The following is a 112,020-nucleotide window of genomic DNA, read 5'->3' on the forward strand; positions in this document are numbered from 1 at the left end:
GACATCTAGCAGGCACTCCATCACGCCGTCAGAGCGGGGACACCGGACGGATACGTTTCCTCCCATCCATGTGGTTTTAGTTTTGTGGCCACCTCCTTGTTGACCACGGCCTGCGAGATTGCAGGTTGGAGGTCAGAAAACACGAGTCCAGCTTCTCTGTCAATTAGTTTGTAAACTTTACTAACTAAAAGGTGACTGCTACCTTCCCTTTGCAAACAGAGGGAACTATTGTGCAGGGCATGGACGGTGATATCATTCCAACTCAACGCGCAGGCGTGAACCAAAGCGGTTTGCGCGACCATAACGAACGCCTGATCCTTTCCGTCCTGCAACGCCACAGAACGGTGCCGGCGGCAGAGTTGGCGCGTCGTACGGGCCTTTCCAAACCCACCGTTTCCACTATCCTGCGCAACCTCGGAGAAGACGGGTTGGTACGACGCGGCGAACCGGTACGCGGCAAGGTAGGCAAACCATCCATTCCCATCGAGCTGAATCCGGATGGCGCCTATTCCATCGGCCTAAAGATCGGACGCCGTAGCGCGGATTTGTTGTTGCTGGATTTTGCAGGGACCGTGCGGGGGCAATTGCACACCTCCTATGATTACCCCATGCCCGATGCCGTATTTGGCTTCTTGGAACAGGGTATTTCGGACCTGCTTGGGAACCTTTCTCCTGCCCATCAAAAACGTGTCTGTGGCATTGGGATCGGCACCCCGTTCGAGCTTTGGAAATGGCACGACCTTTCCGGCCCGGCAGCTGAAAAGTTCCGTTCCTGGAAAGATGTGAACTTCACCCAAGAAACTGCCCGTTTCAGCGATCTGCCGGTCTATGTGGTCAATGATGCTACCGCTGCCTGTCATGCAGAACACCTCTATGGCCGCGGCAAGGAGTATCGCGACTTCGCCTATTTCTACATCGGATCGTTCATTGGCGGGGGCATCGCCCTGAACGGTACTGTCTTCGAGGGCAACCAAGGCAATGCAGGCGCACTGGGCTCTATGCGGACAACCGGCCCCTTGGGGGAAAGCCAGCAATTGATTGACACGGCCTCGCTGCATCTGCTTGAGGCCCGTCTGATCGAAGCAGGTCTTGACCCGGATCTGATGTGGCAGAAACCTCAGGAGTGGAGCGGACTTTCCCGCTATGTCGCCCCATGGGTCGGCGAGACAGCGCAGGAGCTGGCCAAGGCGTCCCTGTCGATCTGTTCGGTCATCGATTTCGAGGCCATCTTGGTCGATGGGGCTTTCCCGTCTGAAATCCGCGAAGAATTGGTCGAACGGATTCGTCGGTATTTGGTGAACCAGGACAAACGTGGGCTGATCGCGCCAAGGGTTGAAACCGGAACCGTCGGAGAAAATGCTCGTGCAATCGGTGCTGCAAGCGGCCCGATCTTCGCTGAATTTCTGCTCAACACCAATGCGGGATTGTCATCGATCTGACATACCCTTGCTGTTTCGCCACAGCAGACATTTGAGAGAATGCAGCGAACTCACACGTTGTCCAGATTAGCGACATTTGGGCCCCTCAATGAGTGCGCCCGCTTTGGGCTGGAAGCGTTTATATGGCACCCAGACCATAAACGACCGTATTGGTGTGGCAGCCAATGTCGCAATGAAAAAACTGGTGGCCGCCTTCAGCAACGGCCTAGACATCACAGGCGCAACATCGAGTGTGTCAGACGTTTGTGGATCGCCCTTACTTGGATCTCCAATCTGCGACAATAATTTGATATCCGCTGAGACAAGCGCGCTTGCGACAGTTTCAAGGCTGGCGTTCGTACTCGCACCGAAGGCAAATTCACAGGTGGGGGTATCACTAGAGGTACCTCCGCCCCAGGTGTGAAAATTTCCATATTTTTTATTATAGATTTAACAACTTTTTTTGACTCCGTGTGGGGCACCATTTTCCTGAAATTTCTGCCTCTTCAGGGTGTTGCTGACCGAGCAACCACTCAAACGCATATTGTTCTGTGGAGACGAACACGTCGGCCCAAACGCTCTCATGTATTCCCCCCTAGCCCCGCACAACTTGAAACGGAGGCAGCGGTAAATTACTGAAAATAAATCACTTTCCCCAGGGACAAAGGGCTTCGACCTGAGAACGTCCAAGTTTTTTCAACGTTTCGATGTTGTCTAGGTAGATCTTCTCAGGGTTTGCAACATGGGTGAGGATCCGCGCCATGTGATCCTGACGCAGCAGGTGTATCGTCGGATAGGGCGACCGATTGGTGAAGTGACTGAGATCCTCTGCAGCCACGCCCTCAAATTGATAGTGCGGATGAAAGGACGCCAGCTGCACGTGATCGGTCAGGTCCGCGTCCTCCAACAATTGCTGAAACCAATCGAGGAGGTCGAGGTAATCCTCAAACGCCTCCACACCCTGGGTGAACATGAGCAAGCTTGTGGCAACATCGTTTTCGTTGGCCCCAAGCAGGCGCTGCAATTCATCCAAAAAGAACTGCCTCAGCTCTGCATCAGCGGTGGCATCACAGACGGCATAATGGACTTGGTTTCGGGCGATGACGCTCAAGGAAAACGGGCATAGGTTGAGCCCTACGACCATTTGATCAAGCCAAAGACGGGTGGTATTAACCACGTCTTGATGGGCTTTGGAGAGCGTCTCTGGGTCGAACATAGTGATGCAACGGGTCCTTTCCTGCTGGGCCCGCTTAAACCACGGTTCCCCGGCAATTCCAAACTGTTCGCCCCCTCTCAACGGTCCGGTTAGAGTGCCATCGAGAAGATAGTTTCAGCCCCTGTCGGGCAGGTAGCGATCTTCAACGGTATCATGGCGCCGTTTTCTGGGGTCAGGGATCATGACAAAGGTCGCAATCGCAAGGCTCAGGCAGGCCGCCATAACCGCAAAGGACCACCAGCCGCCGAAGCTCTGCGTGAGCCAGGCAAAGACAAATGGCGCCGAAGCGTTCAGTCCCAGTGTGATGACGGAGATCCAGCCCAGCCGCGCGCCGTAGCCTTTGGCGCCGAACAGGGCCAAGGGCAGCGTGCCCCGTGCAATGGTTTTGATCCCGTCGCCCATGCCATAAAGCGCTGCGGCGATCATCAGGCCCGTCAGGGTGAACCCCAGCGTCAAAAGGGTTACAAATCCTGCCAGCATCAGCCCGAGGCTCAAGGCATAGGTCACCAGCGGATACATATTGCGGCTGACCAGCATTTCGAAAAAGCGGCCAACGGTTTTAAAAGGGCCAATCACAGCGCCGGCGAGCGCCGCGTATGCTGCCGTGTGTCCAAGATCCTGCACATTCGTCACCCAGAGGGTCATGACCGCCCCCATGAGGTAACCGCCAAAGATGAAGGACACCACCATCCACAACATGCCACGCTTGCGATCCGCCCCTTGCAGTTCGGGCCAGTCGTTGGTTGCGGCGTGACTGGCCTCGCTGTGGTCTTTCAGCGGATGTGACAAGCTAACCGCATGCACAGGGACGCAGATGATCAACAGCAGCCCACCCAGGATGATCCAGGTGGTCTGCCAGCCCTGCGCGTTGAACAGCCACAGCGTAAACGGCCAATAGATGGTCGAGGCGACACCCCCGAACAGCGTGATCACTGAAATGGACTTCTGTGCTGGCAGATTGAGATCCAGGCGGGCCACGCTGGCAAAAGCCACGTTGTACAGCACCAGCATCCCTGCGGCCTCGGCGCAGAGAATGGCAACAAACAGCCCGTATGCGTTGGTGACAAGGCTCAGCGACATCACCGCAAGCCCCGCAAGGAGTGAGCCGATGGTCATGACCCAGCGGCCGCCGAACCTGTCGACCAACATGCCAGATAGCGGGGCAACCACACCGCCAAAGAACAGACCAAGCGAGAGGATGCCGAACGCCGTTGAGAGCGACAAACCCAGATCTTGGGCCATATGCGGCAGCAGCACCGCATAGGTATACATCAAGGTGCCGTAGCCCACGATCTGGGTCAGGCCCAGACCAACCGCCGGCAGGTAGTCAGGGTTCCACCTGATCATCCAGCAGGCCGGCCCTGATAGGCGCAGCGCCCTGCAACCCATGTGCCCAGGATCGCCGGGGCCTGCCCTTCGGGCCAATCCACCAGCACCAGATCCGCACGTTTGCCCTTCTCAATGTCCCCGCGATCACCAAGCCCCATCGCCTGTGCAGGCCCTGAGGAGACAAGACGCCACAGGTCATCACGCGGCGCACGTTTTTCCGCATCCAGCCGCGCAACGGCAGACAGCATGGCCGGATAGAAATAATCAGAGGCCAAAACATCGCACAGCCCGGCTTCGACCATGTCCCCTGCCCCAAGTGATCCGATATGGCTGCCCCCGCGGGCCGCATTGGGTGAGCCGAAGACGATCAAGTCACCGTTTGCCCGCGCGGCCTCTGCCGCTTCCAGAACCATTGGAAACTCGGCGACCTGCGCCCCCAAGCCACGGAAATAGCTGCGGGTTTCGGCGCGGGTGTCGTCATGCGACAACATCGGCGCCCCGGCAGCGCGCCCCAGTGCCGCGATATCCGCAATCTTGTTGGGCACATCACCGCGCCGTTCCCAAACCTTTCCAAGCTGGGCAATATAGTCATCCTCAGACAGGCCCGCGCGTTTTGCTTTGGACGCAGTGCGCTGTTTCATCCGGGCATCATCCAGCGAGGCGATGGAGAAATCCGGCGACAGCTCAAAGGGGCGTTCCTGAATTGGCACGTCATAGGCGCGCATCGTCATCGAGGTGTGGTCGTTGAAGGCGATCGACGGGGTCAGCGGACCTGCCAGCGCCCATTCGATGGTGTCCAGTGCCTCAAAGGCGAAGGTTTCCCAGCGCAGCTGCACCCGGTTTTCGACCAGAAGCCGCGGCGCCAGAGTTTGCATGGCCTGCATCAGGTCCTTGCCGCGAGCCACATCGCGCAGACCCGGTTCCCAGCCCAGCGTGATGGCGTGATAGGCTGTTGCAATCCCGTTTGCCGCCAGCTGTCTATCGGTGTCGATCACGGCAGCGTCTGTTGGAAAAAACACGCCGGGGCGCGGCATCAGTTGCCGCTCAAAGGCGTCGCCATGCACATCGATCAAAGCGGGGGCAAGGATCTTGCCTGTTGCGTCGATCTCGTCGCCATGCACGGGGCCGCCGATCTCAACAATGTGGCCGTCGCTGATGGTTACTGTGGTGTCTTCGATGCTGCCGGGCAGATACACCTCTGCGCCAACAAAAGTACAAGTCGTCATTAGGAGAGGCGCTCCATCTTCAGGTGCCAATGGTAGGATCCGGGTTTGTCGTGCTCACGGTCTTCAAGCCAGAGCGTTTCAAATCCGGTAAACAACGCCAGCAGTTCAGCGGCGTTACAGAAATAGTGTGGGTGGATCTTATCTGTGCCGGGCGCGTCAAAGACCCAGGCGTTTCGGCTGATTTCGCGGCCCGGGTATTTTGCCTGTTCAAATGGCAAGCGCCGCTTTGACAGCATAGTGCCCAGAAACGTGCCGCCCGGTTTCAGAACCCGGCGGATTTCATTGATGGTGTTCAGCAGGATCGTTTCATCACCATGATAGATCACATTCCAGCTGAGCAGGTGATCAAAGCTGCGATCCTCAAACGGCAGTTGGTCCATTCGGCCCAGAACGGTGGCAACCTCCGCCCCCGTCGCGTCAATTGCAGATAGGCCTTCGGGTGCGGCGTCCAGGGCTGTGACCTGATGCCCCTTTGCGGCCAGCGCCAGGGCGTGACGCCCCACACCCGCGCCCAGATCCAGAACACAGGAACCCGATTCAAACTCAGCCGCCCAACGCATCACGTCAGCTTCAGGGCGCAACCATTTACTATCGTCCTCAATCCCAGCCCATTGGTCATTCCAATGCTGGTCTGCGGTATCTGCTTTCATCGTTGTTCCCCAATGATCTTCTTGCGCGCCCAGGTGCTCAGCGCTTCGATAAGAATAACCACAACAGCTATCATCAAGATGACAGTCATGGCCGTTGGATAGTCAAACAGATCGAACCCCACCTTCAGCTCAATCCCGATACCGCCAGCGCCCACCAGCCCAAGGATGGTTGAGGAGCGGACGGCCTTTTCCAGTGCAAATAGCGATGTCGAAACAAAGGCCGGGGCCGAGGCAGGCAGGGTTGCGCAGGCGGCGATGTCCAACTTGCGCGCGCCGGTTGCGGTCAGGGCCTCGGCGGAGCCTTTGTCAACGGCTTCCATGTCGTCTGCGAAAAAGCGGCCACAAAACCCGATCGTATCGATCATAATCGCCAGAACCCCGGCAAAGGGACCAAGCCCGACGGCGACCACAAAAACCAGTGCCCAAGCAATGTCGGGCACCGCGCGGATAAAACTCAGCGCGGTGCGGGTCACCGTGCTGGTGATGCGCCCCACAACAAGCCCCTGCGCGGCCAGCAGCGCCACAGGCAGGGACAGGATCACGCCAATTGCAGCGCCCGCAAAGGCGATTTGCAGGGTTTCCACCATTTTCCAGCTCAGACGTTCCAGAACCTTTGGATCCAGGTTTGGCGGAAAGGCGCGGGAGGCAAAATCAGCAAACCGTGGCGGCGACGACAGGACCTTCTCCAGCGAAAATCCTGCACCGTTCAGGGCCCAGAAAAACAGGAGGATGCCTGATGCATAGCCCAGAAAGGACAGGGCTGACGGGCGTTGATAACGGGCGGGGAGTGATAGGTCAGTCATAAAGACCTCTTAGGTCGGACGCAGCTAGCGAGGCTGCGGTGGCGTCAAGTTTCAGGCGGCCCTCAGCAAGGCCAAGAACCCGATCGCCATAGGTCAAAGCATGATCGATGTGGTGTGAGGTAAAGACGACGGTCACCCCCTCACTGCGCACCAGATCAAAGAACATCGCCATAATCTCCTCACCCGCCGAGGGGTCGAGTGAGGCGCAGGGTTCGTCGGCAATCAACAGGCGCGGACGTGCGACCAAAGCACGGGCAATGGCCACACGCTGGGACTGCCCGCCAGACAGGCGATCGGCGCGACGGCTGGCCAGATGGGCCAGGCCCACCTTGTCCAGAGCCTCCATCGCGGCCAACCGGGCCTGCGCTGGCGCGAAGCTTTGCGACCAGTAGCGCGGCCCGCTGTGTTGCCCCAGAAAACCGTGGATCACATTTGTCAGAACGGACAGGCGTGGGACAAGGTTATGTTTCTGCGCAACCAAACCCGTCTGCGCCCGCAATGTGCGCAGGCCAGCCCGGTTGGCCGATGCAATGTCATGGTCCAGCAGCTGGACAGATCCCGCATCAAACGGGATCAACCCCAGCAGACAGCGCAACAGGGTGGATTTTCCGGTGCCATTCCCCCCGACAAGTGCCACCGCTTCGCCCCGAACCAGCCGGAAGCTGACGTCCTTGAAGATTTCGTTTTGGCCAAAGGACTTGGTGAGGCCACTCGCTGTGACATCATGGTCCTGCAACGCGTGAAAGGTCGGGGCGCTGGTATGCGCCCCGGCCTGATCCACCCCTTTTGACAGCGGTGGCGTGGCTGTCCGAAGATCAGTCACCGATAAAGTTGTCAAACTGCGGGAAGCCCGCGTTGGAATACATCGAGCGCACGTAGTCGTAAGCGCTGTCCTCGATGGCAACCAGATCCATGCCGACATATTTGTCGTTTTCTTCATGGGCGGTGATCCCTGCGATCACGGCGTCTTTGTTTTCCAGGATCGCGGTTTTGACCTCTTCGGCCTTCTCGGCGGGCACATGGGCGCCGACCATGATCATGTCGTTTGGCAGATCACCAGACCGCGCCAGCATCTTGAAGAAACCATAAGGCAGATCGGTTTCCTTGTTACGCACATTCAACCACGAACCGGCATTTGAACCCAGCGCGTCCACATCACCCGCTTTCAGCGCTTCATGTGCAATGTTGCGCGAAGTGTGGGTTTTCTCGATGTCATTGATCGGATCCAGACCGTAATCTGCCAGCACCTGCATCGGGCACAGCATGTTCGAGGTTGATCCGATGTCACCGAAGGCAACCTTTTTGCCTTTCAGGTCCGCAACGGTGTTGATGCCGCTGTAGGCACGCACAACGATTGCACAGTGGTAATCAGGACGACCAAGACCGATCAGCGGTGTGGCTTGGGTCAGCTTGTTGATCACGACATATTCGGCTGGACCGGAGACAACGAAATCCACGGTCTTGGCGCGCAGCGCTTCGGCGGCTGCCGTGCGCGAGTTCACGGCAAAGAATTCAAAGCTTTCGCCGGTAGCCGTTTCCAGCGCTTCTTTGAACGGACCCCATTCCAGCTGAAGACGCTCCATGCCTTCAACATCGGTGACAGCCAGTTTCCAGGTATCAGCCGCAACTGCAAAGGCAGAGGCCGCCGCAAGGCCAAGGCCCAGTACAACAGATTTGAGTTTCATTGTTTCCTCCAGATGAAATTCATCCGAATGATTTCGAGGGAACACAAAACTCAAGTGACCCAAGTGCGAAGCTTTGATGAAATTACTTTGCTCACCAATGGCGGAGCTGGCTTGAGGTAACAGACACCACCGCCCCCCATGGGAGTCAGGCCGAAGGTAATGAAGGTTTCATATGACCGTCACGTAGCTTTCATATGAAACACCCATGCATCCCGCATGACCAATGAAACCACCCCTTCCCCAGCAAAGGCCTCCGTACAGGGCGCGGACCGTCAGGCCCAGATTGCCGAGATCGTGCGCGATCAGGGTGAGGCCAAGGTTGATGATCTGGCCCATCGTTTTGGTGTTTCCTCCCAGACCATTCGCAAAGATATCAATGTCATGTGCGAAAAAGGTCTGCTGCGTCGGGTGCATGGCGGGGTTGAACTGGCCCATGCCAATTCGCAACATTACGATCTGCGCCGGATCCTGAATTTCAGCGCCAAGATGGCCATCGGGCAGACCGCCGCCAGACTGATCCCCGATGATATAACGCTGGCCGTTTCCATCGGCACCACGCCAGAGCTGACCATCCGCTGCCTGGAGCATCATCGCGGGTTGCGGATCTTCTCCAACAATCTGCACGTCGCCCTCACCGCCCATGAATTCGACACCACGGTCACGATACCGGGTGGGCAACTGCGCGCGGCGGAAGCTGATATTGTCGGACCCTCCGCAGTCACATTCTTTGAAGGCTACCGCTTTGACATCGGCTTGTTCGGCGTTGCCGCTGTGGCGCCTGACGGGGCCCTTTTGGATCTGTCGGATGAGGACGCCCACGCGCGCGAAGCCATCACCCGCAATGCTGCAACGACGATCCTGGTTCTGGACAGCACAAAATTCACACGCCGCGCCCACACCTGCAGCGGGCACATCACCCAGGTTGACCACGTCGTATGCGACCAGCGCCCACCCGAGGCGATCTGCGCGATGTTGGACAAGGCTGGCGTTTCACTCACCATCTGTAACGAGGCCACGCTGTGACGACCGGCAAATCCATTACCCTGAACGCCCTGCGCAAATCCTGGGGCGACACCGACACGCTGAAGGGCATCGATTTGACGATCCCCGCCGGTCAGTTCACGACGATCCTCGGGCCATCAGGATGCGGGAAGTCCACCACATTGCGCATCATTGCAGGTCTGGAAGAGGTCACCTCGGGCACGGTTCAGATCGGCGGTGAGGATGTCACCAACCGCCCCTCCTCCGCGCGTGACATCGCGATGGTGTTTCAGTCCTACGCACTGTTTCCGCATCTGTCTGTGGCCGAAAACATCATCTTCGGTCTGCGCGTACGTCGCATGCCCCGCGCCGAACGGGACCGCAAACTGGCGCAGGCGGCGGATATGCTGGGGCTTGGCCAACTGCTGGATCGCAAACCCAGCCAGTTGTCAGGCGGGCAGCAGCAGCGTGTTGCGCTGGGACGTGCGATCGTTGCGGACAAGTCGATCTTTTTGATGGATGAACCGCTCTCCAACCTCGATGCGAAACTGCGCGCTGAGATGCGGGAGGAAATCCGTGATCTTCAGAAACGGCTGGGGGTCACCATGGTCTACGTGACCCATGATCAGGTTGAGGCCGTGACCATGGCAGACCAGATCGTGTTGATGAATCAGGGCCAGATCGAACAGGTCGCCAGCCCGCGCCAGATCTACAGTACCCCAGAAACCCTTTTCACCGCCAAGTTCATCGGAACCCCGCCCATGGGAACCTGCGCCGCGCCCGCCCTTGGGATTGCGCGCGATGACATCACCGTGGGCATTCGCCCCGAAGCGCTGAAACTGGACAATGCCGGCGCCATCAAAGCGACCGTTGGCCGGGTGGAATACCTGGGCGCCGACGCGATGATCGACTGCGTTGTTGCGGATCAGACCCTGGCCTGCCGGTTGCCCGGCCAGACCGATTTGACACCGGGCACCGCCATTTCGCTGCGGGTTGGCCCCGAGGACCTGCACCTCTTTGACCGGGACACCGGTCAGAGGCGCGCAGATGTTCCTGCCGAATTTGCGCCGTTGTTTGCGTCGCAAGACACTGCCCCACAGGGGCCACACACATCCTCAATCGAAAGGTAACACTATGTTTGCCAATTTTCTGAAAACGGCCAGCGTTGCGGCCCTTGCTACCGTGGCGTCTGCCGGTGCTTCGCTGGCGGTTGACCTTGAATTTTACTTCCCTGTCGCCGTTGGCGGCGCCGCGGCTGACACCATTGAACAGCTGACCGCAGAATACGGCGCAGCCAATCCCGATGTGAACATCACCGCGATCTATGCCGGTTCCTATTCGGACGCAGGCCAGAAAGCCCTGACCGCAGCACGTGGCGGTACACCGCCGCAATTGTCGGTTCTGCTGTCGACCCAAATGTTTGCCCTGATCGACGAAGACGTGATTGTGCCTTTCGATGCCTACCTCACCGATGAGGAAAAAGCAGAATGGATCGGCGGCTTCTACCCGTCCTTCATGGAAAACAGCCAGACCGGTGGCAAGACCTACGGCATCCCGTTCCAGCGCTCGACCCCGGTTCTCTACTGGAACAAAGAGGCGTTCAAGGCAGCCGGCCTCGACCCTGAAGTGGCCCCGGCCAACTGGGACGAAATGGTCGAAATGGGCAAAGCCCTGACGCTGAAAGATGACGCGGGCAACGTGACCCAGTGGGGCGTGCGGATCCCTTCGGCCGGCTTCCCCTATTGGCTGTTCCAGGGTCTGTCGACCCCGGCGGGTGCAATCCTGGCCAGCGCCGACGGCAACAAGGTGAACTTCAACGACGCCAAAGTGGTTGAGGCGCTGGAGTATCTGGTCGATCTGTCCAAGACCCATGAGATCATGCAGCCCGGTTCCATCGAATGGGGCCCCACACCGAAAGCCTTCTTTGAAGGTGAAACCGCAATGATGTGGACCACCACCGGCAACCTGACCAACGTCCGCAGCAACGCACCGTTCGATTTCGGTGTGGCAATGCTGCCGGCCAAGGAACGCCGTGGCGCGCCGACCGGCGGTGGCAACTTCTACCTGTTCAAGGACTCCACCGACGAACAGAAAGACGCGGCTGTAGATTTCGTGCAGTGGATCACCGCCCCTGAGCAAGCCGCAACCTGGTCGATCGCAACCGGTTACATCGCCCCGCGCGCCGAAACCTGGGACACCGACAAAATGAAGGCCTACACCGCCGATTTCCCGCAGGCGCTGGTTGCCCGCGATCAGCTGGAATTTGCGGTTGCTGAGCTGTCGACCTTTGAAAACGGCAAAGTGACCCAGGCGTTCAATGACGCCCTGGCCGCAGCCATCGCCGGTGAAAAGACCGCACAGGACGCTCTGGACGAAGCGCAGGCGAAAGCTGAGCGCATCCTGAAGCCTTATCAGTAAGCCCTGAACACGCCAAAGCCCTGTCCGGTTTTCCGGGCAGGGATTGCCCCAGAAGGAACCACAAAATGGACACCGCGCGCCGCCAATGGATCTATGCCTGGCTGATGCTCAGCCCGGCTATGGCGTTTTTGATCCTGTTCACCCACTACCCGGCGGTGCAAACCATCTTGAACTCCTTCTATTCAACCCCGCGCGGGCGACGCGAAGCGGTTTGGATCGGGTTGGACAATTACCAGACCTTGATGCTGGATGACGTGTTCTGGAAGGTCCTTGCAAATAACTTCTGGTACGCGGTTTGGACCATCCCGCTCTCAATCATTCTGTCCCTGGCGATGGCGCTGTGGGTGAATGACAAGATCCGCGGTCGTGGCTTCCTGCGCATGGCCTATTTCACCCCCACGGTTCTGCCCCTGATCGCGGTCGCCAATATCTGGCTGTTTTTCTACACCCCCGGCTTTGGCCTGATTGACCAGATCCGCGGCCTGTTTGGCCTGCCCGAACAGAACTGGATGGGATCGCCGGACACCGCCCTTTACGCCATGATCGCCGTGGCCATCTGGAAAGAGGCCGGGTTCTTCATGATCTTTTACCTTGCCGCCCTGCAGACGGTTTCACCCAGCCTGAAAGAAGCTGCTGACATCGAAGGGGCGTCACGCTGGTACTACTTCCGCCGGGTGCTGTTTCCCCTGTTGATGCCGACCACGTTGTTTGTGTCGATCAACGCGGTGATCAATTCGTTCCGGCTGGTCGACCATATCTTTGTCATGACCGAAGGCGGGCCGAACAACGCCTCTTCGCTGCTGCTGTTCTACATCTACGAGGTGGCGTTTGATTATTGGGATACCGCCTACGCCGCGACCTTGACGGTGGTGATGATCGCAATCCTGATCTTGCTGGCGATTGGGCAATTCTTCCTCTTTGACAGGAAGGTGCATTACAAATGACCTATGATCGCCTCTTGAACACGGCGGCCGCCTGGATGCTGGCGCTGTTCTGGCTCTTGCCGCTGGCCTATGCGGTCTGGACCGCCTTTCACCCCGCGGCCTATGAAACCCGCTTTGACCTTCTGGCGCCGCTGACGCTGCAGAATTTCGCACAGGCCTGGTCCGAAGCGCCCTTTGCACGCTACTTCCTCAACACAATGATCCTGGTCACCGGCATCGTCGCGGCACAGTTCACGCTGTGTACCTTTGCTGCATTCGCCTTTGCCCGCTTCACCTTTCCCGGCAAGTCGATCATGTTCGCGCTGGTGCTGATGCAGCTGCTGATCATGCCCGACATCCTGATCGTCGAAAACTATCGCACGATGAGTCAGCTGGGCCTGATTGACACCATAGCCGCCATCGGCCTGCCCTATGTTGCCTCTGCCTTTGGTATCTTTCTGCTGCGCCAGACCTTCATGACCGTACCCAAAGAACTGGATGATGCCGCGCGGGTCGAAGGGTGCAGCTATCTGGGCATTCTGTGGCGGGTCTATATCCCGCTGGCAAAACCCACATTCCTGGCCTACGGTCTGGTGTCCGTCAGCCACCACTGGAATAACTTTGTCTGGCCGCTGATCGTCACCAATTCCGTAGAAACCCGCCCCCTGACCGTGGGCCTGTCGATTTTCGCTGTCACGGACAGCGGCATCCAATGGTCCATCATCAATGCGGCCACGCTGATGACCTCAGGGCCTTTGCTGATCGCCTTCCTGCTTTTCCAACGCCAGTTCGTGCAGAGTTTCATGCGCGCCGGCATCAAATAACCCTCACGCCTTGTGGCCGTTTTCTGGGCTCTGAAAGGATATCTATATGACCGACCTCCCTGTTGTTGGCGCCGCGCTGCCGTTGAACCAGTTCATCGAAATGCGCGATGTCATGTTTGGCCATGACCGCGATCTGGAGCTGCAGGATTTCCACAATCCGCAGCTGCTGGACAGCGATTACAGCGCGCTTGTGGACCGCGCCAAAGCCGCGCTGACGGGATATGGTGGCCGCCACGGCATTCACGGCCCTTTCTGGGATCTGCCGTTGGCCACCTGGGATCCGCAGATCCGCGGAGTGATCCATGACCGCATGTTCAAGGCGCTGGGGATCTGTGAGGCCTTGGGCAGCACACATATGGTGGTGCACAGCCCCTATCTGGAATGGGACCACCGCAACATCATGCATTACCCCAACGCCAAAGAAGGCATCTTTGAGCGGTTCCAGGAAACCATGGCCCCTGTGGTGAAACGCGCAGAAGAGGTTGGCACAACCCTGGTTCTGGAAAACATCGGTGATATCGATCCGCATTTCCGTGTCGAACTGGCGGCCTCGCTGGGATCAGATGCCTTGCAGATCTCCGTGGACACGGGCCATGCCCATTATGCCCACGGTGCCTGCGGTGCGCCGCCGGTGGATTATTACATCAAGGCCGCTGGGGTCCGGTTGCAGCATGTCCATCTGCAGGATGCCGACGGCTACGCCGATCGCCATTGGGCACTGGGCGAAGGCACAATCCGCTGGGATGCGGTATTCCGTGCCATCGGTCAGCTGAACAGCAAGCCGCGCCTTATCATTGAGGTCTACGGCGATCAGAGCGTTGCACGGTCAATCGCCTACCTGCAAAGCAAAGGCCTGGCGCAATAACAATACAGGGTGGGGCCGAAAGGCCCCGCCCGACATGCGAACAAATTGATCTGGATCTGCTTGCGTCGCTGGCACCAGTGTTTGCTCATGGACCCATCCCGCAGCCTCCGCCGCGGGATGAAGGTCACACAGAAAGCTAACGATACTTCTCGATAAAGGCATCAATCGGCAGGGCGCGGATGTCCGGCAGGGCCGCCTTATACGTATCGCGGTCCCAGTTCCAGACCGCGATGTCCTGCAGGGCCTCGGCCTGTTCTGTGCTGAACCTGCGTTTGATGACCCGCGCGGGCACACCGCCGACCACCGTGTAGGGATCTACATCGCGGGTCACAACGGCCCCTGCCCCGATCACCGCCCCCGTCCCGATGCGCACACCGGCCGTCACGGTCACCCCATGGCCGATCCAGACATCATGGCCGATATTCACCCAGTGATCCTTGCGCCAGTCAAAGAAATCATGATCGTCGGCACCCAGTCCGTAGGCCTCGGCGCGATAGACGGAATGATGCTGCACCGCGCGCCAGGTCGGGTGATTGCCGGGGTTGATCCGGGTGGCATTGGCGATCGAGCAGAACTTGCCAATCGTGGCCCACACAACGTGGCAATGTTGGGTGATGTAGGAATAGTCCCCCATCTGCGCGGACTTCATCACCGTGCCTTTGCCCACCTCTGTCCATTGACCAAGGTCACAGTCGGTGACATCGGCCTCTGGATGGATGGTCGGGGCTTCGGACAGACGTTTCTTGGATCCTGCACCACTCATTTCGCACCATCCCATTTGCCGATAATGCGCTGACGGATCAGGCCTGACAGGTAGTCGATCAGATAGACCATCGCGATGATCAAAAAGATGATTGACCAGGCTTCATCCCATTTATAGGCCGCGATCCGATCCGAGAGCAGGAAGCCAATCCCCCCGGCCCCGACAATCCCCAGGATCGTGCCCGAGCGGACATTGGATTCGAAGTTGTACAGCAGGATCGACAGGATCACCGGATTGACCTGCGGGGCAATGGCATATCGGATCTGCTGCAAACGGGATCCACCTGAAGCCTTAACCCCATCCACGGGCTTTTTCGATGTGTTCTCAATCGCTTCGGAAAACAGTTTGGCAAAGGTGCCGATTTCTGAGACCGCAATCGCCAGGATGCCCGGCAGCGGACCAAGGCCAAAGGCGCGGATAAAAATCAGCGCAAGGATAAGGGTTTCAAAGGCACGGATCACATCATAGCCCCGGCGTGTGGTCTGGCGCAGCAGGCTAAAGCGGTTAATGTTCTTGGCCCCCAGGAACGACAGGGGAAAAGCCACGATCGCGCCCAATAGGGTGCCAAGGAAGGCAATCGCCAATGTCTCCCCCAGGCCGTTCAGAACCTCGGAAAAGTCGCGCCAATTGTCCCAGACATGGGGCGGAAACATGAAGCTGAGAACCGTGCCGAGACGCCCCAGTCCCGTCCAGATCCGTTCAGGACTGAAATCAAAGGCCCAGAGGCAGTAGCAGAACAGCCCGATAAACCCGGCCCACAGTGCCGCCCGGCGCAGACGCACCGGCAAGGGCGCCTGAAAGGCCAACGGCACACGCTCTTTGGCTGCGGCGATCTCTTTTGCTGTTAGGGTCATACCCGGTCCTCCAGGCCAATCACGCGGTGGCGCAGTTTTTCTGAACCGTAGTCAATGATCACAACGGTCACGAAGATGATGATGAAGAGAGCCGACAGGTCAGTGTATTCCTGAAAGGACATCGCGGTGCGAAACTCCTGCCCCAGCCCACCGGCGCCGACGTAGCCAATGATCGAACTGGCCCGAACGTTGATCTCAAACCGCAACAGGGTGTAGCTGAGGATGTTCGGCAGAACCTGCGGCACAGCGCCGTATCGGATTTGGTCAAACCAGCTGCCGCCCGCGGCCTTCACGCCCTCAAGGGGGCGCATATCGATGTTCTCATTCACTTCGGAATAAAGCTTGCCCAATGCGCCCGTTGCATGCAGACCAATAGCCAGCACACCGGCCATTGGACCAACTGAGAAGCAGAAAACAAAAATCAGCGCCCAGACCAGTTCCGGCACAGTGCGCGCGATTTCCAAGTAGCGGCGGGTGATCCACAGCACCCACGTGTTGGGTGCCAGATTGCGTGCCGCTGGAAAGGACAACAGGAACCCGCCGAAGACGCCAAAGACCGTCGCCATGAAGGCGATCAGGATGGTTTCAAACAGCAGGTTCATCCAGATCTTCCAGCGCCAGAACCAATTGGCCAGATCTGCCCCCAGAGTGTCCCAATGCAGGGTCGGGATGGTCTGCGAAATGTATTCCCCCAGCCGCGGCAGACCCGCCGGAATGATCCAGCGCCAGTCCCGCGATCCGTCAGGCAGGGTGATCTGCGTGACCTTGAAGAAATCGCCCAACCAACTGGACAACGCAAAGAGGATCAGGAACAGCGTGGTTCCCAAGGTCCAGTTGCGCAGAGAACGGCGGCGTTGCGCGGCATAGGCACGCTCGAATTCAGCAAGGGTATCTGCGCCGCCGCCAGAAGCAGCCGCCGCACCCGCTGACAGATCAGCAGACATGGTCATGAAAGGTCTTCCCAACAAAGAAAAAGGGAGGGCGACAGCCCTCCCTCCAGATCGATAGATCAGCTGTTGCTGCGACGTGCGGCCTTGATCCAGGCGCGCATGTCCACGATCCACTGATAGCGGTCAGCGTCCACGCGGGTGAAGCCAACTTTGTTGTTGTCATCTTCCGGGTCATAGGACGAGTACAGCTTGAAGCCCTCAGGATCTTCGGCCGGGAAGGTTTCGATGACGGCGGTCACCTCTTCGATCATCTCGGCAGGCAGGTTCTTGCGGAACGTCCACGGGCCGGTGGTGATTTCCGGGCTCTGCCAGATTTTGCAGATTTGACCGGGTTCGATCATGCCTTTGGCTTCCATGCGCTGATAGATGCCGTTTACGTCGTTGTTCTGATAGGTCGAGGCGGTGTCGAAAGTGCCGTTGTAAACGCCCTGCACGTCCGCTTCGTGGCTGCCACCAAAAGTTACGGTGCCAAAGTGCTCTTCCGGCTTGAAGCCCTCTTTGTTGACCATGTTCCAGTAAGGAACCGCATAGCCCGAGGTCGAGTCCGGATCGGCAAAGGCGTGAACCTTACCTTTGGCATCTTCCAGCGAGGTGATGCCCGAGTCACAGCGGGTCACAACGATCGAGTAATAGCCGGTGGTGCCGTCTTTCTTGATGTCGGTCAGGGTCGGAACAACGCCACCGTTGGTCGCGGTATAAGCCGCCGCGTAGGACGAGGAGCCCAGACGCGCGATTTCGATCTGATCGGCGGCCAGCGCCTGGATCACACCGTCATAGTTGCCTGCGGTGAAGATCTCGACCTCGATACCCAGCTTTTCTTCCAGGTATTTTTCCAGCGGCGTGTAGCGCGCGATCCGGTCTTTTTCGTTCTCGCCCGACAGAACGCCGAACTTCAGAACCTGATAATCGTCTTTCCAACCATCGGCCATAGCCGGGGCTGCGATGAGAGCCGCAAGAGCGGTGGCAGTGATAAAACGCATGTGGATGTCCCCTTGTTCGCGTTTTCGGAAGCGTTAAGCCGGCACGGGTGTGCGGATTGCAGTAGAGGTGACGGCTTCGTTGAATTCTCTCAGCCCCTCGAGGCCATAGATGTCGCGGACGACATCGTCGGTCAGCTGTGCGGCGGTGCCGTCAAAGAACACGCGCCCCTGGCGCATGGCGATGATGCGGTCACAATAGGCGCGGGCAGTGTCGAGGGTGTGCAGATTGACCAGAACGGTGATCCCATCCTCGCGGTTGATGGTCTTAAGCCCATCCATAACGAGGGTGGCGTTTGCCGGATCCAGTGAAGCGATAGGTTCATCGGCCAGCATGATCTTTGGCTGCTGCACCAGCGCTTTGGCGATGGCGACACGCTGCTGCTGCCCGCCCGAGAGGGTGCCCGCCCGCTGCAGGGCCTGCGGCACCAGATCCAGACGGTCCAGCGCCTGAATGGCCATCGCGCGCTCTTCATCGGAAAACCGCATCGCCATCGAGGACAGGAAGCCATGTTCGGCCAGCCGCCCGATCAGCACATTTGTCAGAACATCCAGACGTTCAACCAGATTGAACTGCTGGAAAATCATCGCGCAGTCACGCCGCCACGCCCGCAGCGCCTTGCCCTTGAGCGCGGTAATGTCCTTGCCGTCAAACAGGATCGATCCTTCGGTCGGATCGGCCAGCCGGTTGATCAACCGCAACATAGTGGACTTACCGGCGCCGGACCGGCCAATCACGCCGACGAACTGGCCGGGGCGAATATTCAGCGTTACATTGTCCACGGCACGGGTGTCACCAAAATGGCGCGACACGGCTTGCAGGGATAGCTCAGAACTCATCTAAATCGCTCCGGATCAATTCATTCGAATGTTTCCAGAGCTTTCTATGCGTCCAAGCTAACGGCCAACGAACAATTGGGTGACGCTGTTTTGATTGTTTTATGACCCAACCATGACAGGCGTCTCAGCGCTGCAGCCCGCTCAGGCGGGTTGCAGTATTGGCTGATCCAAAAGGGCAACATCGCCCACAGAATGCACGAACCGACCGGCCCGCATTGTGGCTGTGACGCGCGGCAGCTTGCCCGTTTGAACAAAGGCAAGGTCGGCCAGCAGTCCCGGTTTGATCTCCCCCCGGTCTGTCAGGCCCAGCGCCTTGGCGGGGTTGCGCGTCACCAGCGCCATTGCGCCGGGCAGTCCAGCCGGATCGCTTTGCGCCAATGTCATCACCGCGGTCAGCATCGCCCCCGGATGATAGTCCGAGGCCAGAATGTCCAGCAGCCCGTTTTCATGCGCCAGACGGGCCGATAGGTTGCCCGAATAGCTTTGACCGCGCATCGCATTCGGCGCGCCCATGGCTGTCATCATGCCCCGTTCCGCACCGATCTCAGCAGCCTCCAGCGTGACCGGGAATTCGCTGATCACCGCGCCGATGTCCGCCATCAGATGCGCTTTCTCGCGGATGTCATCGTCATGGCTGGCCAATGCAACTGCGCCAGCACGACACAGATCCGACACGGCCTTGAGGTTGCTCAAAATGACCTGCTGCGGGCGACTGCGCTCAGCAATCCGGGTAGTGACAATCTGCCGGGCCTGGGTTTCAGACACGCCCTCACGCTTTGCGAGCTGGCGAATGTGTTGTTCCAGATCGCGGTACTGCCCCTGCCCCGGCGTGTGATCCATGACCGAAACCAGATCCACCTGCCCGTCCCGGATCAGATCGCGCAACACTTCAACGGCGTTATCAAAGGTAATGTCGAACCGGGCATGAATACGGTGATCCACGGCACAGTGAGCACGCAGCGCATGCAGACTGCGGATCACCTGACTGGTGTGCTCAAAAGAACGCCGTTCGCCGCTGCGCACCCCGCGCGAGAAGCTGACAGCCGCATAGGCTGTCGTGATCCCACAGGCCGCAAGCCGCGCATCCAGATGGGCAAGGGCCACCTCCATCGGGAAATCGACGTTTGGACGTGGCTCCAACTCGACCTCAATCATGTCACCATGCATGTCGATGAACCCGGGTGCGACCAGCGCGCCACCACAGTCGATGCCATGGTCCACGGGGGTTTCGCGCACCTCGGCAATGCGATCCCCGTCGATCCGCAACGCCCCGCTGCTGATCACCCGATCCGATAAGACAAGGGACAGATTAGACAACCACATCTTCGCGCTCCTCATTTTCCAAGCCTGGTGTCAGGTCGATCACACGGTCAATCAGCTGCGCCACATCATCGGGATGATGAAACACACCGATCATCGCGGTGCCGGCCGCCTTCAGCTCCCTCAGGCGGGCAACCAATGCGGCGCGCGCTTTCACATCCAGCGAGGCGGTCGGCTCATCCAGCAGCAACAGTTTCTGTGGCAGGATCAACGCCCGTGCCAGATTGACCTTCTGCTGTTCCCCGCCTGAGAAAGTCGTCGGGTAGGCCCGCCACAAATCTTCCTTCACGCCAAATTCCGCCAGCCATTTGCGTGCTTCCTTCAGGGCTGCCTCAGCCGATTGGCCCGCCAACCTCAGAGGTTCCGCCACCAGAGCCTCGGCAGAGACGCGGGGGCGTGCGACAAGAAACTGGGTGACGAACCCGATCTCCTCGCGCCGCAGCAAGGTGATATCCACATCAGCCGCCCGCAAGAGGTCAATCGCCCCATGGTTTGAATGAAAGATCACCTGCCCCGCCTGTGCGATATAAGACCGGTAAAGCGTGCGCAGCAGCGTCGATTTCCCGGCGCCGTTTTGGCCTTTCAGCAGCAGAAACTCCCCAGCCCTCAGATCAAAAGAGATCTGATCAAAGGCCGCCAAGTGGTTGCCCAGATGGTGCATCGTGAAGCCTTTGGTCAGGCCCTGAACTTCGAGAACGGTTGTCATAGCTTTGCGTGCACCAATTGTTGCGTATAGGCATGTTGCGGATCTTGGAAAATCTGATCGGCCAGTCCGGCCTCCACCACTTCGCCGCGGCGCATGACCATCACGCGGTCCGCCAGCGTGCGGATCACCCCAAGGTCATGGGAAACGATCACCATGGTGATCTTGCGGTCCTGTTGCAGCCGTTTCAGCGTGTCCAGCACCAGGGCCTGAACGCTGACGTCCAGCCCGGTAGTCGGTTCATCCAGCAGCAGCAGCGCAGGCTCCAAAGCGATTGCCTTGGCCAGTTGCACACGCTGTTGCATCCCCCCTGACAGTTCTGCCGGAGGCGCATCCAGACGATCCAGTGGAAACTCCGATGCCTCCAGCGCATCGCTGGCTTTTTCGCGCAAGACCGCAAAGCGGCGCTCCCCAGCGACCAGCAGGCGTTCGGCCACATTGCCCGAGGAGGAATGTTTCATCAGCAGCCCCAGATGTGGGTTCTGATAGACAATCCCGATCCGCGTGGCACAGAGCATCCGACGGGCGAACCGGTCCAGATCGAACAGATTACCCTCAACCTCGGGCAGATCCAGCGTGTAGCTGCCGCTGTCAGGTGTTTCTTCCAGATTAAGCATCCGAAGGAAAGTAGATTTCCCCGATCCGCTTTCGCCAACAATGCCCAGTACTTCGCCCGGGAAGACCTCGACCGAAACACTCCGCACCGCCTGAACCGCTCCATAGGTCTTGCTGACGTTCTGCGCCCGCAGCAGCGGTGCGGCCTTTATCAGTTTGGGTGCATCTATCGTGATAGTCATGACGGCATCTCCCCGTCGGTATACCAGGTTTCGCCAAATTCAACGCGCTCACCTTCGGCTTGTTTGATGGTTTTGACGCCGAACTCGCTATCCGAAATCTCATAGGTCGAAGATCCGTCATCCTGCGGAATTTCGTTCATGAAGAACCCCTTGGCGCCAGAGCGATTGCAGGTCAGACCCCCATGGTCTTCGACCTTGTAGGGCACATCGTCAAAGACCAGCGGTTCAACCCGTGTGAAGGGCGGCACCGCGTGAATACGTTTTTCGCGCCCCGCCGACAGGATGGTCAGATGCTTGGCCATATGCAGTTTCGGCACATCCCAGCGTGGGATCGGCGATGGTGTCATCACGTGACGCCCGTTCACCAGCGACGGGTAGCTAGCCCCCTGCATCACCCGGCCTGAACGCACGATCTGTTCATAGAGCTGCAGCCACATACGGCCATAATCCGCATCCGCATGCATTTGCCGCGCGATTGACATATTGGGCTGCACCGGGCGCAGCGGTTCGGGGTTAGGCACCTGCAACACCAGCACCTGATCCTCACGCAGCTTTTCTTCGGGGATGCGGTGGCGTGATTGGATCAGATCCGCCTCAAGCGTGTCCAAAGTGGTCGGCGCACCGGACACCCGCGCCAGAAAACGGCGGATGGAGGCGGCATTGACGGAATCATCGGCGCCCTGATCGATCACCTTGACCCGTTTGGACGGGTTCATCAGGGTCAGTGACACCTGCAAGCCCCCGGTGCCCCAGCCGCGTGCCATTGGCACCTCACGGCTGGCATAGGGCATCTGACAGCCGGGCACGGCCACGGCCTTTAGCATTTTGCGCCGGATCTCACGCTTGGCTGAGGCATCGAGGAAACCATAGCTCATCGGCTCCCAGTTTTTGGTCAATGTTGCAAGGCTCATTCGGCTGGCTCCTTCCGGGATGCGGCTTTCGCTTTGGCGTCCCGCATTGCGTCCAATGAAGATTGGAACGTCACGTAGTGGGGCAGTTTGAAGTGAATACAGAAGCCCGAGCTTTCGACACCTTCGGTGTGGTAGATGAAGAACTCTTCTTCGGTGGCAGATCCCTTTTCAGCACCAGCGCTGTTCAGATCCAAAGTTGCGGCAGAGATGCATTTGACCTCATTCCAGCCCAGCGTGGCGGCAAACCCCAACTCCAGCTTTTCGCCTTTCTTGGACACCACTTCAGCCTGGCTCACCTTGACGCGACCTGCCGAAAACGCGGTGCCATTGGGGTGGCGCACCATGATATCGGCCTCAGCAAGGCGCAGCTCATTCACAGTGGGATGGGCCTGCCCGTAACCGCGCATCGCTGCATAGCCCAGCGCCAGTGCGCCGCCTGTTTCAGCACGGGCCAGACTTTGCAGCGTATGCGCCCGCTTGGCTGGAAACAGCAGCGGTTCGCGGGTCACATCCGGGATATCTTCGGGCGCGGTGTCATCAATTGGCGGCAGGTCCACCAGATCGTTATCCGCCTGCCATGCCGCGACTGAGGGCTGATAGGCCGGTGCGGGCTGTGCCGCAGGCTCCACCTCCGCCGGTTTGAAGGGGAACCCGTTTAGAACATCCGTGGCCAAAATCCGGTGCGAGTAGTCCAGCGTTGGCCCCAAAACCTGCCCCCCCGGAATATCCTTGAACGCGGCCGAGATCCGGCGATGAGTAAACAGCGCGTCCTGCGTGATGGGATCAGCGACCTGCAAACGCGGCTGCGTCGTACGCCAAGCCCGCAGGACCAATACCGCCTCAAACAATTCCCCCCCGGTTTGGGCGAGCGCCAAAGCAGCCAGATCCTCATCATAAAGCGAGGCTTCGCCCATCACCCGGTCAATCAGATAGGGCATGGCCGCTTTGATTTCGGCCACGCGGGCTTCGGTAATTTCGCCCATTTCAGCACGGAACAAACGCTCTGCCTGTTCAATCGCGCGTTCACCGCCACGGGTTGCAACATAGGCCATTACAGCACCTCCACTTGGGTGGAACGCGGCATGCCCAGCACCCAGTCACCATCCACCAGAAACAGATCAAACCCCATCGGATACCGGATCCGCTGCCGCCGCAGGTCCCAGAACCCCTCGGGCAAGCTACCAACAGTGACCTCAACCGTGGTTTCGATCCCCGGCCCTGTCAGGCGCAGCTTTGGGCCTTGGCCAAGCACCGCGCGCACCACAAGGGTTGCGCCATCATCGGGGTAAAGGTGACTGCCCAGATCAAGGCCGTTCACAACGTCCAAATCCTGCAGAGCGCCCGCGAAAACATGATCCGCTGCGGGCAAGTCAGCAACAATCGCGCCGGTGGCAAGAACTATCGGCATCAGTAGCGGGTCGGCACAAAAGACGCGGCATTCACGATCGAGCAACGCCTCAATGATCGACGCTTCACCGGGTTGGGGCAGCCTCTGGATCGAACCCGGTCGGCTAAGCGCGGTCAGCAAGGCGTCGAAAGCTTGGTTCGAACGGCGCTCCGCCTCGGAGGGGATGGGTATCGCAGTCATCAGAACGTCTCCATATCGACGCGGGTGGCTTCCACCTGACAAAGGCGCGCGTGGTCTTCCGCCGCCTGTGTGCGCTGCTGGGCGTCAAGGAATGCCTGACACTCGGCAGACGCAATGCCGCTTTGCAGGGCCGCATCGATCAGGGCCATGGCCATGGCCGCTTCCAGATCGCGACCACGGCGCATGCCGTAACCTTCGATGTCACCACATGTGATATGCGCCTCACTGACCAGCGCCTCACCAAGGTGAAAGGCTGTGCCCTGCGCCGTATCGCGCATGGGCAGCATGACCAGACCGGTCTGGCTTTTCAGCACTTCGACGTCGCCCAACAGCGGGATCAGCGTTTCCGCAAAGGGCTTTATTGCCTCCGCTCCGCTTCTTGCCAAAATGCTAAGGTGTGAGGAGTGAGGCGTTTCCATTTCGCTACTTCCTGTCAGTGGACATTGAGAATTTCACACGCAGCGCCGACCAGATCACTTCCTTGTAGCTGAGCGCTGTGCCCTCCAGCGTTTCATCCAGGGCGCGGATCACCACGACGGGGCTGTCGACGTGCTGCTTGAGCATCTTGGCCTCTTCCGGGCGTGCCAGACGGCTGTGCAGGGTGGTTTCGGCCCGCAGATAATCGTGGATCCCGTAGGTCTTATAGGCCTGCGTGGTTGAGCCCAGCACATCGCGGCGGGCTGCAAAATCAGGGAATTTTTCCGGGTCGTGATAAGAAGCGCCAAAGGCAATCGGGACAGCGTTGCCATAGGTGATGCGGCGGCTTTCCAGCACTGGCGCCCCGGGGATCATCCCCAGCGCCTGTGCCACACGCTCGCTCGATTTGACCAGCTGCGCCGACAGCAACGCGCTAGACATCTCAACACCCTGAGCGCCGAGGTTTTTGCTTAACCTCGTGCGTGCCCCGATCTCATACTCCAGCAAAGGAGCCGTTTCGACAAAGGTGCCCCGCCCCTGCTCGACACTTAGCGTGCCCTCTTTGGACAGCTCTGAAACGGCGCGGCGAACCGAATGACGCCCGGCCCCGAACTGCGCTGCAAGCTCCGGCTCAGTAGGCAATTTTGCCCCGGGTTGGAATACGCCCGCTTCGATATCCTGTTTCAGCTGGTCACGCACCAACCGCCATTTTTCTTTCACCATCAGACCGCTCATTCATTCGAATGAATCCGATCTAGCTTGTGGCGGTAACAGAGAAATGACGATTTTCTCGTCAGATTATTTTCGGATACCAATTTCCCCCGCAGGGTTTTCTACCCGGCACCCAACCCCCAAAACAACACCGGCCCGCTAAGGTGCGGGCCGGCGGTTGGGTTAGATGTGCAACGCATGCCCCAGTGCGCGTAAACAGGCCTCTTGCAGGCCTTCGGACTGGGTCGGATGGGCGTGGATCGTCGATCCGATGTCTTCCAGACAGGCACCCATTTCGATGGCGAGCGAGAAGGCTGCGGAAAGTTCAGAGACCCCGGCGCCAACTGCCTGCAGCCCCAGCACCGCATGATCGGCCTCACGGTAGACCACCCGGATGAAGCCATCTTCGCGTTCGCAGGTCATCGCGCGGCCATTGGCCATGAAGGGAAATTCGGACGCTTTGGTGCCCTCAACCTCGCCCGGCAGGGCGCCGCAGGTGACAATCTCAGGGTCGGTGAAGCAGACCGCCGGAATGGCGCGCTTGTCCCATTCCACGGCATGGCCAGCGATGTGCTCCGCCACCATTTCGCCCTGCGCCATCGCCCGGTGGGCCAGCATCGGCTCCCCGGTGACATCGCCGATCGCATAGATCCCGCGCATGGAGGTCTGGCAGGTCTGATCGATCCGAATGAACGGCCCGTCCAGCGTCAGTGCCAGTTCCTCCACGCCGATGCCCTGCGTCCGTGGACGGCGGCCGACGGTGACAAGCACTTTGTCGGCCTGAACAGCCCCCTGATCGGCGGTGAGTTGGCCCTCGGCAAAGCCTTCGGCCTTGGCCCCGGTCATCACGGTCACACCCAGCGCCGCCAGACGTTTGGCCACCGGCGCGGTCAGCGCCTTGTCATAGGTTGGCAGGATCCGATCCGCCGCCTCAACCACGGTGACCTTGGTGCCCAGTTTGGCAAAGGCCGTGCCCAGTTCCAGACCGATATAGCCGCCGCCCACAACGGCCAGTGTCTCCGGCACGCTGTCCAGTGACAGCGCCTCGGTCGAGGAGAGGATGTCGCCGCCAAACGGCAGGAAGGGTAGTTCAACCGGGGCCGAGCCTGAGGCGATCACCACATGTTCCGCGCGGATCTGTGTGACCTCATCGCCATTGCTGACGGCGACGGTTTTGCCATCAAGGAAGCGGGCCCGCCCCTGCACATACTGCGCGCCCGCGCGTTTCATCAGCCCGGCAACGCCGCCTGTCAGACGGGAGACGATGCCGTCTTTCCAGGCAACGGTTTCGGCCAGATCGATGCTGGCACCCGCGGTTTTGATGCCCAAGGGACCATCATTCGCATGGGTGATCTTGTGGAATTCATCCGCCGCATGGATCAGCGCCTTGGAGGGGATGCAACCGATGTTCAGGCAGGTGCCGCCCGGTGCGGCCTCATCCACCACAATCGTGTCAATACCCAGCTGGCCGGCACGGATCGCACAGACATAGCCGCCGGGACCCGCGCCAATGATCAGAAGTTTACATTTCTTATCCGCCATTTACCCCTCCACAAACAGCATCGCTGGGGTTTCCAGCAGGGTCTTGAGTTTCTGCACGAACACCGCCGCGTCCCAGCCATCGATCACCCGGTGATCAAAAGAGCAGGAGATATTCATCATCTTGCGCGGCTGAAATTGCTGCCCGTCCCAGACCGGGCGGATCTGCATTTTATTGACGCCGACAATGGCCACCTCGGGGTGGTTGATGATTGGCGTGGTTGCCAGCGCGCCAAGCGGACCCAGCGAGGTGATGGTGATCGTGCCCCCCTGCAATTCATCAATCTTGATGGTGCCATCACGGGCGGCATCGGCCAGCCGGCCAAGCTCGGTCGCATTGTCCCAGAGGCTGCCTGCCTCAGCGTGGCGGATCACCGGCACGTTCAACCCGTTGGGGGTTTGCGTGGCGATGCCCACATGCACCCCGCCGTGGCGATGGATCACACCGGCCTCATCATCATAACGCGCGTTCAGCTCTGGCTGTTCGCGCACCGCTTCGACGATGGCGCGCATTAGGAACGGCAGGATGGTCAGCTTGGGGCGATCGCCCTTGTGTTTGGCGTTCAGCGCCGCGCGGAGGCTTTCAAGCGCCTCCATCTCGACCTCTTCGACGATGGTGATATGCGGGATCTGCCGTTTGGAGATCTGCATCTTCTCGGCGATTTTGCGGCGCATGCCGATGACGCGCACCTCTTCGATGCCGGTGTTGGCAGCGCGGGTCACGCCGCCCTGCTGGATGCCGCCAGAGGCGATCCAGCGGTCCAGATCCTCATGGCTGATCCGACCGGCAGGGCCGGACCCCGTCACCTGACGCAGATCGATGCCTTCGTCACGGGCGCGGCCACGCACCGAAGGCGACGCCAGCGGTTTGGTGCCCTGCGCGCGTGCCACGATATGGGCTGCGGAGGGCGCAGGCGCCGGTGCGGGTTTGGGCGCAGGGGCGGCTGCGGGTTTTGGCACCTCCGGCTTGGGGGCCGGCGCGGCGGCGGGCGGTGTTGCGGCGTCTTCAGCGATGTCGCCTTCGTTGCCTTCGCCGTCCACTTCGATCCGGATCAACACGGCGCCAACGGCCATCAGCGTGCCAATCTCACCGCCCAGTTCGACCACTTTGCCCTCAACCGAGGACGGCACTTCCACAGCGGCCTTATCGGTCATGACAACCGCCAGGATGTCGTCTTCTTTAACGATATCGCCCGGCTTCACCTGCCATTCGGTCAATTCGGCCTCGGCAATGCCTTCACCGATATCGGGCAGTCTGATTGCGTGAATACCCATGGCTTACCCCTCCATCACTTTTTTCAAGGCTTCCCCAACACGGGCCGGACCGGGGAAATATTCCCATTCCTGCGCGTGCGGATAAGGTGTGTCCCATCCGGTCACGCGGATCATCGGCGCCTCGAGGTGGTAAAAACAGCTTTCCTGCACAAGGCTCATCAGCTCAGCACCAAAGCCCGAGGTGCGGGTTGCCTCATGCACGATGACGCAGCGGCCGGTTTTTTGAACGGAGGCCACAATCGTGTCCAGATCCAGCGGCATCAGGGTGCGCAGGTCGATCACCTCAGCGTCAACACCGGCCTCTTCTGCGGCGGCCTCGGCGACGTAAACCATTGTGCCGTAGGCCAAAACCGTCACATCCGCGCCTTCGCGGGTGATCTTGGCCTTGCCCAGGGGAATTGACACATCCCCATCTGGCACATCGCCCAGCGGGTGTTTCTTCCATGAGGTCAGGGGCCGGTCATGGTGGCCGTCAAACGGGCCATTGTATAGCCGTTTGGGTTCGAGGAAGATCACCGGATCGGGATCCGCAACCGCCGACAGGAACAGCCCCTTGGCATCGGCTGGGTTTGAGGGGATCACCACCTTTAGCCCTGACACATGGGTAAAGATCGCCTCGGGCGATTGGCTGTGGGTCTGCCCGCCAAAGATGCCGCCGCCGGTGGGCATGCGGATCACCAAGGGACAGGTGAAATCCCCGTTTGAGCGATGCCGCAGGCGCGCTGCCTCAGACACGATCTGGTCATAGGCGGGATAGACATAGTCGGCGAACTGAATTTCGATCACCGGTTTCAGCCCATAGGCCGCCATGCCAATGGCGGTGCCCACGATCCCGCTTTCGTTGATCGGGGCATCAAAGCAGCGTGCGCTGCCGTATTTTTCCTGAAGGCCAGCGGTGCAGCGGAACACGCCGCCGAAAAACCCGACGTCTTCGCCAAAGACCACCACTTTGTCATCCGCAGCCATCGCCACATCATGGGCGTCCCGGATGGCTTCGATCATTGTCATCTGTGCCATGGTTAATACCCCGCTTCCTGACGTTGCCGGATCAGATGAGGCGGCATGGTTTCATAAACCCCTTCGAACATGTCGCGGGGGCTGGGGGCCTGACCGTCACCAAGGGTGCCGACCGCTTCGGCCTGTTTCTGAATGGTAGTGACCTCATCCAGAATTTCCGCTTCGGCCTGTCGGTGACGGTCCTCAGTCCATTCACCGATAGCGATCAGATGCGCCTTGAGGCGTTCCAGCGGATCGCCCAGGGGCCAGGCGTCGGCTTCGCTACCGGACCGATAGGCCGATGGATCATCCGAGGTGGAATGCCCGCCCGCGCGGTAGGTCACATATTCGATCAAGGTTGGCCCATGGCCCAGACGGGCCCGTTCAGCCGCCCATTTGGCCACCGCATGCACCGCCAGATAATCGTTGCCGTCCACCCGGATAGAGGCAATGCCAAAGCCATGGCCGCGCGCTGCAAAGGTGCCGACACCGCCACGTGCGATGCCCTGGAAGGTCGAAATGGCCCATTGGTTGTTGACGATATTCAACACCACCGGCGCCTTATAGGTAGAGGCAAAGACCATCGCAGAATGGAAATCGCTTTCGGCGGTGGAGCCATCCCCGATCCAGCCGGTGGCGATCTTGGTGTCGCCCGAAATGGCCGAGGCCATGGCCCAGCCCACCGATTGCACAAACTGGGTGCCAAGGTTGCCTGAGATCGAAAAGAACCCATGCGCCTTAGACGAATACATGATCGGCAGCTGGCGACCGTGCAGTGGATCTTCGGCGTTGGAATAGATCTGGTTCATCATCGTCAGCATCGGATAGTCCGAGGCGATCAACAGACCGGCCTGACGATAGGTGGGGAAGTTCATGTCCCCCGGCTGCAGGGCGCGGGCAAAGGCGCAGCTCACCGCCTCTTCACCCAGATGCTGCATGTAAAAGCTGGTCTTGCCCTGCCGCTGTGCGGTCTGCATCCGCGCATCAAAGGTCCGCAGCGTCATCATGTGACGCAGGCCTTGGCGCAGCTCCCCCGCCGTCAGGGCCCCGGCCCAGTCCCCAACGGCCTGACCGTCCTTGTTCAGGACCCGCACAATGGAAAACGCCATATCGCGGATCGTGTCGGGATCCACATCCACAGGGGGGCGTTTGACCTCCCCGGCGCGCGGAATTTCAAAATCCGAAAAATCAGGCGTGTCGCCGGGTCTGCAGCCCGGTTCCGGCACATTGAGTGAAAGCGGTTCATAGGTAGATGTCATCCGACCCCCCTCCGGTCTGGGTGAACGCAAGGGGCATGCCCTGCGGTAAGTCTGAGTCTTCTGCCACCAGCATAACAGATCATGGCTGGCGCAGGCTCGGCTGCTCAGTATTCTAGGGGCAACAGAGTAGTTGCTTAACGCAATTCTGACAGCTATCCTGACCTAAGTCAGCGTCAAATCACTAAGGATCTGCGGAAACATGGCCAAAATCACCCTAGATCATCTGGATCGAGAGATTTTGCGTGCACTGGAGGCTGACAGTCGGATTTCACTGGTTCAGCTGTCTGAACGCATTGGCCTCTCCGCCACCCCCTGCAAACGCCGTTTGGCGCGGCTACAGGACAGCGGGCTGATCGCCCACTACGGTGTGACGCTCGATCGCAAGGTCGCGGGCCATGGCATCACCGCCTATGTCTCGGTCGAATTGGAGCGTACAGACGCCGCACAGATCGCCGATTTCCAACGACAGGTCAGCCTGTTTGAAGAGGTGGTGACCGGCACGCTGATGACCGGAGCTCAGGATTTCCTGTTGGAAGTCGCCGTCGAAAGCCTTGAGGAATTTGACATGTTCCTGCAATCAAAACTGATGCGCATTCCCGGCCTGCGCAACGTAAAATCCCGGTTTGCCTTGCAAAAATTCATCAACCGCAACCGGTTGCCGTAATTGCTCTCTGCCGGTGATGCTTTCAAAAGCTTCTCCATTATTGGGCTGGCAAACCCTCGGGGATTGCGCTCTAAATCGGTGCCCTTGCCAAAAACCGACAGGGACGAAAATCGCGACAGTGATCCTGAAACAATCTTCCTTTTTGGTTGGAGGCTATTATCCTTGGCAAGGTCATGATTATGAACCGACGTCATTTCCTCGCAAGTAGCGCTGGGCTAGCCCTGTCCGCCTGCGTGGCCGGCAGGTCCCCGACGGCAACGGGGGCTGGTGTCAGCAGCCTGCCATCAGACCTCAAACCAGTAGCCAACCCGGCATTTGCAAATTGGATCGCGAATTTCAGACCACGCGCGCGGGCCGCAGGCATTTCCGAAACTACCCTGCAGGTGGCTTTTGCAAATGTTGGCTATCTGCCCGGGGTCATCACCCGGGACAGAACCCAGATCCAAACTCGGCGCACTTTGGAAGAATACCTGTCGATTGCCGCGTCAGATGACAGGCTGACAAAAGGCCGCGCCGCTTTGACGAAACATGCAAGTACACTTGCCGAGATTGAACGGAAATACGGTGTCAGCGCGCTGATCACTGCGGCGATTTGGGGCATGGAAAGTCAGTTTGGCGAAAAGCGTGGACAGATCCCGGTGATCTCCGCCACGGCGACGCTTGCCTTTGAAGGCCGCCGTGGCGCCTTTTATGAAACGCAGCTGATCGCCGCCTTGCGCATACTTGAGCGTGGCGACATCTCAGCGGCCAAACTGACCGGCAGCTGGGCCGGGGCGATGGGGCACACGCAGTTCATTCCCACCTCCTACCAATCTTTTGCTGTCGATTTCACCGGTGATGGCAGGCGCGATGTCTGGGGGCAGGATCCAAGCGACGCGCTGGCCTCCACCGCCAGCTATCTGGCGCGCAACGGCTGGCAATCTGGATTGACTTGGGGGGCGGAAGTCGGGCCTGGCGCACCGGCAGGGCGCACTCTTCAGCCGCAACAGGGCGGCGTCAGCTTTGTGGTCACCCGCAATTTCAATGTGCTGAAGACCTATAACAATTCCGATTTCTACGCGCTCGGGGTGGGCCATCTCGCCGATCGCCTCGGCGGGGCGGGACCCCTGCGCGGAACCTTCCCGCCGGATGCCAATGGGTTGACCAAAGAGGATCGGCTGGCACTCCAACGTGGTTTGCAAGCCAAAGGGTACGACGTTGGTACGGTCGACGGCGTGATCGGCGCCAAAACCGAAGCCGCCATTCGGGATTTCCAAAGACGGCTAGGGCTGGCAATCACCGGCACCGCAAACCGCGATCTGCTTGCCCGCCTGAGCTAAACAAGCCTCATCCCAGCTCACACCTTTGATTGGCGCAACGCTGTGGTCAGGGCGTCCCATTGGCGGCGGCGGATGGCGCGTTTGGAGGCGAGGAGCCAATAGGTTTCGCCATGTGGCAGCACCTCAGACCCCAGTTGCACCAGCCGCCCTGCCCGCAGATCTGCGGCGCAGAGCGGCAGTGAGGCCAGCGCGACGCCGAGGCCGGATTTTGCCGCCTCAAGCGTGGCATGAAACGTGTCAAAGCGCAGTGCCTCGGCACCGGGGGAGGCGGGCAATCCAAAGGCGCGGGTAAAGGCGTGCCAGTCCGGCCGCGGGCCGGTGCAGGCGATCCGTGGCAGGGCGGTCCAGTCGCCCAGTTGCTTCACCGGCCCTTGCCCTGCCCCCTGCGCTAGCAGTTGCGGTGCGGCAACCGGCGCCAGCACCTCATCATAAAGCGGCATTTGATAGTGATGCGGCCAGTTCCCAGTGCCATAGCGGATCTGGATCACCTCATCCAATGTCGCACTCTGGCCGCCAAGCACATAGGATTGCACGGAAATTGATGCCCCCGTGACGCGCTCAACCTCAGACAGGCGGGGGATCAGCCACAGCGCAATCACCGACTGGCTGGCGGAAAAGGTCAGATGGGTGCGGTCGCGCGCAAACAGCATCTCCGAGCTTTCGCTCAACTCCTGCAGCGCCGCCTGCACATGGGGCAGCCAGGCCTCGCCTTCAACGCTCAGCGTAATGGTGCGCGCCTGCCGCAGGAACAGCTGTGCGCCCAGATGCGCCTCCAGTTGGCTGATGCGTTGGCTGATCGCGGGCTGGGTCAACCCGGTTTCGCGGGCAGCGGCGGTAAAACTGCCCAGCCGTGCGGCCGCCTCAAAGGCGCGGATCCATTCCAGTTGCGGCAGTTGAAAGCTAGGCTCTTGCATAAATCAAACCGATACTCAGAGGGCTTTTTTCTGATTTGAGTTTATAATGGGAATGGCTGACAAGGAAGCCACAGATGACTGAGCCAGCCTGAAAGGTGCCCCATGCAAGCTCTTCTCGACGCCAGTGGCGATTTCCTTACACTTGATAGCAATGACGGCGCTTTGCGGTTCCATGCCATTTGGCTGCGCGACAATGCGCCGGATCCTGAGACCCGCGCGCCGGGCAATGGCCAACGGCTGATTGCGCTGCGCGACATTCCCGCCGACACCCGGATCAGCGCCTGCGCGATCACCGCCGCCGGGCTGGAGGTCAGCTTTGCCCCGGAAGGCAAAACCGTGGTTTTTGATCCCAACTGGCTGATCGCCCATGCCTATGATCGCCCGGCACCTGAGGCACGCGGCTGGCTGCAACCGGATATCGCCACCTGGGACAGCGGCCTGCAAAACGACGTGCCCACCGGCCATTTCGCCGAGCTTTCCACCCGTTGCAGTGCCTTTGACGGCTGGATTGACGCCGTGGCGCGCTATGGTTTTGGCAAGATTGAGGGCGGGCCGATCGCCGATGGGGCGCTGTTTCAGGTTGTTGATCTGTTCGGCCATGTGCGCGAAACCAACTATGGCCGCCACTTTGAGGTCCGCACTGAGGTGAACCCCACCAATCTGGCCTTCACCGGGCTGGGGCTGCAGGCCCATACTGATAACCCCTACCGTGATCCGGTGCCTTCCATGCAGGTGCTCTATTGCCTCGAAAGCTCGGCCGCGGGCGGGGAAAACATGGTGGTTGACGGTTTTGCCTGCGCCCGTCGTCTGCAGGCGGAAAACCCGGCCTATTTCGATGTGCTGGCCAACCACTGCGCCCATTTCGAATATGCCGGCGAAGAGGGCGTCTGCCTGACCGCGCGCCGTCCGATGATCGAACTGGCGCCTGATGGCGAACTGGTGTGCGTGCGGTTCAACAACCGCTCCCTCGCGGCGGTGACCGACATTCCGTTTAATCAGATGGCGCTGTGGTATGCCGCCTATCGCCGGTTGGGCGAGATTATCGATGACCCGACGATGGAGGTGACATTCCGTCTGGAACCGGGGGAAGGGTTTGTTGTCGACAACACCCGCGTGCTGCATGCCCGCAAGGCCTATTCCGGCACCGGCACCCGTTGGCTGCAGGGCTGTTACGCCGACAAGGACGGCCTGCGTTCCACCCGCGATGCCCGCCGTCGCGCGCTGCAGGAGGTGGCAGAATGAGCGTCACCGTAAACGATCTAAACGCCGACAACATTGTGGAATTCCTCGCCTCGATCTTTGAACGGCGCGGCGCCGAGGAATATCTGGGCGAGCCTGTGACCATGGGCGAACATATGCTGCAGGGTGCCACAATCGCGGAGCAGAACAACCAACCGGATGAGATTATCGTGGGCGCGCTGCTGCATGACATCGGCCATTTCACGTCTGAGTTTGGCACATTCACCATGGATGACACCGAAGACCGCCATCATGAGGATGCCGGCGCTGAGGTGCTGGAACAGTTCTTCCCCACAGTGGTGACCGATTGCTGTCGCTATCACGTTGCGGCCAAACGATATCTCTGTGCCACCAAACCCAGCTATTTTGACCGCCTGTCCGAGGCCTCCATCCACTCGCTGAACCTGCAGGGCGGGCCGATGTCCGCCGAAGAGGTGGCCGAGTTTGAAAAGAACCCCAACCTCAAAGAGATCATTGCGGTGCGCTATCTGGATGAGGCGGGCAAAATCGCTGATATGGAGACGCCGGATTTCCGTCACTTTGCCCCACGGGTGCAGCGGCTGGTCGATGCCCATATGCGAGGTCAGTCATGAGCGCGCCTGAGTATATGTTTGAGGCCAGCAGCAAACCGTCGCTGCCCTGGCATGAGGTGCCGCTGATCCGCGCCACCAACGACAGCCTCAAGGGTTATGGCCAGCTGGTCGAAGACCCTTCCACCTTTGACATTGAAATCACCCGTTGGCCGCAGCAGGGCTGGCGGCCAATTGATGAGGGCACCGGCGATGAAGGCGGCTATGTCGAGGGCACGTTCAAATGCGACTGGCGCGGGGATGTGCTTTATGGCGAAAACGAAGCGGTGAAAGGCAACTATGTGCTGGGCTGGTCCAACAATCCGCAAAAAGCCCGCACCGACAGTCAGACCGCCCCGCGGGATCAGGTGCTGTTGTGGCATATGAACTACCACCCCGATGGCGGGCAGCTGTTCTTTCCGCTGGACCGCAAACCCTTCATCGTGCCCGCCGCCCTGCCCGGTGACAATCTGGGCCCGGAAAAGGTTGTGGCCTTCTGGAGCGATGGCAGCGTCGGAATCTATATCCATGCCGGCATCTGGCACGAAGGTGTCTTCCCGGTCGAGGACAGCCAGCGGTTTCTGGACCGTCAGGGCGCGGTACATGCCCGTGTCAGCGCCGATATCGGCAAGGAATTCGGCGTCTACCTCAGCTGCCCGTTGACCGCTGACAAGGTGAAGGATCTCTGAGCGATGACCAAAACCTGTCTGATCATCGTCGATGGGCTACGCGATGACACCGCGCGCAAGTGTTGCAACTGGCTCATGGGCTCGGTGGCCCAAGGCGATGCCCGCCTCTGGACCATGCAGGCCTGCCTGCCCACCATCTCGGCCCCGCTTTATGAAACGATCCACACCGGGTTGGCCCCGGCAGATCATGGGCTGATGGACAACGAAGGCCTGCGCCCCTGCCCCCACCCCAATGTGTTCAGCACCTTGCAGGGCGCTGGCAAAACCAGTGGCGTAGTGGGCCATAGCTATTTCCACAGCCTGTTCGCCGGATCCACCTTTGACCCGTTTGACCATGTGGAGGTAGACGATCCGCACAGCCCGATCACCCATGGCCGCTACTACAGCATGGATGGCTATGACGCCGACAATGCGGTGCAACCGGCGGAGGTGGACCTTTGCGGCCAGCTCTGGGGCATCGCCAAACGGCATGCGCCGGACTACCTGCTGCTGCATTCCTCCAGCTGTGACACGCTGGGGCACACCCACACCGGGTTGGGGGCGGCCTATGAACGGCAGGCCGGCAAGGTCGACAAGGCCCTGGCCCAGCTGATCCCGCGCCTGCGGGAGGCCGGTTATCAGGTGCTGATCACCGCCGATCACGGCATGGATGAACACGGCGATCACGGCGGCGATGCGCCGTCTTTGGTCAACGTGCCCTTCTTTGCCTTCGACACGGCCATCACCGCACCAGAGGGGCAGGTTCTGGATCAACGCGCCCTTGCGCCAACGATCCTGTCTTTTTTAGGGGTTGCCGCGCCGGATACCATGAAGGCCGCGCCCTTGGCCTAGGTTCAGGGCCCATTCATGGTCCCGCAGCGGCGTCAAAAACGCAAAATATCAAGGGTTTGAGGTGCGCCGAAAATAGTGGTTCTATTTTCAAGCGCCTCACGCCATTGAGATGCAGCGGTTTTGGCGTCTTCGATTTGGCGGATTTTCGAACGAAGGCGCACCGCATTGCCTTGAAATAATTCACTATTCCTGCGACCACCGCCGTTGTCTAATTTCAGGGTCATTTCGAAAATCCGCCACACCGGTGCTGGAACATGAATGGGTCCTGAGCCTATCCCAGACCGCGCCCCATTCGGCAACGCATGGGGCGCAGAAAAATATACGCTTTTCATTGAATACCTTCTGAAAAACGATATTTTAGCAGCATGGACAAATCCACGCTCGCCCCGACCCAACCCGCCGAAACGGCCAATACCTCAGCCACGCAGCTCGCCTATCAGGCGTTGCGGCGCATGATTGTGGTGGGGGAGTTGCCGCCGGGCGAAAAACTCAAGATCGAACGGCTGCGGCAGGTGCTGGATACCGGTGCCTCCCCCGTGCGCGAAGCGCTGAGCCTGCTGACCTCAGATCAGCTGGTGGAACGGATTGACCAGCGGGGCTTTCGCACCGCCGCCGTCAGCAAAGCCAACTTTGAGGAAATCCTGCGCCTGCGCTGCTACCTGGAAGAAATGGCGCTGCGCCAATCCATTGCCGCCGCCGATGAGGCCTGGGAAGGACGCGCCGTTCTGGCCCATCACCGGATGGTGCGACAGCCGCGCGAAGATGTTGAGGTGTTTGAACAGCGGCACAAGGATTTCCACATGGCCCTGCTGGAGGCCTGCGGATCCCCCATTTTGCTGAAGTTCTGCACCCAGCTTTATGATCTGAACATCCGCTACCGCTATCTGGCGGAACAGGCCAGCGGCTACAAAAAGCGCGACATTGGCAAAGAACACGCGGAAATCCTTGAGGCGGCCATCAACCGCGATGCGGATCTGGCGGTGGAGCGTCTGCTGCATCACTACCGCCAGACCGGTGCTTATCTGACGGCCCAGTTCCCCGAATAGGGCCACTCCCCCATGAGATCGGAAAACTGGGCCAGGGATCTGGCCCAGGCCACCTGTGCGGCGGCTTAGTCGGCGGCCAGCACCAGATCAAACTCAACCCGCGAATAGGCCTCGGCCACCTGCCCTGACAGGGCAAACCCCTCAGGGAAGCTGCCGGCGGGTTGGGGTTCATAGGTCATCACCAGATCGCTGCGGACCCCAAAGACCGTGTCTTCGTCAAGGTAGGGATCATCATCCGGGAAAACCTCAGTCACCAGATTGCGGAACCCTTTGGCGGACACGATGTAATGCAGATGCGACGGCCGCCACGGGTGGCGCCCTGCCGCGCGCAGGATGTCCCCCACCGGCCCGTCATCAGGCACCGTATAGCTGACCGGACGCACCGTGGTGAAGGCATAGCGGCCGTTTTCATCGGCCTTCATCAGACCATGGAACGAATGAATGTCCTGATCCGGGTCCTGACTGGAATACAGCCCGTTTGGCGCGGTCTGCCAGATATCAATCTCAGCCCCGGGGATCGGGTTGCCCTCGGTGTCGCGCACCGTGCCTTCGACCAGCAGTACCTCACCCTCAAAGTCACGCTTCATGTCACCGCCGATTTCCAGCGGCGGCGGGTTGGACACATGGAACGGCCCCAGCACCGAGGAACTGGTCGCATCCTCACGCGAATGCAGCATATCCACCAGTGAGGACAGGCCCAGCACATCCGACAGCAGCACAAACTCATGCCGTTCAGGTGTGGTGATGTCACCGGCGCGGGTCAGGAAATCGATCCCCACCTGCCATTCCTCATGGGTCAGCTTCACCTCGCGGGCAAAGTCATGGATGTGACGGGCCAGCGCCCCCAGAACTTCACGGACCCGCGGATCTGTATCCTCGCCGAAGTAAGCGGTGAAAACCTCAGTGATATTGTCTTTGGTGACGGAACGCATCTGCGCCTCCTAGTTCAGAATTGCGAGGCTGAGCGCCGGATAGCGGATCAGCAGGATCAGCACGACCAGCATCACAGCCGCGAAGGGCAGCGCGCCAAGGAAGACATCCTTCAGCGAAATACGGTCGTCGTTCAGCGTGGCTTTGATTACAAAGCAGGAAATGCCCAGCGGCGGGGTCAGCAGACCAATTTCGGCGCCAACCACAGTGATGATGCCAAACCAGACAAGGCTTAGGCCCATCGGCTCCACCAGCGGCAGGAACAGGGGCACCACGATCAGAATGATCGAAGCCGTGTCCAGAAGCGTGCCAAGGAAAAGCATCAGGAGCACATAAAGCACCATGATCCAGAAGAAGCTCACCTGACTGGCCGCCAGCATATCGCCCAGCTCATTCGGCAGACCGGCAAGGCCCAGCATCCGGCTGTAGATTGAGGCAGCGGTGATCAGGAACAGGATCGATGCGGTGATATGACCGGTTTCCAGGAGTGCCTCCCAGAACCCTTTCAGGGTCATGCGGCCACGCGCCATTGCGATCAGCAAGGCCACAACCGATCCCGCTGCACCGGCCTCCACCGGGGTCAGCCAACCGGTGTAGATGCCGCCCAGAACCACCGCGATGATGATCAGGGTTGGCAGGGTTTTCAGCGCGATCTCGCCCCAGGGGATGGGCCGGAAATCATCGGCAGAGCGCCCGCCCACAAAGGCCGGGAAAAACCGCCCCATGAACCAGATCGCCGCCACATAGGCCACCGCCAGCATCAGCACCGGCACCACACCGGCCAGGAACATTTCGCCCACCGACTGTTCGGCCACGAAGGAATAGATGATCAGCCCCATGAAGGTAAAGAGCGGCACGGTGGCGAAAGTGTATTCCATCACGCTGTCAGACACCGCAACTTTCAACAGGTTCATCGCCAGATCAAAGTTGTCCCGCATCAGCTCCCACCGTCACCGCCGCTTCAAGATCCGGCGCCACCGGGTTTCTCGGCGCTCCGCCCGTTTGATCCACAGCCGCAGGCGGGTGTTATCCTCCCAAACCTCCAGCGCTTGGTAAAACAGCGCAAGCGCCTCCTCAAACCGGCCATGTTGCGCGTAGCAAATGCCCAGTTCCAATTCCAACTGCGCTTCGCTGCCCCACTTGGATTGTGCTGCCTCCAGCACCTTTTGAGCGGCGCGCACCTGCCGCAAATACAGAAGTTTACGGGCGTAGTTCACTTCAAGATCATAGATCGGTTCACACTCTTTCCGCGCCCGTTTCAAGGCCAGGAAACACCTCACGTGTTGGCCAAGCTGATCATAAGCATCTGCGCGTCCCGAGTGCCAACACAGCGGCTCCACCCCTTCAGGCACAGACCGCGGTGCCTGCGCCAGCCAGCGCCGCAACACCGCCCGACCTTCAGCCCCACGGCCCAGACCATCAGCCAGACGATAGGCGCAACCCGCCTGCCAGGGATGCAAAGGATAGGCCTCAACCAGCGCACGCAACTGGTCAAAGGCAGCATCTGGTTTGCCATCGGCGATAAGATGGGCGACCTCCCGGCGCGCCTCCGCCCCCGGTTGGGGGTGCAAGACCGCCAGTGGCGGGACAGAGCGTTGCACAGCACCCGCCAGATCCTTCGCGCCGCCGGTCAACAGGTTGGAGTGGCGGGCAATCGCGGTATAGATCGTGACAGTGCCGGTCGCGTAGTCTTCCCAACCTTTGGCCAGCATCGACATCCCGTAAAGGCCGCCGCTGCTGCGGAAAAAAGAAATGTCGCCCTCTACTGGGTGAAAGTGGTGTGCGCTCCTCAGGCAGTTCGCCCGATCTTGCTGTGAGGCGGTGAGGAAGTCCGGGCGGTCTTGAACCTTCAGCCCCAGGCCATGGTCCAGAATGGTCAGTTGCGGCCGATGACCAAGGGCCTGCAGGGCGCGCACGGTTTCCACCGCCACCCCACCGCCGTGGGAAAACCCGCAGACATGGATCTCGGTCTCACCAAACACCTCATCCGCAATCTGCGCATAGTGTTTGGTGTGATCGGCAAACTCCACCAAGGGACCGATATAGGGGATCGGTTTGCGGTGGAACTGATAGACGCTTTGATCCTGCGGCAGCATCTGCAGCAAAGACACCAAGTTTGGGGAGATGGGCATTACACCAGGCACAAAGACCAGCGGTGTTTTTGTGGTTTCAGAGGCTTCGGCCTGCCGCGCCACGACCAGGGGATCGGGCAAACTCAGGCGTTTTTCTTCCCGCAACAGGTCAGTCAAAGCCGCGGGGGTGGGCCGCTCAAAGGCGTGATCCACCGGCAGATGTGCCTTGGTTTGTTCCCGCAAAGTGGCCAACAACCCGATGAACTGTGCAGAATTGCCGCCCAGATCAAAGAAGTCCACATCGGCCGCAACCGGGGCGGTGCCCAGCGCTGCGGTCCAGGCCTGCTGCACCACGGGCGCGATATCAACCGTTGTGGCGGCCGCGTCTGGGCTCGTCTCAGCGCTACGCAGTTCCTCTAGGCAAAGGTTCTGCAAGGCACGACGGTCCAGCTTGCCCGCGCTGTTGACAGGTAGGGCGTCGATTTCAAACAGATGGCTCGGCACCCAGGTCGCCGGCAATGCCCGACGCAGATGACGTAACAGATCCGCCTTCAGGGTTTCGGACGGGTTTTCAAACGGGGTGTCTGACGCCGGCACAATATGCATGGCAAGCGTCTGGCGCCCCTGCCGTTCAAAAACGTAAGCACCCGCAGCCTTCAGCAAACCCGACGCGATGGCCGCTGCCTCCACTTCGCCCAACTCGATGCGCTGCCCGGAGATTTTGACCTGTGCGTCGATGCGCCCGGCATAGCCAAGCCGACCGTCCAATAGGACGCGGCCCAAGTCGCCCGTCCGATACCAGCGGCCCTTGGGCAATCCGGGCGGGTCCTTTGGAAAACTGACCGCGCTGCGCACCGGATCGTTGTGGTAGCCCAAGGCAAGCCCTTGACCATGCACCCAAACCTCCCCCATTTGGCCGGGCCAAACGGGCTGCCCGTCGGGGTTGACAACGGCCACCAGATACCCCGGCAGCACATATCCGACCGAGGAGGCCGTGGCGGCATGGGTCGGGGTCAGTTCAGCCGGTCCATCGATCAGGTCCATTGAGGTTGCCACCGTCGCTTCGGTTGGGCCGTACCCGTTCAGCAGGCGATCGGTGCGTTGCAACAATTCATTCTGGATGGACGCAGGCAGGGTTTCACCACCGGTCAACATCGTCAGCCTGTCATGGCCGCGCAGCCCCGCGTTCAACAGCATTTGCCACAGGGTCGGCGTGGCAGAGAGAACATCAAAACGCCGCTCCTCAGACATTTCGACAATTTTCCACGGATCGCGCCGGTAGCGATCTTCCAGCATCACCAGCTCGGCGCCAGCAATCAGCGGCAATAGCCACTCCAGCAGCACCACATCAAAGGTCACACTGCACCCTGAAAGGAACCGCCCCTTGGGCCGCAGTTTGAAAACCTGGCTCTGCACGCACAGCTGGGCAGAAAGCGCATCAAAAGACACCGCGACCCCTTTTGGGGTGCCGCTCGAGCCGGATGTGAACATCACATAGGCCAGTGTGTCGGGCGCCAGATTAGGCGCGAAGTCTTTTGCGGCCATGACCGTCTCGGCAGCATCGGGCGCGGCCAGCACCGCCAGTTCCTGCGCATTCTTGCCCGTTGCATTCTGAGCCAACTGAGCGTTCAGCTCTGCGCCCATTTCGACCTCTGCGATCAACACCTTTGGCTGAGCGTGGCGCAGCATCTGCGCCAGACGATGGGGCGGATCCTCAGGTGACAGTGGAACAAAGGCGCAGCCTGCCCGAAAGGCGCCGATCACAGCAGCCAGAAACGCTGGCCCGCGCGGCAGTGCAATCGCCACCAGATCCCCCGGACCCAGATCGCGTTGCATAAGCGAATACGCCCAAAGCGCACTGTGTCGATCCAGATCAGCGTAATCCCATTCCAGATCCCCATGGCGCAGCGCAACGGAGCCTTTATTTGACTCAAAGGTCCGTTCCAGCTGCGCGCGGACTGGCACAATGCCCTGTGTGCTGGCCCAAAAACCGCTATCGCCATTGAGCAGACGCGCGTCCCGCTCCGCCTCGGTCAAGTTAAGCGGCCAAATCGCGGCTTTCGACCGGGCCAACCCAGCCGCCAGCACCTCGCGAAACTCCGCCGCGATCCTGGCGACGGTTTCTTCCTGAAAACAGGCGCGTTGCCACAGCAGCTCAATCGCGTAGCCTGCCCCATCGGGTTCGACGTTGAAGCCAAGCGGGAATGCGGCGGTCTGTGCCTCCAGCGCATATTCTTCGCAATTGCTGCCCTCCAGCGTCAGCCCCCGGGTTGGATAGCCGCGATAATTGAAGGTCGCTTGAAAACTGTCACGGGACAGATCGCCATCCAGAGTGCCCTCCTGCCCCAAGAGGTCTGCCGACGCCCCCTGCTCGGCCTGACACAATTGGCCGAACGTCATGCCTGAGCGCAGCGGAACCTGACTGTTCGCGGTCTGCACAAAGCCCCCTAGGAGCGACTGCACCTCTGGTGCGTTGCGGCCAAACAGGACGGTACCAAGGGCAAACTCTGCCTGTCCCGAAATACGGGCCAGCGTCAGACGCCATGCCGCCATCAGCACAGCGGCAGCGCCCACGTGCAAATCGGCAGCCAGCGCTTCGATACCCTGCCGTTCCGCTGCGGTGAGATGCAGCCACAGGGCCCGACCCGACAGATCAGTACCCCGCCGCTCATAGTCATAAGGCAGCTGCAAAGGCTCCAATTCGCCCGACTGGGGGCCCGGGGCCGCAGACCTGTCCGCAACAGACAGGGCAGACAGATAGGCCCCCCAACCGTAGCTGGGCGGGGTGAGCGCCTCACTGGGGGCGCCATAGGTCCGGCGCAGATCTTCCAGCAATCGGGTGACCGACCAGCCGTCCAGCACGGCGTGGTGGTGCACCAGCAGCAACACCCAGTCCTGCGCCCCGATCTGATACAGCCGCAACCGCATCAGGCTAGGCGCCTCAGGTGCAAAAGCCATGCGGCGACACTCAGCGATTTGCGCGTCCAGATCGGCCGGTTTCTGACGCAGGTCCAGCGTTTCGAAATCCACCTGAGCGCTGGCAGCGACCTCAACCTGCAGGCACCCGTCCGCCAGAACCAAACGCGACCGCAGCGCGTCATGCGCCATCACAAGCTGCTGCGCGGCCTGATGGAGCTGCGCAACGTTAAGCTGCCCGCTGATACGCCAGGCCCGCGATACCAGCGCCGCGCCGCTGTCTGGGGCCAGTTCCTGCAGCGCCCACATCTGCTGCTGCAGAGGTTGCGCCGGAACACGCCCGACAAAAGGCGCAGTTTTTGTGCCTGGTACAGGCGTCGTCGATGCCGGCGCCGCCGAAGTTTGAGAGGCGAGGTGCTGGCGTAGCCGGGATCGGCGCGCTGACGATGGAACCGAGGTCTGGGTCATGAAAACACGGTAGTCTTACAATCTGGTTAAGCGGTTTGGGGGTTCGTCCGGTTCGGATGCGGGCCCTGGCCTATCTGCCGAAAGGGTGACGGAGATAACCTGTGGCCCGGCTTGCGTTTTCTGCGCAGTAAGGGCTGCGGAAAGGGCATCAAGCAAAGCGGCGGGACCGGCAATTTGCTGCGCAGGTACGCCCCAGCCCCGGGCGATATCAGCGTAGTTTACAGATGGGGTGAAGCGCAGCGTATCGTGGCTGCCTGGGGCCATCCAACGGTCCTGAAACGCCCGGCCGCTGATCGCGCTGTTGTCGGCGACCACCACGATCAGGCAGGCCTTGTGGCACAGGGCGGTTTCCAGTTCGGCAGCGGCAAAGCCGAAGCCAACGTCGCCGACCAAGGCAACCACAGTCTGATCAGGATCGGCCAGCGCGGCGCCCAAACCCTGTGGGATGCCCACCCCCATGGTGCCGTTCTGGCCCGGGGTCAGCCGGGTAAACGGTTGTTTGGTCGACCAGACCAGATGCCCCCAGGACAGCGCCAGCCCGCCCTCAATCACGCTGACCACCCCATCGGGGCACAGCGTTTTCAGCGACTGGTCCAGTGCGGCGCTCAGTTCAATGATCCGTGCGACGTCATTTGGCTGACTGGCCCGGGCGGCAATCTGCGCCATAATCTCAGCCTGCCGCTGCTGCATCGCTTGCATCCAAGTTTGATGTTGGGGACGGCGCGGCAGCGCCTTTAGCTGCGCGACCAAACTGGCGCCCTCAGAGGGGATTTCTATCGGGTCCAGCCGGGCCAAGGCCGCCGGGATCCCGGCAAATCGCCAATCCGCCTGCGCGCCGCAGAGCAGGATCTGATCGCAGGCGGTCAGCACATCGGGGCCGGCGGCAAAGACGTTTTGGCGATGATCGTCGGGCAAGATCCCCCGCGCCATAGGGCTGGCAAGGACGGGCAATCCGGTGGCCTCCAACGCGGCGCGCAAGGGAGCTGTGTCACCGGCGGTCCAACGCAGACCCTCCCCCAGTAAGATCACTGGCCGATCCGCGGCGGGAATGTGCTGCAGCTCTGGCGTTGTGGTCTTGGCGGTGTCCGTGCTGGCCGCAAGCACATCCGAGGCGCGCCCGTTGAGCGCTGCCGGCGCAACCTCAAGGCAGACCGAACCGCAGGGGCCGGTGCCCGCTAACGCAACCGCAGCGTCCAGATCTGCGCTCAGCTGAGGGCGGTCTTTCACTGCAAAAACCGCCTTGGCAAAAGGGGCCGCCATACGCGCGGCATCTGACAGTTGAAAGTTCCAGCTGCTCTCCTCCTCGCCGCCCGCGATGAGTATAAGCGGCCATTGGTTGGCATAGGCATCGTTGAGCCCGGTCAGCGAATTTGTCAGACCCGGCGCGGGCGAACAAAGCGCTACAGCCGCCAATCCCCCTGCCCGGTAGTTATGGGCCAGGGCCGCGTTCATGGCACCGTTCTGGGTGCGGCAGCCCACCGTGACCAACCCCGCATCGGCAAAGGCGGCAATGGTGGCATAAACCGGATTGCCGGGCAGAGAATAGACATGGGTGATGCCGCGCGCCTTCAACCCCTGCGCCAGCGCCTGATGGCCGCTAAGCAACTGCGGATCGCGGGCGGCGGTGGCTTCGTCAGTGCTTGGTTTCAACCGGTCGCGCAGCCCGGCGCGCAATCGACCGCGTGGCTTCTTTGGTGGTCCCAAGACGGTCATCTAAGCATCCTCAGCGCTGTCTTGCACCGCGGCCTCCAGCCGGTCCAGATTGTCCTTTGACATCTGCGGGCGCAGGTGATCCGCCAGGGCCTCAGCCGTGGGGAAGCGGAACAGGGCTGAGGGCACGACGTGGCAGCCCAAAAGCCCGCCAAGCGTAATCGACAACTGGAATCCGATGATGGAGTTTCCACCAAGGTTGAAGAAGTTGTCATCGCGCCCGATCTCTTCAAGACCCAGCGCCTCGGCGGTGAACTCACAGAGAATAAATTCCAAAGCGTCGCGGGGCGGCTGCGGTGCGACGGCAAAGGCGCCTTTCAGCGCGGACCACATTTGCAGGCGTTGACGTTTGCCGGTGGCCCCAACCGGGATGTGATCCACCACCGCGATCTGGCTGGGCACCTTGTAATCGGCCAGCCGTTCAAACAGACGCAGGCGAATATCTTGCGCGGAGAGAGCTTGGCCCCGCTGCAGGATCACAGCGGCCACCAGATCTTCGCCGAGGCTGTCATGCGGCATGGCAAAGGCGACCGCATCGGCAATGCCCGCGATGTCCATCAGGGCCTCATCCACCTCACGGGGGGAGATTTTCTGCCCGCCGCGATTGATCTGCTCTTTGCTGCGCCCGGTCAGCGTCAGATAGCCCTCAGGGTCCAGAAACCCGAGGTCCCCGGTCCAGAAGGAGCCGCCGCGGAACCCTTCGGCATTGGCCTCAGGGTGGTCGATATAGCCCGGTGTCACCCCGGCGCCGCGGATCACCACATGCCCGGTCACGCCCGCCGCCAGCGGGGTGCCCGCGTCATCAACCACGTCAATTTCTGTGCCACTGGCCGGACCGACGGTGCCCGGTTTGCGCTGTGCAGGTGGCAGCGGGTTGGCGGCGATCTGGTGGCTGGCTTCGGTCATACCGTAGGCTTCGATCAGCGGCGCGCCGAAGGTGGTTTCCAAACGGGCAATCACCGACGGCGGCAAAGAGGCCGAGGAGGAGCGGATCAGCCGCAGGCTGTGGTTAGGGATCTGGCCGATGCCCTCAAGATGGTTGATCAGCGCCAGATGGATTGTCGGCACCGCCGAATACCATGTGGGCTGATATCGGCTGAGCGCATCGGTGAAACTGACAGGGTTGAACTTGCCCGTCAGCACCACCGATCCCCCCGAGAGCAGCGGGGCACAGAGACTGGCCATCAGACCATGGATGTGGAAGAGCGGCATCGCACAGAGCGATCGATCCTTCGCCTGCAATGACAATGAGGCCGCGATATTGGCGCAGGAGGCTGCCAGATTGGCCTGGGTCAGCGCCACCATCTTCGGCCGCGCCGTGGTTCCAGAGGTGTGCAGGATCATCGCGACATCATCCAGCGCGGCGGGCGCATGTTCAGATGCGAACTCGGCCCCTGCCAGATCCGCAAAGCGCAGGGTGTTCAGACCCATTTGAGCCACCGCAGCCTCAGCAGCGGCGCTGGCGCCCTGCCCCAGAAGCACAAGGCTGGGGCGCAGATCCTGAAGGTAAAACAGAAACTCATCAGTGGTGTAATCAGGGTTCAGCGGCGCGGCTGTGTGGCTGTGCATGGAGGCCAGAAACCCACGCACCGCCTCCTCGGGTTGGGGTGCAATCAGGGCAACACGGCTGCCTTCTGCCGCCCCTGCGGCAATCATCTGTCGGCTGAGGCACAGCAACTGGTCCGCAAACTGATCCCCGGACTGATCCCCCCGTTCGGTGCAGATCAGCGCGGCCTCCGCCCCCTTCTGCCGCAATGCCGCAATCAACTGTTGACCAAAATTCTTCACGAGCGTCCCCCGAAACTCAAATAACAACCGGCAACCTACCGGTTGACCCAATAATATCAAGGATTTCTCAATTTACCCAATTAGATGTTCCACAAAACAAAAGCCCCCACCAAAACGGCAGGGGCTTTCAGGGGTCAGGCAGTCAACCCAACGAAACTTGGTTCGTGAACCCTTAGTTTACCGTCACCCAGCGCAGGATGAAGAAGTTGTCCGGGCGCTGAGTCAGCTCGATGTTGTCCTGGGTGCCCCAGACCAGCGGCTGCACGTAGAGCGGCACATAGGCATGTTCACCCTGATAGATCGCAACGGTCTCATCGATCATCGCCTGACGCTTGGTGTCGTCGATCTCAGACTGGATCATCGGCAGCAGCTCATCCACACGGGCGTTGGAGAAGGCACCGAAGTTCCACGAACCCAGTTTCTTTTCCGAGTTCGGGGTGGTCACCAGGAAGCGCACGGGGTGCTCATGGTCAAAGGTACCCGGGCTCCAACCCAGGAGGTACATGTCGTAGTTGTCAGCCCGCAGTTCCGGCCAGTAGTTCGACACCGGCATCGCATCCAGCTGCGCCGTGATGCCGACCTGTGCCAGCATGCCGGTCACAGCCTGACAGACCGCTTCGTCGTTCAGGTAACGGTTGTTGGGGCATTTCAGACCGAAGGAGAAGCCATCGGCGTAACCGGCTTCGGCCAGCAGGGCCTTGGCGCCCTCGGGATCATAAGCGGTGCGGGCGGCGTTGGCGTCGGAATAGCCGCGCATGGCCGGGCTGACCAGCTGGCTGGCTGCCTCGGCGGAACCGCGCATGATGGTCTGACGGATCGCATCAACGTTGACCGCCTTGGCCACCGCTTCACGCACACGCACGCCCTGGAACGGGTTCTTTTCACCCGCGTTTTCGCCGTATTTCAGCAGGTCTGCCTCATGGCCAAAGCCCAGCATGATCACACGCGCTTCGATGCCGCGGATCACTTTCACGCCGTCGCGCTGATCGACACGTGCCGCATCCTGGATCGGCACCGGGTTGATCATGTCAACGTCACCCGACAGCAGCGCCGCAACAGCGGTGGCCGGGTTGTCGATCGGGGTGAAGGTGGCTTCGGTGATGTTGTGCTCTGCCTCATCCCACCAGCCGTCGAACGGCACCAGCGTAGTGGTCAGGCCGGGCTGACGGGCGCTGAGTTTGAAGGCGCCGGTGCCATTGGCGTTCAGCGTGGCGTAGTTGCCGGCTTCTTTATCAGGACGGGCGGCGCTGTTGGCTTCGGCCCAGCCCTTGTCCATGATCATCCAATTGGCAATCGAATCCGGGAAAATCGGGTTCGGCGCTTTGGTCATCACGTCCACGGTGTAGGCATCCACCATTTTGACGTCCGCAACAGGGGCAAACCAGCTGCGGGTGTCCGAGCCTTCGTCCGAAGCCCGTTCGTAGCTGAAGACCACATCTTCAGCGTCAAAGGTTGACCCATCGTGGAAGGTCACACCCTGACGCAGGTTGAAGCGCCAGCCTTCGCCGTCGCCGATCGGCTCCCAGCTGGTGGCCAGCGCAGGCTCAATCGCCATGTCTTTGCCACGGCGGACCAGACCTTCGTAGACGTTGTTCAAAAACCCCAAAACCGGAGCCGAGTTCACAGCGTGTGGATCCATTGTCTGAGGGTCGGTGGTGCCTGCCCAGCGGAAGGTTTCCGCTGAAGCGGCAGTGGCCATCATCAAGGCCAGTGCAGAAACAGTAACGAGTTTCATTCGTGTTCTCCCCGCGAGAATTTTGTTAGCGCCAGGGCATACAACATGATGCCTAAAGGGCCTGTGTTTTAAGATCAGACCTCTGGGTTAGGACATGGAGCACACTGACAGGAAAACAAAAAAAGGTGATCTGTCAGCACTCTGCATCCCCTTGACGGTGAAATTGATAGCGCTCACAAGGCAGAATGTCGATATTTTCGACGGCTCCCTAAGTGCGCGTAGATGCGCAAAGCACTCGCCGTCTTCGCATCATTCGCCGCCTAAAATGCCCCCACATCCGGTATGATCCTTGCAAGGCTCCGGTGATGCGACCTGAAACACATCCGCAGCAAACCTTAGGCAGGTGAGGTAGAATTTATCTCTCTTCCATTGATTGCTGGGCAATTTCAGATATGTATCCACATCCCTAAGCCTACGCGCCCTAGATGTCTGCCATACGCTGGGGAATGCCGGGTGCTCTGCCCTTTCGTCTGTTTCGGTCCTGTCTGACCAGTTTGGAAGCTCGTGATGATTCAATACGCGTTGAAATGCAGCAACGATCACCGGTTTGACAGCTGGTTTCAATCGGCCGAAGCCTTTGACAAGCTGCAGTCGCGCGGTCTGGTCAGCTGCAGCCATTGCGGCAGCACCGACGTGACCAAGGCCATCATGGCGCCGCGGGTGCACTCCGGCCGCAAAGCGGAAGCCGCCAAAAAAGAAGCCGCCGCACGGGCCGCCAAAGCCTCAGCGGATCAGGCCCAAGCGCCCGCGACCCAAGCGGGCCCAGCGGCCCCGCAGCCTGCCGCAGCCCCCGCCCCTTCCCTCAGCACCCCCGCCAATGAGCAGGAGCGCGCCCTGGCCGAGCTGAAAAAGCAGGTTGAGGCCAATTCGGAATATGTCGGTGACAGCTTCGTCGATGAGGCCCGCGCCATGCATGTGGGCGATGCGCCAGAACGGGCCATTCACGGTGAAGCAAAGCTTGACGAGGCGAAACAGCTGATTGACGATGGCGTGCCGGTAGTGCCGCTGCCGTTCCGGCCGGGACGCAAGGCCAACTGAGCCGCAACAGTTTCAAATCAATCCGCCCGACCCAGGGGCCGGTAAACGCCTTGCGGTCATTCTAAAGGGGGCCCTCATGCAGATCGTCATCACTGGCGCCAACCGTGGCATCGGCCACGCCATGTACCAATCCTACCTTGATGCAGGCCACGATGTCCTGGGCACCGCGCGTGGGCGCGAAGGGTTCCACAACCTGGATGTCACCAAACCGACCGATTTTGCCTCCCTGGGCGCCGCGATGGACGGCAAGGCGGTGGATCTGCTGATCTGCAACGCCGGTGTGTACCTCGACAAACATCACTCGCTGGCCGATGGCTATGATGCTGACACCTGGGCGCAAAGCTTTGCCGCAAATGTCACCGGGGTGTTCCAGACAATCCAGACCCTGCTGCCCAACCTGCAGATGGCCGATCAGGGCAAAATCGCCATCATCTCCTCACAAATGGCCTCGGACACACGCGCGCCGGGCGGCTCATATGCGTACCGCGCCTCCAAAGCGGCGGCGCTGAACCTGGGCCGCAACCTGGCCGCGGACCTCAGAGGGCTTGGCATCGCAGTGGGCATCTACCACCCGGGCTGGGTGAAAACCGACATGGGCGGCGATGCGGCCGATATTACGGTGGCGGAAAGTGCCAGCGGGCTGCTGGACCGGTTTGCCGATCTCAGCCTCGACAGCACCGGCTGTTTCAAAACCTGGGACGGGCGCGATCACGCTTACTGAGCCGGATCTGACATCCGCTCAACCAGGGACGATTGCAGATCTTGCGCACCCCGCCCTTCACTGTTTCAAAAATACTCAAATCCCATGCCTTCCCCGCAACACCACGTCGCGGGGGAGCATTGCGCCCTTGCGCCCCTGCCCCCCTTTCTCTAAACCCGCCTCGATCAAAGACGCTTAGGACAGACCATGCCCGTTCTCGTGATGAAATTCGGCGGCACTTCCGTCGCCACGCTCGACCGGATCAAACGCGCCGCCAAACGTGTCGGCCTGGAAGTTGCCAAAGGCTATGACGTCATCGTCATCGTCTCAGCCATGTCCGGTAAGACCAATGAGTTGGTCGGTTGGGTAAATGAAACCTCGCCGCTTTATGATGCGCGCGAATATGACGCTGTTGTCTCCTCCGGTGAAAACGTCACCGCGGGCCTGATGGCGCTGACCCTGCAGGAAATGGGCGTTCCGGCGCGCAGCTGGCAGGGCTGGCAGGTGCCGGTGAAAACCACCGATGCCCATTCGGCCGCCCGGATCGAAGAGATCCCGCCGGAAAACATCACTGAGAAATTCGGCGAAGGCATGAAAGTGGCGGTTGTTGCAGGGTTCCAGGGCGTCAGCCCCGAAGGCCGCATCACCACGCTGGGCCGCGGGGGGTCTGACACCACGGCTGTGGCCTTTGCAGCCGCCTTTGATGCGGAACGCTGCGACATCTACACCGATGTGGATGGCGTCTACACCACCGACCCGCGGATCAGCCCCAAGGCCCGCAAGCTCGACAAGATCTCCTTTGAGGAGATGCTGGAGCTGGCGTCGCTCGGCGCCAAGGTCCTGCAAACCCGATCTGTTGAACTGGCAATGCGCTACAAGGTGAAACTGCGCGTGCTCAGCTCTTTCGAAGAACCATCTGACGAGGCAGGCACTTTGGTCTGCGACGAGGAGGAAACCATGGAAAACCGTCCCGTATCCGGCATCGCCTATTCCCGTGATGAGGCGAAGATGACCCTGATCTCCGTCGCTGACCGTCCCGGCATCGCCGCGGCGATCTTTGGCCCGCTGTCCGAGGCCGGCGTGAACGTCGATATGATCATTCAGAACATCGCCGATGAAGGTCGCACCGATATGACCTTCTCCTGCCCCACAGATCAGGTGATGCGCGCCACCAAGGCCCTGCAAGAGGCCCATGACAGCGGTGAAATCAACTTCCGCGATCTGGTGGCTGACACCGACGTCTGCAAAATCTCGGCCGTGGGCATCGGCATGCGGTCGCAGTCGGGCGTGGCCGCGACCATGTTCAAAACCCTGTCGGACGAAGGCATCAACATCAAGGTGATCGCCACTTCGGAAATCAAAATCTCGGTTCTGATTGACCGCAAATACCTGGAACTGGCCGTGCAATCCCTGCACGACGCCTTTGAGCTGGAAACCGCTGGCTGATCTGCCAGCTGCCAAGATGTCACAAAGCCCGCGTCTGTTACGCGGGCTTTTGTGTTTGGGGGTGCCCGCAACCTGTGTTGGGCAACTAGGATCTTTCCTTGCAAGCCGTCATGAGACAGTGTCGCAAGCTGAATATCTGCAGGAGTAAGCGTTGATTGAGAAAAAGAACTGGCAGACGTCCCCTGCTGCACCTGCCCCGGCGTTGAGGAAAGTGGCCTCGGTATCTCCATTTCCACTGCCTGAAAGCTATTTAGAGTTCTTGTCAAACAGCAATGGCGGAGAGGGCGCGCTTGGCGTTAGCCCAGATTGGCTCATTCTATTTCCGGCCGAGGAGGTTGCGGAGATTGAAGAGAACGCCACCTTTCATGAATTTTTCAAAGGCTATTTTGTGATCGGCGGCAGCGGAGGTGGCGATGCAATTGCATTGACCGCCAACACCGAGGGTCAGGTGAATGTCGTTGCCTTTGACATGACAAACATCGATTTGAAGGAAAGCGTCGTTTTGCTTGCGCCGACCTTTGATGCCCTTATTGAGATGCTTGAGGATCGCGAGGCCTAGCAAAGCTATCGCGGACCGTAAAACTGGCCTAACAAGTCAGGCAGCGTAACCATATGGTTCAGCCCCTGCTCACGGATATATCTGCCGGGATATTTCGTGGCTGATCCGCAGGATTGTCAGATGAAAGCAGGTTAGCGCGCATAGCGGAAAATCGCGTTTTGGAGGTGATATCTCCCTTCGCAACCGCAGCATTTTTTCGCCCTCACGGCGGCGCTGCTCAATCATCTGGCATATGGCACGCGGAAACGCACCTATTGCGCTAACAGGCTTGCGATATTCGTTTTGTTCTCCGCCAACATGTGGTCTAACCACCGTGGTGACAGTGAGGAGGGCCGCCGCAGATGAGTGATGCGACGGAAACAGAAAGCCGCAAATTGCTGCAACGGCTGCGCGATGCGATGGCCGAAGACAGTGCCGGTCAGGCGCGGCTGGATAAGATCACCCATCTGATCGCCGATTCCACCGGCTCTGAGGTGTGTTCGATCTACCTCTTCCGCGATTCCGAAACGCTGGAGCTGTGCGCCACCGAAGGTCTGAACGCCGAAGCGGTGCACCAGACCCGGATGAAACTGGGCGAAGGTCTGGTGGGCCGCGTCGCCCGCTATGGCCGGGTGATCAACACGGCTGATGCACCCTCGGCCAAAGGGTTCCGCTATATGCCGGAAACCGGCGAGGAGATCTATTCCTCCTTCCTGGGCGTGCCGGTGCAGCGGCTTGGCGAAAAACAGGGTGTTCTGGTGGTGCAGTCCAAAGACGCCCGCGAATATTCCGCCGATGAGGTCTACGCGCTGGAAGTGGTCGCCATGGTGCTGGCCGAAATGACCGAGCTGGGCGCCTTTGTCGGTGAAGGCGCCGCCTTGGCCGCGCCGCACCAGAACCCGGCCCTGATCCGCGCCACCACTGCACAGGAAGGCGCTGCCGAAGGCCACGTCTGGCTGCATGAGCCGCGCGTCGTAGTCACCAACCCGATTGCCGAAGATCCCCATGCCGAACTGGTCCGCCTGCGCGAAGCGGTGGATGAGCTGCGCGTCAGCGTTGATCAGATGCTGGCGGGCGCCTCGGGCGGCGACGCCGAACAGGTGCAGGTGCTGGAAGCCTACCGGATGTTTGCCAACTCCAAAGGTTGGTTACGCCGGATGGAGGAAGACATCAGCCGCGGCCTTTCCGCCGAAGCCGCGGTGGAGAAAGAACAATCGCAGGCGCGTGCACGGATGAACATGGCCACCGATGCCTACCTGCGCGAACGGCTGCATGACCTTGATGATCTGTCTAACCGCCTGCTCAGGATCCTGACCGGTCAGGGACAAAACACCGGCGCTGATATGCCCAGTGACCCGATCCTGATCGCCCGCAACATCGGCCCGGCCGAATTGCTGGATTATGGCCGTTCGCTGAAGGGGATCGTGCTGGAAGAGGGCTCCGTCGGGTCCCATGCTGCCATTGTGGCCCGCGCCCTTGCCATCCCGCTGGTGGTCCATGCCGGTGGCATCACCACCGATGCCCTCAACGGCAACCACATCATGGTGGATGGCGATCAGGGCATTGTTCACCTGCGCCCCGACGACACTGTTGTCACCGCCTTCCGCGACAAGATCGCGATGCAGGCCAAGGCGCAGGAACGCTACGCCTCAATCCGGGAAAAACCGGCCACCACCAAATGCGGCAAAACCATTTCGCTGCAGATGAACGCGGGCCTCATGGCGGATCTGCCCTCGCTCGAAGGCTCCGGCGCCGAAGGCGTGGGCCTGTTCCGCACCGAATTGCAGTTCCTGGTGCGCAACCAGATGCCGAAACGGTCTGAACTGTCGGCGCTTTATGCCCGCGTGTTGGATGCGGCACATGGCAAGCGCGTGGTCTTTCGCACGCTCGACATCGGGTCCGACAAGGTGCTGCCCTACATGAAACCCAATGATGAGCCGAACCCGGCTCTGGGCTGGCGCGCCATTCGGGTGGGTCTGGACAAACGCGGCGTGATGCGAATGCAGCTGCAGGCGCTGATCCGCGCGGCCGCCGGGCGCCCCTTGACCATCATGTTCCCCTTTGTGGCGCAGTACGAAGAATACCGTCAGGCCCGCGCCGAGATGGAAAAGGTAATGGAGCGGGAGCGCAAGCTTGGCCATGTGCTGCCTGAAAAGGTTGAGATTGGCGCCATGCTGGAAACGCCTTCCCTGGCCTTTGCCCCGGATAAATTCTACGAGGAGGTCGATTTCCTCTCCATCGGTGGCAACGATCTGAAACAGTTCTTCTTTGCCGCTGACCGGGAAAATGAACGGGTGCGCAAACGCTACGACTCGCTCAACGTCAGCTTCCTCACCTTCCTCGAAGGCATTGTGAAACGCTGCGAGGCCTCGGGCACTTCGCTGTCCTTCTGTGGCGAAGATGCCGGCCGCCCCGTCGAGGCGATATGCCTCGCCGCCATGGGGCTGCGCGCCCTGTCGATGCGCCCAGCCTCCATCGGGCCGGTGAAAAACATCCTGCGCTCGGTGGATCTTGACGGGCTGCGCCGGGTCATCGAGGAGGGCAAGCTGCGCGGCGATCAATCCGTGCGCCCGGCAGTGATGAACTACCTGCGCAGCAACAGCTGATCCGCTTTCATCGTTCCCCAAATACTCCCGCCGGAGGCAGCCAAAAAATACTGCGCGTCCCGGCAGGGGCGCACCGCGGGATTAGCCTCGCCTGCCCGCCTTACAGATGGCTGATCGGTGGCGCGACGCGGCGGCGCAGATCCTCGACCAGCACCTCAGGCTTGGTGTCCGTCTCAATCGCCAGTCGGCGCAGGCGGAAATGCACATGGGCGATGTCTTGATAGTAGCTGGTGTAGGCATAGTTGGTCGCCGCCCCGGCAACCGCACCCAGCACCGGCACGGTTTGGGCCGCCAGTTTCTGCCCCAGCACTTGCGCCAAGCGGGGGGCAACCTTGGCCACCAAGGCCTGCATTGAGGCGCCGCGCAGCGCCATGCGGGTCGCCAGAAAGGCCATATCCGCCCCATCGTCATGGGCCAGCGGCCCGGCCGAGGCAAAGACCTGCACACAATCAAACTGCACGTTTTCCGCCGCCGCATCAAAGCCATGTTCCACCGCCACGCCCTGAATGGCGCGCAGCAGCACCGCCGTGGTCACCGGCAGTTCCGCCATCGCGGTGGGCAATCCGCCAAAGCCGCCAGCCGCGCCCATGGCTGTGGTCACGGTGGTGTTCAGCCACCCGGGTTGATCCGCCAGCCATCCGCGCGAGCGATGGGCCGCTTTCATGGTCAGAAACAGGGCCTTTTCGGTGCCTTCATCCAGCCGGTCCCGCACGGTTTCCGGCAGCCGGTCCAACAGCCCCTCAGCTGAGGAACCCAGCAGGTTCAACACCTGAATGCCGGGGCCAGAGGCCTTGCGGTAACGCTCAGCCAGCGCGGCCATTTCCGCGTCCAGATCCAGGGTCACAGGCGGTGCGTCTTCGACCAACATGATTTGAATATCCCTCCAACAGGGCGCTAATAGGCCCCTGACATGTCAGGTGGGCGTGCTACTGCCCGGTTTCAAGTCAGGCCGGATCAGGGGGTGCAGACGCAGACGTCAGACCTCATAGCGGGTGACATCACCCTGCACGCCGTCCCAGATCCCATCGGCCAGCCCATGCCCCAGCACCCGGTCGGGGTTGGTGGGCGGCGGCATCACCACGCCTGACAGCCGCTGAAATCCAAACCGACGGTAATAGGGTTCATCGCCCACCAGCATCACCCGGTGCCAGCCAAGGCGCGCGGCGCGGGACATGCTGTCATGGATCAACGCCCCACCCAGGCCTTCGCCCTGATGGGTCGGGTGCACCGCAACCGGACCCAACAGCAGCGCCACATCGGTCCCGATGTGCACCGGCCAGTAGCGAATTGCGCCTGCCAGAATGCCATCGCCATCACGTGCCACAATCGACAGATCGGCCACCGGATCCACATCTTCGCGCAGACGATAAGACGACAGCGCCGTGCGCCCCGGGGCAAAGCACAGATCATAAAGCGCCTCGACTTCCCACCAGTCGTCTTTGGTTTCTACGTCAAAGTGGAACACGGCCGCCCTGATCCTTTAAGCTGCACATATTGAACTGGAAATGGCCCTAGCATGTGGTTAGGTCTGATACAAACGCGAAACCATATGCGCCGCCAGCGGGCGCGCCTTTGAGGTCCCATGTTCTACCGCCCCCAAGATGGCCACGGCCTGCCCCACAACCCGTTCAACGCCATTGTCACACCGCGCCCGATCGGCTGGATCTCCACCCGGTCGGCGGATGGGATCGACAATCTGGCGCCCTATTCCTTCTTCAACGCGGTTGCCTATGAGCCGCCGCAGGTGATGTTTGCCTCCACCGGCGCCAAGGCGGATCAGGACAACAGCAAAGACACCGTTGCCAATATCCGCGCCACCGGCCTTTTTGCCTGCAACGTTGTGTCCTACGCGCTGCGCGATGCGATGAATGCCAGTTCTGCTGCCTTGCCGGCCGCAACAGATGAATTTGCCCATGCCGGTTTGGACAAAGGCGAATGTGACAGCATCAACTGCGCCTATGTCACTGCCGCCCCTGCGGTGCTGGAATGCAAGCTGACCCAAATTGTTCAGCTGCCCGGTGCCTCCAACACCGCTGTTTTTGGTGAGGTCACCGGCGTGCGCCTACAGGATGACTGCCTGGTAGACGGCACCTTTGACATCACCCGCTACCAGCCGCTGGCCCGGCTTGGCTATCGTGACTATTCGGTGGTGCGCGACCTCTTTGCGCTGACGCGCCCGGATGATCGCTAAACCATTCCCCCGCAACAGAGTTTCAGACAGGACCACATACCATGGACACATATATCGGCGTGATCGGCGGATCGGGCATCTATGAAATCGACGGGCTGGAAAACGCCGAATGGGTCACGGTTGAAACGCCCTGGGGGGCGCCTTCGGATCAGATCCTGACCGGGGTCTATGACGGGGTCAAAATGGCCTTCCTGCCGCGGCACGGGCGCGGCCATGTGCATTCACCCACCACGGTGCCTTACCGCGCCAATATCGACGCGCTGAAACGTCTGGGCGTCACCGATGTGATTTCGGTTTCGGCCTGCGGCTCCTTCCGCGATGAAATGGCGCCAGGCGATTTTGTCATTGTGGATCAGTTCATTGATCGCACTTTCGCACGCGAAAAGAGCTTCTTTGGCACCGGCTGTGTGGCCCATGTCAGCGTCGCCCATCCCACCTGCCCGCGCCTGTCCGAGGCCTGTTTCACCGCCGCAACGGATGCTGGCATCAAGGTCCATAAGGGCGGCACCTATCTGGCGATGGAGGGACCGCAATTTTCCACCCTGGCGGAATCCAAAATGTACCGCGAAAGCTGGGGCTGTGATGTGATCGGCATGACAAATATGCCCGAAGCGAAACTCGCCCGTGAGGCCGAGCTGTGCTACGCATCCGTCGCGATGATCACCGATTATGACAGCTGGCACCCCGACCATGGTGAGGTCGATGTGACCGAGATCATCAAGACGCTGGTGGGCAATGCCGACAAGGGCCGTGATCTGGTCAAACGCCTGCCCGCCCTCTTGGGGGCGGAACGGGACGACTGCCCCCATGGCTGCGACAAAGCGCTGGAGTTTGCCATCCTCACTGCCCCGGAAAAACGCGATCCTGCGCTGGTGGCGAAACTCGACGCCGTCGCAGGCCGGGTTCTGGGCTAAGCTGGAACTGGCACGTTTTCGCCACTCATGGCCGCCTCCTCCGGGGCGGCCTTTTATTTTGCGCCCACCATGTCCAAGTCTTTGGCAGATTTTGGTTAAAGCGGATTGATCTCATGCGGCTTGATGGCCTTGATATTGCGCGTTTCCTTGCCTTCTTGGGCATGGTTCTGGTGAATTTTCGCATCGCGGCTGAGGTGAGCGCGGGGGGCGATTTGGCCTCGCTTCTGACAAACGCACTGGAGGGGCGCGCGGCGGCGCTGTTTGTGGTGCTGGCGGGCATCGGGCTGGGCTTGGCGCGGGCCACGGCGCCACTGATTTTCCGACGGGCGTTGTTTCTGATGGCGCTGGGGCTCCTCAACCTCACCATCTTTGAGGCGGACATCCTGCATTATTACGGCACCTATTTCCTCTGCGCGCTGCCCTTCCTTGCGGCCTCAGCTCGTGTGCTCTGGGGTGCGGCCGCTGCGATTACCCTGCTGGCCCTGGGCGCGCTGATCTTTGGCAATTACGATCAGGGCTGGGACTGGGACACGCTGAGTTACACCGGGTTCTGGACGCTCAGCGGCTATCTGCGCCACACCTTTTACAACGGCTGGCACCCGGTGCTGCCTTGGCTGAGCTTCCTGTTTATCGGCATGGCGCTGGCGCGGCTGGATCTGGCGGCGGCGCGGGTTCAGGCGCGACTGGCGATCTGGGGGGTGGTTGCGATGATCGCTGGCATGATCCCGGCTACGCTGATCACCAGCGGTGAGCTGGCACCGCTTTTGGGCACCTCCCCAATCCCGCCAACACCGTTCTACATCCTGTCGGCCAGCGGCAGTGCGGCCCTGATGGTGGCGCTTTGCCTTTGGGCGGGGCCGATGCTGATGCGGTTTGCCCCCAGCCGCGCGGTGGCGCTGGCCGGACGGCAGAGCCTGACGCTCTACCTCGCGCATATCCTCCTTGGCATGGGTCTGCTCGAAGGGCTTGGCCTGCTCTCAGGTGTGCTCAGCCCCGGTCAGATCTTTGCCTATGCGCTGGGGTTCTGTGCGCTGTGCCTGATCTACGCTAGCCTGTGGCAACATGTGGCCAAACGGGGCCCGCTGGAGGCGCTGATGCGCCGTGTGGCGGGCTAAACCCCCGCCGTTTTCGCATCAAAGCTTGCATGAACGCCGCAGCCTTGCCAAACACCGCAGGTAACAGATTGCTATGAAAGGTCCCGCTGTGGCGCCCAAGGACAAAACCGTAAAAGACTACATTCGCACCATCGTCGACTTCCCGCACGAAGGGATCATGTTCCGCGATGTGACCACTCTGTTTGCCGATCCGCGCGGGTTCCGCATGGCGGTGGACCAGATGCTGCACCCCTATGCCGGTCAGCGCATCGACAAGGTGGTGGGTCTTGAGGCGCGGGGCTTTATCCTGGGCGGCGCGATCGCGCACCAGCTGGGCACCGGGTTTGTGCCCGTGCGCAAAAAGGGCAAGCTGCCCGGCAAAACCATTTCCGAGGCCTACACGCTGGAATATGGCGAAGCGATTGTGGAGCTGCATGAGGACGCGATTGAGCCCGGTGAAACCATTTTGCTGGTGGATGACCTGCTGGCCACCGGTGGCACCGCTGAGGCGGGGATCAAGCTGATCGAACGTCTGGGCGGCAAGATCCTCAGCTGCGCCTTTGTCATCGATCTGCCCGAGTTGGGTGGCCGCAAGAAACTGGAAGCCATGGGCATGGACGTCAGCGTTCTGTGCGAATTCGAAGGCCTCTGATCGCGGCCATCACCTGATTTTCAGGGGCGCCGGATGCTGGCGCCTCAATTCTCTCAAAAGAGAGACTTGCCGCCCCCGCCCCCACACCCTATCTAAGGCCTCGGCGGGTGCTGCTCTTCTCGATACACGGTTGCATTCCGGTGGCCTTAAGCAATTCCGAGGGAGCTGGCTCTGTCTAGATCCTGGTCTAGTTACCTGGCGCCCACCTGTACATACAGGTCCTCGGGAATGAGATAACCAAACGGTCGCTGCGGGCCCGCCGCCCTTCCCCCTTTTTGTCTGCTCTGAAATCGGGTCGTATTGCGTAGAAATGCGGAATTTCCCTTTCCCCTGTCTTGCGCCATCCTGAGCGTCGGAAAGAGGAGGCCCCATCATGTCCCAGCCCATCGCGCTTGTCAGCAACGCCGCCGGTTTCGCCGGTCCCGGCGCGGTTCTTGGCCTGTTGCAGGGCGGATTTCAGGTCTGGGCGCAGGATGCCAGCTTTGCCGATCCCGCGGTGTCTGAAACCTATGCCGCTGGGCGTGCGGATCTGCATCTGCTGTCAGAGAGCGACCCCGCGCAGCTGGTCAAGACGGTGGTGGCTGCCGCCGGTCGGATCGATGCGCTGGTCAGCAATGATCACTACCCGGCCCCGCCCCACCTGCCCCATGACGCCCCCGCGTCCGAGTTGACAGCCAACCTCGACACTTTGATCACAGCCCCCTTTCAACTGATCCAAGCGGCGCTGCCGCAACTGAAGGCGCAGGGCGGTGGCAATATCGTCATGGTGACCTCAAACCGCACCAACCTGCCGCTGTCTGGCGGTGGCTTTGCCGATGCAGCGCGGGCCGGGGTGAATGCGCTGCTGAAATCACTGGCGCGGGATCTGGCGGCGGATCAGATCACCGTCAATGCGGTGGCGCCGAACTTCCTCTACTCTGAGGCCTACTACCCCAAAGCGATCTATGAGCAGACCGAACTGGGCCGTACCTATGTGCGCCAGAATGTGCCGGCTGGCCGTCTGGGCGATCCGTCTGAGATCGGCGAGGTGATTCATTTCCTCGCCTCCGCCAAGACGCGGTTCATGACCGGCGCGATCCTGGAGTTTTCGGGCGGCTGGCCCTGGGCCGGTGCGCGACCCGAGTTGTAAGCCGCTGTAAAATATCCACAAAACCAGACCCGCTTTGACGGGGGTGTTCGTGTTTTAGGCAGGGGTTGACAGGATACCAAAAGGTATCACAACATAAGAGATACCAAATAGTATCGCTTGAGGCCCGCCATGCCCTTTGACCTACAGCCCAGTTTCCGTGCCCTGTCTGATCCCAGCCGCCGGGACATTCTGCGCCTGCTTGGCGCGCAGGAGATGAGCGTCGCAGATGTGGCGCAGCATTTCGACATGACCCGCGCCGCGGTGAAAAAACACCTGAACGTGCTGGACGAAGGCGGGCTGATCACCACCCGCAAGCGGGGCCGTGAGCGGCTGAACCGGCTGAACGCCGAGGGGTTGCGCCCCGTGGTGGATTGGCTCAGCTGGTTTGACCAGTTCTGGGATCAGCGTCTGGACGCGTTGAAAGCCGCCATCGAAGAGATTGAAGACCCCAATTTGACCCCAAAGGAGACTGAAGATGACTGACACCACCATTCGCAAATCCGTCTTTCTGGCCGCGGACAAACCGCGTGTCTGGGATTTCCTGACCAAGACCGATCTGTTGACCCAATGGTTCCACCCGGCCCAATCTGACCTGAGTGAAGGGGAGGACTATCTGCTGACCAGCCAGAAAGATGGCGACCGCATGTGCTGGGGCACCGTCGAGGTGATGAAGCCGGTCGACTATATGAAGTGGTCCTTCACCGTTGGTCCGATGCAGGGCAAAATGTCGACGGTGGAATGGTGGCTGGAGGAAGCCCCCGGCGGCACACGGCTGACGCTGGAACATTCAGAGCTGCCAAATTCACCGGATGGCTACGGTCTGGTTCTGGCCCTGGATAAGGGCTGGCATGGCTTCATGGGCAATCTGCACGATCTGGCCACCGCCCCTGCCCCAGCGTGAAACCAAGCAAAACCCCGAAAACACAAAAGGCGCCCCCTGGGCGCCTTTTCATCTGCTCGCTAGACCGGTTTAACGCAGCTGCGTCCGCTTGGCCGGTGCTTCCTGACGCACGCGCACGGGCTGCGAATAGTCAACGCGGATCGGACGGCCCCGGCCGGTTTTCGGCTCATCCTCTTTCAGGCGCATCACGGCGATCCCGAACTGCACCCCGGCAAAGACAATGCCGTTTGAGAACCACAAGAGGAACACCGCCAGCAGCCCGACATCCGAATTTGAAACCAGCGACCATAGGTTGCCAAGGTTGAACCACAGCAACATCGCAACAAAGGCGGCGGCAACGGCAAAGCCGATCAAAACGTTGGTAATGTAAAGGCGGACGAGTTTGGGCATGGCAGCGACTCCGTTAAGGCCTAAGGAGAAGGGTATGCCTCAGGCCAGAATGTTCAAGCCCAATATGAAAACCCGCGGCGCTTTCTGACGAAATGCCGCGGGTTCTATTCATAAATGCATCCTAGGCGCGTTATGGGCGCGTTCAGAACGCCTCTGGCTTGGCTTCGCGGGCCATATGGTCCAGCACGGCGTTGACGAACTTGGGCTCTTTGCCTTCCGGGAAGAAGGCGCGCGCCACGTCGACATATTCCGTGATCACCACCTTTGGCGGGGTCTCGGACTGGGTCAGCTCAGCGCCAGCCGCACGGAACAGCGCCCGCAGGGTCGAGTCGATGCGGCCCAGCGGCCATTTTGCCACCAGCGCCCGGTCGGTCATCTGGTCCACCTTGGCCTGCCAGTTCACCGCCTCTTTCACCAGCTGTTTGAACAATGCGGTGTCGCCTTCCAGCCACTCCACATCTTCAACAACCGCACCGAAGCGGTGGTCCAGAAACTCCAGGATGACCTGATCAACGATCTGATCGCTGACCTCCATCTGGTAAAGCGCCTGCACGGCATAAAGCCGCGACGCAGATTTCATCTTGCGCTTCTGGTTGTTCGAAAGCGGTTTACGCTCTTCTTCTTGGCCGGTGCTCATGCGGTTCGCAGTCCTAAAGATGCCGTGACACGACAGGCGTTTTTACGGTTACGCCTTGCCTGCCAGCTGGATTTCATCGGCGGGAACGAATCCCACGCCTTTGCGCTGATCGCCCCATTTACGGGCCAAAGCGATCAGGTGCAAGGCCGCAGCCGCTGCGCCGCCGCCTTTGTTCTGATCAGCCGGATCTGCGCGCACCTCAGCCTGACGGCGATTTTCCACGGTCAGAATGCCGTTGCCAATGCAGAGCCCCTGCAGGCCCAGCAGCTGAATGGCGCGGCTGGAGTCATTGCAGACCGTTTCGTAATGGGTGGTTTCGCCGCGGATCACGCAGCCCAGCGCCACATAGCCGTCAAAGTTGCTCATCCGTTCGGCAATGCCGATGGCGGTGGGGATTTCCAGCGCGCCGGGCACTTCGACCACCTCATAGGTGCCGCCGACGGCTTCGATCTCGGCAACGGCGCCTTTCAGCATGTTGTCTGCGATGTCTTTGTAGTAAGGCGACATCACGATTGCCAGCTTCACCGGTTTGTCAAACTCGGGGCGCGGCAGAATATAGTGTTGCTCATGTCCAGCCATGTCTCAGACCTCCTTCAGGCGTCGCCAAGGATCGGGCGGGTGCCGACGATTTCAATATCATAGGCATCAAGGCCCACATATTTGGTGCGCGGGCTGTCGGTCAGCAGGATCAGCTCGGACAGGCCCATCTTGGACAGCATCTGCGCGCCAAGGCCGATCTGTTTGATCGTCTTCACGCCCTCTTCCTCTTGCGCGTAGAGCGCATGACGGGGCTGGCGGAACAGGCAGACCACACCGCGGCCCTCTTCGGCGATCAGTTTCATCGCGCGGGGCAGCTCATCTGCGGGTTTCGGGCCAAGGCCCAGAATATCGGTCGCCTCATGCAGCGCATGGGTCCGGGTCAGAACCGGCGCGCCATCGGTGACATCGCCCTTGATCATCACCACATGTTCCACACCGTGGATCTGATCGGTGAAGATCCGCATTTCCCAGTCACCGCCAAATTCGGACTGAACGGTTTCGCGGCTGGTTTCCACCACGAGGTTGTCGTTCTTCGAGCGGTATTTGATCAGGTCACTGATGGTGCCAATCTTCATGTCATGTTCTTTGGCGAACTCCACCAGATCGGGCAGACGGGCCATGCTGCCGTCTTCTTTCATGATCTCACAGATCACCGCCGAGGGGTGGCAGCCGGCCAGCCGCGAAATATCAACCGAGGCTTCGGTATGACCGGCACGCACCAGCACACCGCCACGTTTGGCGCGCAGCGGGAAGACATGCCCGGGTGTTGCGATATGGGCCATGGTGTTCTGCTCATTGATCGCGGTCGCAATGGTCAGCGCCCGGTCCGCGGCAGAAATCCCGGTGGAGACCCCTTCACGCGCTTCGATCGAGACGGTGAAGGCCGTTTCATGACGAGAGGAGTTGTTGACCGCCATCATCGGCAGGCCGAGGAAATCGATGCGATCTGCCGTCATCGGCAGACAGATCAGCCCGCGGCCATGGGTGGCCATGAAGTTGATCGCCGCAGCATCGGCAAATTCTGCCGGGATGATCAGGTCACCCTCATTTTCGCGATCTTCATGATCGACGAGGATGTACATTTTGCCCTGACGGGCGGCCTCGATGATCTCTTCAATCGGGCTGATGGCATCACGCAGCTGGGCCTCTACAGGACCAGGTGTTTCAAAGGCAGAGCTTTCGGGCATAGGCTTCCCCTCGGGTCACGGTTTCCTGCCAGATAGCGCAGCGCCCCCTTAAATGCCAGAGGGGACGCGGCGTTTCACACCTCCTGTGCGACGCCGCAGAGCCCGCTGAGACAGCTTAAAACTGCCAGAGTGCCGGCACGAAGCTGAATTGATCCCCCTCGCGCAGCACATGGCCCACGCCCGGGAAGGGGAAATGATACCCCAGAACCGCAATGCGATCCGCGCTGCACATATCCAAAAGCCGCTTGCGGGTGGCCACGGTCTGATCGCCATCAGCGTCAAAGGCATTGTACCAATCAGGCCGACGGAAACTCAGCCAGGAATGGCTCATCGAATCGCCCAGCGCGATCAGCTGCTTGCCGTCGCTGTCCAACATCACGGACATATGGCCGGCAGTGTGCCCAGGCGTTGCGATCAGCCGCACACCCGGCACCACCTCATGGCCATCTTCGGCCAATGTCCACTCCACACCGTCACAATTGATCGAGTTCACCGCCCCCAGCACAAACTGCTGGTCGGTCGGATCCACCAGATTGACCAGATCATCCTGCATCCAATAGGCGTGCTCTGCTGCGCCCATGATGTATTCAGCGTCAGGAAACAGCGCCTCATCAAAGTCATCACGGATGCCCCAGATGTGATCGGGGTGGGCGTGGGTGATCACCACATGGGTGATGGCGGCGGGATCGATGCCTGCGGCCTCCATATTCGCCAGAAGCCGCCCTGCGGTGTCAAAGAACCGGTGGCCCGATCCGACATCGACCAGCACCACGGCCTCACCGCTTTCGATCAGCAGGTGGTTGGTGTGGGAATAGCCCGCCTGAGGATCCAGGAAATGCCGCGTCAGGAACGCCTGCACATCGGCCGGGTCCGCGTTGACGCCGACGCCGCTGGTAGGGGCGGAGAAATAGCCGTCCGACAGGATCGTCAGCCGTGCCTCCCCAAGGGTGAAGCGGAAATAGCCCGGGTTTTCATCGCTTGGGGCCCCCAGCTGTGCCTTGGCCGCGGCTGGCAATGCCATGGCCGGGGCGACGGCGGCAAGTTTCAGGATGTCACGTCGACTGGGGGTGATCAGGGCCATGTGGGTTCCTCCTTCGCAGGTCCTTCGCGAGGCCACGAAGGTACTCCAGCGCTGAAGAAACGCAACATCATTTTTGAATATTTAAATTCGAAGACGCGGCTTTGGCATCCTGAGTTTGCTGCGGAGGGGGCGTTCCCCCTCCTCCCGCTGACCGGCAAAGGGCCGGGTCAGCGTCCAGATCAGGCGAAATCGCGCAGACGGGCAACGTAACGTGCCAGCGTGTCAATCTCCAGATTGATGCGGTCACCCACTTTGGCCTGGCCCCAGATCGTCACCTCTTTGGTGTGGGGAATTACATTGATGCCAAAGGTGCAGCCAGCCACTTCGTTCACGGTCAGCGAGGTGCCGTTCAATGTGACCGAGCCTTTGGGCGCGATGAATTTGGCCAGCTCTTCCGGGGCTTCAAACACCATACGGGTGCTGTCGCCCTCTTCATGCATCTCAATCAACTGCGCCACGCCATCCACATGACCGCTGACGATATGGCCGCCCAGTTCATCGCCAACCTTCAGCGCGCGTTCCAGATTGACCTTCCGGCCCACCGCCCAATCGCCAAGGTTGGTCTTTGACACCGTCTCGCCCGAGATTTCCACATCATACCAGTCGTCACCCTTGGCCACCACGGTCAGGCAGACCCCATCACTGGCGATCGACGCCCCCATATCGACGGTCGAAAGGTCATATGAGGTCTTGATCCGGGCGCGCAGATCGCCGCGCTGCTCCAGCTCGATGATTTCACCTAGATCGGTCACAATGCCGGTAAACATGAGGGGCTCCTTCTAAAACCGCCCCCAGACCTAGCCGTTGAAGAACAGAAGAACAAGGTGCGCGCCCCCCTTGTGCCCCTCTTGTCCCCAACGAGCAAAGGGCAGGTGCAATCTCGTGCCTTAATTTTGCCGAAACCCTACGCTAGGATAGGACACAACCGTTAACCTATTGAGCCAATGAGGATTAAATCCGCGCCATGAGTCGCCCCGTGAACCATAGCGATCACCAGAACCGGGTGTTTCTCTGCCTGCAGGGGCCGCATGGGCCCTTTTTCCACCAGCTGGGCAAGATGCTGCGGCGGGCGGGGGCGCAGGTCTGGCGGGTGGGCTTCAACGCAGGCGACCGGGCCTTTTGGTTCGATCAGGCCAGCTACATCCCCTACTGCGGCGCCGCCGAGGACTGGCCTGACCAGTTTGAAACGCTGGTCGCGGAAAAGGGCGTCACCGACATTGTGCTTTACGGCGACACCCGCCCGATCCACGCCGAAGCGGTGAAACGCGCCAAGGCTGCGGGGCTGACGGTGCATGTGTTTGAAGAGGGCTATCTGCGCCCCTTCTGGGTCACTTATGAACGGGGTGGATCGAACGGGCATTCCCGTCTGATGGACCTCAGCGTTGAGGAAATGCGCGATGCTTTGGCCCAAAGTGACATGGACAGCCATCTGCCGCCCGCCCATTGGGGGGATATGCGCCAGCACGTGTTCTACGGCGCGCTCTACCATTGGTTTGTGATGTTCCGGAACGGTGATTACCGCAACTTCCGCCGCCATCGCGATCTGCCTGTCAGCCGGGAGTTCTACCTCTACTTCAACCGGCTGATGCTGACGCCGGTGCAGATCCTTGAGCGGAGCCTGGCCACCTTCCGTATCCGCAACGGCGGTTTTCCCTATCATATTGCGCTGTTGCAGCTGGAACATGACAGTTCCTTCCAGATGCATTCGCCCTTCACCACCATGACCGAGTTTCTGGAGCGCACTATTACCGGCTTTGCCAAAGGGGCGCCGGGGCATCATCATCTGGTGATCAAAGCGCATCCACTGGAAAACGGCCGGGTGCCGCTGAAACGGGAAATCACCCGACTGGCGCGTGAAACCGGTGTGGAAGGACGGGTGCATTTTGTCCGTGGCGGCAAACTGGCCCGCCTGCTGAATGAGGCACGCAGCGCCGTCACCGTCAATTCGACCGCCGGTCAGCAGGTGCTGTGGCGTGGCATCCCGCTGAAGGTTTACGGCGATGCGGTTTACGCCAAACCGGAATTTGTATCGGACCAACCGGTGGCGCAGTTCTTTGCCAGCGCCCGGCGCCCGGATCTGCCCGCCTATCGCGATTACCGCCGCTTTCTGTTGGAAACCAGCCAGTTGCCGGGCGGCTTTTATTCGGCACGCGGCCGCCGTCAGCTGCTGCGCCATGTGGTCGATATGATGCTATCTGCCGAAGATCCCTATGACGCCTTGGCCAGCGGCACCGCGGCCCCGAGGCAACAGTTGCGTCTGGTGACCTGACCGACACAAGGTCTAGCGCTGGATTTTTATGTCCGATTCCGATAGGTTGGACAAAAGACTTGAGGCAGATAATACAGGTCGAGGAGACCGAGCAGTGAAATTCTTTAGCTCCCGCCGGGCGAAGTCCGTCGCCCTTTTGGCTGCTGTGGCGCTGGTTGCGTCCTGTGGCCTGCCGCGCGTTGGCCCCACCAAGAAAGAGATCTTTGCAGGCTCCGTCCTGCGAGAGGGCGACGCCTATATCGTGAACGTCAATGACCGGGTGACCCGCGCAACCGCCGTGACCCCTGCCCTTGGCTTCCCCGAAAAATTCCTGAAGGCTGGCCAGCTGGGCTCTGACATTGTGCGGCCGGGCGACACGCTGAGCCTGACAATCTGGGAAAACGTCGATGTTGGGCTTTACACCCGCACCGGGGCCAACTCGATCCTGACCGAAATTCAGGTTGATGGCGCAGGCTTCATCTTTGTGCCTTACGCGGGCCGCATCCGCGCCGCGGGCAACACGCCTGAGCAGATCCGCAACATCATCACCCGCAAGATCGAAGATCAGACCCCGGAACCTCAGGTCGAGGTGCGCCGTGTGGCCGGTGACGGCTCAACCGTGTCGCTGGTTGGTGCCGTTGGCGGTCAGGGTGTCTTTGCCATTGAACGGCCGACCCGGACCCTGTCGACCATGCTGGCCCGTGCCGGCGGCGTGACCATCGATCCCGAGATTGCCCAGATCACCGTGATCCGCGGCAACGAACGTGGCCACATCTGGTTCCAGGACCTCTATGAAAACCCGGAGCTGGACATCGCCCTGCGCGGCGGTGACCGCATTCTGGTTGAGGGCGACACCCGCAGCTTCACGGCGCTTGGCGCCACCGGCACCCAGTCGCGCATCGGGTTTGAAAGCCAGACCGTTTCCGCCATCGAAGCCATCGCACAGGTCGGTGGTCTGCTGGCCTCCGCCGCAGATCCCACCGGCGTCTTCATCCTGCGCAACGAACCTGCTGAGATTGCCAACACCGTTCTGGGCCGCAATGACCTCGAAGGGGCGCAGCGTCTGGTCTATGTGCTGGACCTGACCCAGCCCAACGGTCTGTTCCTGGCGCGTGACTTTGCCGTACGCGACGAAGACACGCTTTACGTGACCGAAGCCCCGTTCACCCAGTGGGATAAAACGATTTCTTCGCTGACCGGCTCGCTCACCACCGCCAACTCGCTGTCCACGCTCGGCGGCAGTTAATGCGGCCGTCCGATTGGATGCGTCATAGCCCCGCCGAGGCCCAGCCTCGGCGGGTTTCCTATTTCAACGCAGGCTTCTGGCGGCAAAAACAGACCCGGCGCATCCTGCAGCTTGCGGGTTATGATCTGCGGCTGGGCAAACCAGGTAAGGATGACCTGATCGCCGTTTGGGGCCATTCGCCCTACGCCAAACGCGGTGCGGCCATGGCCGAGAAGACCGGGGGCAGCCTGATCCGCGTCGAAGATGCCTTCCTACGCTCCCTGCACCCCGGCCGCAGCGGTGAGCCGCCTTTGGGGCTGGTGGTCTGCAAACGCGGGATGCATTTTGACATCACCCAGCCCAGCGACCTTGAGGCGATCCTGAATCTGCAGCCGCTGGATGACGGCGGCCTGCTGGCCCGGGCGCGGGACTGTATGGCCCGTATCCAAGAGGCGCAGCTGTCAAAATACGCGGCCTTTGATCCCGACGCCCCCCTGCCCGATCCCGGCTATGTGCTGCTGATCGATCAGACGCGCGGAGATGCCGCGATCAAGCTGGGGCGTGCCTCGGCCCATAGTTTTGCTGAAATGCTGATGCAGGCGCAGGAGGATCACCCCGGCGCCCGCATCGTGATCAAGGCCCATCCTGAAACCCGCGGTGGTCACCGTGAGGGCCACTATGATCCCGCCACATTGCCCGACGGTGTCACCCTATATGATGGCGCCGCCAGTCCCCATGCCCTGCTGGAGGGCGCGATTGCCGTTTACACCGTGACCTCCGGACTGGGGTTTGAGGCGATCATGGCCGGTCACCGCCCCAAGGTGTTTGGCCAGCCTTTCTATGCCGGTTGGGGGCTGACCGATGATGTCTCCCCTCTGCCGCGCCGCCGCCGTCAGCTGACCCGCGCGCAGCTCTTTGCCGGGGTGATGATGCTCTACCCGATCTGGTATGACCCCTACCGCGACCGACTGTGCGCCTTGGAAGATGTGATTGATATACTGGCCGCCCGCGCCCGCGCCTATGCCGAGGATCAACATGGCTGGCAGGCCGCAGGCATGCGGCTGTGGAAACGCCGGCCGCTCAATCGCTTCTTCGGGTCCGTCCGGCCGGTCCGGTTTTCAGCCAAGCCCACAGATGCCCCTGCCCCCCGCCGTCAGATGATCTGGGCCCGCGCGGCGGAAACGCTGCAGGCGCCCCCTGCGGGCCTTGTGCGGATTGAGGATGGTTTCCTGCGCTCCCGCGGTCTGGGGGCAGAGCTGGTGCCGCCCCTATCGCTCGTCAGCGACCGGCAAGGGATCTACTACGATCCGAACCAACCCAGCGATCTGGAGGATATGATCCGCAGCCGCAGCCAGCTGCGCGAGGATCAACGCGCCCGCGCGGGCCAGCTGCGCCGCAACCTGATCAAGGCGGGGCTCAGCAAATACAACGTCGGCCACCCGGTGCAGCAATTGCCCGAAGGCCATCGCATTCTGGTCCCGGGTCAGGTGGAGGATGATGCCTCGATCCGGCTGGGTACAGGAATGATCAAGACCAACCTCACCCTGCTGCAGGCCACCCGCGCCGCAAATCCAGAGGCGGTGATCCTCTATAAACCCCACCCGGATGTGGAGGCCGGCCTGCGCCCCGGCGCCCTGACACAGGAACAGGCGCTGAAATTTGCCGATGCGGTGATCGAACAGGGTGACCCGGCCCCCCTGCTGCAAGAGGTGCAGGAGGTTTGGACGATGACCTCCCTCCTGGGGTTTGAGGCGCTGTTGCGCGGCGTCAAGGTCACCTGTCTGGGCGCGCCCTTCTACGCCGGTTGGGGCCTTACGGTGGATCGTGGTGACGTGCCGGCCCGTCGCGGCACGCTGGTGCCGCTGGAGGGGCTGATCCATGCCACGCTGATCGACTATCCGCGCTATCTGGATCCGGTCAGCGGTCAGCCCTGCCCGGTGGAGTTGATAGTGGAACGTCTGGCCGCAGGCATTTCCCCGGCGCCACCCAGCCTGCGCCTGCTGGCGAAACTTCAGGGGCTGCTGTCGTCTTACGCGCACCTGTGGCGTCGCGGTTGAACAGCCGCGGCGTAGCCAATTCTGTGCGATGGATTAGCCGCGCCGCCAGCGGTGCAGCACATCGGCCCCGATCGGCCGGGTCTCCACCAATTGATAGCGCGGCGCCTCCGACAGGCGTTCCAGCCCCATGGCGCCAATTCCCGGCAGGCCTTCGGCGCCAATCGCCAAACCGGCGGTAAACCCGATCAGATCATCCACCAGATCCTGCGCCAACAGGGCCGCCGCCAGCGCGCCACCACCTTCGCAGAACACCCGCGTCAGCCCGCGCTGCCCCAAGGCTTGCAGGGCAGCGGCAGGATCAATCTGCCCCTGCGCCAATGGGCAGGCGATCAGCTCCGCCCCCAGGTCGCGCCAGCTGCGCTCCAACAGCGGATCCAGATCCGGGCCGTGGCAGATCCACACAGGCACGTCACGCGCCGTGCGGGCCAGATTGCCCATCAGCGGCAGATCAAGGCGGCGCGACAGCACCACCCGCACTGGCTGACGCTCCACCCCCATGTCCCGCACGGTCAGGCTGGGATCATCGGCCCGCGCTGTGCCGCCACCAACCATCACCGCATCATGAGTGCCCCGTAAGCCATGGACATACCGGCGCGCCTCGGGCCCGGTGATCCACTGGCTTTCGCCGGTGGCGGTGGCAATGCGCCCGTCAAAGGAATTGGCCAGTTTCAGCGTCAGCGCAGGGCGCCCGGTTTCCACCCGTTGGAAAAAGCCCGAAAGATCCCGCGCGGCCTCTTCGGCCAGCACACCGGTAGTGACCTCAATGCCGGCATCACGCAGCATCTGAAACCCCTGCCCCGAAACGCGCGGATCGCTGTCAGTCACGGCGGCCACCACACGGGCGACGCCCGCAGCGATCAGCGCTTCAGCGCAGGGCGGTGTTTTGCCGTGATGTGAACAGGGTTCCAGCGTGACATAGGCGGTGGCGCCGCGCGCGGCAGCGCCGGCCTGCGCCAGCGCCACAACTTCAGCATGGGGGCGGCCCGAGGGTTGCGTCCAGCCGCGGCCCACGATGCGGCCTTCTTTGACGATGACGCAGCCCACAGCGGGGTTTGGCCAGGTGTTGCCCTGACCGCGCCGCCCCAGTGACAGGGCCAGCGCCATGTAACGATGATCCATCGCCTAAAATCCCGGTTTGGGGTTAAGGGTCAGTCTTCGCTCGGGTAATCCGGGCGCAGCTCGGAGACGAATTTATCAAAGTCGTCCGCCGCCTGGAAGTTCTTGTAAACCGAGGCGAAGCGCACATAGGCCACGGTATCGATGCGGGCCAGCGCCTCCATCACGATCTCACCGATGGTCTTGGAGGGGATATCCGTCTCACCCATGCTTTCCAAGCGCCGCACAATGCCCGAGATCATCTGATCAATCCGATCAGGTTCCACCGGGCGTTTCTGCATCGAGATGCGGATCGAGCGTTCCAGTTTATCGCGGTCGAAGTCTTCGCGGCGGCCATTGGATTTGATCACCACAAGGTCGCGCAGCTGCACCCGTTCATAGGTGGTGAAACGGCCCCCACAGGCCGGGCAAAAGCGCCGCCGACGGATCGAGACGTGATCTTCGGCGGGGCGTGAATCCTTCACTTGAGTGTCGATATTTCCGCAAAACGGACAACGCATGAAAGGTCCCCTCTTTCGCTACACTGCGCAAGTCTGGGGATAAGTCCCCAGTTATCCACATCTACTATAGGTCGCCCTCTAGGATTTGGGTAGGGGTAAATCATCACCGCAACTGATTGTTGCAAAAGCCTCAGTCCAGCAGGTTCGTTTCGATATCAGCACTGGCATGTAGCGTCTTGTGTACAGGACACTTGTCCGCAATACGCAGGATATCGGCGCGCTGGCTGTCACTCAGATCGCCGCGCACATGGATGTCCCGTCGGAACACATCACGTTTCGTAGGCGCCTGGCCCTCCATTGCCTCCAGATGGCGTTTGTCGTGGTAGACATCCACCGCCACATGCTCCAGCGGGTAGCCTTTGTGGCGGGCATACATGCGGATGGTCATGGTGGTGCAGGCCCCGAGCCCAGCTGACAGATACTGATAGGGGGTTGGCCCCAGATCACTGCCCCCGACCGAGGCCGGTTCATCCGCCAGATAGGTGTGACGGCCCGCAATGTTGACGTCCTGCAGAAAGCCCATAGCGTCTGCCTCAGACACATGCACCGCGCCATCAGGGGCGGCCTTGGTCACAGGTTCCGCCGCCAGATCCACGTAACGCGCGGCCCAGGCCAGGATGGTATCCGCCGCATATTCCGCGTCTTTGATCCGGGTCACCAGATGATCGGCGTCATCCAGGGTGACAAAGCTCTTGGGATGTTTCGCCGCTGTAAAGATCTCCGCCGCGTTCTCAATCCCCACCACATCATCCAAAGGCGCATGCAGCACCAGAAGCGCCTTGTGCAGGCTGGCGATTGCCGGTGCCATCTCCTGCGCGGCGATATCTTCGAGGAAGTGTTTGCAGATGGTGAAGGGGCGGCCAGCCAGTTCAACCTGAGCACCGCCCTGCTCTTCAATCTCTTTGACTTTGGCACCAAAGTTATGGGCGACATGTGCCGGATCAAACGGTGCGCCAATGGTGGCCACCGCGCGGGCAGAAGGGATCTGACCCGCCGCTTTCAAAACCGCAGCACCACCGAGGGAATGGCCGACCAGCAGCTGCGGCGCGGCGAACCGTTCCTCCAGCGCTTGGGCGGCCAGAACCAGGTCCGCCACATTGGTGGTGAAGTTGGTGTTGGCAAATTCCCCCTCAGAATGGCCAAGCCCGGTGAAATCAAACCGCAGCACCGCCATGCCCCGCTGCGCCAGATGCTGGGCAATGCGTTTGGCGGCCGGAATATCCTTGGAACAGGTGAAGCAATGCGCAAACAGCGCGGTCGAGGTGATCTCTCCCTCGGGCAGATCCAAACGTGCGGCAAGGGTGCTGCCGTCATGGCCGGTGAAGGTCAGGCGTTGGGTTTTCATGGCGGTTCCTCTGGGGTAATGTCTGCGTCTGCCCCATCATCAAAGCCCCAAGGCCATTGAAACAAGAGGGATCACAGAAACGTGCCTGCACGGACCGCTGGCGTGATCTACGTTACAGCCCCGCCCCCGAAACAACGCTTACTGCCCGGCCAGATGCGCCACCACCTGGCGCTGATGCGGGGCATCGCGATGTTCAAACAGGTAGATCCCCTGCCAGGTTCCCAGCGCCAATTGACCGGCCACCAAGGGCACCGACAGGCTGACCGGCATCATCGCGGATTTGATGTGGGCCGGCATGTCATCCGGCCCCTCGTAGGTGTGGGTCAGATAGGCCATGCTGGGATCGGTGGTGGGCGGCACCAGACGGGCGAAGAAGTTGCGCAGGTCCACCTGCACCTCAGGATCGGCGTTTTCCTGGATCAGCAGTGAACAGGAGGTGTGGCGCACAAACAGCGTCAGCAGCCCTGCCTGCATGTCCTGATCCTGCGCCCAGGCTGCTACATCACGGGTGAACTCATATAACCCCTGCCCGCGGGTCGACAGGTTGAACTGCGTCTGTGCCAGCTGACTCATGTGGCTTAGCCTCCGATCAGGGTTTTCACGAAAGGCAACAGGCTGGCCGCCAAGATACCCACCACCGCGCCGATCAGCATGCGGGGCACCATGCCACCAAGCGACGGCGCAAAGAGGCTGAGCAACCCGCAAATCGCGGCGTAGAAGGCAAGGGCAATCGGATCCATGCCCTAGCCTAACAGCAGTCTGGCCTTAGCCAAACACCCCGTCGCCCATCTGGTCGATAAAACTCTTGGCCTTTTGCAGGCTGATCTGGGCGGCCTCCTCTTGCGAGGCAACGGTATCGGCGCGGATCATCATGTGGGACTTCAACTCCCCATCGATGACCTTTTCGATGCGGGCACCGATGCGGTAGCTGCCACCTTCGCGGATCGGCTCCACATAGATCAGGAAACCTGCGTGATCTTCTGGCTCAGCGCCTTTCGGCTCTGATTTGCTGGCACCGCCACCGAAGAGTTTGGAAAATAGGGCCATGGGTCGATCCATCATATTTGGGTTTGATGCAGTGTGGCGCTTGCCCCCATCAGGTGCAAGAGGGCGTGCTTGCACTCAGGTAAAACGCGCGCCTTGCGCCTTGAAGAAAGGCACCAGCATCTGGCGGAACGCCGTCACCTTGGCCGAGGGCCACAGATCCGCATGGGCCACCACCCAGATATCGGCGTAGGGCTGCGCTGGCATCAGGTCCAGCGGCTGCAGCCCCAGCGCCCGGCCCAGAAACACCGGCATGCGCACCACACCCAGGCCCGCCTGCGCCGCGCCCGCCATTGCCACCATGTCATCAAAGACCATGGCGATCCGCGATTGTGGTGACTGCGCCTTCACCGCTGCGGGCAGCTCTGCCATCGCCTCATAGACCAGCCAGTCAATCGGGGCCTCGGGCGCCTTGGCCATTGCCTCCACATAGCTGTCCGCGGCAAAGGCAGCCGATTTCTGCGCCGTCAGCCGCCGCCCCATCAGGCTGTCGCCCGGTGCGCGGCTGATGCGGATCGCCAGATCAGCCTCACGCCGGTTGAGATCCAACAGATCGTTCGAGGCCCGCAAATGCAGGTCAATATCGGGATAGGCCTTGGTAAAGTCCTGCAGAACCGGCGCCAGAACATGGGCGATCAGCAGTTGCGGTGCCGTGATCACCAGTGGCCCGCGCAACCGGCTGTCCTGCCCGGAAAGCTGGCGCAGCATCGCGTCGGCCTCCGCCTCCATCCTGGCGGCATGTTCACCGATCAGCTGCGCGGCCTCGGTTGGATGGTAGCCATCGGCCAGACGTTCAAACAGGGTCAGATCCAGCGCCTGCTCCACCCGTGCAATGCGCCGCGCCACAGTGGTGTAATTCACCCCCAGCGCCTGCCCCGCCGCGGCCAGGCTGCCATGACGCAACAGCGCCAGCACGGTTTTCAAATCGCCCCAATCGGGGTCATCCACTCTCTGCATGACATGCACTATCGCATGGCATGAATGCAAAGTCGCGCGTTTTCGCGCGCCATGACAGATGCCACATAGGGTTCACACATTTGATGGAGAGAGAAATGATCTACGCCTATGCGCAACTGACCGTGACCAACCCTGATGCCCTGAACGCCTACCGTGAAAAGGCAGGCGAAGCGCTGGCCCGCCACGGTGGCAAGGTCGAAGCGGCCAGCAAAGACTTTACCACATTGGATGGCAGCCCTGCGGCGCCTGATACGGCGGCGCTGCTGTCGTTCCCGGATCGTGACGCGGCGCTGGCCTGGGCCAATGACCCGGATCTGGCCGATCTGCACGCCCTGCGCCGCAGCGCCGGGGGATCGGACATCCTGCTGCTGGGCTAATCCCACCACATTACAGTGTGAGACAAAGAAAAGCGCCCTGACCGTTCGGTCAGGGCGCATTCATCTCCCGTTGCACTGCTGCCTGGGCGCTTAACGCTCCACACAGGTGGCGGCCAGCTGCACCAACGCCTCCTGAGCCTCGGCGGAGGTCATGCAGGGGGCGGCAAGCTGGGCGGTGCCACTGTCAGAGCCAACCCAAATGTCAGGGCTGGGCTGCGACAGCACCATTTGCGGCAGAGGGAGGGGGGTCACGTGATCCAACGTCAACTCATAACCAGTATGCGCAAACAGGGAGGTTGGGATCAGCAGTAACAAGACGAGCACTCTCATGGCTCACCTCCTTTCCTGCCGCTATAGATTGGGTGCCTTAGAAAAACGACAAGAGCCGCGCGCGCTTTGGTGAAGATCAGTCGCGCAAATGTGTTTGCGCCGCGTTGCCACCCCTCAAAGGCATTGGAGTCTGGGGTGCCAATCCAGCCCCTTCAGTCAGACCAGGCCTGTGCCTCCAGCGAATAGACCTGCCCCGCAGCTTCCTTTGCCTCATAAAGCGGTAGCGGATAGCCTGATGTGGTGACCTTGCCCAGATCGCAGTACAGTTCGGCAAGCACCTTGCCCCCCTGTTCCACCGCAACACCACCGGTCAGCTTCCCCGCCCCTTCAGCCATCTTGTCGATGCCGTAGAAGACACGATAAGACGTAGCACCATTGCTGAAGGTGAAATCCTCCCAGATATAGCGCCCGATGCCCGGCCAGGGGGTCATGGCGATATCCGTCACCGGACGTGCCAGATGCAGATCAGGTGTCTGGCCCACCTTGCCAAAGGCATAGGTCGCGTGATCACCAAGGAGGCAGGTTTGCAGAACCTTCGTGCCGCCTTTCAGCGGACAAGAGACGAGCGACGTTGCGCCGTCGGGGCAGGCATGGGCTGGGGTGGAGCATAGACATAACGCCGCAAAAGCTGCCACTTGTACGGAAAGGTTATTTTGGCACTCTAACATTCAGTTTCTATTTCCAACGTAACCGAAGTATCAATCTTTGTATGTTTTCCAATCAAACGAGATGGCACGCGCTTGCTCTTGCCGCAGCGACGTCCAATCGTTGTACTTGGATGCAGCTTTTGTTGAAGGTTTGACTTCGCCACCTACGAGGCTTTCCTTGGAAACAACCATGGTTGCTACATCGGGTATCTGACGTTTTTGACACTCTTCACGTACGATATCCAACGGCCTTGCAAGCAATCGCTCTTGCCCAGGGCGCCCCAAGCGGATTGCAAGGTCTTTGTATGTCAGGAAGACAATATCGTTCTCCTGACAACGCAAGTCTATATAGACCTGAATAATTTCGTCAGCCCATTCTTCATTTGTTGGCATTAACTCAAATCCCAAAAACAAAAAACGCCCCCGAAATCGGGGGCGTCTTATAAATCACTGATCCAAGAAACTGCGCAATTTGCGGGAGCGGCTTGGGTGCTTCAGCTTGCGCAGGGCTTTTGCTTCGATCTGACGGATCCGTTCGCGGGTCACGCTGAACTGCTGGCCCACCTCTTCCAGCGTATGGTCCGTGTTCATGCCGATGCCAAAGCGCATCCGCAGCACACGTTCCTCACGCGGGGTGAGCGAGGCCAGAACGCGCGTGGTGGTCTCTTTCAGGTTTTCCTGAATGGCCGAATCCAGCGGCAGCACGGCGTTTTTGTCTTCGATGAAGTCGCCCAGCTGGCTGTCTTCTTCGTCGCCAATCGGGGTTTCCAGCGAAATCGGCTCCTTGGCGATCTTCATCACCTTGCGGACCTTTTCCAGCGGCATCTGCAGCTTTTCGGCCAGTTCTTCCGGCGTCGGCTCACGGCCGATCTCATGCAGCATCTGACGGCCGGTCCGCACCAGTTTGTTGATCGTTTCGATCATGTGAACCGGAATACGGATGGTACGCGCCTGATCCGCGATCGAGCGGGTGATCGCCTGACGGATCCACCAGGTCGCATAGGTCGAGAACTTGTAACCGCGGCGGTATTCGAACTTATCCACCGCCTTCATCAGACCGATGTTGCCTTCCTGGATGAGGTCCAGGAACTGCAGGCCACGGTTGGTGTATTTCTTGGCGATCGAGATCACGAGGCGCAGGTTGGCCTCAACCATCTCTTTCTTGGCCTGACGGGCCTCTTTTTCACCCTTTTGAACCTGCGCCACGATGCGGCGGAATTCAGGAATGTCCAGACCAACATATTGACCCACTTGGGCCATATCGTTGCGCAGACCTTCGACCTTCTCGGTCGAGCGTTCGATGAACATCTGCCAGCCACGGCCCGGCTTTTCAGCCATACGGTCCAGCCAGGTCGGATCCAGTTCCGAGCCACGGTAGGCCTCAATGAACTCACGGCGGTTGATGCGAGCCTGATCCGCCAGTTTCACCATTGAGCTGTCGATCGACATGATCCGGCGGTTGATGCCGTAAAGCTGGTCGATCAGTGCCTCGATCCGGTTGTTGTGCAGATGCAGACCGTTCACCAGTTCGACAATCTCGGAGCGCAGCTTCTGATAACGCGCTTCGTCTTCTTCCGAGAAGCTGCCGTCTTCGTTCAGCGTGGCCGAGATCCGGGCGTCCTGCATTTCCGACAGGATTTCGAAGTCTTCAGCGATGTTGTTGAGGGTGTCGAGCACACGCTGCTTCAGCGCGGCCTCCATCGCGGCCAGCGACATGTTGGCCTGTTCGTCCTCATCATCATCGTCGTCATCGTTGCGGATCGGGTTACCGTCCGCATCGTATTCCTGCTTTTCCTCTTTCTGCGCCGGTTGCGCGGAGGGGGCAGCGGTGACGTTGGCGGCGCCAACGATGCCTTCTTCGTCGTCTTCGCCGTCCTCACCCATCTGGTTGCCAAAGGTGGTTTCCAGATCGATCACATCGCGCAGCAGAATATCTTCGGACAGAAGTTCGTCCCGCCAGATGGTGATCGCTTGGAAAGTCAGCGGGCTTTCGCACAGACCCAGGATCATCGTGTTGCGGCCGGCCTCGATCCGTTTCGCAATCGCGATTTCGCCTTCGCGGCTCAGCAGTTCGACCGAGCCCATCTCGCGCAGGTACATGCGCACCGGATCGTCGGTGCGGTCCAGCTTTTCGGTGGTGCCCGAAGACAGCGCCACTTCGCCCTTGTTGGAAGAGACATCCACAACGGCGGTGTTTTTCTGTTCTTCTTCTTCGGCTTCTTCGTCTTCGATGATGTTAATGCCCATTTCCGAGAGCATCGACATCACGTCTTCGATCTGTTCCGAGGACACCTGATCGGGGGGCAGAACCTGGTTCAGCTGGTCATAAGTGATATAGCCCCGTTCCCGCGCTTCGGCGATCATCCGCTTTACGGCAGCCTGGCTCATGTCCAGGGATACCTCGGCGTCCTGATCGTCGGGCTTGCGGTCTTCGGTGTCTTTGGCAGCCATGTAACTCTCCTGCAGGCGGACGGATCCGGGCGTGGCATGATTCGTTCAGAGCGAATCAATAACGCGATTCCATGATTCGGAAACCCGTTTACCCGGAATTCCTTCTGTTTTCTTCACCAAAACGCCCGATATCAGCGTCTGGAGAAATTGATCTTCCCCAAAATGGCATCAAAAGCGTCACGTTCATCCCGATTGATTCGGGCACCGTTCTCTCCGACGTCATAATGGGCGCGGTCTTCTTGTTCACTGCGCAGGGCGCGGTTTCGGGTTTCGGTGGCCTGATGCAGACGGCGGGTCAGCGTGTCATCGTCGCTTGCGCCCAGCTCCTCTGCGGCCTCTTCGATCTCAGCGTCCAGGCCCCGTGTGGCCTGCAGTTTCGCCAGTTCCTCGGCCACCGACATGCGCACGGTTTCCAGATCACCGGCACGGCGCACCGCGGGCGCTATCGCCACATGGGGCAGCGCAAAGAGGCTTTCAAGGGCATAGGGGCCCAGCGCCTCAAAAATACGCCCCTCAACATCGCCCAGTTCCCCCCGGTCACACATCTCCAGCAGCAGATCGCGGATATGGGCGCGTTCGGCATCGGCGCAATGCATGCGCTCAACCTGACTGTCGAATTCCGGCAGCAACTCAGGTGTGCGAATCAGGCTGGCCAGGATCACCGCTTCACGCAGGTGATCATCTGCGCCCTCCCCAGCGGCCACCAGCATTGAGGATTTGGTGCTGGCCATCGGCGTTGGGGCAAAGCCGCCTTTGCGGAAGCCGTTGTAGCCGCCCTGAAACCCACGCTGGAACCCGCTGCCTGCTTCGCGGAAGCCACCGCCCTGCCCGCCTTGACCGCCGCCACGGCGCGACTGGCCAAACAGGTCCCAGCGCATATCCTTAATCGCCAGCCCGTAGTGTTCCCGGATCGAGGGATCGCGGATCAGCTTGATCTTCTCGCGCAGGGATTTGTCCAGCGCCGCCTTACGTTCGGGGCTGTCAAACACCTTGCCTTCGGTTTCACGCTGCCACAGCAGATCCACCATCGGCATGGCGCCATCCAGGATCTCTTGCAGTTTTTGCGGGCCTTCCTGACGGATCAGATCGTCTGGGTCTTTGCCTTCGGGCATCAGGGCGAACCGCAGCGATTTGCCTGCCTCCAAAAGGGGCAGCGCCAGATCAATGACCCGCATGGCCGCGCGCAGGCCTGCCGTATCACCATCCAGGGCAATGATCGGTTCCGGCGCGATGCGCCACAACAGCTGCAGCTGGTTTTCCGTGATCGCCGTACCCAGAGGCGCCACCGAAGCGCCAAAGCCACCTTCGGCCAGGGCGATCACGTCCATATAGCCTTCGGCAACAATCAGCGGCTGGCCTTTGCCGGCGGCCTCACGGGCGGGGCCGTGGTGATAGAGGTTGCGCCCCTTATCAAACAGCGCGGTTTCCGGGCTGTTGAGGTATTTGGCGTTGTCATTTGGGTCCATCGCCCGGCCGCCAAAGGCGATGCAGCGCCCGCGCGGATCGCGGATCGGGAACATGATGCGGTTGCGGAAGGTGTCATAGGGCTTCTTGCCCTTGTTGGAGGGCTTGGCCAGACCGGCGCCAAGGATCAGCTCTTCGTCCACGCCTTTGCCGCGCAGGTGGTCCCACAGGTGCTGCCAACCTTCGGGGGCAAAGCCGATCTCAAAGCGGGCCTGCGTTTCTGCCCCCAAGCCACGTCGCTGCAGGTAGGCGCGTGCCTCATCCGCGACGCCGCGGCTGAGCTGCAGACGGAAGAACTGCACCGCCATCTCCATGACCTCAGCCAACTGGCTGCGCTTATCGGCCTTTTTCTGCGCCTGCGGATCGCGCTGGGGCATGGTCATGCCAGCCTCCCGCGCGAGGATCTCCACCGCCTCCATGAACTCAACGTTTTCGGTTTCGCGCACAAAGCTGATGGCATCGCCTTTGGCGTGACAGCCAAAGCAATAGTAGTAGCCCTTGCGGTCATCGACGTGGAATGAAGCGGATTTTTCCTGATGGAAGGGGCACGGCGCCCACATGTCGCCCTTGCCCTGATTGGACTTGCGCATATCCCACATGACCTTGCGCCCCACCACCTGTGAGATGGAGGTGCGATTACGCAATTCGTCAAGAAATCCGGGAGGCAGGCTCATAAGGGAAACTATAGCGCTGAAGCGCGCTGGTGGCAAAGCCCGCGCGCGAAGAACAAACGGAGTAGCGGCTCAGCTTTGGAACTGATTGCAGGCGATCTGAAACGCGGTGGAGGCATCTTCGCCCAGCTGCGCTTCGGGCAGTTGGTAGACCCAGTTCACCAAGAGGTCGACATGCTGCTTCAGCAGCGCCTCATCTTCGGCATAAAAGCCGGCTTTCAGCGCATCGTTTTTCAGCAGCAGCTTGCGGGCGCGACGCTCACGCTTCTTGTCAAGACGCAGATCCACCGCTTGGGCCACGATCCCGGCCTGAGCCTCACAGCGCACCCCGCGCTCTTCTTCGGTTTCGCTCATGGCTGGCGTGGCCACCACAAGGCAGGCGGCAAAGGCGGCAGGCAGAAGGGTACGGAACATCGGGCAGCTCTCTGTTCGGATCATCTGAAAGGTAAGGCTCTCTTGATGCCAGCCCCTGCCCCCTGACGCAAGCCCCGCGAATGCCGCTGCCGGGGCCGCGCAGAAACGCCTGAAAACATCGCATCGGCTTCGGCTAAAGCCGCAAATTGTCTGCCTCCCCCCTCTCAAAAGGTGGGGAGAAGGCCGCGAATCCCTACGGCACAGGCCAAAATCAGTTTTAATTGCCTGCTGCGATTGGGGACGGTCGCGAAACAATTGTGGTTAATGAAACGTTATTGCCGCACAGCCCGGAACCAAACCCCAGCATTTCCTCGGGCATGCCTTTTTTTCGCCCCGATTGAGCGTGAAACCCAACTAAAGAACGCCCCCTAGCCATAAGTGGACCCTAAGACGGCTCTGCTCGTCGGCGTTTATTTGATGTGAGGGACTCGGCGTTGATTTGACAGAGGTTAAGAACATGACACGTTCGAAAAGACTGCATATGGCATCGTATGTGATGCAAGGACCCACCGCCCTGCGGCGGGGTCTGCATCGTTTTGGCCGCGACGAAAGCGGCGCGGTGGTCATATTCTCGATCTTCATGTTTATCTGCATGCTGATGGTGGGCGGTGTTGGCATCGACCTGATGCGCTTTGAGCGTGACCGGATGGCGCTGCAGAACACGCTGGACCGCGCTGTTCTGGCCGCAGCTGACCTTGACCAGACCCAACCCGCCGAAGAGGTTGTGCGGGACTATTTCAACAAGGCAGGCGTTGGTGCCTACCTGCAAAGCGTCACCGTGGACGAAGGCATCGGCTACCGTTCTGTTTCGGCCAAAGCCAAATCGGACCTCGACACCTACTTCCTGAAACTCTTTGACATTGACACGCTTTCGGCCCCCGCTTCCGGTCGTGCTGAAGAACGTATCGATGGGATTGAAATCTCTTTGGTCCTCGATGTGTCAGGCTCAATGGGCTCAAACTCACGCCTGACGCGCCTCAAGCCGGCAGCGAAAGCGTTTGTTGACATCGTTCTGGCCTCAGCGGAGCAAGACAATGTTTCGATTTCGGTCGTCCCCTACTCGACCCAGGTTGCGATTGGGGAGCAAATCCTCAGCAAATACAACGTGTCGAACGAACATAACTACTCGCACTGCGTAAACTTCATTCCAAACGAGTATTCGCGCACCGATCTCAGCCGGGTCGACCCGCTGGAACGTACGGCTCACTTTGATCCATGGTACACCCGCGAGCTCAGTCAACATGGCGAAAGCCGGTTCATGCGCGTCTGCCCCCCCTCCCCGCATCTGCAAGTCATGCCGTTCTCTAACACGCGACTGGACCTGCACGACTACATCGATGGCCTGACGGCGGGCGGTAACACTTCGATCGACATCGGCATGAAATGGGGCACGGTTCTGTTGGACCCCTCAACCCAGTCGGTGGTGACTGAGCTGATCGCCGAGGGCGAACTGGCCGCCTCCTTCGAAGGGCGCCCGTCATCCTACACCGATGGCAAAACGCTGAAGGTGATTGTGCTCATGACGGATGGTGAAAACACCAACCAATACATGATCAACCCTTCCCTTCGCGATGGCCTCTCGGACGTATGGTACAATGCTCAAGAAGGTCGCTATTCGGTTCAGCACGATCAGGGCGGCAACACCCTCTATTGGTGGCCAGAATCGGAGCGCTGGGAAAGCCACCCTTATGGCAACGGCACCCGGTCGGTTTGTGGTTGGAAGTGGGAGTATAACAACTGGTACTACCGCTGCTCAGAACAGGAAGAGCCCGGCGATGCCGTTCGGTTGAGCTATCCTGAACTGTTCAATCGCGTGTCACTCGCTTACCTGGCCAGCTACATCTACACCTACCAAGGGAACGCCTGGTCCGTGTGGTATCACAATGCCCGCACCTACATGAACGGCACGGCCAAAGACCAACATACCAACCACATTTGCGATGCAGCCAAAGATCAGGGCATCGTGGTCTACACCGTTGGCTTTGAAGCGCCCAAAAGCGGTCAGCGTGTTCTGAAACGCTGCGCCAGTTCCGACAGCCATCATTTCGACGTAGATGGGCTTGAGATTGCGGACGCCTTTGCAGCAATCGCCGCATCAATCAGCAAACTTCGCCTTGTTCAGTAAGGGTAACCCAATGAAACGTTTGTTTTCCACATCTCCGCTTGGCGCGCTTCGGCGATTTGCCAAACGTGAGGACGGCAACGCGACGCTGGAGTTCGTCGTCGTCTTTCCGATCTTCATGCTCATTATGGGATCAACGTTTGAACTTGGCACCCTGACGATCCGCGAAACCATCCTGGAACGCGCCTTGGATTTGACCGTTCGGGATATTCGCCTCGGGACCGGGTCTGCGCCACAGCATGATGAGTTGAAGGCCAGCATCTGTGATCGCGCACCGCTGCTCATCGATTGCGAGGATAACCTGCGGATCGAGATGATCCAGTTGGACCCGCGGGCGTGGGTCAGCCCTCCGGACACCGCCGATTGCACCGACCGCAGCCAGGAGGTGGACCCTGTGCGTGAATTTGTGCATGGCCAGGAAAACGAAATGATGCTGGTGCGCGTCTGCGTGAAGGTGCAGCCGCTGTTCCCGACCACCGGTCTGGGGGATGCATTGGCCAAAGACGGTGCCGGGGATTATTCGCTGATCGCCAAATCCGCCTTCGTACAGGAGCCGCGTTAATGAGTGTTCTGACTGTTCTGCCCCACCGCCTGCGCCGCTTTGCCCGGCAGTTTGCCAAAGACGGTAGCGGGTCCGTCGCCGTCGAGGCGGTGCTGATCCTGCCCTTCCTGCTCTGGGCGTTTTTGGCCAGCTTTGTCTACTACGATGCGTTCCGCCAAAGCTCGATCAACCTTAAAGCGGCCTACACGATTGGCGATATGCTCAGCCGGGAAACGGCCGCGGTGAATGATGCCTATGTCAATTCACTTCAGTCGCTTTTCGCCTTTCTCGCCAAGGACGGGTCCGACCCTGCCGTGCGCGTGTCAGTGGCCCGCTGGGACGAAGATGATGACCGGTACGAATTGGATTGGTCGGAGGGTCGCGCCGATCGCCCGCCTTTGAGCGAGGAAAACATCAATGCAATGCGCGACCGTTTGCCGAACCTGCCGGACAATGAGCGCGTCATTCTGGTCGAAACCTGGAGCACCTATAAGCCCACGTTCAATGTCGGGCTGAAAGAGGATCTGCTGTACAATCTGGTTTTCACCAGCCCGCGTTTCGCCCCGCAGCTGGTTTGGGAAAATTAAACCCGCCCCGACTGACCTAGGCTGATTTGATACAAAAACGCCCCGTCCAATTGGCGGGGCGTTTTGTGTTTTCTTTGCAGTTATCGGGCAGCATCAGCCGCGTTCAACGATGAGAGCCTGCAAAAGTTCAGCCATGATCTTGGTCTGATTGCCGGGGGTGACCCCGCCGACGCCAATCCGGCGGCCCAGACGCCACCACAGGCCCGGCCGCCAGACGCGCGGCAGATCTTCCTCAGTCGCGTTCAGATCCAGCCGCACCAGAAAGCCGTTGGAGGGTTTGAAAGCGAAGGCGCCCCGCTCGACTGCTTGAATGGCCTCAATTGGTGCGATGAGGGTGCCGTCACTGTCACGCAGCCCGGCGCGGGTCAGATCGATCTGCCCGCTGGTCCCGGCATGCATTTTCATCATCAGCGCCAGCGACAGACCGCCCAGCACAATCACAAAGGCCTGCAGCGCAAAGTTGGCAGGCGGCGTGGCGAAGGCGAAATAGATCAGCAGGACGCCCAGCCCCCCCAGCATGCTCAGCGCCAACCAGCGGCGGGTGGCGGAAACGGTCACCGTCGCCAGAACTTCGTTTTGATCTTGCTGCGCCATGCCCGGTCTCCCTGCGGTCCTCTTTGGTCTGGCAGCGCTCATAGCCTTGTCTGCCTGCAGATGCGAGTCCCTTCGCGGATTGCGCCATTGCTTGCCACCTGCGTCCTGCCCCGCCCGCACCGCTTGCCAAGTCGCGCCTGCCCTCCTAACGGGTTGTTCGAACAGACAAAGATCCGCCCCAAAGGCGGAACAGAAGACCAGAGAGTAAACCGTGACAGGCTGGGGCACACGAGCGTAAGAGGCCGCGCGCCGCGACGCCGATCATCAGGCCCAGAAATCCATTATGCCGCCAGCCGGTTCCTGCATCCCCCGGGGCCTGCAGACAACTGTCGGTGATCTGGATAAGCATTTGAAAACGAAAGGCGAAACGCGCGCCACCGTTACAAATCCGTTGCAAAAATTTCATACTTCATGGCGGTACATCGGCCGCCTCCTCAACCGTTGTAAGAAGGGCAGCCGGCGACACAGGTCGTTGCGGGCTGCCCCAAGTGCCCTGCGCGGACCCACCCGGTCTGACGCACATGTTCATGAGTCAGAGGCCCCAAAATGACCCTTTCCCTGAAAGCCCAATTGATTGCCGCATTTGCGCTCTTAGTGTGTCTGTTCACCGCCACCGGCGTGACCAGCCTGCATGAGCTGAAACAGATTAAAACCCGCGGCGAAGAGATCGTCCGCATAAATTTCGAAACCCTGCATCTGATCGAAGAGGTCGCAAAGATCCAGGAAACCATCCAGTCCGAAATCAGCACCTACATCCTCGTTGGCACCAAAGAAGAGCGATCAGCGCTGCGCGCCACGCTGAAGGAATTAGGACAGCGCAAAGAAGAATTGATCGCCGCCGCGCAGGCCACTTCCTCCGCCAATACTGCCGCCTATCTGGACGAATATCTGGTGCTGAAGGAAGGTATTGAAAAGGTTAACAAAAAGATCCTTCAGGATCTGCTGTTCGGCTCCAAAGGCAAGGCGTCCAAACGTCTGGCAGAAGGCAAGGAAACCTATCAGATCCCGATGGCAGCGCTGATCACTCAAGTGACCGAGCTGGAAACCCGCAAGATGTATGAGGAGCTAGCGCAGTCTGAAACGGCCTATGCGCAGACCCGGAATGAGATCATCGTGATGATGACCGCCGCGCTGGTGATCAGCCTACTGGCCGCATGGCATATTGTGGCGACCCTGTCGCGCGGGCTGCGACAGGCCGGTGCCCTCAGCCAGCGCGTGGCCAGTGGCGACCTGACTGAAACCGCCGATCATGGGATGAGGAACGAAATTGGCGCGTTGCTGGACAATCTGAACACCATGGTGGTCGACCTGCGCGGCATTGTCGGTAATGTGCGCACCGGCGCGGCCCATGTGGCCAGCGGTGCGGATCGCATGGCCGCGACCTCCGCCGCGATTCAGACGGCGGCGAAGGAACAGGCCACGGCGGCAGAAGAGGTGGCAACCTCGGTGACGGAGATGAGTGCAAACGTCAGCCATACTGCGCTAAGTGCCGAGGAAACCAAGGAAACCGCCCAACACGCCGCGGAAAACGCCCGGGCTGGCGGTGAAACGGTGGCGGCGGCAATGTCCTCGCTGGCCACCATTGTCGACAAGATCCAAATCATTCAGGAAATCGCCCGTCAGACCGACCTCTTGGCCTTGAACGCTGCGGTGGAGGCCGCGCGTGCCGGCGAACATGGGCGCGGTTTTTCGGTTGTGGCGGCTGAGGTGCGTAAACTGGCCGAACGGGCGCAGGAGGCGGCCGAGGACATCGGCGCATTGACGCAAGGCACGGTCAGCACTGCCGAAGAGGCCCGACTGAAACTGGCGGATCTGGTGCCCGAGATTGAAGCAACCGCGCAACTGGTTGGCAATATGGCGGCATCCAACACTGAGCTGTCAACCGGGATGCAACAGATCACCGATGCCATCGCGCGGCTGGATCACAACATTCAAACCAACAACACCGCGTCCAAAGACATGTCTGCCACCTCTGAACAGCTGGCGGCGCAGGCACAATCGCTGACCGATGGGATTGGAGCCTTCCAGCTGAGCAAGGATGAGGCAGAGCGCTGTGAAGACCCTACGGAGGAAGTTACACCTGCGCCGGAGGCGATCCAGTTAGAGCAGCCAGTGGCCAAGGAGCAAACAGCACCTGATCTCCCCAAGGCTGCTTAACCACACTCAGATTAACAAAAGAGGACGCCCCATTTGGGCGCCCTTCCGGTTAGACAGACACCGACTTGCGCACCATTTCCCAATAAAGCCCTTCGACCTCATCCACCGACAGGCGGCCGGCGGGGCGGTACCAGGTGGTGACCCCGGTCAGCATCGCAATCACCGCCATGGTGGCGATGCGGATATCAGCCGGGGCGAACACACCTTCGGCCACGCCATCGCGCAGGATCTCTTCCAACTCAGCCTCATAGCGGCGGCGCAGTTCCTCGATCGCTTCAAAGTTTTCAGGCGTCAGGTTGCGCAGCTCCATATAGGCGATGAACACCTCATCGGGGCGCTTCAGGTGATAGCGGATGTGGAAGCGGGCGAAATCCTCCAACCGTTCCAAGGGACTGGCCGAGGTGTCGCGATTGGCCCGCTGGTCCAGCAGGTCTTCCATGTGGCGGCGCATCAGGTTGAACAACAGCGCCTGTTTGTCGGGCGTGTAGTTATAAAGCGCGCCGGCCTGCACCCCAACATCGCGGGCAATCTGGCGCATGGAGACCGCCGCAAACCCATGTTGCGCAAACAGCCGCAGGGCCGCATCCAGGACGCGGGGGCCGGTGATATCAGAATGGGAGCCTGCAGTTCTTGCCATGGGCTCCACGGTAACTGAACAGATGTTCAAATCAAAGAGCGAAACGGCAACCCTCTGCCGATCAGGCGGTTTTAACGGCACGAACCGGGCAAGACCCTTGCCAAGGGCCTATCTGACAGGCAAGACGGGGGCGTCTGTTGCTGCTGCCCTTAAGTCACATTTGGTCTGCCATGTTTTTTCGCCTGCCTCTTTGCGCCCTTGCCCTGTCGCTGACAGCTGTGGCCTGTAGCCCGATTGAACTGCAGGACCATTCAACCGCAGCGGCGCGGCTGGCCCCCTACCCCGCGCTGGTCCCGATTGAGACCGCACTGGCCGAACATAGCGAAGCCCGCACAGATGAAGACAGCGCCGCAGCACTGACCAATCGGGCCAAGGCCCTGCGCGCCCGGGCCCGGGCGCTGGCTGCCCAAAATGGCGGCTAAATTGCAACATCCCCGCTGATCCCCCCTGCCCCATAGGGGCTGATCGGCATTTGCCGCGTTGCACAGCGACGCAAAGCCCGATACATCGCCAAGACGAAGATCTGTCAGTTCAGGAGGGCCAGATGAGCCAACCCTTGCGCCTTGGTATTGCAGGGCTCGGCACCGTAGGTGTCGGCGTTGTGAAAATTGTCCGTCAACAGGCTGCCCTACTGACTATGCGAACTGGTCGCGAGGTGACGATCTCGGCCGTTTCGGCCCGCTCACGCGGTAAGGATCGCGGTGTGAACCTGGACCACTACGGCTGGGAAGATGATCCGGTCAAACTGGCCACCCGCGATGATGTCGACGTTTATGTTGAGCTGATGGGCGGCGAAGATGGCCCTGCCAAAGCCTCGATCGAGGCGGCGCTGAAAGCCGGCAAAGATGTGGTCACCGCCAACAAGGCGCTCCTGGCCCATCACGGTCAGGCGCTGGCCGAACTGGCCGAGGCCTCAGGATCGGTTATTCGCTATGAAGCCGCCGTCGCCGGTGGCATCCCGATCATCAAATCGCTGACCGAAGGTCTGGCCGCCAATGAGATCACCCGCGTGATGGGCGTGATGAACGGCACCTGCAACTACATTCTGACCCGGATGGAAGCCACCGGCCAGGGCTACAACGCCCTGTTCGAAGAGGCCGACAAACTGGGCTATCTGGAAGCGGATCCAAACCTTGACGTGGGCGGCATCGACGCTGGTCACAAGCTGGCCATCCTGTCCTCATTGGCTTTTGGCACCCAGGTGGATTTCGACGGGGTTGAACTGGAAGGCATCCAGCGCGTCACCATCGAAGATATCCGTCAGGCGGCCGATATGGGCTACCGCATCAAACTGCTGGGCGTCGCCCAGATGAGTGGCCGCGGTCTGGAACAGCGCATGTCACCCTGTCTGGTCCCGGCGCAAAGCCCGCTGGGTCAGCTGGAAGGCGGCACCAATATGGTTGTTGTCGAAGGCTCTGACGTGGGTCAGGTTGTGCTGCGCGGCGCCGGTGCCGGCGAAGGCCCCACCGCCAGTGCGGTGATGGGGGATGTCTGCGACATCGCCCGCGGCATCCGTTACCCGGTCTTTGGCCAGAAAGCCGACAGCCTGAAACGCGCCCCCCGCGCCCAATCCGCCCTGCCCGCGCCCTACTACCTGCGTCTGGGACTGAAGGACAAACCGGGTGCCATGGCCAAGGTCGCGGCTGTGCTGGGTGAGGCTGGTGTATCGATCGACCGGATGCGCCAATACGGTCATGAAGATGACAGCGCGCCGGTGCTGATCGTCACCCATAAAACCACCCGCGCCAATCTGGATGCAGCCCTTGCCGGCATCGAACAGACCGATGTTGTCACCGAAGCACCGGTTGCGCTGCGGATTGAAGCGGTGTGATCTGAGCCCATGCGGCGCGCCCGTCGTGGGGGCGTCGCAGCTTGAGTATTTTTGGATCATTGAAAGGCCGCTGTGACTGCTGAGACCCGTGCATTTCTAGGTGTAGAGGCATCGCTCAACGGGCGGCGCTGGATTGGTCCCGGGATCGAGGTGGAGCGTCAGGCCGAATTCATGCGCCAGCAGACCGGCCTGCCGATGGCGGTTTGCCAGACCTTGGCGCGACGCGGCGTGCCTGCGCATGAGGCACAGGCCTTTTTGGAACCGCAGCTGCGCGACCTGCTGCCGGACCCGCAGAAGCTGAAAGATATGGAAGCCGCCGCCGCGCGGTTCCTTTTGGCCGTAAAACAGCGCCAACGCATTGCAATCTTTGCCGATTACGACGTGGATGGCGGCACCTCCGCCGCCTTGCTGATCGACTGGCTGCGCCAGATGGGGCGTCAGGCCACGCTCTATGTTCCAGACCGCATTGATGAAGGCTACGGCCCCAATGAGGCTGCCATGGCGGCGCTGGCGGCAGATCATGACCTGATCGTCTGCGTCGATTGCGGCACCCTCAGCCATGAACCGATTGCGGCGGCCAAAGCGGCGGACGTGGTGGTGCTGGATCACCACCTGGGCGGTGAGACCCTGCCCGATGCTGTCGCGGTGGTGAACCCGAACCGTCAGGATGAAGATGGAGAGCTGGCGCATCTGTGTGCGGCGGGCGTTGTCTTCCTGATGCTGGTTGAGGCCAACCGCCAAATGCGGGCCGAGGGCGCCAAAGGCCCGGATCTGATGGCGATGCTGGATTTGGTGGCACTTGGAACCGTGGCGGATGTGGCGCCGCTGATCGGGGTGAACCGGGCGCTGGTGCGTCAGGGGCTGAAGGTCATGGCGCGCCGCGATCGCCCCGGCATTGTGGCGCTGTCTGATGTCAGCCGGATGGAACAGGCGCCAAACTCCTACGCTTTGGGCTTCATGCTGGGGCCGCGGGTGAATGCCGGTGGCCGCATCGGCAAAGCGGATCTGGGCGCGCGGCTGCTCTCCACCGACAACCCGGCTGAGGCGCGCGCCATGGCCGAACGGCTGGATGAGCTGAACACGGAACGCCGTGACATTGAAAACGCCGTGCGCGCCGCCGCATTGGAACAGGCTGAGGACCGTGGGCTGGATCTGCCGCTGGTCTGGGCCGCTGGCGAAGGCTGGCACCCGGGCGTTGTGGGCATCGTCGCCAGCCGCCTGAAAGAGGCCACCAACCGCCCCGCCATTGTCATCGGCTTTGACGGTGAGATCGGCAAAGGCTCCGGCCGTTCGGTCAGCGGCGTTGATCTTGGCGCCTCAATCCAGCGGCTGGCCAGTGAGGGCCTGCTGGTCAAAGGGGGCGGCCACAAGATGGCTGCCGGCCTGACGGTGGAACGTGACAAGCTGGAACCGGCAATGGCGCGGCTGTCCGAGCTCTTGGCGAAACAGGGCGCGGGGGACGCCGGCCCTGCCGATCTGAAACTGGACGGTGTATTGATGCCCGGCGCAGCCACCATCGAGCTGATCGAGCAAATCGAAAAGGCAGGCCCCTTCGGCGCCTCCGCCGCCGCGCCCCGCTATGTGTTCCCCGATGTGGAGATTCGCTTCGCCAAACGGGTGGGCGAAAGCCACCTGAAAATCTCCTTCACTGACGGGCTGGGTGCACGGATCGATGCCATCTGCTTTGGCGCCTTCGACACCCCCCTTGGGGAACGTCTGTCAAACCACGGCGGCGCCCGGTTCCATCTGGCCGGGCGGCTGGAAATAAACAGCTGGGGCGGGCGTCAACAGGTCCAGCTGCGGCTGGAAGATGCAAGCCCGGCAGAGGCTTTGGGCTAAGCGATAAAAATCGTCACAACGGGGTCATTTTCCGCTTGCGCCCCACGCGCAGTTTGCCTAAAATCCGCCTCACCAAACGGCTTGTCCCGTTCGTCTATCGGTTAGGACGCCAGGTTTTCAACCTGGAAAGAGGGGTTCGATTCCCCTACGGGATGCCATTTTGGATCAAAAAGCCGCTCCTCTGGGGCGGCTTTTTTGCATTCTAGTTTGCATTCTAGGAATGGAAAAATCCCGACAAAATACCTTATACATTTTGCGAATGAAAATTTGTAATTCTGCGTTTTTTCCGCTTGCGCGCCCTGTTCTGTTTGCCTAAAAGCCACCTCACCAAACAGCATGTCCCGTTCGTCTATCGGTTAGGACGCCAGGTTTTCAACCTGGAAAGAGGGGTTCGATTCCCCTACGGGATGCCATTTGGTCCGAAAAGCCGCCCCTTCGTGGGCGGCTTTTTCGCATTCGGATCCGTCTAAAAACTTGCGAAATACGCGCCGAATATTTGCTTTGATCAAATCGCAAATCGATGACGTTTTCTGCTTGCAGCCAACTGGTGCTTTGCCTAAAAGCCAGTTCACCACACGGCTTGTCCCGTTCGTCTATCGGTTAGGACGCCAGGTTTTCAACCTGGAAAGAGGGGTTCGATTCCCCTACGGGATGCCACTTTTCTCAGTCACAGCTTAAGTTTACCCATCGAATTTTGGCCCGAGCCACGCTTGGTTTCAGGTGCTTTGGACAAACTTTTCTCACAAGAAAAAAGCCGAAGCTTTCGCTCCGGCTCTCCGTTCTCTCGTACTGAGGTGAGGCAGCTATCAGCTCGCCTCATCATCAGGTGCGTTGGGATCGGCCTGACCGATGCCTTTGAACACTGTCTTCAACGGCACCGCCCAAATGACCCCAAGGCCGATGTAGACCATCAGTTCGACCAGAATGGATGGACGGTCAAACAGGCTGACGATGCTCACCGCCGCCACGATATAGGCCGGCAGCCCCACCAGCAGAACCAGCAGGGACAGTCGGCGACGTGCTTTGTAACTCAGGGCCATGAGGGATACTTAGTCCGCGAAGGGGTCGGTGACCAGAATGGTGTCTTCCCGCTCGGGCGAGGTCGACAGCAGCGCCACCGGGCATTCGATCAGCTCTTCCACCCGTTTGACGTATTTCACCGCATTGGCCGGCAGATCGTTCCAGCTGCGCGCGCCTTCGGTGGTCTCGGACCAGCCGTCCATTTCCTCATAGATCGGGGTGCAGCGGGCCTGCTGATCGGCGGCAGTCGGCAGATAGTCCAGACGCTCCCCGTCCAGATCATAGCCAACGCAGATTTTCAGCGTCTCAAACCCATCCAGCACGTCCAGCTTGGTCAGGCAGATGCCTTTGATGCCCGATGTGGCGCAGGTCTGACGGACCAGGGCCGCATCAAACCAACCGCAGCGACGCTGACGCCCAGTGGTGGTGCCAAACTCATGACCGCGGGTGCCCAGACGTTCGCCATCCGCATCCGGGGTGCCGTCCTCTTTCAGCAGTTCGGTCGGGAACGGACCTTCGCCAACACGGGTGGTGTAGGCCTTCACGATGCCCAACACATAGTCGATCGAGCCCGGGCCGATGCCCACGCCCGTCGCTGCCTGACCGGCAATCACGTTTGACGAGGTCACAAAGGGGTAGGTGCCAAAATCGATGTCCAGCAGGGCGCCCTGGGCGCCTTCAAACAGGATCCGCTTGCCGGCTTTGCGCTTTTCGTTCAGCACCTTCCAGACCGGTGCCGCATAGGGCAGGATTTCCTTGGCGATGTCTGTCAGTTTTGCAATCAACGCTTCGCGATCAATCGGCTCCACGCCCAGACCTTTGCGCAGCGGATCATGGTGCTGCAGCGCCCGATCCACCCGGGCCTCCAGCGTGGCCGCATCGGCCAGATCGGCAACACGGATCGCGCGGCGGCCAACCTTGTCTTCGTAAGCCGGGCCAATGCCACGGCCGGTGGTGCCGATCTTGGTCCCTTTTGAGGCCGCCTCTTCCCGCGCGCGGTCCAATTCACCGTGGAACGGCAGGATCAACGGGGTGTTTTCGGCGATCATCAGCGTCTCAGGGCTGATCTCAACCCCCTGCTCGCGCACGGTTGCGATCTCATTGATCAGATGCCACGGATCCAGCACCACGCCGTTACCGATGACCGAAAGCTTGCCGCCCCGCACCACACCCGAAGGCAGCGCATGCAGCTTGTAGACCTTGCCATCGATGACCAACGTGTGGCCCGCGTTATGGCCACCCTGAAAACGGGCGATGACGTCGGCACGTTCCGACAGCCAATCCACGATCTTGCCTTTACCCTCATCGCCCCATTGGGCGCCGACGACGACGACATTTGCCATTGCTGGTCCTCTTGTGATGTCTGGATCGGTTTGCAAATTCAGTCAAACCGGCGTCCGTATAGCGATACCAGCGGTGTGAGGGAACCGAAAACTCACCGAAAACAGGGCTGGGTGGGTGGAAATCCAACCTCAACCCGTGGTGCGCGCAGCATTGATGGCTTTTGTCTGCACTTAATGCCGTTGTGGCACAGTGTCGAATGCGGAGTGGGAAAACGAGCCCCTCCGTTACATCCTGAGTTGAGATTATTGTGCCAGTTTCACCGGCGCCCCGTGTGGCGTGGTCAAATAGGCCTCTTCCCAGCGCGCCCGCGTGTGTTCCACCTGCGCTGAGGAGGCTGCGCCGATCTCCGCCAGAAAGCTTTCTAGCGTTTCCAACCAGGCGGCAAAATAATCCTCTCCCCCGTTCAGCGCCCGATCATGGCCATGTTCCTTCAAGGTGGCCGAGAAGCGCTTCACCCAATCGGCCCAGCTAAAATGCCCGGCCTCGCTCAGGCCGACCGTTAAGGCAAAGGCCTGGGCATGCCAGGGCTGTTCAAAAACAGGTTCGGGCGCGGCAATTGGCCCTTCACCCTCTGGGGTATCGACCTGCGGCAAGTCCAGACAGCTGCTCATGCCACTTCCTCCGGCAAAAGGTAGCTCTGCCACAGATCGAGCACCACCTGATCGCCCGGGTGCTCCGGATGTGCCCAAAGTTCCGACGCGGCAAAACGCACGGCGTAAAGCGGCTCCGGCGCCTCCCCCAATCCATGGGCGGCACTGTCGGGCAGCACATGGTTGCCATGGTAGCGCTCAATATGGCCCACTGCTCCAGCGGCATAATTCGGCAATCTGGTGTGACCACCATTGACCAAAGCGCTATCACTCAAACGCCGTGTCCGCACCTTCTGCCCCGGTTGGAACCGCGCGACAGGTCCCTCTTGCCGATCGGCGGGACCACCTTTTGCCAGCACTGCTGCAACCTGTTCGGGCAACAGCCGACGGGAGGACAGCGGATGGCTCTTCTGTATTTCCTCAGATCCCCCAGCCTGATCCTTTGCCCTCTCAGCGGCCTGCTCCAGATCCTCAAGTGTCAGAACCCCAGTCTCGACCAGCAAGTCAGCAAGCGCCGAAATCCACTTTTCATAGTAGCTGAAGCGGCTGTAATCCTTTGGCGAAAGCCGTTCACGTGCATGGCGCGAGGTGTCGATGTTCCACTGGCCGAGGCTACCACAGGCAAGGGTCACAGCCAGCGCGCGGGCGTGCCATTCCGTTGCAAAAACAGGTCCATCCTGCGGTTCAGGCAAGACCGCACCATCGCCAAAACGCCCGCCCATGTCGTGCACCCGGCTCATTCTGCGGTGCCTTCCACGGACTGATTTGACGCCTCAACACCCTCGATGACTGACGCGGCAGCAAGCGCAAGGCCTGTGCCGATCATACTGTCGCGGCTGACCAGGGCGACCAGCTGATCCTCAGTCCATCCTTCGGTCCCTTCAGGGCGCATGGGCAACACGAGGTAGCGCACCTCTGCCGTGGAATCCCAGACCCGGACCGAGGTGTCAGGCGGCAGAGTAACCCCGAACTCAGCTAGAACCTTACGTGGCTCCCGCACAGCGCGGGCCCGATAGGCATCGGATTTATACCATCCGGGCGGAATGCCCAGCAGCGGCCATGGATAACAGCTGCACAGGGTACAGACGACCATATTGTGTTGCTCTGCGGTGTTTTCCACCACGACCATATGTTCGCCCTGGCGTCCGTAGTACCCCAGATCGCGCACCACTTCTGTGGCGTCCTGCAGCAACGCCCGTTTGAAGTCCGGATCCATCCATGCCTTCGCCACCACACGGGCACCGTTTTGTGGGCCAATTTTGTTTTGATAGGTGTCAATAATCTCCTCTAACGCGGCGGGGTCGATAAGCCCTTTGTCGCAGAGAATCGTTTCCAAAGCTTTAACGCGCAGAGCCGGTTCCGGCGGCAGCAACGCATGGGGATGGTCGTGATGATCATGTGGCATGCCGGCATGCCGGCATGCTGGGCCAGAGCGCGGGCACTGTCCACTTTTTATTAATCATTCAACCCAACAATACGACCAACGCGCGATTCCCTGAGGTCAGACAAAGAGGAGGCTTGCAGGCACAACACCCGAAAACACAACACAAAGGCACCTAGACAGACCCGCGGGAATAGGCTCAGCTGTCACCAACGATGTGACAGAGGAGTATGGCTCGAATGGGGTTTCTGATCAGATGGCTACTGGCCTTCGTGCTGCTGACAGCAACGTTCAACCCGACAGAGTGGAACTACAGCAGTTGGGTCTGGCAGAATTTCTCTGATCAGATGCCGATGGCTGTCTTGCTGGGGCTATTGCTGTCGGTGGGCTACATCATCTATCTGCGCGCCACATTGCGGTCGATCGGCGGGCTCGGGATGGTGTTGATTCTGGCCATATTCAGCGCCCTTGTCTGGGTGCTTTATGATTATGGTATTCTGAACCTCACGGACGGGGACAGCTACACTTGGCTGGCACTCATCGCGCTGTCACTGGTGCTTGGCATTGGTCTGAGCTGGAGCCATGTGCGCCGCACCCTGAGCGGCCAATCCGATATGGATGATGTGGACGAGTAAATAGCCTGACGTTGATTACCCTTGGTTTCCACACTAGGGGTCAGCTCGCATTAGGGTCAAAATCTTCGAGTCAAACCGGGGTTCAACGGGGCAGTCGTGGGCCAAGACAGTCTCATTCCCAGCGGACACATTGGTTTTGCTGACACCCGAGTGGCCCACTCTTGTGCCCAGCCATCCCAGTGAGGAACCCGCTGTGTGACACACAAGATCCGCGACGCCTTCCCTTGGCATTTTTAGCGCCCCACAAATGACCTAACCTGTCCCGTAAACTTCTCCGAAATAGGCTCAACACACTCCGCTTTGTACACCCGATCCACCGGGCCGACGCCGCATCATTGCGCCTGTTCGGCAACACCTCGCAGCACGGAACGGAATGGAACGCAGATTTGCAGCGCCCAAAGCCCCTTCGGGGTTGCACGACCCCGCGAGAGACCTTAAGTAGCCGCATCGAACAAATCCGAAGGCTGCCTCATGGAAAACGTCGTTCTCATCATCCACCTTCTCCTCGCACTCGCCCTGATTGGCGTGGTGCTGATGCAACGGTCTGAAGGTGGTGGGCTCGGCATGGGTGGTGGTGGCGGTGGTGCCGTCAGTGGCCGCGCGGCGGCAACGGCACTGGGCAAAGTGACCTGGATCCTGGCGATCGGCTTCATCATCACCTCGATCTCGCTGACCATCATTGCAGCAGATAAATCTTCGGACAGCTCGGTTCTGGATCGCGTCGGCGCAGGCAGCGCAGCCAGCGATGCCCCGGCAACCGAAGCGCCCGCGGGCAGCGAATTGCTGCCGCCGTCGGCGGGTGACAGCGCACCGCTGGTGCCGCGCGCCGACTGAACCAAACCCTGACTTTCTGCAAAAGACCGCAACAGCATCTTGCGGTCTTCTTGCTAATTCTTCGCGAATCTAGTATGGCTTGAGTCCCGTGATGCTACGGTTGTGCGCAACCGTATGGGCTTAGCTTGTGGCGTGTGAAATCGCCGAACGGACTGCACGGGAGTTGCCAAAACATGGCTCGTTTTATCTTTATTACCGGTGGTGTTGTGTCCTCACTGGGCAAAGGTCTGGCGTCGGCGGCGCTGGGATCATTGCTGCAGGCGCGCGGCTATTCAGTTCGCCTGCGCAAGCTGGACCCCTACCTGAATGTTGACCCGGGCACGATGAGCCCGTTTGAACATGGCGAGGTCTTCATCACCGACGACGGTGCGGAGACCGACCTGGATCTGGGCCACTATGAGCGGTTCACCGGCGTGCCTGCGCGGATGACCGACTCGGTCAGCTCGGGCCGGATCTATTCCAACGTGCTGGAACGTGAGCGCCGCGGCGATTACCTGGGCAAGACCATTCAGGTGGTGCCGCATGTGACCAATGAAATCAAAGACTTCATCTCGATCGGCGAAGATGAAGTTGATTTCATGCTATGTGAGATTGGCGGCACGGTGGGTGACATCGAAGGCCTGCCCTTCTTTGAAGCGATCCGCCAGTTCACCCATGACAAACCGCGTGGCCAGTGCATTTTCATGCATCTGACCCTGCTGCCTTATCTGGCGGCCTCGGGTGAGTTGAAAACCAAACCGACGCAGCACAGCGTTAAGGAATTGCAGTCCATCGGCATCGCGCCGGACATTCTGGTCTGCCGGTCTGAACAGCCTATCCCGGAAAAAGAACGTGAGAAAATCGCGCTGTTCTGCAACGTCCGCAAGGAATCGGTTGTCGCCGCATACGATCTGAAATCGATCTATGAGGCGCCGCTGGCCTATCACCGCGAAGGGCTGGATCAGGCCGTGCTGGATGCCTTTGGCATCGCACCGGCCCCGCGCCCGGACCTGTCCAAGTGGGACGACGTTGTGGACCGCACCCACAACACCGACGGCGAAGTGAAAATCGCCATCGTCGGCAAATACGTCCAGCTGGAAGACGCCTATAAATCGGTGAAAGAGGCGCTGACCCACGGCGGCATGGCCAACCGGGTGAAAGTGACTGTGGAATGGGTCGATTCCGAGGTCTTTGACAACGAAGACGCCGCGCCCCACTTGGAAGGGTTCCACGCCATTCTGGTACCCGGCGGCTTTGGCGAACGCGGCACCGAAGGTAAGATCAAAGCGGCGCAATTCGCCCGTGAGCGCAAGGTGCCCTACCTTGGCATCTGCCTTGGCATGCAGATGGCAGTCATTGAGGCGGCGCGCAACGCGGCCGGCATCACCAGTGCTGGGTCGGAAGAATTTGATCATGAAGCCGGCGCAAAGCGGTTTGAGCCTGTGGTCTACCACCTGAAAGAATGGGTTCAGGGCAACGCCACCGTGCGCCGCAAAGAAACCGATGACAAAGGCGGCACCATGCGCCTTGGCGCCTATAACGCGACGCTGGCCGAAGGGTCGAAAGTGGCGCAGGTCTATGGCGGCACCGCCATCGAAGAGCGCCACCGCCACCGCTATGAGGTGGACATCAAATACCGTGAACAGCTGGAGGCCTGCGGCCTGCAATTCTCGGGCATGTCGCCGGATGGCCGCCTGCCTGAAATCGTCGAATGGAAGGATCACCCGTGGTTCATCGGCGTGCAGTTCCACCCGGAACTGAAGTCGAAACCCTTTGATCCGCATCCGCTGTTCAAAGACTTCGTTCGGGCCGCGGTGGAAACCTCTCGTCTGGTCTGATCGGTAGGCATTCTGTCAAAGGGCGTCCCTTCGGGGGCGCCTTTTTCTATGTGCGCCAATATATTAGCAGCTAATTTGCCAGATGGGTCCGGCCGCCCTACCCTATCTGGCATGCGACATCTGCTCCCAGCCCTTCTTGTGATCAGCTTTGCCAGCCAGGCGATGGCCTGTGGCGCGCCGGTCTGCCAAGTACCGCAGGCAGAGCTGAGCTTTGGCCAGGTGATCACCTTTGATAATCTGCCGTCCTCGCCCGGGGTTGGGCGTGAGGTGGAGGGCGTGCTGGATCAGCCCGGCGCCCAATTTGGCGAGCGGTTTGCCGGCCAGCTGCTGCTGTCTGAGGGTGGTTTTGACCGCATTGAGGGGCGCGCCTTGGCGCCGTTGAGCGTTCTGGCCGGGCAGACCGGGCAGTCCCTGGGCGTGATGCGGTTGACCCAAACCTTGGTCCTGCAGGGCTATGGCCCGCGGGGGTTTCCGAACGTGGATGCCATCGGCGAAGGGGCTGTGGCGATCGTGTTTGACCGGGACCAAGGCGCGATTGGTCTGGACATCCGCGGGGGTGAGGCCGGAATGGCCCGGGTGGTGTTCCTGCGCCGCGACGGGTCTGAGATTGCCGCGCTGGAGGTACAGCCCCTGGCCGAGGACAGCTATGGTTTCCGCCGCAATGCTGCCGCGCCCGACATTGCAGGGATCCTGATCCTAAACCGTGATCCGCAGGGCATTGCGCTGGACAACATCCGATTTGACGGGCTGGATCTGTTGGGCTGACCCCATGCTTTGCCCATCTTGACCTCCCCCGCTGCAGACCGCAGGGTCGCCACAACATCTTAAGGGAGAGAACAGATGACCAAAGCCTATTGGGTGGCCCATGTCGATGTCCGGGATCCGCAGGCCTATGAGAAATACCGCGCCGCCAATGCTGCGCCTTTTGCCAAATACGGTGCCAAGTTCGTCGTCCGCGGTGGCGCACAGGAACAGATGGAAGGTGCCAGCAAATCCCGCACCGTGGTGATCGAGTTCAAGGACTATGACACCGCCAAAGCCTGCTACGAATCGCCTGAGTATCAGGCGGCCAAGGCGCTGCGCGATCCGGTCTCGACCGGGGATTTGGTGATCGTTCAGGGCTATGATGCCGAATAAAGGCTGTTTGAGCACGCATCATAGCAACCCAAAGGCGATCAAACGTCCCCTCAGCGCAGCAATGCGTTAAGAAATCTTTGCGACAACGGCGCGGGCATGGCTAAATCAACCCATGTTCCGCAGTCTGTTCACCGCCCTTCTGGGCCAAGAGGCCCGGAAGACCACAGCGACGCTGACCGAGGCATGCTGTGATGATCCCGACGCAGCGCATGCGCTCGGGGCACTGCTGGTTCGTGTTGCGCGCGCTGATGTGGCGGATGCAACGGCCCAGCTGGACGCACTCAATCACGAATTGGACCGGATCGAACGGCTGCTGTTACAGCTCTACGGCCTGAGCGCACGGGATGCTGCTGCGATGCGGGCAACCTGTGAGGCGCTGGAACAGCGCGCGCCGGACACTGAGATCTTTACTGAGATGATTCGACAGGGCGTCGATTTCGATGACCGCCTGCAGGCGCTTGAGACGCTCTGGCAACAATCGCTGAAAGAAGGCGGCGGCGATCAAAGCAGCCGGCGGCGTCTGACCCGCGTGCAATCCGCCCTGGGGCTAACCGATGCCGACAGCGTGTTGGCGCGCTCACAGGCGCTGGAACACGTATAGGCCGATCACCGCAATATTTGGCGCAAGCATTGGACCCGGCCGCCCGGCGTGATTATATCCCCCATATGTTTGCAGATTTCCTGAAACGGCTGACCCAGCCGAGCCCCGCCCCGCTGTCTGAATTTGATGCCCGTCTGGCGCTTGCCGCGCTTTTGGTTCGGGTGGCGCGTGCCGACAATGACTATGCCCCCGAGGAAAAAGCCCGCATTGATCGGATCCTGGCGGCACGGTTTGATCTGGACGGCGCTGCCAGCGCGGCCCTGCGCGCCGAAGCCGAGGCCCTGGAGGCCGAAGCACCGGACACCGTCCGCTTTACCCGCGCGATCAAAGATGCGGTGGCCTATGAGGATCGCCTTGGGGTGATTGAGGCGCTGTGGTCGGTGGTTCTGGCGGATGGCGCCCGCGATGATCATGAGGATGCTTTGCTGCGCATGGTTGCAAACCTTCTGGGGGTGAATGACCGCGACAGCAACCTGGCCCGCCAGCGAGTCAGCACCGGCTGATTGCCCCAGTCGGCAGCCTGTTGCGCAAGGCGGCTGTCAACTTGATCATATCCGCCGCTAGATATTGCCTTTTCGCTGCCATTTTGCGACTGACATTGGGTCAGATTGTGCGATTCCTTGGAAAAACTGCCGTTTTGCAAGTTGCACTGACCAAGAATTTGGTCCCTATTGTCTGGCCTAAACGGGGATAAAAGTCAGGGGCACCCTTGTCCGAACAGGATCCAGTTATCGAAATTCGTGGTCTGCATAAGGCCTATGGCGACCTTGAAGTGATCAAGGGCGTCGATATCACTGCGCGTCGTGGCGATGTGGTGTCGCTCATCGGGTCTTCGGGCTCGGGCAAGTCGACCATCCTGCGCTGCGCCAACCTGCTGGAAGACAGCCAGCAGGGCGACATCCTGTTCAAGGGGGAGCCGGTCACCTGGAAAGGCGACGGCGCACATCGTCAGCCGGGCGATCCCAAACAGGTACTGCGCATCCGGACCAACCTGTCGATGGTGTTCCAACAGTTTAACCTCTGGGCCCATATGACCATCCTGCAAAACGTGATGGAGGCCCCGGTGACCGTCCTGGGCCGGGACCGCGATGAGGTCGAAGCCTCGGCGCGGCGCTACCTGGAAAAGGTGGGCATCGGCGACAAATGTGACGTTTATCCAGCGCAGCTGTCCGGTGGTCAGCAGCAGCGGGCCGCGATCGCGCGTGCGCTCTGCATGGAGCCTGAGGCGCTGCTGTTTGATGAACCGACATCGGCCCTGGATCCTGAGCTGGAACAGGAAGTGATCAAGGTAATCAAAGACCTGGCCGCGGAAGGGCGCACCATGCTGATCGTGACCCATGACATGAAGATGGCGTCGGACATTTCCAGCCATGTCGTCTTCTTGCATCAGGGTTTGATCGAAGAACAGGGCAGCGCCGAAGCGGTTTTTGGTAGCCCCAAGAGCGAACGTCTGAAACAGTTTCTATCGGCCACCGTCCACGCCTAACGCAGGCGGTGTACGATCCAGAAAAAACAATAACACTAACCAACCAACGGGAGAGATCCATGAAGAACCTGATCCTGAGCACCGCCGTTCTGGCGCTGACCGCAGGCGTAGCCGCCGCAGAAACCGTACGTCTGGGCACCGAGGGCGCCTACCCTCCGTACAACTTCCTGAACGACGCTGGTGAAGTCGACGGTTTTGAGCGTGAGCTGGGCGATGAGCTGTGCAAACGCGCCGAGCTGACCTGTGAGTGGGTCACCAACGACTGGGATTCGATCATCCCCAACCTGACATCGGGCAACTACGACGCCATCATCGCCGGCATGTCGATCACCGACGAGCGTAAAGAAGTTGTAGACTTCACCCAGGGCTACACCCAGCCGTCGCCGTCGGCCTATGCTGCGCTGGCAGAAGGTGTGGATGTGAACTCGGCCGCTGTTGCGGCTCAGTCCTCGACCATTCAGTCGGGCCACGTTGCCACCACCGGCGCGACCCTGGTTGAATTCCCCACCCCGGACGAAACCGTTGCCGCGGTAAAGTCGGGCGAAGTTGACGCCGTACTGTCGGACAAAGACTACCTGAACCCGATCGTCGCCGAAGGTGGCCTGGTGTTCATCGGTGACGTTTACCTGGGCGGCGGCATCGGCATGGCCTTCCGCAAGTCGGACGCAGACCTGCGCGGCAAGTTCGACGCGGCCATCGCTTCGATGAAAGCAGACGGTTCGCTGAACGCCCTGCTGGACAAGTGGGAGATCGAGGGCAAGTTCTAAGCCCTCCGTTTCTTAAAAATCTTGAGAGCGCGGGCCCCGGCCCCGCTCTCTTCTTCTTCGCCACGGATCGCGATGATCCGCGCCAGTGAAAGAGGCCCACCATTTTTTCCTATTGCGCTGATCCCGCCACCCTGGAAGGCCTCCAGTGGTTGAGCTGCTACCTGACCACAGGCAAGCACATGGGCTTTTACGTGTCCTTTGGCACGGTCCTATTGCTGCTGGCTGTCACCGCCCCGGTTTCGCTGAGCTTTGGTTTCTTCGGAGCCATGGCCGCCCGGGCCCGCTTCGCCCCGCTAAGCTGGCTGGGCAAAGGCTATATCGCCATCGTGCGCGGTGTGCCCGATATCGCCTTCTTCCTGTTTTTCGTCATTGCACTGGATCAGGGCATTGAATACCTGCTGCATTCTGTGCGCTGCCCCGACTGGACGGATCCGATCCGTCAGGGATCGGACTTTGTGGTCTGTGACAGCGCCAAGATGCCGCTCAACTCATCGCCGCAGTGGATCCATGAGGTTTATGGCTTCAGCCTTGCGGTGCTGACCTTTGCGATCGTGTTTGGTGCCTTTGCCGGCAACGTTCTCTTTGGCGCGATGAACTCGGTTCCGCGCGGCCAGATTGAGACGGCCGAAGCTTACGGCATGACACACCGCCAAGCCTTCTGGCGCATTCTGGTGCCGCAGATGTGGATCTACGCCCTGCCCGGCCTGTCAAACCTGTGGATGGTGCTGATCAAGGCCACCCCACTGCTGTTCCTCTTGGGCGTCGAAGATATCGTCTACTGGGCGCGTGAACTGGGGGCGTCGAAAACCGCACGTTTCACCGATTACCCGCATGGTGACTGGCGCATGTGGTACTTCCTGGCGCTGCTGATCTTCTACCTCGCCTTCACCAAAGTCTCCGAAGTTGTTCTGGAGCGGATCACCAAGAAACTGTCCCACGGTCAGGCGACTGTCGGCGGCGAAGCGCAAAGGAAAGCGGCATGAGCTGTTGGCAGACCCTTCAAGACTACGCATTCCGCTCGCTGGGCTATGGCGAACGCCTGCTGCCGCGCAATGATTTCACCCTGTGTGAACAGTTTGTGCTGATCGGCTCAGGCATGATCTGGAATGTCTATTTCGGCGTGCTGGCCGTGATCACCGGCTTCTTCTTTGCCAACCTGCTGGCGGTGGCCAAACTGTCCGGCAACCGCTGGGCGCGCAAACCGGCGGAATGGTTTATCTTCATCTTCCGTGGCTCGCCGCTGTTCATCCAGTTCTTCTTTGCCTACTTCCTGTTTTTGAACCTCAAGAGCGTCTCGCCGATCTTTGATCCCTTCTCAGCCGCATGGCTGGGGGCGCTGATTGTGCTGTTCCTGAACACCGCCGCCTATTCGGGTGAGATCTTCCATGGCGCACTGCTGTCGATCCCGCGTGGTGATATGGAGGCCGCAGATGCCTATGGCTTCTCGGGCTGGAAGAAGTTCCGCAAGATCACCTGGCCCACTATGATGCGCCTGGCTTGGCCGGCCTACACGAACGAGGCGATCTTCTTGTTCCACGCCACCACGCTGGTCTACTTCTCAGGCTTCCCCGCCTGGCGCCAGCAGGGGGATGCCCTCTACTACGCGCGCTACTTCGCGGATAAGACGTTCAACCCGTTCATCCCCTACCCGATCCTGGCCTTCTACTTCATCCTGCTGACGCTGGTGATCATTAAGGTCTTTGGGCTGGTCAACACCTACCTGAACCGGCACCTGCCGCAGGCCAACCGTCGTAAAATTCGCTTGCGTCCTAATCTGATCCGGTAGTAGACAAGATTTGATCAAATTATTCTGATCCCCGTGCCCCCTTCCAAAGAGGGGGCACGCTGCTACACTGGGGTCCATAACTGGCGTTTGGTTTGATCACTGATTGGGACCAAGGGCATGGACCACAGCGCGGCGGGCCGCCACAGACCCGCACCGCGGCGCCATCCCTTCGAAGGCAAGCGATGGTGACGATGAAAGACTGGCTCTCCACCCACCCTGAAATCCGCTCGATCCGTCTGGCGGCGGCTGACCTGAACGGCGTGCCACGCGGCAAACGGATCCCGGTGAAATTTGCAGGCAAGGTCGCCGAAGGCACCGCGCGCTTTCCCTATTCGGTTTTGAACCTTGATATCTGGGGCGCTGACATCGAAGACTCCCCGCTGGTCTTTGAAAGCGGCGATCAGGACGGGTTCCTGAAAATGACGGACCGCGGCCCATTGCCGATGCCCTGGCTGGAAAACGCCGCGGCGCTGGTGCCGGTCTGGATGTTCCATGAGGATGGCACCCCCTTTGAGGGTGACCCCCGCCAGGCGCTGCAGCGGGTGCTGGATCGCTACGCCGCCAAAGGCCTGTCGCCGGTTGCCGCGGTGGAGATGGAGTTTTTTCTGGTCGACGACAAAGGGCGCGATCTGAACATTCCGCCCCTGCCCACCTCGGGCAAGAAACGGGCCCGCCCCGACATCCTGTCGCTGGCCAAACTGGACGCTTTTGATAGTTTCTTCAGCGATCTCTATGACGCCTGCGATCTGATGGACATCCCCGCCGATGCCGCAATTTCCGAAGGCGGCATTGGCCAGTTTGAGATCAACCTGATGCATGGCGATGCGATGAAGGCGGCAGATGATGCTTGGCTCTTCAAGATGCTGGTCAAATCACTGGCCCGCAACCACGGCTTTGCCGCCACCTTCATGGCGAAACCCTACCCTGATGAGGCCGGCACCGGGCTGCACACCCATTTTTCGGTGCAGGATCAGGACGGCAACAACATCTTTGACGATGGCAGCGCCACCGGCAGTGACCAGCTGCGCCATGCGATTGCCGGCTGCATGGCGGCGATGCACGACAGCACACTGATCTTTGCGCCGCATTGGAATTCTTATGAACGGATGGTGCCGGGGGCCCATGCGCCGACCTCCATCTGTTGGGCCCATGAAAACCGCACTGCGGCCATCCGGGTGCCGTCAGGCCCGCCCAAGGCGCGCCGGATCGAACATCGCGTCGCTGGCGGCGATGTGAACCCCTATCTGATGCTGACCGCCATTCTGGGCGCTGCCCTCAACGGTATCGAAGACGCGGTGGAGCCGCCCGCCCCGATCAAGGGCAACTCCTACGATCAGGAGCTGCCGCAGATGATTGACGGCTGGCAGCAGGCCATCGACGTCTTTGAGACCAGCGCGCCGGTTGCGCGGATTTTCCCGGCGGAACTGATCCGCAATCTGGTCATGACCAAACGCCAGGAGCTGCGCGAAATGACGGAGATGAGCGCGGAAGAGCGGCGCGACACCTATCTGGAGGCGGTGTGAGCCCCTGCTCAGGCGTCTTTTGGCTTATTTGGCCGCGCAACCTGCGGCCCACCCTTCCGGGGGACTTGTTCCCAGAACGACGCCCCCCTACCCTTAGAACAGTGACAAATTTGGTGTTCCATGAAGATCGGCATCCTGCAAACCGGCCACGCGCCCGACGAAGTCAAAGGTGAACTGGGCGATTACGCCACGATGTTTGCCAAACTGTTGGAGGGCAACGGGTTTGACTACGTCGACTACTACGTCGTTGATGGTGTTTTCCCCGCCTCGGTGGATGAGGCCGACGGCTGGCTGATCACCGGCTCAAAACACGGGGTCTATGAGGACCACGATTGGATCCCCCCGCTGGAGGCCCTGATCCGCGACATCCGCGATGCCGGCAAACCGCTGATCGGTGTCTGCTTCGGTCACCAGATCATCGCCCAGGCCCTAGGTGGCAAGGTGGAGAAATTTTCCGAAGGCTGGTCCGCCGGACCCACCACCTATGACGTGCAGGGCCGCGAGATGACGCTGAACGCCTGGCATCAAGATCAGGTCATCACCCCGCCCGAAGGGGCTGAGGTTTTCGCCAGCTCGGACTTTTGCGCCAACGCCGGTCTGGTGATCGGCAAGCAGGTTCTGACCATCCAGCCACATCCTGAATTCACCGCCAAGATGATCGACGGTCTGATCCGCTACCGCGCGCCCGGCGTGCTGCCTGATGAGATGATCAAAGAGGTGGCCGGCAATATCGACGCGAAAGTCGACGATCATGAGTTTGCGGTGATGATGGCCAAGTTTTTCCGCGGCGAAGACATCAAAGGGGATCCTGCATGAGCGACTGGAAGGACAACCTGCCCGAAGCCGCCCGCAGCTACCTTGAAGGCAACCGGCTGGATGAGGTCGAATGTGTGATCTCAGACCTGCCTGGCATTGCCCGCGGCAAGGCGGTTCCGGCCAAGAAATTCGCCAAGCAGGACAGTTTCTTCCTGCCCGACTCGATCTTCTATCAGACCATCACTGGCGACTGGGGCGAAGCCGCCGGCGAAGAAGGCTTCATCGAACGCGATATGCTCCTGCGCCCGGACATGAGCACCGCCTCTGCCGCGCCATGGACCGCGGACTGGACACTGCAGGTGATCCATGACGCCTATGACCGCAAGGGTGAGGCCGTGCCCTATTCGCCGCGCAACGTGCTGAAACGGGTGGTTGAGCTTTACCGCGCGCAAGGGTGGGAACCCGTTGTGGCCCCTGAGATGGAGTTCTTTCTGGTCGCAAAAAACACCGACCCGGCCAAATCGATTGAGCCGATGATGGGCCGTTCGGGCCGCCCGGCAGCGGCGCGTCAGGCCTATTCCATGACGGCGGTGGATGAATTTGGTCCGGTGATCGATGACATCTATGACTTTGCCGAGGCACAGGGTTTTGAAATTGACGGCATCACCCAGGAAGGCGGCGCTGGCCAGCTGGAAATCAACCTGCTGCATGGCGATCCGGTGAAACTGGCGGATGAGGTCTTCTACTTCAAACGGCTGATCCGCGAAGCGGCGCTGCGCCATGACTGTTTTGCCACCTTCATGGCCAAACCCATCGCGGATGAACCGGGCAGCGCCATGCATATCCACCATTCGGTGGTGGATCGTGAAACCGGGCAGAACCTGTTTTCAGGGCCGCAGGGTGGGGAAACCGATGCCTTCTTCCACTTCATTGCCGGGCTGCAGAACCACCTGCCCTCGGCCATCGCGGTGCTGGCGCCCTATGTGAACTCCTACCGGCGCTACGTGCGCGATCATGCAGCACCGATCAACCTCTCCTGGGCGCGGGATAACCGCACCACCGGCATCCGCATCCCAATCTCGGGACCTGAGGCGCGTCGGGTTGAAAACCGCATCGCCGGCATGGACTGCAATCCCTATCTGGGCATCGCCGCCTCACTGGCCTGTGGCTATCTGGGGCTGATGGAGCAGAAACGCCCCAGCAGCGCCTTTAAGGGGGACGCTTATGAGGATGAAACCGATCTGCCCCGCGTGATGGGTGAGGCGCTGAACCTCTTTGAGGAAAACACCGCCCTGCATGAGGTGCTGCATCCGGAATTTGCCCGCGTCTACACCATCGTGAAACGCACCGAATACGAAGAGTTCCTGCAGGTAATCTCCCCCTGGGAGCGTGAGCACCTGCTGCTCAATGTCTGAGCAACAAGCCTGAGCGCACCGACAATAACAACTGAAAGCCCCGGCCCGCGCCGGGTTTTTTCCTTTTGTCCCCTGCGCGTTGTTCCTGCGCGCCAAACCGCTGCAATCGATTGAAAACACGAACTGTCGTCACAATTTCATTTTGCATTCATAGAATATTGTTTTAGATTTTCCGAAGAGACATTTCAGGAAAGCCGAAGAACTGATGACACTGCCGCCAAACGTCTATGACGCCGAGCCGATCCCCGAAAGCGCCCGCGCTGAAATTGAACGTCTGCTGAACTCCGGCGATCTGTTCCGCTACACCTCTGGCCAGGACGCCCCGGTATCGCTGCTGGAGCGCGACTTTGCTGAGGCGCTGGGGGCGAAATACGCCTTGGCGGTCTCCTCCTGCTCGGCGGCGCTGTTCCTGTCGCTGAAGGCGCTGGGGCTGAAATCAGGTGCCCGCGTGCTGATCCCGGCCTTTACCTTTGCCGCCGTACCTTCGGCCATCGTGCATGCCGACTGTGTGCCGGTGCTGTCTGAGGTTGGCGACAACTACCGCATTGATATGGAAGACTTCGCCGCCAAGCTGGATGACAGTATTGATGCGGTGATGATTTCCCATATGCGCGGCCATACTTCGGACATGGATGCGATCATGGCGCTCTGCGCCGAACGCGGCAAACCGGTGATCGAAGACGCAGCGCATTCACTGGGCACCAAATGGCACGGCAAGAACATTGGCACGCTGGGACAGATCGGCTGTTTCTCGTTCCAGAGCTATAAGCTGCTGAATTCGGGCGAAGGCGGCATTCTGATCACCGATGATGCCGACTTGCTGGCCCAGGCCACCATCATGTCCGGCGCCTATGAACACAATTGGAAGGCCCACCTAGCCCGCACCGCCGAAGATGAGGCCGAGCTGAAAGCCGCCTTTGACCGCTGGCAGAACAAGCTGCCGCTCTACAACCTGCGCCTTGGCAACCTGTCGGCCGCCGTGGTGCGTGCACAGATCCCCGAGTTGATCCGCCGCGTCCAGGACGGCCGCCGCAACCACGATCACCTGGCCGCACAGCTGGAGCTGTCGCCCTGGATCACCGTGCCGGACAAACTGGCGCCAGAAGAGCGCGCCCCGGATTCGATCCAGTTCAACCTTGTCGGCATGGAAGAGGCTGAGGTACGCGCCTTTCAGGATGCCTCCAACAAACGCGGCGTGAAGGTGCAGGTCTTTGGCCTGTCGACCGACAATGCCCGCGCCTTCTGGAATTGGGAGTTTTTGGGGCAGGCCCCCAGCCTGCCGAAAACCCGCGCCATGCTGATGCGGGCCTGCGATGTGCGCCTGCCCGCGCGCCTGACCCTGCCAGAGGTCGACGTGATCGCTGAGGCGCTGATCAAGGCCGCCCAGGACGTGCGCGGCAACAGCCGCGCCTTCGGCACCTGATCGCAACATGGATTTAGACGGCCCCTCTGGGGCCGTTGCCTTCGGCGAGAGTATTTTTGAAAACGATGAAAGCGCTTTCAATGTTCCCGAAATACTCAATCTGCCCGCTGGCCATCGCGCGAAGGGTCAGAGCAGTTTCACCACATCTTTCATAAACGGATAGGCGGTGCAGGCCGGAT

At 60.3% G+C, this 112,020-nt stretch carries 113 protein-coding genes and 3 tRNA genes (1 of these 116 only partly in view); 55 read left to right on the plus strand and 61 right to left on the minus strand.

The window, feature by feature from the left end:
- Positions 1 to 239 precede the first annotated feature (239 nt).
- Positions 240 to 1,439 carry an ROK family transcriptional regulator gene (locus tag TL5118_RS00030; protein WP_058241622.1) on the plus strand — a complete coding sequence of 400 codons (1,200 nt, stop codon included), beginning with the start codon at positions 240 to 242 and terminating at the stop codon, positions 1,437 to 1,439.
- Between the two features lie 625 nt (positions 1,440 to 2,064).
- Here the strand turns inward: TL5118_RS00030 and TL5118_RS00035 are convergent.
- From TL5118_RS00035 to TL5118_RS00065, 7 genes are all read right to left on the minus strand, one after another.
- On the minus strand, positions 2,065 to 2,634 hold the full coding sequence (locus TL5118_RS00035) for a DUF1415 domain-containing protein (protein ID WP_082626101.1): 570 nt from the start codon (positions 2,632 to 2,634) through the stop codon (positions 2,065 to 2,067).
- Positions 2,635 to 2,748: 114 nt separating this feature from the next.
- Positions 2,749 to 3,981 carry an MFS transporter gene (locus TL5118_RS00040; protein WP_058241623.1) on the minus strand — a complete coding sequence of 411 codons (1,233 nt, stop codon included), beginning with the start codon at positions 3,979 to 3,981 and terminating at the stop codon, positions 2,749 to 2,751.
- Positions 3,978 to 5,189: an alpha-D-ribose 1-methylphosphonate 5-triphosphate diphosphatase gene (locus TL5118_RS00045; RefSeq protein ID WP_058241624.1), complete on the minus strand. Its 1,212-nt coding sequence runs from the start codon at positions 5,187 to 5,189 to the stop codon at positions 3,978 to 3,980. Before TL5118_RS00045 ends, TL5118_RS00040 begins: the two co-directional genes overlap by 4 nt.
- A complete protein-coding gene (locus TL5118_RS00050) occupies positions 5,189 to 5,839 on the minus strand; it encodes a class I SAM-dependent methyltransferase (protein ID WP_058241625.1) in 651 nt (216 codons plus the stop codon). Before TL5118_RS00050 ends, TL5118_RS00045 begins: the two co-directional genes overlap by 1 nt.
- The gene (gene phnE, locus TL5118_RS00055) at positions 5,836 to 6,642 is read right to left on the minus strand and encodes a phosphonate ABC transporter, permease protein PhnE (protein WP_058241626.1); all 807 of its coding nucleotides are present in this window, start codon (positions 6,640 to 6,642) and stop codon (positions 5,836 to 5,838) included. Before phnE (TL5118_RS00055) ends, TL5118_RS00050 begins: the two co-directional genes overlap by 4 nt.
- Positions 6,635 to 7,465, minus strand: a complete 831-nt coding sequence (locus TL5118_RS00060) for a phosphonate ABC transporter ATP-binding protein (protein ID WP_242601695.1) — start codon at positions 7,463 to 7,465, stop codon at positions 6,635 to 6,637. Before TL5118_RS00060 ends, phnE (TL5118_RS00055) begins: the two co-directional genes overlap by 8 nt.
- On the minus strand, positions 7,458 to 8,327 hold the full coding sequence (locus TL5118_RS00065) for a phosphate/phosphite/phosphonate ABC transporter substrate-binding protein (protein ID WP_058241627.1): 870 nt from the start codon (positions 8,325 to 8,327) through the stop codon (positions 7,458 to 7,460). The genes TL5118_RS00060 and TL5118_RS00065 overlap by 8 nt, the downstream gene beginning before the upstream one ends.
- 216 nt (positions 8,328 to 8,543) lie before the next feature.
- On the opposite strand from TL5118_RS00065, the gene TL5118_RS00070 reads away from it, so the two are divergent.
- The 6 genes from TL5118_RS00070 to TL5118_RS00095 all read left to right on the plus strand — a co-directional run bounded on the left by TL5118_RS00070 (position 8,544) and on the right by TL5118_RS00095 (position 14,338).
- Positions 8,544 to 9,350, plus strand: a complete 807-nt coding sequence (locus tag TL5118_RS00070) for a DeoR/GlpR family DNA-binding transcription regulator (protein ID WP_058241628.1) — start codon at positions 8,544 to 8,546, stop codon at positions 9,348 to 9,350.
- Positions 9,347 to 10,438 (plus strand): ABC transporter ATP-binding protein, encoded by a 1,092-nt coding sequence (locus TL5118_RS00075; protein ID WP_058241629.1) that lies wholly within the window; start codon positions 9,347 to 9,349, stop codon positions 10,436 to 10,438. The genes TL5118_RS00070 and TL5118_RS00075 overlap by 4 nt, the downstream gene beginning before the upstream one ends.
- Before the next feature lie 4 nt (positions 10,439 to 10,442).
- Positions 10,443 to 11,726, plus strand: coding sequence for an ABC transporter substrate-binding protein (locus TL5118_RS00080; RefSeq protein ID WP_058241630.1), 1,284 nt, complete (start codon positions 10,443 to 10,445; stop codon positions 11,724 to 11,726).
- Between the two features lie 65 nt (positions 11,727 to 11,791).
- The gene (locus tag TL5118_RS00085; protein WP_058241631.1) at positions 11,792 to 12,670 is read left to right on the plus strand and encodes a carbohydrate ABC transporter permease; all 879 of its coding nucleotides are present in this window, start codon (positions 11,792 to 11,794) and stop codon (positions 12,668 to 12,670) included.
- Positions 12,667 to 13,473, plus strand: coding sequence for a carbohydrate ABC transporter permease (locus tag TL5118_RS00090; RefSeq protein ID WP_058241632.1), 807 nt, complete (start codon positions 12,667 to 12,669; stop codon positions 13,471 to 13,473). Before TL5118_RS00085 ends, TL5118_RS00090 begins: the two co-directional genes overlap by 4 nt.
- A gap of 46 nt (positions 13,474 to 13,519) precedes the next feature.
- The gene (locus TL5118_RS00095) at positions 13,520 to 14,338 is read left to right on the plus strand and encodes a sugar phosphate isomerase/epimerase family protein (protein WP_058241633.1); all 819 of its coding nucleotides are present in this window, start codon (positions 13,520 to 13,522) and stop codon (positions 14,336 to 14,338) included.
- A gap of 136 nt (positions 14,339 to 14,474) precedes the next feature.
- On the opposite strand, the gene TL5118_RS00100 is transcribed toward TL5118_RS00095, so the two are convergent.
- The 17 genes from TL5118_RS00100 to TL5118_RS00180 form a co-directional block, all read right to left on the minus strand.
- On the minus strand, positions 14,475 to 15,101 hold the full coding sequence (locus TL5118_RS00100; protein ID WP_058241634.1) for an LbetaH domain-containing protein: 627 nt from the start codon (positions 15,099 to 15,101) through the stop codon (positions 14,475 to 14,477).
- On the minus strand, positions 15,098 to 15,955 hold the full coding sequence (phnE, locus tag TL5118_RS00105) for a phosphonate ABC transporter, permease protein PhnE (protein ID WP_058241635.1): 858 nt from the start codon (positions 15,953 to 15,955) through the stop codon (positions 15,098 to 15,100). Before phnE (TL5118_RS00105) ends, TL5118_RS00100 begins: the two co-directional genes overlap by 4 nt.
- A complete protein-coding gene (gene phnE / locus TL5118_RS00110) occupies positions 15,952 to 16,905 on the minus strand; it encodes a phosphonate ABC transporter, permease protein PhnE (protein ID WP_058241636.1) in 954 nt (317 codons plus the stop codon). Before phnE (TL5118_RS00110) ends, phnE (TL5118_RS00105) begins: the two co-directional genes overlap by 4 nt.
- 59 nt (positions 16,906 to 16,964) lie before the next feature.
- On the minus strand, positions 16,965 to 17,885 hold the full coding sequence (phnD, locus tag TL5118_RS00115; protein ID WP_058241637.1) for a phosphonate ABC transporter substrate-binding protein: 921 nt from the start codon (positions 17,883 to 17,885) through the stop codon (positions 16,965 to 16,967).
- Between the two features lie 33 nt (positions 17,886 to 17,918).
- Entirely contained in the window at positions 17,919 to 18,722 is an 804-nt protein-coding gene (phnC, locus tag TL5118_RS00120; protein ID WP_058241638.1) for a phosphonate ABC transporter ATP-binding protein, read from the minus strand.
- Positions 18,723 to 18,863: 141 nt separating this feature from the next.
- The gene (locus TL5118_RS00125; RefSeq protein WP_058241639.1) at positions 18,864 to 20,045 is read right to left on the minus strand and encodes an alpha-D-ribose 1-methylphosphonate 5-triphosphate diphosphatase; all 1,182 of its coding nucleotides are present in this window, start codon (positions 20,043 to 20,045) and stop codon (positions 18,864 to 18,866) included.
- Positions 20,032 to 20,748 carry a phosphonate C-P lyase system protein PhnL gene (locus tag TL5118_RS00130; RefSeq protein WP_058241640.1) on the minus strand — a complete coding sequence of 239 codons (717 nt, stop codon included), beginning with the start codon at positions 20,746 to 20,748 and terminating at the stop codon, positions 20,032 to 20,034. The genes TL5118_RS00125 and TL5118_RS00130 overlap by 14 nt, the downstream gene beginning before the upstream one ends.
- Positions 20,745 to 21,542: an ATP-binding cassette domain-containing protein gene (locus TL5118_RS00135; RefSeq protein WP_058241641.1), complete on the minus strand. Its 798-nt coding sequence runs from the start codon at positions 21,540 to 21,542 to the stop codon at positions 20,745 to 20,747. The genes TL5118_RS00130 and TL5118_RS00135 overlap by 4 nt, the downstream gene beginning before the upstream one ends.
- A complete protein-coding gene (locus TL5118_RS00140; RefSeq protein WP_058241642.1) occupies positions 21,539 to 22,453 on the minus strand; it encodes an alpha-D-ribose 1-methylphosphonate 5-phosphate C-P-lyase PhnJ in 915 nt (304 codons plus the stop codon). The genes TL5118_RS00135 and TL5118_RS00140 overlap by 4 nt, the downstream gene beginning before the upstream one ends.
- Positions 22,450 to 23,505: a carbon-phosphorus lyase complex subunit PhnI gene (locus TL5118_RS00145; RefSeq protein ID WP_058241643.1), complete on the minus strand. Its 1,056-nt coding sequence runs from the start codon at positions 23,503 to 23,505 to the stop codon at positions 22,450 to 22,452. Before TL5118_RS00145 ends, TL5118_RS00140 begins: the two co-directional genes overlap by 4 nt.
- Positions 23,505 to 24,041: a phosphonate C-P lyase system protein PhnH gene (phnH, locus tag TL5118_RS00150; protein ID WP_058241644.1), complete on the minus strand. Its 537-nt coding sequence runs from the start codon at positions 24,039 to 24,041 to the stop codon at positions 23,505 to 23,507. Before phnH ends, TL5118_RS00145 begins: the two co-directional genes overlap by 1 nt.
- Entirely contained in the window at positions 24,041 to 24,460 is a 420-nt protein-coding gene (locus tag TL5118_RS00155) for a phosphonate C-P lyase system protein PhnG (RefSeq protein WP_058241645.1), read from the minus strand. The genes phnH and TL5118_RS00155 overlap by 1 nt, the downstream gene beginning before the upstream one ends.
- A gap of 4 nt (positions 24,461 to 24,464) precedes the next feature.
- Positions 24,465 to 25,181 carry a phosphonate metabolism transcriptional regulator PhnF gene (gene phnF, locus TL5118_RS00160; protein WP_058241761.1) on the minus strand — a complete coding sequence of 239 codons (717 nt, stop codon included), beginning with the start codon at positions 25,179 to 25,181 and terminating at the stop codon, positions 24,465 to 24,467.
- 171 nt (positions 25,182 to 25,352) lie between these two features.
- The gene (gene lpdA, locus TL5118_RS00165) at positions 25,353 to 26,711 is read right to left on the minus strand and encodes a dihydrolipoyl dehydrogenase (RefSeq protein ID WP_058241646.1); all 1,359 of its coding nucleotides are present in this window, start codon (positions 26,709 to 26,711) and stop codon (positions 25,353 to 25,355) included.
- Positions 26,712 to 27,983 carry a dihydrolipoamide acetyltransferase family protein gene (locus tag TL5118_RS00170; RefSeq protein WP_058241647.1) on the minus strand — a complete coding sequence of 424 codons (1,272 nt, stop codon included), beginning with the start codon at positions 27,981 to 27,983 and terminating at the stop codon, positions 26,712 to 26,714.
- 3 nt (positions 27,984 to 27,986) lie between these two features.
- Positions 27,987 to 29,000, minus strand: coding sequence for an alpha-ketoacid dehydrogenase subunit beta (locus TL5118_RS00175; protein WP_058241648.1), 1,014 nt, complete (start codon positions 28,998 to 29,000; stop codon positions 27,987 to 27,989).
- A 2-nt stretch (positions 29,001 to 29,002) separates the two neighbouring features.
- Positions 29,003 to 30,238, minus strand: a complete 1,236-nt coding sequence (locus tag TL5118_RS00180; protein ID WP_058241649.1) for a 3-methyl-2-oxobutanoate dehydrogenase (2-methylpropanoyl-transferring) subunit alpha — start codon at positions 30,236 to 30,238, stop codon at positions 29,003 to 29,005.
- Positions 30,239 to 30,437: 199 nt separating this feature from the next.
- Between TL5118_RS00180 and TL5118_RS00185 the strand changes: the two genes are divergently transcribed.
- Positions 30,438 to 30,902 (plus strand): Lrp/AsnC family transcriptional regulator, encoded by a 465-nt coding sequence (locus TL5118_RS00185; RefSeq protein ID WP_058241650.1) that lies wholly within the window; start codon positions 30,438 to 30,440, stop codon positions 30,900 to 30,902.
- A 173-nt stretch (positions 30,903 to 31,075) separates the two neighbouring features.
- A complete protein-coding gene (locus TL5118_RS00190; protein ID WP_058241651.1) occupies positions 31,076 to 32,221 on the plus strand; it encodes a lytic murein transglycosylase in 1,146 nt (381 codons plus the stop codon).
- A gap of 17 nt (positions 32,222 to 32,238) precedes the next feature.
- Here the strand turns inward: TL5118_RS00190 and TL5118_RS00195 are convergent, their stop codons facing one another.
- Positions 32,239 to 33,135 (minus strand): LysR family transcriptional regulator, encoded by an 897-nt coding sequence (locus TL5118_RS00195; protein WP_058241652.1) that lies wholly within the window; start codon positions 33,133 to 33,135, stop codon positions 32,239 to 32,241.
- A gap of 102 nt (positions 33,136 to 33,237) precedes the next feature.
- Between TL5118_RS00195 and tmpA the strand changes: the two genes are divergently transcribed.
- Genes tmpA through TL5118_RS00215 form a run of 4 tightly spaced genes read left to right on the plus strand, consistent with a single transcriptional unit; the run spans position 33,238 to position 36,463 of the window.
- Positions 33,238 to 34,377 carry a 2-trimethylaminoethylphosphonate dioxygenase gene (gene tmpA, locus TL5118_RS00200; RefSeq protein WP_058241653.1) on the plus strand — a complete coding sequence of 380 codons (1,140 nt, stop codon included), beginning with the start codon at positions 33,238 to 33,240 and terminating at the stop codon, positions 34,375 to 34,377.
- Complete coding sequence (gene tmpB / locus TL5118_RS00205; RefSeq protein ID WP_058241654.1) at positions 34,374 to 34,967, plus strand: (R)-1-hydroxy-2-trimethylaminoethylphosphonate oxygenase; 594 nt, start codon at positions 34,374 to 34,376, stop codon at positions 34,965 to 34,967. The genes tmpA and tmpB overlap by 4 nt, the downstream gene beginning before the upstream one ends.
- On the plus strand, positions 34,964 to 35,632 hold the full coding sequence (locus TL5118_RS00210; RefSeq protein ID WP_058241655.1) for an ureidoglycolate lyase: 669 nt from the start codon (positions 34,964 to 34,966) through the stop codon (positions 35,630 to 35,632). Before tmpB ends, TL5118_RS00210 begins: the two co-directional genes overlap by 4 nt.
- Positions 35,633 to 35,635: 3 nt before the next feature.
- Entirely contained in the window at positions 35,636 to 36,463 is an 828-nt protein-coding gene (locus tag TL5118_RS00215; RefSeq protein WP_058241656.1) for an alkaline phosphatase family protein, read from the plus strand.
- Between the two features lie 32 nt (positions 36,464 to 36,495).
- Here TL5118_RS00215 and TL5118_RS21485 read toward each other — a convergent pair whose 3' ends face one another.
- The gene (locus TL5118_RS21485; protein WP_131727387.1) at positions 36,496 to 36,795 is read right to left on the minus strand and encodes a hypothetical protein; all 300 of its coding nucleotides are present in this window, start codon (positions 36,793 to 36,795) and stop codon (positions 36,496 to 36,498) included.
- A gap of 33 nt (positions 36,796 to 36,828) precedes the next feature.
- Here TL5118_RS21485 and TL5118_RS00220 point away from each other — a divergent pair, with 33 nt between their 5' ends.
- Complete coding sequence (locus TL5118_RS00220) at positions 36,829 to 37,509, plus strand: GntR family transcriptional regulator (protein ID WP_058241657.1); 681 nt, start codon at positions 36,829 to 36,831, stop codon at positions 37,507 to 37,509.
- A 65-nt stretch (positions 37,510 to 37,574) separates the two neighbouring features.
- Here TL5118_RS00220 and TL5118_RS00225 read toward each other — a convergent pair whose 3' ends face one another.
- The 6 genes from TL5118_RS00225 to TL5118_RS00250 all read right to left on the minus strand — a co-directional run bounded on the left by TL5118_RS00225 (position 37,575) and on the right by TL5118_RS00250 (position 49,128).
- The gene (locus TL5118_RS00225; RefSeq protein WP_058241658.1) at positions 37,575 to 38,441 is read right to left on the minus strand and encodes a dioxygenase family protein; all 867 of its coding nucleotides are present in this window, start codon (positions 38,439 to 38,441) and stop codon (positions 37,575 to 37,577) included.
- Between the two features lie 9 nt (positions 38,442 to 38,450).
- Positions 38,451 to 39,377, minus strand: a complete 927-nt coding sequence (locus TL5118_RS00230) for a TRAP transporter large permease subunit (RefSeq protein ID WP_058241659.1) — start codon at positions 39,375 to 39,377, stop codon at positions 38,451 to 38,453.
- A gap of 12 nt (positions 39,378 to 39,389) precedes the next feature.
- Complete coding sequence (locus tag TL5118_RS00235) at positions 39,390 to 43,895, minus strand: non-ribosomal peptide synthetase (protein ID WP_082626104.1); 4,506 nt, start codon at positions 43,893 to 43,895, stop codon at positions 39,390 to 39,392.
- Between the two features lie 15 nt (positions 43,896 to 43,910).
- Positions 43,911 to 45,608 (minus strand): thiamine pyrophosphate-dependent enzyme, encoded by a 1,698-nt coding sequence (locus TL5118_RS00240; protein WP_058241661.1) that lies wholly within the window; start codon positions 45,606 to 45,608, stop codon positions 43,911 to 43,913.
- Positions 45,609 to 47,393, minus strand: coding sequence for a non-ribosomal peptide synthetase (locus tag TL5118_RS00245; RefSeq protein ID WP_058241662.1), 1,785 nt, complete (start codon positions 47,391 to 47,393; stop codon positions 45,609 to 45,611).
- 172 nt (positions 47,394 to 47,565) lie between these two features.
- Complete coding sequence (locus TL5118_RS00250; RefSeq protein WP_058241663.1) at positions 47,566 to 49,128, minus strand: ABC transporter substrate-binding protein; 1,563 nt, start codon at positions 49,126 to 49,128, stop codon at positions 47,566 to 47,568.
- Between the two features lie 507 nt (positions 49,129 to 49,635).
- Here TL5118_RS00250 and TL5118_RS00255 point away from each other — a divergent pair.
- The 5 genes from TL5118_RS00255 to ptsP all read left to right on the plus strand — a co-directional run bounded on the left by TL5118_RS00255 (position 49,636) and on the right by ptsP (position 55,456).
- Positions 49,636 to 50,166 carry a DUF1178 family protein gene (locus TL5118_RS00255; protein WP_058241664.1) on the plus strand — a complete coding sequence of 177 codons (531 nt, stop codon included), beginning with the start codon at positions 49,636 to 49,638 and terminating at the stop codon, positions 50,164 to 50,166.
- A gap of 76 nt (positions 50,167 to 50,242) precedes the next feature.
- A complete protein-coding gene (locus TL5118_RS00260) occupies positions 50,243 to 50,887 on the plus strand; it encodes an SDR family NAD(P)-dependent oxidoreductase (protein WP_058241665.1) in 645 nt (214 codons plus the stop codon).
- Between the two features lie 186 nt (positions 50,888 to 51,073).
- A complete protein-coding gene (locus TL5118_RS00265) occupies positions 51,074 to 52,312 on the plus strand; it encodes an aspartate kinase (protein ID WP_058241666.1) in 1,239 nt (412 codons plus the stop codon).
- Between the two features lie 151 nt (positions 52,313 to 52,463).
- On the plus strand, positions 52,464 to 52,871 hold the full coding sequence (locus TL5118_RS00270; protein ID WP_082626106.1) for an SMI1/KNR4 family protein: 408 nt from the start codon (positions 52,464 to 52,466) through the stop codon (positions 52,869 to 52,871).
- A gap of 341 nt (positions 52,872 to 53,212) precedes the next feature.
- On the plus strand, positions 53,213 to 55,456 hold the full coding sequence (gene ptsP / locus TL5118_RS00275) for a phosphoenolpyruvate--protein phosphotransferase (protein WP_058241668.1): 2,244 nt from the start codon (positions 53,213 to 53,215) through the stop codon (positions 55,454 to 55,456).
- 100 nt (positions 55,457 to 55,556) lie between these two features.
- On the opposite strand, the gene TL5118_RS00280 is transcribed toward ptsP, so the two are convergent.
- Together TL5118_RS00280 and TL5118_RS00285 are read right to left on the minus strand one after the other, a co-directional pair.
- Positions 55,557 to 56,324: an EcsC family protein gene (locus tag TL5118_RS00280; RefSeq protein WP_082626107.1), complete on the minus strand. Its 768-nt coding sequence runs from the start codon at positions 56,322 to 56,324 to the stop codon at positions 55,557 to 55,559.
- Between the two features lie 108 nt (positions 56,325 to 56,432).
- Positions 56,433 to 56,921, minus strand: coding sequence for a GNAT family N-acetyltransferase (locus tag TL5118_RS00285; RefSeq protein WP_058241670.1), 489 nt, complete (start codon positions 56,919 to 56,921; stop codon positions 56,433 to 56,435).
- Positions 56,922 to 57,038: 117 nt separating this feature from the next.
- Here TL5118_RS00285 and TL5118_RS00290 point away from each other — a divergent pair, with 117 nt between their 5' ends.
- The 7 genes from TL5118_RS00290 to TL5118_RS00320 all read left to right on the plus strand — a co-directional run bounded on the left by TL5118_RS00290 (position 57,039) and on the right by TL5118_RS00320 (position 62,337).
- Entirely contained in the window at positions 57,039 to 57,647 is a 609-nt protein-coding gene (locus TL5118_RS00290; RefSeq protein WP_058241671.1) for a flavin reductase family protein, read from the plus strand.
- 41 nt (positions 57,648 to 57,688) lie between these two features.
- Entirely contained in the window at positions 57,689 to 58,561 is an 873-nt protein-coding gene (locus TL5118_RS00295; RefSeq protein ID WP_058241672.1) for an S-methyl-5'-thioadenosine phosphorylase, read from the plus strand.
- 113 nt (positions 58,562 to 58,674) lie between these two features.
- On the plus strand, positions 58,675 to 59,676 hold the full coding sequence (locus TL5118_RS00300; protein WP_058241673.1) for a DUF418 domain-containing protein: 1,002 nt from the start codon (positions 58,675 to 58,677) through the stop codon (positions 59,674 to 59,676).
- 73 nt (positions 59,677 to 59,749) lie between these two features.
- Complete coding sequence (locus TL5118_RS00305) at positions 59,750 to 60,307, plus strand: adenine phosphoribosyltransferase (protein ID WP_058241674.1); 558 nt, start codon at positions 59,750 to 59,752, stop codon at positions 60,305 to 60,307.
- Positions 60,308 to 60,680: 373 nt separating this feature from the next.
- Positions 60,681 to 61,436 carry an SDR family oxidoreductase gene (locus TL5118_RS00310; protein WP_058241675.1) on the plus strand — a complete coding sequence of 252 codons (756 nt, stop codon included), beginning with the start codon at positions 60,681 to 60,683 and terminating at the stop codon, positions 61,434 to 61,436.
- A 129-nt stretch (positions 61,437 to 61,565) separates the two neighbouring features.
- Entirely contained in the window at positions 61,566 to 61,919 is a 354-nt protein-coding gene (locus TL5118_RS00315; RefSeq protein ID WP_058241676.1) for an ArsR/SmtB family transcription factor, read from the plus strand.
- Positions 61,912 to 62,337: an SRPBCC family protein gene (locus TL5118_RS00320; RefSeq protein WP_058241677.1), complete on the plus strand. Its 426-nt coding sequence runs from the start codon at positions 61,912 to 61,914 to the stop codon at positions 62,335 to 62,337. Before TL5118_RS00315 ends, TL5118_RS00320 begins: the two co-directional genes overlap by 8 nt.
- 69 nt (positions 62,338 to 62,406) lie before the next feature.
- Here TL5118_RS00320 and TL5118_RS00325 read toward each other — a convergent pair whose 3' ends face one another.
- The 6 genes from TL5118_RS00325 to TL5118_RS00350 form a co-directional block, all read right to left on the minus strand.
- A complete protein-coding gene (locus TL5118_RS00325; RefSeq protein ID WP_058241678.1) occupies positions 62,407 to 62,727 on the minus strand; it encodes a hypothetical protein in 321 nt (106 codons plus the stop codon).
- A 142-nt stretch (positions 62,728 to 62,869) separates the two neighbouring features.
- Positions 62,870 to 63,364 carry a transcription antitermination factor NusB gene (nusB, locus tag TL5118_RS00330; protein WP_058241679.1) on the minus strand — a complete coding sequence of 165 codons (495 nt, stop codon included), beginning with the start codon at positions 63,362 to 63,364 and terminating at the stop codon, positions 62,870 to 62,872.
- A 48-nt stretch (positions 63,365 to 63,412) separates the two neighbouring features.
- Positions 63,413 to 63,943 carry a 6,7-dimethyl-8-ribityllumazine synthase gene (locus TL5118_RS00335; RefSeq protein WP_058241680.1) on the minus strand — a complete coding sequence of 177 codons (531 nt, stop codon included), beginning with the start codon at positions 63,941 to 63,943 and terminating at the stop codon, positions 63,413 to 63,415.
- A 14-nt stretch (positions 63,944 to 63,957) separates the two neighbouring features.
- Positions 63,958 to 65,091 (minus strand): 3,4-dihydroxy-2-butanone-4-phosphate synthase, encoded by a 1,134-nt coding sequence (gene ribB / locus TL5118_RS00340; protein ID WP_058241681.1) that lies wholly within the window; start codon positions 65,089 to 65,091, stop codon positions 63,958 to 63,960.
- A gap of 115 nt (positions 65,092 to 65,206) precedes the next feature.
- Positions 65,207 to 66,172, minus strand: a complete 966-nt coding sequence (locus tag TL5118_RS00345; protein WP_058241682.1) for an MBL fold metallo-hydrolase — start codon at positions 66,170 to 66,172, stop codon at positions 65,207 to 65,209.
- A gap of 179 nt (positions 66,173 to 66,351) precedes the next feature.
- A complete protein-coding gene (locus TL5118_RS00350) occupies positions 66,352 to 66,939 on the minus strand; it encodes a riboflavin synthase (RefSeq protein ID WP_058241683.1) in 588 nt (195 codons plus the stop codon).
- Between the two features lie 197 nt (positions 66,940 to 67,136).
- On the opposite strand from TL5118_RS00350, the gene TL5118_RS00355 reads away from it, so the two are divergent.
- From TL5118_RS00355 to TL5118_RS00365, 3 genes are all read left to right on the plus strand, one after another.
- The gene (locus TL5118_RS00355) at positions 67,137 to 68,441 is read left to right on the plus strand and encodes a capsule polysaccharide biogenesis protein (RefSeq protein ID WP_058241684.1); all 1,305 of its coding nucleotides are present in this window, start codon (positions 67,137 to 67,139) and stop codon (positions 68,439 to 68,441) included.
- A 94-nt stretch (positions 68,442 to 68,535) separates the two neighbouring features.
- Entirely contained in the window at positions 68,536 to 69,666 is a 1,131-nt protein-coding gene (locus tag TL5118_RS00360) for a polysaccharide biosynthesis/export family protein (RefSeq protein WP_058241685.1), read from the plus strand.
- Complete coding sequence (locus TL5118_RS00365; RefSeq protein WP_082626109.1) at positions 69,666 to 71,702, plus strand: capsule polysaccharide biogenesis protein; 2,037 nt, start codon at positions 69,666 to 69,668, stop codon at positions 71,700 to 71,702. Before TL5118_RS00360 ends, TL5118_RS00365 begins: the two co-directional genes overlap by 1 nt.
- 33 nt (positions 71,703 to 71,735) lie before the next feature.
- Here TL5118_RS00365 and ribD read toward each other — a convergent pair whose 3' ends face one another.
- The 7 genes from ribD to TL5118_RS00395 form a co-directional block, all read right to left on the minus strand.
- On the minus strand, positions 71,736 to 72,821 hold the full coding sequence (ribD, locus tag TL5118_RS00370) for a bifunctional diaminohydroxyphosphoribosylaminopyrimidine deaminase/5-amino-6-(5-phosphoribosylamino)uracil reductase RibD (RefSeq protein WP_058241686.1): 1,086 nt from the start codon (positions 72,819 to 72,821) through the stop codon (positions 71,736 to 71,738).
- Between the two features lie 29 nt (positions 72,822 to 72,850).
- Positions 72,851 to 73,318 carry a transcriptional regulator NrdR gene (gene nrdR / locus TL5118_RS00375; RefSeq protein ID WP_058241687.1) on the minus strand — a complete coding sequence of 156 codons (468 nt, stop codon included), beginning with the start codon at positions 73,316 to 73,318 and terminating at the stop codon, positions 72,851 to 72,853.
- Positions 73,319 to 73,448: 130 nt separating this feature from the next.
- Complete coding sequence (locus TL5118_RS00380; protein ID WP_058241688.1) at positions 73,449 to 74,663, minus strand: bifunctional alpha/beta hydrolase/OsmC family protein; 1,215 nt, start codon at positions 74,661 to 74,663, stop codon at positions 73,449 to 73,451.
- Between the two features lie 138 nt (positions 74,664 to 74,801).
- A complete protein-coding gene (locus tag TL5118_RS00385; RefSeq protein ID WP_058241689.1) occupies positions 74,802 to 75,236 on the minus strand; it encodes a secondary thiamine-phosphate synthase enzyme YjbQ in 435 nt (144 codons plus the stop codon).
- A gap of 5 nt (positions 75,237 to 75,241) precedes the next feature.
- A complete protein-coding gene (locus TL5118_RS21270; protein WP_165590003.1) occupies positions 75,242 to 75,403 on the minus strand; it encodes a hypothetical protein in 162 nt (53 codons plus the stop codon).
- Between the two features lie 25 nt (positions 75,404 to 75,428).
- Positions 75,429 to 75,710: an HlyU family transcriptional regulator gene (locus TL5118_RS00390; RefSeq protein WP_058241690.1), complete on the minus strand. Its 282-nt coding sequence runs from the start codon at positions 75,708 to 75,710 to the stop codon at positions 75,429 to 75,431.
- Positions 75,711 to 75,785: 75 nt separating this feature from the next.
- On the minus strand, positions 75,786 to 76,664 hold the full coding sequence (locus tag TL5118_RS00395; protein WP_058241691.1) for a LysR family transcriptional regulator: 879 nt from the start codon (positions 76,662 to 76,664) through the stop codon (positions 75,786 to 75,788).
- 95 nt (positions 76,665 to 76,759) lie between these two features.
- Here TL5118_RS00395 and TL5118_RS00400 point away from each other — a divergent pair, with 95 nt between their 5' ends.
- The gene (locus TL5118_RS00400) at positions 76,760 to 77,041 is read left to right on the plus strand and encodes a DUF1330 domain-containing protein (protein ID WP_058241692.1); all 282 of its coding nucleotides are present in this window, start codon (positions 76,760 to 76,762) and stop codon (positions 77,039 to 77,041) included.
- A 90-nt stretch (positions 77,042 to 77,131) separates the two neighbouring features.
- On the opposite strand, the gene TL5118_RS00405 is transcribed toward TL5118_RS00400, so the two are convergent.
- The 6 genes from TL5118_RS00405 to TL5118_RS00430 form a co-directional block, all read right to left on the minus strand.
- The gene (locus TL5118_RS00405) at positions 77,132 to 77,371 is read right to left on the minus strand and encodes a hypothetical protein (protein WP_058241693.1); all 240 of its coding nucleotides are present in this window, start codon (positions 77,369 to 77,371) and stop codon (positions 77,132 to 77,134) included.
- A 152-nt stretch (positions 77,372 to 77,523) separates the two neighbouring features.
- Complete coding sequence (locus TL5118_RS00410) at positions 77,524 to 78,006, minus strand: hypothetical protein (protein ID WP_242601696.1); 483 nt, start codon at positions 78,004 to 78,006, stop codon at positions 77,524 to 77,526.
- Positions 78,007 to 78,069: 63 nt separating this feature from the next.
- Positions 78,070 to 78,432: a hypothetical protein gene (locus TL5118_RS00415; protein WP_058241695.1), complete on the minus strand. Its 363-nt coding sequence runs from the start codon at positions 78,430 to 78,432 to the stop codon at positions 78,070 to 78,072.
- A gap of 33 nt (positions 78,433 to 78,465) precedes the next feature.
- Positions 78,466 to 80,469 (minus strand): RNA polymerase sigma factor RpoD, encoded by a 2,004-nt coding sequence (gene rpoD, locus TL5118_RS00420; protein ID WP_058241696.1) that lies wholly within the window; start codon positions 80,467 to 80,469, stop codon positions 78,466 to 78,468.
- Positions 80,470 to 80,600: 131 nt separating this feature from the next.
- Positions 80,601 to 82,607: a DNA primase gene (gene dnaG / locus TL5118_RS00425; protein ID WP_058241697.1), complete on the minus strand. Its 2,007-nt coding sequence runs from the start codon at positions 82,605 to 82,607 to the stop codon at positions 80,601 to 80,603.
- 69 nt (positions 82,608 to 82,676) lie between these two features.
- Entirely contained in the window at positions 82,677 to 83,018 is a 342-nt protein-coding gene (locus tag TL5118_RS00430; RefSeq protein ID WP_058241698.1) for a hypothetical protein, read from the minus strand.
- 457 nt (positions 83,019 to 83,475) lie between these two features.
- Here TL5118_RS00430 and TL5118_RS00435 point away from each other — a divergent pair, with 457 nt between their 5' ends.
- Genes TL5118_RS00435 through TL5118_RS00445 form a run of 3 tightly spaced genes read left to right on the plus strand, consistent with a single transcriptional unit; the run spans position 83,476 to position 86,268 of the window.
- Complete coding sequence (locus tag TL5118_RS00435; protein WP_082626110.1) at positions 83,476 to 85,143, plus strand: TadE/TadG family type IV pilus assembly protein; 1,668 nt, start codon at positions 83,476 to 83,478, stop codon at positions 85,141 to 85,143.
- A 10-nt stretch (positions 85,144 to 85,153) separates the two neighbouring features.
- The gene (locus tag TL5118_RS00440; RefSeq protein WP_058241700.1) at positions 85,154 to 85,702 is read left to right on the plus strand and encodes a TadE/TadG family type IV pilus assembly protein; all 549 of its coding nucleotides are present in this window, start codon (positions 85,154 to 85,156) and stop codon (positions 85,700 to 85,702) included.
- A complete protein-coding gene (locus TL5118_RS00445; protein ID WP_058241701.1) occupies positions 85,702 to 86,268 on the plus strand; it encodes a TadE/TadG family type IV pilus assembly protein in 567 nt (188 codons plus the stop codon). Before TL5118_RS00440 ends, TL5118_RS00445 begins: the two co-directional genes overlap by 1 nt.
- A 93-nt stretch (positions 86,269 to 86,361) precedes the next feature.
- On the opposite strand, the gene TL5118_RS00450 is transcribed toward TL5118_RS00445, so the two are convergent.
- Positions 86,362 to 86,862: a hypothetical protein gene (locus TL5118_RS00450; RefSeq protein WP_058241702.1), complete on the minus strand. Its 501-nt coding sequence runs from the start codon at positions 86,860 to 86,862 to the stop codon at positions 86,362 to 86,364.
- A 546-nt stretch (positions 86,863 to 87,408) separates the two neighbouring features.
- On the opposite strand from TL5118_RS00450, the gene TL5118_RS00455 reads away from it, so the two are divergent.
- Entirely contained in the window at positions 87,409 to 89,019 is a 1,611-nt protein-coding gene (locus TL5118_RS00455) for a methyl-accepting chemotaxis protein (protein ID WP_058241703.1), read from the plus strand.
- A 49-nt stretch (positions 89,020 to 89,068) separates the two neighbouring features.
- On the opposite strand, the gene TL5118_RS00460 is transcribed toward TL5118_RS00455, so the two are convergent.
- Positions 89,069 to 89,656: a TetR/AcrR family transcriptional regulator gene (locus TL5118_RS00460; protein WP_058241763.1), complete on the minus strand. Its 588-nt coding sequence runs from the start codon at positions 89,654 to 89,656 to the stop codon at positions 89,069 to 89,071.
- 170 nt (positions 89,657 to 89,826) lie between these two features.
- On the opposite strand from TL5118_RS00460, the gene TL5118_RS00465 reads away from it, so the two are divergent.
- From TL5118_RS00465 to TL5118_RS00490, 6 genes are all read left to right on the plus strand, one after another.
- Entirely contained in the window at positions 89,827 to 90,078 is a 252-nt protein-coding gene (locus tag TL5118_RS00465; RefSeq protein WP_131727389.1) for a hypothetical protein, read from the plus strand.
- Positions 90,079 to 90,200: 122 nt separating this feature from the next.
- Positions 90,201 to 91,487, plus strand: coding sequence for a homoserine dehydrogenase (locus tag TL5118_RS00470; RefSeq protein ID WP_058241705.1), 1,287 nt, complete (start codon positions 90,201 to 90,203; stop codon positions 91,485 to 91,487).
- A gap of 72 nt (positions 91,488 to 91,559) precedes the next feature.
- Positions 91,560 to 93,326: a single-stranded-DNA-specific exonuclease RecJ gene (gene recJ, locus TL5118_RS00475; protein ID WP_058241706.1), complete on the plus strand. Its 1,767-nt coding sequence runs from the start codon at positions 91,560 to 91,562 to the stop codon at positions 93,324 to 93,326.
- 83 nt (positions 93,327 to 93,409) lie between these two features.
- Positions 93,410 to 93,484, plus strand: a tRNA-Glu gene (locus tag TL5118_RS00480).
- Between the two features lie 180 nt (positions 93,485 to 93,664).
- Positions 93,665 to 93,739: transfer RNA gene (locus tag TL5118_RS00485), tRNA-Glu, on the plus strand.
- Positions 93,740 to 93,908: 169 nt separating this feature from the next.
- Positions 93,909 to 93,983 (plus strand) — tRNA-Glu (locus TL5118_RS00490).
- Positions 93,984 to 94,132: 149 nt separating this feature from the next.
- Here the strand turns inward: TL5118_RS00490 and TL5118_RS00495 are convergent.
- The 5 genes from TL5118_RS00495 to nthA form a co-directional block, all read right to left on the minus strand.
- Positions 94,133 to 94,366 (minus strand): DUF2842 domain-containing protein, encoded by a 234-nt coding sequence (locus tag TL5118_RS00495; protein ID WP_058241707.1) that lies wholly within the window; start codon positions 94,364 to 94,366, stop codon positions 94,133 to 94,135.
- A gap of 9 nt (positions 94,367 to 94,375) precedes the next feature.
- Positions 94,376 to 95,689 (minus strand): adenylosuccinate synthase, encoded by a 1,314-nt coding sequence (locus TL5118_RS00500; protein ID WP_058241708.1) that lies wholly within the window; start codon positions 95,687 to 95,689, stop codon positions 94,376 to 94,378.
- Positions 95,690 to 95,932: 243 nt separating this feature from the next.
- Positions 95,933 to 96,301 carry a nitrile hydratase accessory protein gene (locus TL5118_RS00505; RefSeq protein ID WP_082626111.1) on the minus strand — a complete coding sequence of 123 codons (369 nt, stop codon included), beginning with the start codon at positions 96,299 to 96,301 and terminating at the stop codon, positions 95,933 to 95,935.
- Positions 96,298 to 97,020, minus strand: coding sequence for a nitrile hydratase subunit beta (gene nthB / locus TL5118_RS00510; RefSeq protein ID WP_058241709.1), 723 nt, complete (start codon positions 97,018 to 97,020; stop codon positions 96,298 to 96,300). Before nthB ends, TL5118_RS00505 begins: the two co-directional genes overlap by 4 nt.
- Entirely contained in the window at positions 97,017 to 97,685 is a 669-nt protein-coding gene (nthA, locus tag TL5118_RS00515; RefSeq protein ID WP_058241710.1) for a nitrile hydratase subunit alpha, read from the minus strand. The genes nthB and nthA overlap by 4 nt, the downstream gene beginning before the upstream one ends.
- A gap of 215 nt (positions 97,686 to 97,900) precedes the next feature.
- On the opposite strand from nthA, the gene TL5118_RS00520 reads away from it, so the two are divergent.
- The 15 genes from TL5118_RS00520 (at position 97,901) to TL5118_RS00595 (ending at position 111,841) form a co-directional block, all read left to right on the plus strand.
- Complete coding sequence (locus TL5118_RS00520) at positions 97,901 to 98,296, plus strand: DUF6524 family protein (protein WP_058241711.1); 396 nt, start codon at positions 97,901 to 97,903, stop codon at positions 98,294 to 98,296.
- Positions 98,297 to 98,767: 471 nt separating this feature from the next.
- Positions 98,768 to 99,130: a preprotein translocase subunit SecG gene (secG, locus tag TL5118_RS00525; protein ID WP_058241712.1), complete on the plus strand. Its 363-nt coding sequence runs from the start codon at positions 98,768 to 98,770 to the stop codon at positions 99,128 to 99,130.
- Positions 99,131 to 99,303: 173 nt separating this feature from the next.
- Positions 99,304 to 100,947, plus strand: coding sequence for a CTP synthase (gene pyrG, locus TL5118_RS00530; RefSeq protein ID WP_058241713.1), 1,644 nt, complete (start codon positions 99,304 to 99,306; stop codon positions 100,945 to 100,947).
- A gap of 111 nt (positions 100,948 to 101,058) precedes the next feature.
- Entirely contained in the window at positions 101,059 to 101,712 is a 654-nt protein-coding gene (locus TL5118_RS00535; protein ID WP_058241714.1) for a hypothetical protein, read from the plus strand.
- A 75-nt stretch (positions 101,713 to 101,787) separates the two neighbouring features.
- Complete coding sequence (locus TL5118_RS00540) at positions 101,788 to 102,084, plus strand: DUF1330 domain-containing protein (protein WP_058241715.1); 297 nt, start codon at positions 101,788 to 101,790, stop codon at positions 102,082 to 102,084.
- A 112-nt stretch (positions 102,085 to 102,196) separates the two neighbouring features.
- Entirely contained in the window at positions 102,197 to 102,685 is a 489-nt protein-coding gene (locus tag TL5118_RS00545; protein WP_058241716.1) for a tellurite resistance TerB family protein, read from the plus strand.
- A 65-nt stretch (positions 102,686 to 102,750) separates the two neighbouring features.
- Positions 102,751 to 103,188, plus strand: coding sequence for a tellurite resistance TerB family protein (locus TL5118_RS00550; RefSeq protein WP_058241765.1), 438 nt, complete (start codon positions 102,751 to 102,753; stop codon positions 103,186 to 103,188).
- A 206-nt stretch (positions 103,189 to 103,394) separates the two neighbouring features.
- A complete protein-coding gene (locus TL5118_RS00555; protein WP_058241717.1) occupies positions 103,395 to 104,171 on the plus strand; it encodes an ABC transporter ATP-binding protein in 777 nt (258 codons plus the stop codon).
- A gap of 59 nt (positions 104,172 to 104,230) precedes the next feature.
- A complete protein-coding gene (locus TL5118_RS00560) occupies positions 104,231 to 104,938 on the plus strand; it encodes a transporter substrate-binding domain-containing protein (RefSeq protein WP_058241718.1) in 708 nt (235 codons plus the stop codon).
- Between the two features lie 101 nt (positions 104,939 to 105,039).
- Positions 105,040 to 105,921, plus strand: coding sequence for an ABC transporter permease (locus TL5118_RS00570; protein WP_082626112.1), 882 nt, complete (start codon positions 105,040 to 105,042; stop codon positions 105,919 to 105,921).
- A complete protein-coding gene (locus TL5118_RS00575; protein WP_058241721.1) occupies positions 105,918 to 106,724 on the plus strand; it encodes an ABC transporter permease in 807 nt (268 codons plus the stop codon). Before TL5118_RS00570 ends, TL5118_RS00575 begins: the two co-directional genes overlap by 4 nt.
- 191 nt (positions 106,725 to 106,915) lie before the next feature.
- Positions 106,916 to 108,247, plus strand: a complete 1,332-nt coding sequence (locus TL5118_RS00580; protein WP_058241766.1) for a glutamine synthetase family protein — start codon at positions 106,916 to 106,918, stop codon at positions 108,245 to 108,247.
- A gap of 120 nt (positions 108,248 to 108,367) precedes the next feature.
- A complete protein-coding gene (locus TL5118_RS00585) occupies positions 108,368 to 109,063 on the plus strand; it encodes a type 1 glutamine amidotransferase (protein WP_058241722.1) in 696 nt (231 codons plus the stop codon).
- The gene (locus TL5118_RS00590; protein WP_058241723.1) at positions 109,060 to 110,418 is read left to right on the plus strand and encodes a glutamine synthetase family protein; all 1,359 of its coding nucleotides are present in this window, start codon (positions 109,060 to 109,062) and stop codon (positions 110,416 to 110,418) included. The genes TL5118_RS00585 and TL5118_RS00590 overlap by 4 nt, the downstream gene beginning before the upstream one ends.
- A 205-nt stretch (positions 110,419 to 110,623) precedes the next feature.
- Entirely contained in the window at positions 110,624 to 111,841 is a 1,218-nt protein-coding gene (locus TL5118_RS00595; protein WP_058241724.1) for a DegT/DnrJ/EryC1/StrS family aminotransferase, read from the plus strand.
- Between the two features lie 126 nt (positions 111,842 to 111,967).
- Here the strand turns inward: TL5118_RS00595 and TL5118_RS00600 are convergent, their stop codons facing one another.
- Positions 111,968 to 112,020, minus strand: partial view of a LysR family transcriptional regulator gene (locus TL5118_RS00600; protein WP_058241725.1) — the final stretch only. Its footprint extends 913 nt past the window's final position; only the last 53 of its 966 coding nucleotides appear in the window; its start codon lies off the right edge, out of view — the gene reads right to left on this strand; it ends in the stop codon at positions 111,968 to 111,970.

The organism is Thalassovita autumnalis (genome assembly GCF_001458255.1).
Lineage (GTDB): Bacteria > Pseudomonadota > Alphaproteobacteria > Rhodobacterales > Rhodobacteraceae > Thalassobius > Thalassobius autumnalis.

Excerpts from the sequence above, each read along its gene's own strand:
- TL5118_RS00030 (WP_058241622.1), top strand. The coding sequence starts at position 240 with ATGGACGGTGATATCATTCCAACTCAACGCGCAGGCGTGAACCAAAGC.
- TL5118_RS00035 (WP_082626101.1), bottom strand. The coding sequence starts at position 2,634 with ATGTTCGACCCAGAGACGCTCTCCAAAGCCCATCAAGACGTGGTTAAT.
- TL5118_RS00040 (WP_058241623.1), bottom strand. The coding sequence starts at position 3,981 with ATGATCAGGTGGAACCCTGACTACCTGCCGGCGGTTGGTCTGGGCCTG.
- TL5118_RS00045 (WP_058241624.1), bottom strand. The coding sequence starts at position 5,189 with ATGACGACTTGTACTTTTGTTGGCGCAGAGGTGTATCTGCCCGGCAGC.
- TL5118_RS00050 (WP_058241625.1), bottom strand. The coding sequence starts at position 5,839 with ATGAAAGCAGATACCGCAGACCAGCATTGGAATGACCAATGGGCTGGG.
- phnE (WP_058241626.1), bottom strand. The coding sequence starts at position 6,642 with ATGACTGACCTATCACTCCCCGCCCGTTATCAACGCCCGTCAGCCCTG.
- TL5118_RS00065 (WP_058241627.1), bottom strand. The coding sequence starts at position 8,327 with ATGAAACTCAAATCTGTTGTACTGGGCCTTGGCCTTGCGGCGGCCTCT.
- TL5118_RS00070 (WP_058241628.1), top strand. The coding sequence starts at position 8,544 with ATGACCAATGAAACCACCCCTTCCCCAGCAAAGGCCTCCGTACAGGGC.
- TL5118_RS00080 (WP_058241630.1), top strand. The coding sequence starts at position 10,443 with ATGTTTGCCAATTTTCTGAAAACGGCCAGCGTTGCGGCCCTTGCTACC.
- TL5118_RS00085 (WP_058241631.1), top strand. The coding sequence starts at position 11,792 with ATGGACACCGCGCGCCGCCAATGGATCTATGCCTGGCTGATGCTCAGC.
- TL5118_RS00090 (WP_058241632.1), top strand. The coding sequence starts at position 12,667 with ATGACCTATGATCGCCTCTTGAACACGGCGGCCGCCTGGATGCTGGCG.
- TL5118_RS00095 (WP_058241633.1), top strand. The coding sequence starts at position 13,520 with ATGACCGACCTCCCTGTTGTTGGCGCCGCGCTGCCGTTGAACCAGTTC.
- TL5118_RS00100 (WP_058241634.1), bottom strand. The coding sequence starts at position 15,101 with ATGAGTGGTGCAGGATCCAAGAAACGTCTGTCCGAAGCCCCGACCATC.
- phnE (WP_058241635.1), bottom strand. The coding sequence starts at position 15,955 with ATGACCCTAACAGCAAAAGAGATCGCCGCAGCCAAAGAGCGTGTGCCG.
- phnE (WP_058241636.1), bottom strand. The coding sequence starts at position 16,905 with ATGACCATGTCTGCTGATCTGTCAGCGGGTGCGGCGGCTGCTTCTGGC.
- phnD (WP_058241637.1), bottom strand. The coding sequence starts at position 17,885 with ATGCGTTTTATCACTGCCACCGCTCTTGCGGCTCTCATCGCAGCCCCG.
- phnC (WP_058241638.1), bottom strand. The coding sequence starts at position 18,722 with ATGAGTTCTGAGCTATCCCTGCAAGCCGTGTCGCGCCATTTTGGTGAC.
- TL5118_RS00125 (WP_058241639.1), bottom strand. The coding sequence starts at position 20,045 with ATGTGGTTGTCTAATCTGTCCCTTGTCTTATCGGATCGGGTGATCAGC.
- TL5118_RS00130 (WP_058241640.1), bottom strand. The coding sequence starts at position 20,748 with ATGACAACCGTTCTCGAAGTTCAGGGCCTGACCAAAGGCTTCACGATG.
- TL5118_RS00135 (WP_058241641.1), bottom strand. The coding sequence starts at position 21,542 with ATGACTATCACGATAGATGCACCCAAACTGATAAAGGCCGCACCGCTG.
- TL5118_RS00140 (WP_058241642.1), bottom strand. The coding sequence starts at position 22,453 with ATGAGCCTTGCAACATTGACCAAAAACTGGGAGCCGATGAGCTATGGT.
- TL5118_RS00145 (WP_058241643.1), bottom strand. The coding sequence starts at position 23,505 with ATGGCCTATGTTGCAACCCGTGGCGGTGAACGCGCGATTGAACAGGCA.
- phnH (WP_058241644.1), bottom strand. The coding sequence starts at position 24,041 with ATGACTGCGATACCCATCCCCTCCGAGGCGGAGCGCCGTTCGAACCAA.
- TL5118_RS00155 (WP_058241645.1), bottom strand. The coding sequence starts at position 24,460 with ATGGAAACGCCTCACTCCTCACACCTTAGCATTTTGGCAAGAAGCGGA.
- phnF (WP_058241761.1), bottom strand. The coding sequence starts at position 25,181 with ATGGTGAAAGAAAAATGGCGGTTGGTGCGTGACCAGCTGAAACAGGAT.
- lpdA (WP_058241646.1), bottom strand. The coding sequence starts at position 26,711 with ATGGCGGATAAGAAATGTAAACTTCTGATCATTGGCGCGGGTCCCGGC.
- TL5118_RS00170 (WP_058241647.1), bottom strand. The coding sequence starts at position 27,983 with ATGGGTATTCACGCAATCAGACTGCCCGATATCGGTGAAGGCATTGCC.
- TL5118_RS00175 (WP_058241648.1), bottom strand. The coding sequence starts at position 29,000 with ATGGCACAGATGACAATGATCGAAGCCATCCGGGACGCCCATGATGTG.
- TL5118_RS00180 (WP_058241649.1), bottom strand. The coding sequence starts at position 30,238 with ATGACATCTACCTATGAACCGCTTTCACTCAATGTGCCGGAACCGGGC.
- TL5118_RS00185 (WP_058241650.1), top strand. The coding sequence starts at position 30,438 with ATGGCCAAAATCACCCTAGATCATCTGGATCGAGAGATTTTGCGTGCA.
- TL5118_RS00190 (WP_058241651.1), top strand. The coding sequence starts at position 31,076 with ATGATTATGAACCGACGTCATTTCCTCGCAAGTAGCGCTGGGCTAGCC.
- TL5118_RS00195 (WP_058241652.1), bottom strand. The coding sequence starts at position 33,135 with ATGCAAGAGCCTAGCTTTCAACTGCCGCAACTGGAATGGATCCGCGCC.
- tmpA (WP_058241653.1), top strand. The coding sequence starts at position 33,238 with ATGCAAGCTCTTCTCGACGCCAGTGGCGATTTCCTTACACTTGATAGC.
- tmpB (WP_058241654.1), top strand. The coding sequence starts at position 34,374 with ATGAGCGTCACCGTAAACGATCTAAACGCCGACAACATTGTGGAATTC.
- TL5118_RS00210 (WP_058241655.1), top strand. The coding sequence starts at position 34,964 with ATGAGCGCGCCTGAGTATATGTTTGAGGCCAGCAGCAAACCGTCGCTG.
- TL5118_RS00215 (WP_058241656.1), top strand. The coding sequence starts at position 35,636 with ATGACCAAAACCTGTCTGATCATCGTCGATGGGCTACGCGATGACACC.
- TL5118_RS21485 (WP_131727387.1), bottom strand. The coding sequence starts at position 36,795 with ATGAAAAGCGTATATTTTTCTGCGCCCCATGCGTTGCCGAATGGGGCG.
- TL5118_RS00220 (WP_058241657.1), top strand. The coding sequence starts at position 36,829 with ATGGACAAATCCACGCTCGCCCCGACCCAACCCGCCGAAACGGCCAAT.
- TL5118_RS00225 (WP_058241658.1), bottom strand. The coding sequence starts at position 38,441 with ATGCGTTCCGTCACCAAAGACAATATCACTGAGGTTTTCACCGCTTAC.
- TL5118_RS00230 (WP_058241659.1), bottom strand. The coding sequence starts at position 39,377 with ATGCGGGACAACTTTGATCTGGCGATGAACCTGTTGAAAGTTGCGGTG.
- TL5118_RS00235 (WP_082626104.1), bottom strand. The coding sequence starts at position 43,895 with ATGACCCAGACCTCGGTTCCATCGTCAGCGCGCCGATCCCGGCTACGC.
- TL5118_RS00240 (WP_058241661.1), bottom strand. The coding sequence starts at position 45,608 with ATGACCGTCTTGGGACCACCAAAGAAGCCACGCGGTCGATTGCGCGCC.
- TL5118_RS00250 (WP_058241663.1), bottom strand. The coding sequence starts at position 49,128 with ATGAAACTCGTTACTGTTTCTGCACTGGCCTTGATGATGGCCACTGCC.
- TL5118_RS00255 (WP_058241664.1), top strand. The coding sequence starts at position 49,636 with ATGATTCAATACGCGTTGAAATGCAGCAACGATCACCGGTTTGACAGC.
- TL5118_RS00260 (WP_058241665.1), top strand. The coding sequence starts at position 50,243 with ATGCAGATCGTCATCACTGGCGCCAACCGTGGCATCGGCCACGCCATG.
- TL5118_RS00265 (WP_058241666.1), top strand. The coding sequence starts at position 51,074 with ATGCCCGTTCTCGTGATGAAATTCGGCGGCACTTCCGTCGCCACGCTC.
- ptsP (WP_058241668.1), top strand. The coding sequence starts at position 53,213 with ATGAGTGATGCGACGGAAACAGAAAGCCGCAAATTGCTGCAACGGCTG.
- TL5118_RS00280 (WP_082626107.1), bottom strand. The coding sequence starts at position 56,324 with ATGTTGGTCGAAGACGCACCGCCTGTGACCCTGGATCTGGACGCGGAA.
- TL5118_RS00290 (WP_058241671.1), top strand. The coding sequence starts at position 57,039 with ATGTTCTACCGCCCCCAAGATGGCCACGGCCTGCCCCACAACCCGTTC.
- TL5118_RS00295 (WP_058241672.1), top strand. The coding sequence starts at position 57,689 with ATGGACACATATATCGGCGTGATCGGCGGATCGGGCATCTATGAAATC.
- TL5118_RS00300 (WP_058241673.1), top strand. The coding sequence starts at position 58,675 with ATGCGGCTTGATGGCCTTGATATTGCGCGTTTCCTTGCCTTCTTGGGC.
- TL5118_RS00305 (WP_058241674.1), top strand. The coding sequence starts at position 59,750 with ATGAAAGGTCCCGCTGTGGCGCCCAAGGACAAAACCGTAAAAGACTAC.
- TL5118_RS00310 (WP_058241675.1), top strand. The coding sequence starts at position 60,681 with ATGTCCCAGCCCATCGCGCTTGTCAGCAACGCCGCCGGTTTCGCCGGT.
- TL5118_RS00315 (WP_058241676.1), top strand. The coding sequence starts at position 61,566 with ATGCCCTTTGACCTACAGCCCAGTTTCCGTGCCCTGTCTGATCCCAGC.
- TL5118_RS00320 (WP_058241677.1), top strand. The coding sequence starts at position 61,912 with ATGACTGACACCACCATTCGCAAATCCGTCTTTCTGGCCGCGGACAAA.
- TL5118_RS00325 (WP_058241678.1), bottom strand. The coding sequence starts at position 62,727 with ATGCCCAAACTCGTCCGCCTTTACATTACCAACGTTTTGATCGGCTTT.
- nusB (WP_058241679.1), bottom strand. The coding sequence starts at position 63,364 with ATGAGCACCGGCCAAGAAGAAGAGCGTAAACCGCTTTCGAACAACCAG.
- TL5118_RS00335 (WP_058241680.1), bottom strand. The coding sequence starts at position 63,943 with ATGGCTGGACATGAGCAACACTATATTCTGCCGCGCCCCGAGTTTGAC.
- ribB (WP_058241681.1), bottom strand. The coding sequence starts at position 65,091 with ATGCCCGAAAGCTCTGCCTTTGAAACACCTGGTCCTGTAGAGGCCCAG.
- TL5118_RS00345 (WP_058241682.1), bottom strand. The coding sequence starts at position 66,172 with ATGGCCCTGATCACCCCCAGTCGACGTGACATCCTGAAACTTGCCGCC.
- TL5118_RS00350 (WP_058241683.1), bottom strand. The coding sequence starts at position 66,939 with ATGTTTACCGGCATTGTGACCGATCTAGGTGAAATCATCGAGCTGGAG.
- TL5118_RS00355 (WP_058241684.1), top strand. The coding sequence starts at position 67,137 with ATGAGTCGCCCCGTGAACCATAGCGATCACCAGAACCGGGTGTTTCTC.
- TL5118_RS00365 (WP_082626109.1), top strand. The coding sequence starts at position 69,666 with ATGCGGCCGTCCGATTGGATGCGTCATAGCCCCGCCGAGGCCCAGCCT.
- ribD (WP_058241686.1), bottom strand. The coding sequence starts at position 72,821 with ATGGATCATCGTTACATGGCGCTGGCCCTGTCACTGGGGCGGCGCGGT.
- nrdR (WP_058241687.1), bottom strand. The coding sequence starts at position 73,318 with ATGCGTTGTCCGTTTTGCGGAAATATCGACACTCAAGTGAAGGATTCA.
- TL5118_RS00380 (WP_058241688.1), bottom strand. The coding sequence starts at position 74,663 with ATGAAAACCCAACGCCTGACCTTCACCGGCCATGACGGCAGCACCCTT.
- TL5118_RS00385 (WP_058241689.1), bottom strand. The coding sequence starts at position 75,236 with ATGAGTCAGCTGGCACAGACGCAGTTCAACCTGTCGACCCGCGGGCAG.
- TL5118_RS21270 (WP_165590003.1), bottom strand. The coding sequence starts at position 75,403 with ATGGATCCGATTGCCCTTGCCTTCTACGCCGCGATTTGCGGGTTGCTC.
- TL5118_RS00390 (WP_058241690.1), bottom strand. The coding sequence starts at position 75,710 with ATGGCCCTATTTTCCAAACTCTTCGGTGGCGGTGCCAGCAAATCAGAG.
- TL5118_RS00395 (WP_058241691.1), bottom strand. The coding sequence starts at position 76,664 with ATGCAGAGAGTGGATGACCCCGATTGGGGCGATTTGAAAACCGTGCTG.
- TL5118_RS00400 (WP_058241692.1), top strand. The coding sequence starts at position 76,760 with ATGATCTACGCCTATGCGCAACTGACCGTGACCAACCCTGATGCCCTG.
- TL5118_RS00405 (WP_058241693.1), bottom strand. The coding sequence starts at position 77,371 with ATGAGAGTGCTCGTCTTGTTACTGCTGATCCCAACCTCCCTGTTTGCG.
- rpoD (WP_058241696.1), bottom strand. The coding sequence starts at position 80,469 with ATGGCTGCCAAAGACACCGAAGACCGCAAGCCCGACGATCAGGACGCC.
- dnaG (WP_058241697.1), bottom strand. The coding sequence starts at position 82,607 with ATGAGCCTGCCTCCCGGATTTCTTGACGAATTGCGTAATCGCACCTCC.
- TL5118_RS00430 (WP_058241698.1), bottom strand. The coding sequence starts at position 83,018 with ATGTTCCGTACCCTTCTGCCTGCCGCCTTTGCCGCCTGCCTTGTGGTG.
- TL5118_RS00435 (WP_082626110.1), top strand. The coding sequence starts at position 83,476 with ATGACACGTTCGAAAAGACTGCATATGGCATCGTATGTGATGCAAGGA.
- TL5118_RS00440 (WP_058241700.1), top strand. The coding sequence starts at position 85,154 with ATGAAACGTTTGTTTTCCACATCTCCGCTTGGCGCGCTTCGGCGATTT.
- TL5118_RS00445 (WP_058241701.1), top strand. The coding sequence starts at position 85,702 with ATGAGTGTTCTGACTGTTCTGCCCCACCGCCTGCGCCGCTTTGCCCGG.
- TL5118_RS00450 (WP_058241702.1), bottom strand. The coding sequence starts at position 86,862 with ATGGCGCAGCAAGATCAAAACGAAGTTCTGGCGACGGTGACCGTTTCC.
- TL5118_RS00455 (WP_058241703.1), top strand. The coding sequence starts at position 87,409 with ATGACCCTTTCCCTGAAAGCCCAATTGATTGCCGCATTTGCGCTCTTA.
- TL5118_RS00460 (WP_058241763.1), bottom strand. The coding sequence starts at position 89,656 with ATGGCAAGAACTGCAGGCTCCCATTCTGATATCACCGGCCCCCGCGTC.
- TL5118_RS00465 (WP_131727389.1), top strand. The coding sequence starts at position 89,827 with ATGTTTTTTCGCCTGCCTCTTTGCGCCCTTGCCCTGTCGCTGACAGCT.
- TL5118_RS00470 (WP_058241705.1), top strand. The coding sequence starts at position 90,201 with ATGAGCCAACCCTTGCGCCTTGGTATTGCAGGGCTCGGCACCGTAGGT.
- TL5118_RS00495 (WP_058241707.1), bottom strand. The coding sequence starts at position 94,366 with ATGGCCCTGAGTTACAAAGCACGTCGCCGACTGTCCCTGCTGGTTCTG.
- TL5118_RS00500 (WP_058241708.1), bottom strand. The coding sequence starts at position 95,689 with ATGGCAAATGTCGTCGTCGTCGGCGCCCAATGGGGCGATGAGGGTAAA.
- TL5118_RS00505 (WP_082626111.1), bottom strand. The coding sequence starts at position 96,301 with ATGAGCAGCTGTCTGGACTTGCCGCAGGTCGATACCCCAGAGGGTGAA.
- nthB (WP_058241709.1), bottom strand. The coding sequence starts at position 97,020 with ATGAGCCGGGTGCACGACATGGGCGGGCGTTTTGGCGATGGTGCGGTC.
- nthA (WP_058241710.1), bottom strand. The coding sequence starts at position 97,685 with ATGCCACATGATCATCACGACCATCCCCATGCGTTGCTGCCGCCGGAA.
- TL5118_RS00520 (WP_058241711.1), top strand. The coding sequence starts at position 97,901 with ATGGGGTTTCTGATCAGATGGCTACTGGCCTTCGTGCTGCTGACAGCA.
- secG (WP_058241712.1), top strand. The coding sequence starts at position 98,768 with ATGGAAAACGTCGTTCTCATCATCCACCTTCTCCTCGCACTCGCCCTG.
- pyrG (WP_058241713.1), top strand. The coding sequence starts at position 99,304 with ATGGCTCGTTTTATCTTTATTACCGGTGGTGTTGTGTCCTCACTGGGC.
- TL5118_RS00535 (WP_058241714.1), top strand. The coding sequence starts at position 101,059 with ATGCGACATCTGCTCCCAGCCCTTCTTGTGATCAGCTTTGCCAGCCAG.
- TL5118_RS00540 (WP_058241715.1), top strand. The coding sequence starts at position 101,788 with ATGACCAAAGCCTATTGGGTGGCCCATGTCGATGTCCGGGATCCGCAG.
- TL5118_RS00545 (WP_058241716.1), top strand. The coding sequence starts at position 102,197 with ATGTTCCGCAGTCTGTTCACCGCCCTTCTGGGCCAAGAGGCCCGGAAG.
- TL5118_RS00550 (WP_058241765.1), top strand. The coding sequence starts at position 102,751 with ATGTTTGCAGATTTCCTGAAACGGCTGACCCAGCCGAGCCCCGCCCCG.
- TL5118_RS00560 (WP_058241718.1), top strand. The coding sequence starts at position 104,231 with ATGAAGAACCTGATCCTGAGCACCGCCGTTCTGGCGCTGACCGCAGGC.
- TL5118_RS00575 (WP_058241721.1), top strand. The coding sequence starts at position 105,918 with ATGAGCTGTTGGCAGACCCTTCAAGACTACGCATTCCGCTCGCTGGGC.
- TL5118_RS00580 (WP_058241766.1), top strand. The coding sequence starts at position 106,916 with ATGAAAGACTGGCTCTCCACCCACCCTGAAATCCGCTCGATCCGTCTG.
- TL5118_RS00585 (WP_058241722.1), top strand. The coding sequence starts at position 108,368 with ATGAAGATCGGCATCCTGCAAACCGGCCACGCGCCCGACGAAGTCAAA.
- TL5118_RS00590 (WP_058241723.1), top strand. The coding sequence starts at position 109,060 with ATGAGCGACTGGAAGGACAACCTGCCCGAAGCCGCCCGCAGCTACCTT.
- TL5118_RS00595 (WP_058241724.1), top strand. The coding sequence starts at position 110,624 with ATGACACTGCCGCCAAACGTCTATGACGCCGAGCCGATCCCCGAAAGC.